The following is a 113415-nucleotide window of genomic DNA, read 5'->3' as shown; positions in this document are numbered from 1 at the left end:
CATCGGTGAAATCCACGGCATAAGACATGTCGTATCCCTCGGTCCGTAGGTTCATTTACATCCCTGAACGCATCCGTTCCGACACTACAACCTCGCTACCTGAGCGGTCGGTAACCATCGATGCCTTTCGGCCGGGACCAAGCAGTCGGATATATTTCATGTGAACATGGAAATATGCGCATCTACGCATGTGATGCCCCAGTGTGTCGGGAGAAGTCGCCAACAGAGCTGGGGGTCAGAAAAAGCAGCCTGGGGGAGAGGGGAGCGCCGCCTGGTTGCGGCTGAATGTCGGTGCGGTCGGCTAACGTCTGGCGCGTGGAGCTGCAGCGAATCCATCATGTCGCGGTGATCGCGTCGGATTACGAGAAGTCGAAGGCGTTCTATACCGAGGTGCTCGGGCTGCGGGTGCTGGCCGAGAACTATCGGGCCGAAAGGCGTTCGTACAAGCTGGATCTCGCGCTTCCGGATGGCGGGCAGCTGGAGTTGTTCTCGTTCCCGGATTCGCCGCCGCGGCCGTCGCGCCCGGAGGCGGCCGGGCTGCGGCATCTGGCCTTCGTGGTGGCGGATGTGGGGGAGGCGCTGGCGGAATTGGCAGCTCAGGGCGTTCGGGTGGAGGAGGTGCGGGTTGACGAGTACACGGGGAAGCGGTTCGGATTCTTCGCCGATCCGGACGATCTGCCGCTCGAGTTGTACGAGGCGTGAGGCCGGCGGGACCGCCGCCGAAGGTCTTGCGATTAGTTAATGGAAATATGCGCATCTATACATGTGCTTGCTTTTGAAGAAGCTCCGTGAAGTCACCTATCGCGAAACGTCTTGTCCCACATCAATCACCCTTTCCGCGCCGAGAAGGAAGGGCCGGTGGATGCCGGGCGGTCGCCCGGTTTCGGGCTCCCATACGATGGGCGACATGACCACAGTGCTCCTGAAGACCTCCGCCGGGGATATCACCCTGGAACTCGACGAGGCCAAGGCGCCGAAGACCGTCGCGAACTTCGTCGACTACGTCAAGGCGGGCCACTACACCGATACCGTGTTCCACCGGGTGATCCGCGGTTTCATGGTGCAGGGCGGCGGTATGACCGCCGATATGAAGCAGAAGCCGGCCCCGAACAAGGTGGAGAACGAGGCGAGCAACGGCCTGCGCAACGACAAGTACACCGTTGCGATGGCTCGCACCAGCGATCCGCATTCGGCCAGCGCGCAGTTCTTCATCAACTCCAGCAATAACGACTTCCTGAACTACCCGGGCCAGGATGGCTTCGGCTACACCGTGTTCGGCAAGGTTGTCGACGGCGTTGCCGTCGTCGACGCGATCGAGGGTGTGCGGACCGGCTCCAAGTCCGGCCACCAGGATGTGCCGGTGGACGCCGTCACCATTCTGTCCGCCGAACTGGTCTGACGCTTCTTCCCAGTAGAACGAGAACGCGCCGGGTTCGATGATTCGAACCCGGCGCGTTGCTGTCTCTGTACAGGCGGCAGCCCGGGGTCAGGCGTCGAGGACGCGGACCGCGCGCTTGACGACGGGCGGCCGCACGGACCACGGGAAGTTGATCCAGCGGTCGGTGTGCTTCCACACGTATTCGCAGTTCACCTCCGAGCGCGGCTTCTCGTAGATGACCGCGCAACGCACCTCTGCGACATGGTCTTTGCAGAAGTCGCGTACCAGCTTGAGCGTCGCGCCGGTATCGGCGACATCGTCGGCGACGAGTACGGTCGCGCCGGTGAGGTCCACGGCATTGGGTACCGGCGGCAGCATGACCGGCAGGTCGAGCCGCTGGTCGACGCCGGTGTAGAACTCGACGTTCATGACGTGCAGGTTCTTCACGTCGAGGGCGTAGCCGAGCGAGCCGGCGACGAAGAGTCCGCCGCGCGCGATGGACAGGATCAGGTCGGGTTCGAAGCCGTCGTCGGCGATCTGCTGTGCCAGCTCCCGGCTGGCGTCGCCGAACAGTTCCCAGTCGAGTTCTTCGCGATCGCTCATTCCGCCTCCATCCGTTTCATACACCTGACCAACGGATCATACGAGCACGTCAGGACTGTGCGGTTGGTATCGGCCGAGGGTGGGCGGAACGTCCGGGAATGCGGGCCGCCGCAGGCTCGGGGAGGGCAGGCCGAGGTGTGGATGCGGGCCCGGCGCACTGCGGAGCAGTCCGGGTTTCCGGGGGCGCGGCCCCCGGAATTCCCTTGTCACCCTTGGTGAGTGATCACGGTTGATGGGTGATGGTGTACCAGAGCAGGGCCATGGTGCCGAGTGCGAAGATCGGTACGAGGACGAACGTCTCCATCCAGTTGCCGGTGCGCTCGATTATGGGGATCCGGGTGCGGATGCGCAGCGGCCACAGCAGCCGGCAGCCGCGATCGGTGAGGCAGTCGCCGACCAGGTGCGCGAAGGAGCCCAGACCGACGGAGAAGGGCAGCCAGAGGGGTTTGTCGCTGATCCAGTGGTCGATGGCGAATGTGCCGCAGGTGGCGAGGATTACGACGGTGACCCAGGCTTTGGCGCCGTCGCCGGTGGGTGCGAGATTGAGTGCCCGGATGGCGAGCGCGAGCAGGAAGAAGACCAGTCCCAGCGTGAAGTAGCGGCCGAGCCAGTGTTCACCGGCCCAGGTGCCGTAGGTGACGGCGGCGACGAAGGCGAAGGAGTGCGTCGCATGCCGGTGTCCGCCGGACACTTTCGAGATCACCTTGCAGGCGGCGTGTGAAACCGGCCCCAGCACATGGGAGATGGTGCCGTTGGGGTGGTCGGCGTCGGGCAGCAGGGCCGCGCCGGCGGTGAGGAAGGTACCCATCACGAGGTCGACGGGCCGGATCTGCCCGGATTCTATTGCGGGATAGGTCAAAACGGTGAGCGGTAATGCTGCGGCGGCTGCTGACCAGGCGAGCGCGCCACTAGTTGCATGTGAATGTCCTAGCACCGATTGAAGGTTAGCGGATGGAACTGGGCTTTCGTTCAGGGTGAGGTGCGCCGAGGTGCGTTGAGGGCCAGTCGATCTCGGATCGGTCGTCGAAAGATACTGCGACTGCGAATAATTCGGCTCCGGAGGCCGGGGGAGCAGGCCCCTGGACCGCGCCGATCAACGGTGAAATAGTCTCGGGTGGATTGCGCTTTCCGCTCAGAGAGGAACGGACATGTCGGTTGCGTCCGCGGTGAAGGATCAGGTCCAGCAGATCGGTGGGGGGTTCATGTTCTCCCGGGAGGCGAAGGAGTTCTCCGCCTCCACCGGTGTGGAGGGATTCATGCCCGGTTATACGCGGGGCCGCGGAGGTGTGCTGGGCGATGTGGACGCCGATGTCGTGACGGCCGCCTTCGGCTTCTTCCGGGCGGAGGCGATTCGGGCGGCGTGGGACTCCACGGCCGCGGTGCCCGCCGCCAAGGGTGCGGCCGGTTATCTGGCCGCCTGCCAGGACTTCGGGCGTCGCAAGCTGGCGGACTTCGCGCAGGCCGAGCGCCTGGCCGAGCTGTTGCAGCCGGTGGTGGATGCCGCTGATCCGGCCGGGGCGCCGCTGTTCGCCGGTTGGCGTGCGCTGCCGCGCGCCGATGACGCACCCGGCCGGGTGCTGCAGCTGATCCATGTGCTGCGTGAGCTGCGTGGCGGTCTGCATCTGATCGGGGTGCGCGCCAGCGGTCTGACGCCGCAGCAGGCGGTGCTCATCGCCGGTTCGCCGCGCACGACCGGTCCGGAGCAGGCGCGGGCCTTCGGCTGGCCGGAACCGTTCGAGGAGATCACCGCGGAGTTGAAGGGCCGTTGGATGCAGGCCGAGACGATCACCGAGGATCTGATCGCACCGTCGTTCGCGGTGCTGGACGCGAGTGCGGCGCAGGAGCTGATCGAACTGCTGACCGCCTGTCAGGCGACGGTGTTCGCCCGGCGCTGAACGGAGTCGACGATGCTGCCTCGAATCACGCGGTTGCGCGCGCTGATCGATCATCCCGCGACGGGTGCCGGGGAACGGGCAGCCGCGCAGCGGATGCTCGATCGGATCCTCGCCAGGTCGGTGCGGGTGCCGGTCGATGACCGCAGCTACGGCGCGCGGTACAACCGTGCCGCCAGGCATGCGGATCTGGCGGAGGTCGCGGATCTGATCCGTGCTGATATCGCTTTCGCGCGAGTCGTTTTCACCTCACCCGGTCAACCGGGTGAGGTGGCGGTGAGTGATCCGATCCGGGATGCTCCCGCCGCGATCGGTTACGCGGTGACCGCGTTGCCAGGGGAGAGCAGCATTGTCATCACTGTCGAGGATGTGCCGCAGGACTGGGGCTGGGACAGCGCGGGATTTGTCAGTCCCGCGCTACAGGGCCTGGCCGAGGAGCTGGCGGACATCATGAACAGCTACAACCACGACGGCCCGGCCATCGGTAAGCGCTTCTTCGGCCGGGTCCGGGTGCGTGACGTCTCGCTGGTCTGGTAGTCCTACGTCCCCAGCAGCCAGCGCCAGCGCGGAATCTCGGCGATGACGGTGGCTGCGGCCAGTACGGAAACCAGGATGGCTGCCCATACGGGCCACACCAGCCAGGCGCCCCACACGGCCGCGGCCACCAGCAGGATCACCAGCGCGATGGTCACCCAGCCGGGTGCGGGCACCATCACCTGTTTCTTGTCCCCGACTGTGCCGAACACCGTCGGGAGTCCGATGAGCACCACAAATACCACCAACGCGAGCACGACGGACGAGCGATCCGCTACCGCCCACGGTGCGGCGATCCAGGCGATGAGCTCGGTGCTGAACCGCAGCACGGACGGAATGCGGCCCTGATCAGTCATATTCGGTGAGGTCATCGCACGCTCGGACATGCGCAACAGCTTGGCACACCGGCCTTGCGCAGGCAGGGCGTGAGACCGGTGTCCCGCGGGTCTGCGGGCACCGGGTTACCTCCCGAACCGATTCAGCGCTGCAGGAATTCGAGGCTCACGCGCTCGAAGGCCTGCTTGGCTTCGATCATCACCCAGTGACCGCATTTGGGGAAGATGTGCAGCTCGCCGTCCGGGATGAGCCGCAGGGGAATCATGGCCATATCGGGCGGGCACTGCCGGTCGTCGCCGCCCCAGGTCAGCAGGGTGGGGCACTGGATCTTGTGCATCATGGACCAGTAGGGCGGGATGGCGGAGTCGGCGAGGAATTGCTGTTGCCGCGCAAAGGATTCCGAGCCGTACATGGCTTTGAGGGTCTGGTGCGAATCGGGCTGACCGGCGACCGCCCAGCGTTCTTCGACGATATCGTCGGTAATGGTCTTGGGGTCGTAGACCATGCAGTTGAGCCAGCGCAGCAACCCTTCCCGGCTGGGGCTGTCGGCGAATTCCTGTAGCAGCCGGGTGCCTTCGCTGGGGTTGGCGCTGAAGATGCTCGCGCCGACGCCGCCGATGGAGATGACCTTCTCGACCCGTTCGGGATGTTTGATGGCGAGGTTGACCGCCACCACGCCGCCCATGGAATTGCCGATCATGGGCGCGGAGTCGATGCCGAGCGCATCCATGAACCGGATGACGGCATCACCGGCGGTGAGCACCGGGTGCCCGCCGCGCTCGACGGGGTCGCTGACGCCGAAGCCGGGGAATTCCAGGACGTAGCAATGGAAGTGTTCGGCGAAGACGGCGAGGTTTCCGCGATAATTGCGCCATCCGGTCACGCCGATGCCGGATCCGTGCAGCAGGAGCAGGGGCGGGCCGTCACCGGCCTCGTGGTAGCGGATCACACCCTGATCGGTGCGGACTTCGCGCTTGGTGCTCTCGTATGTGACATCCACCGGACCCAGAGTAGAACACGTTACAGTTGGCAGGCTCGCCGATAGTGTTGAGCCGGTACGGAATACGAGGTGGACATGCCCGAATCCGACGTCCTGCGGATTGTGCAGCTCAATATCGGCTCCCTGCTGGAACCGCACTGGGAGCGGCGGCGCCAGGAAATCCTCGCCTGGTTCGATCGCCTGGACCCGGATCTGGTCTGCCTGCAGGAGGTCTGGGAGACCGGGCCCGGGACCAATACCGCCGGCTGGCTCGTCGAGCAGGCCCCGGCCGGGCGCTGGCACTGGTGCTTCGGCGGGTACCCGTTTCCCGAGGACGCCTGGGCCGACCGCACCCTGCGCTTCGGCTCGGCCGTTCTCAGCCGCTGGCCCATCGACCGCCACGAGGTGCTGCCGCTGCCGGCCGATCCCGCCCCGCGTGATCCGCATCCCTCCTGGCGCATCCAGGCCGAACTGCTGTACGCCCACACCGCCGGAATCGACGCCTTCAGCACCCATCTGGCCCCGCCACCCGCGCAGGCCTATCAGCGGGTGCAGCAGGTACTGGCAATCGACGACGCCATTCGAGCCCGCCGCGACCCGGACACCCCGCTGCCCGCGATCCTCTGCGGCGACTTCAATGCCAAACCGCCCTCCGACGAAATGCGCTTCCTGAACGCGAACGCCGTCATCGAGGGCCGCAGCACCTCCTACGTCGACGCCTGGTCCACCCTGCGCCCCACCGAACCCGGCAACACCTACGACCCCCTGGCCAACCCGCAGGCCCGCGCCCTGAATGTCCCGCCCCAGCGCATCGACTACGTCTTCGTCGGCGACCCGTTCCTGCGTCCCGGCGGCGCGGGCCGAATCCTGCGCGCGGACTTGGCTTTCCACGAGCCGCTGACCGGCATCCATGCCAGCGACCACTTCGGGCTGGTAGTCGACGTCCACTGGCCCCAGAAACCTTCGGCCGCATAGTGCTCCGCCTGACCTGGTCGTCCGTTTTGTGCCCTGTTGTCGGTTGTGGCACAGTCGATCCGCCGTAGCAGGGCGGTGCAGGGGCGCCGCGGAGGAGGGGACGGGGCGTGCCGCAGGTTTCGGTGACCGGGGAATCCGGTGAGGTGTACGAGGTAACGCTGGAATCGGGTGGGGACGGGCAGGGGAGTAGCCGCCGATGCCGGGACAGGGCGGGGCGGGAGCGGGTTTACAAGCAGTACGGGGCGCCGCTGATCGACCGGAACTTGATCGGAAGTGCTGCTCGGACAGTGCTTTTCGGGCGGGAGATCGTGCTCGCCGCCGAACAGCAGGCCGGATCGGAGGAATGGGCGGCGGCCTCGATCAACTGGCCCATCGATCTGGTACTGCGAGAACAGGCTCTGGCCGGGGTGATCACGCCCGTGCTCCCGGCGGAATTCCTGCGGCCGGACGGGATGCCGCTCACCTTCGACCAGCTGGTGATCGAGAGACCTGCCGCGTATTTCCGGGTGGGCGTGCTGATCCGGATCTGCGACATCTTCGTGGTACTCGACGAACGAGGCCTGGCGCACGGCGGGCTGACCGAACACAATCTGGCGTGGAACCGGTCCCAGCCACATGCGCACCTCATCGACTGTGACGGGCTCCGGCCCGCACAGGGGGACGGTGACCGCCTCGCCCTCGCCGGTCTGATCTATCGGGGACTGTTCCTGTCCCAGGCCGCACCGAAGGTCGCCACCGGGGAACGGCAACTGCCCGGTATCCCGGTCGAGCTGGACCCCGCGCTGCGGTCGCTGTTCGCGCGGGCGTTCGCCGGTTCGCCTGCCCCGCACGGGCGTCCGTCCGCCGGGGAGTGGCTGGCCGGACTGCAGGCGGCCTTCCTGACTCCCGATCGCGCGGCCTACCGCCCCGATGCGCTGGCGCTCATCGACCGTCCCGGGCCGCCTGCCGATGACGAGGCGACCGTCGTGGCGTCGATATCCCTCACGAAGGAAACCGCCGGTAGTCCCGTCCTCGAAACCGTTCCTGCGCGAACACCTCCCGCGCCCCTGCTCGCTACCCCGTTCGCCGCCGGTCGGCCCGCGCACCCGCCAACCTCCGGCACCAAAGTCGCGGGAATCCTCGCCGCGATCGTCGCCTGCCTCGGAGTGATCGCCCTCATCGGTTACGCCGCCCTCAGAACGAACGACCCCAACGACAGCACCGACGCCTTCACCAGCTACTCGAGCTCGTCCAGCAGCTACACCCCGCCGGTGACCACGCCGCCGTTCGACTGGAACACCCTCGACACAGCCGCCGGTGACAAGACGCCGTTCACCACCGATGCGCTACTGCCGCAATCGTTCACCGATGCCAAGCAGGTCAAATACACGCTGCGCGGAGGGGGAGTGCACGACTGCATCACCTCGGGGATGTCCAGGAATGTGAAGTCGATCCTCACCAGCCACCAGTGCACTCAGCTGGTCAGCGGCTCGTACGTGGACACGTCCGACCAGATCCTGGTGTCCATCGACGTGTTCGCCTTCGCCACCGCCGACGAGGCGAGCGGCCTGTACAACGCCATCAAGGATCAGGATCAGGATTGGACGGTCTGGTGCCCGAAAACCGGTGCCGGCGCCTCGGTCTGCGACAACAATGCCGGGTGGGGCACCTATCGCGCCTGGGGTCTGCAGAATCACCGGTACCTGTACGAGTCGACCGCCATGTACATCAACCTCACCCGGGACAAGAGCATCACCGACTGGCTCGATGCTGCCGCCTCGGCGCTGGACAAACAGGCGGGTCCGGCGAACTACTGGAAGAACTGAACCTGACGGTCTGCCAGGATGGGGGAGATGAGCACAGTTCCTCCGGCCTCGCGACCGCGGCTGCCCGATCGCTCCGGGCCGTCGATGACCAAGCAGTATGTGGTGCTCGTGATGGGCACGGCCGCTGCGGGACTGATGGCTTTCTCGGGGACTCGGATTGCCACCGAGCCGATCTGGCTGCTGGGACTGATCCCGCCGTTGCCGCTGGTATTTCTCGGACTGCTCGCGACAACCGCGTGGCTCTCGCATTCGGCGGTGAGTGGGCGGCCGCGTAGCGCGGTGGGGCCGGTCCATTACCTGGCCTGCACAACATTCGTGGCGGGGTTGGTTCTGGTCACCGGTAGCGGGGTGAAATGGGTTGGGGTCGGCCTGCTGTCGGTCACGGCACTCGCGGTGGTGGTGCTGCTGATTCTGGCTGTGGTGCGGCCTCGTCGCCGGGCGGCCGCGGCTGCGGTGCGGACGCGTAGCGTCAAGGTGACCGGAGTTGTCACCGATGACGGGCTGGCCAGGTTCGCGCAGACGCCGTCGCCGAAATTGGCGACGATAACCGTCCGGTTCGTCGATGCCGCGGGAGTGCCGAGATGGGTGACGCCCAAGGCGTTTCAGCTGCGGTCGCGGCCCATCGCGGTCGACGATGAGGTGACGGTGTGGTTCGACCCGGCGGATCCGGGCGATCTGTCGCGCATTGTCGTGGAGAAGGACAATGGCAGTTCGCATGTCATCGGGGGCAGGCGATAATCAGCGTAACTTGACATAATGTAGATTATCGGTACTTTTACGGGGTTGCCTGGAGCTGGGAATGATCTTGTGCGGCATGCGTTTTCGGGCGTTTTCGGGCACTTTCCGGCGGCTGCCTATGTACCAGGCCCCTCGCCTGATGTCGTGCACTGCGCCGGTGTGCTGAGCCGAAATCCGTTGCCGGAACTTATTTTCCGGCCAAATCATGATTAGCCGTAAAATTTCCGACATCAGCCGGAAGGTGCGATCTGGGCACCTTCGGGATCGTTCGACCCCGCTCGGGGCCTCTCGGCTCCTACTCCCCTAGGTCCCGGCACCCCACCTCAATACGTCACTGTGACGTATTGAGGTGGGCAAACTGGTTGCGGCACTTACCGAATGGTGCCCTTGCCCGGGATCAACGGCAGATCCAGAGCGGTCACCCAGCCCGGCGGCAGATCATTGACGGCAGGCACCGCATTGAGCGCCCGCAGTCCCGTGGACAGGCAGCCCGCCACCGCCGGCGTGCGGCCGGAACCATCGGTGAACCGGAACGAAGTCTCCTGGGAAATCGACGGCGAACCGATTATGTCAACCCGATAGACATCGTCACGCGTCCCGGCGGGCCAGTCCGGCGCCGCGTCCAGGCCGATGCGATTGACGTGTTCGAGGGTGATCACCTCGCGGCCCCGGTAGATGCCGTTGATGCTGAAGCGGATGGCGGCGACCGTGCCCGCCTTGATGATTCCCTTGGCCGACTCGCGATCCTCGGGCGTCACCCACTTCTCCCAGGTGGTGGTGATGTCCTCGAGTTCGATCCCGGCGGCCGATGCGATCATCGGCACGGTCGCACCCCACGCCATGATCAGAATGTCGGGATGCTCGAGCATGGCCGTGAACTCCGGCGGATGCCCGATGCCCATCTCGAGCTCGTAATCGCCCTCGTAGTCGGTGTAATCGAGCAACTCCGAGGCGCGCACCGACTGCACCTCACCGCACAGGCCCATGAGGGTCAGCGGGAACAGGTCGTTGGCGAAGCCGGGGTCGATACCGGTGGTGAAGCAGGACGCGCCGCCCTCGGCGCAGGCCGCCGTGATCGGATCACGCCACACATCGGGCAGCTTGTCCATGGCCGGCCACACCCACGGCGTCATGGACGTCGAGCACACGTCGATACCGGCACGCAGGAAGCTGCCGATGACGCGGATGTTCTCATCGGCCAGAGCGGCGGTGGGCCCGTAGTGCACGACGGCGTCCGGGTGCAGCGCGATCAGCTCGTCCACCGAATCGGTGGCCAGCACACCGGTTTTCGCGCCGCCGCACAGGTCACCGGCATCCTTGCCGACCTTGTCCGGATTGCTGACGCCGACGCCGACGAGCTCGAAGTGCGGGTGGGCGAGGATTTCCGTCAGCACCATCGAGCCGACGACGCCGGTCCCCCACAGCACGATTCGCTTCTTCATGGGTTCTCCTGTGCTCATCGGTGGAATTCGCCGCAGTCGACGGTGAGCATCTGGCCGGTGACCGCGCTGGCGAGGTCGCTGGCCAGGAACAGGGTGGCGCGGGCGACCTCCTCGGGCCCGGCGAGGCGTTTGAGGTCGGTGGGTTCGGCTTTCTGCCGGTAGATGTCCTCGTGGGTGACCCCGGCCTGACTGGCGAGCCAGTCGAAGTAGGCCTTGTTGATGTCCTCGTACACGTACGAGGGGGCGACGCTGTTGACGCGGATGCCGCGCGGGCCCAGTTCGGTGGCCAGTGAGGACGCCAGGTGCTGCAGGGTGCCTTTGGAGAGTTTGTAGCCGGAGAATTCGGGCTGCGAACTGTAGGACACGCACGAGTTGAGCATGATGACCGAGCCGCGCGAGCGTTCCAGGGCGTCGGCGAACAGGGCCGAGAGTCGCAGCGGGGCAAAGACATTGGTTTCATTGACGGTGCGCAGCGCGTCCAGGTCGATCTGGGTGATCGGGTTCATGGGCGGGATGGCGAAGGCATTGTTGATCAGGCAGTCGACCTGCCCGAATTCTTCGAGAGTGCGCGCGACGAGGGCCTGGCGCTGGGTTTCGTCGGTGATGTCGGCAGGCACGACCAGGGCGGTGCGGCCCAGGGCGCGGACCTGCTCGGCGACCTTTTCCAGGCGCTTTTCGGTGCGGCTGGCCAGCACCAGGTTCGCGCCCATGCGGGCGGCTTCGATGGTCAACGCGTGGCCCAGGCCGGGGCCGACGCCCGAGACCACGATGACCTTGTCCTGCAGTAGCGGTACCGGCCGATAGGTATCGGCGGGTGCGGCGTGCGGGGCAGCTGACACGACTCCTCCTCGAGTCCACAGCAGTTACACATTGTAACGACTTAGATGTGACAGACTGTAACGACTCTCGACCCGACCGACAAGGACCGATTTCGTGACCGCACGCCACCGGCTGGGCCCGCACCGCGACCCCGCGGTGGACCGCGCCGTGCTCGACGCCGCCCGCGCGCTGCTCGTCGAACAGGGGTATGGCGCAACCTCGATCGATGCGATCGCCGCCCGCGCCGGGGTGAGCCGGCCCTCGATCTACCGGCGCTGGCCCTCCAAGGCCCACCTCATCGCCCAGGCCGTATTCCCGGACGTGGGTTCGGAAAAGGTTGCGCCCGACCTGCTCTCGGAGGTCCGCAAGGTGATTCGCGGGACCATTCAGCTCTTCGGTTCGGCCGAGACGCGCGCGGCCATGCCGGGGCTGATGGCCGAGATGCGCGAGGATCCGAGCCTGTACCGGAAACTGTCAGCCCGGCTCGACACCCCGACCCGCGAAGAGCTGACCGGGTATCTGGGCGAGAACGCCGCGCCGGGCCGGCCGGGGCTGGATCCGAATACCGTGCTGGACACCGTGGCCGGGGCCGCACTGTTCGCCATGTGCATTCGCGATATCGACGATCTCGACGGATTCGCGGCGTCGCTGGAAGATCTGCTGCTCTACGGCATCGTCGGCGCCCGCGACCGCGCCGCACTGCGGCAGTCCGAGGCCCCTTCCTGAATTCGGGGTAGCACTGCGAACCTCGCCGGGGCTTCGACTTGGTTGATGGTCGGCGGTATCGCCTGCAAGCCCTGGCATCGCCGGCGAGTCGGAGGAGTGGTGCACTCCCCCGCTGTTTTTCGCCGCTACACCGTCGTCGATACGTCACAGTGACGTATGCGGCGGTCCTCCGCTATGGGTTGCTTGCCGCGCATTGACGCCAACCCGGCCTCCGGCGCGCCGATGTGCCTAAACGGCTCACACCCGGACCCGGCACGATCTACCGTCTGAGAAGGTGTCGGTGAGTGGATCGAGAACTGTTATGACAAAACCGAATACGTCCCCTGCGGCATTCCAGCAGACCGCCGCGATCGACCCGGAGGCGGTGGCGGTGCGCTCGGTCGGCGGGGAGCAATCGCTGACCTGGCGCGAGTATGCCCGGCAGGTGCGGGCGGTGGCGGGCGGATTGCAGGCGCTGGGGGTCGGGCGCGGGGACACCGTGGCCCTGATGATGGCCAACCGGGTCGAGTTCTATCCGCTGGAGGTGGGCGCGCAGCACAGTGGGGCGACCTCGTTCTCGGTGTACAACACGCTCTCGGCGCAACAGCTGAACTATGTGTTTACCAATGCCGGGAACCGGATCGTGCTGTGCGAGGCGCAGTATGTGGATCGCATTCGCGCCAGCGGGGTGCCCATCGAAACGATCGTGTGCGTGGACCGCGCGGTGCCGGGCACGCTGTCGGTGGCGCAGCTGACCTCGCTGGTGCGCCAGGACTTCGATTTCGAGGCCACCTGGCAGGCGGTGACTCCTGAGGACATTGTCACGCTCTGCTACACCTCCGGGACCACCGGCAATCCGAAGGGTGTGGAGATCAGCCACGCCAACCTGGCCTTCGAATGTCAGGCGTACGCCTCGGTGATGCCGGTCGTGTTCGGGGATCGCATCACCTCGTACCTGCCGACCGCGCATATGGCCGACCGGGTGACCAATCTGTATCTGCACGAGTACTACGGCAGTCAGATCACCACCGTGCCCGATCGCACACAATTGCCCGCCGCGCTCATCGACGCGCGGCCCACCATCTGGGGCGCGGTGCCGCGGGTGTGGGAGAAACTCAAAGCGGCAGTGGAGTTCTCGGTCGCGAACGAGGCCGATGCGCAGCGGCGCGCGGGGTTGGAGTGGGCGCTGGAGGTGGCGGGGCGCAAGGCGGCCGCGCAATTGGCGGGTGCGCCTCTCGATGATGTGCAAGCTGCGGAGTGGGCGCACGCCGATGAGCTGGTGCTGTCCAAGCTGCGCGCCAAACTCGGCCTGGATCAACTCAAATGGGCGCTGTCGGGGGCCGCGCCGATTCCGGCCGAGACGCTCGGATTCTTCTTCGGGCTCGGCATTCCCATCTCCGAGGTGTGGGGCATGTCCGAGCTCACGTGTGTGGCCAGTGTCAGTCCGCCGGGACAGGCGCGGCTGGGCACCGTCGGCAAACTGCTGCCCGGGCTGGAATCGAAGATCGCCGAGGACGGGGAATTCCTGGTGCGCGGACCGCTGGTCATGCGCGAATACCGGCAGGAACCGCAGAAGACCGCCGAGGCGCTCACCGACGGCTGGCTCGCCACCGGTGACATCATCACCGAGGACGCCGACGGGTATCTGCGGGTCATCGACCGCAAGAAGGAGATCATCATCAACTCCGGCGGCAAGAACATGTCCCCGGCCAATATCGAGAACACCATCAAAGCCGCCACCCCGCTGATCGGCGCCCTGGCCACCATCGGGGACCGGCGCTCCTACAACACCGCCCTCATCGTGCTCGACGCCGAATCCGCGGAACCCTATGCGGCGCAACACGGTTTGACCGATGCGTCGGCGGCCGCGCTGGCCGCCGACAAAGGGCTGATCGACGAGATCGCGCGCGGGGTCGCCGCCGGCAACGCGCATCTCTCGCGTGTGGAGCAGATCAAACGGTTCACCATCCTGCCGGCCTTCTGGGAGCCGGGCGGGGACGAAGTGACCTTGACGATGAAGCTGCGGCGCAATCCGATCGCCGAGAAGTACGCCACCGAGATCGAGGCCATGTACGCGCCGGTCCTGACCGACGGCGTGCACGAACCCGCACCGGAGTAGCGGCCCGCGAAAGCGTGTGGGGTGGTGCACACCACCGTAGTAACAGAGCGTCTGCTCTGTTATGTTCGAACCATGCCCAGACCGCGCATGTACGACCCCGACACCGTGCTGGATGCCGCCGAGGCGCTCGCCGCCGGAGCCGGGCCCGCCGCGGTGACCATTCGCGCGGTCGCGGCCGCCACCGGCATCTCCAACGGGGCGATCTACCACACCTTCGCCTCCCGGGCGGAACTGCTGGCCCGCACCTGGATTCGCGCCGCCGAACGATTCCTCGCGCTACAGGCCGATCTGGTGGCGGGGCATACCGGCGAGGATGCGGTGCTCGCGGCGGCCGAAGCGCCCGCCGACTTCGCCCGCCGATTCCCGCTCTCGACCAAGATGTTCTTCACCGTGCGCCGCGAGGACCTGCTCGATGACCAGGACCTGCCCGACCCGGTGCGCGCGGCGCTCGACGCACGCCAGCGGGCGCTGATCGCGCTCATGCAGCAGCTGTCCCGGCAGCTGTGGGGGCGCGGCGACGGCGGGGCCGTCGATGTCCTGACCATCTGCCTGGTCGATCTGCCCACCGCGATCCTCATCGACCGCGATCGCTTCACCTCACCGCTTGCCCGCGAACAATTGCGTGCCGCCGTGCGCGCGGTGCTCGCGGTCGGACCACCACCCCGCACACCACACCCCGCGAAGGACAACCGATGACTCTCACCCACCACGACAAGATCGCCGTCCTCGACCTCGGCGGGGACGAAAACCGTTTCTCCCCAGCCTTTCTCGACGAGGTGAACGCCGCCCTGGACACGGTCGTCGCCGACGGGTCGCATGCACTGCTCACCACCGCGAGCGGCAAGTTCTACTCCAACGGCCTGGATCTGGAATGGCTCAGCGCCAATGGCGACCGCGCGGACTGGTATGTGGGCCAGGTGCAGGCGCTGCTGGCGCGGGTGCTGGCCTTCCCGCTGCCGACCGCCGCCGCCCTGCCCGGGCACGCCTTCGGCGCCGGCGCCATGCTCGCCATCGCCCACGACTTCCGGGTCATGCGCGCCGACCGCGGGTACTTCTGCTTCCCCGAAGCCGATATTCGTATTCCCTTCACCAAGGGCATGGCCGCGCTCATCCAGTCCAAGCTCACCCCCAAGGCGGCGATCGCGTCCATGACCACCGGGCACCGATTCCCGGCGCCCGAGGCCCTGGTGTACGACCTCATCGACGCCGCTGCACCCGAGGCCGAGGTCACCGAGAGCGCGCTGGGGCTGCTGACCCCGCTCGGGGTGAAGGATCCGAGCACGCTCGGCGCTATCAAGCACGTCATGTTCGCCGAGGCCGTCGCGGCACTCACCACGATGTAAACGACTGGGGGCAGCCGCTTTCGCCGACCACGGGCCTCAGTGCGCCGCGGTCGCCTCGACCGACCAGCACGCTGCGGTGAAGCGGACGGTATCGGCGTGCACGAACGGTTCGAAGGCGGCGCGCACGGTCGCTATGACCTCGGTGCGCGTCGCCTCGTCCACGTCGGGCAAGGCCAGGCCGACAACACCGAATTGGCTGAAGTAGCGCACCAGATGCTCTTCGGGCAGAGTGCATTCCACATCGGCGGGGCGAATGGTGATATCGCCCCAGCCGCTCTTGTCGAGAATCGCCCGCACCCGGTGCTCGTCGGCGAAGGCGAACTGGCCGGGCTGATCCGGTTGGCGCGCAGGCAGATTCGGCAGCAGCGGGGCCGCGGCGCGCTCGGCGGTCGTCATGAACGGGTTCTGGTCGATACCGCGCCAGCACAGGAACCGCAGGGCGGCGCTATCGCGGGCGGCGCGGCGCAGGTTCGTGAAGGCGGCCACCGAATCGGGGAAGAACATGACACCGAAGCGGGACATGATCAGATCGAAGCTCGCCGGAGCGAACGCGGCGCTCTGCGCATCATCGATCACGAAACTCACCGGGGCGTCGGTGTCCTGCACGCGGGCGCGGGCGGCGCTGATCATCGCCTCGGAGATATCGACGCCCACCACCGCACCGGCAGGGCCCACCCGGCGGGCCGCGGCCAGGGTCGTGGCGCCCGCACCGCACCCCACATCCAGGATTCGCGCACCCGACCCGGCGGTGATCGAATCCACCAGCAGGGCCTCGAACGGCTGCAGCACCTGATCCATCAGGGCCACCGATTGCGACCAGGCCTGCCCGGAGCGGCCGTTCCACTGGGTGATCTGCTCGGCGGGCTGCGGCTCGGCACTCATCGGAGTCTCCTTTACTTGCTGTCACCGGAGGTGGAAACTTCACCCTGTCAGTTCAAGCCGACTTGAGGTCAAGGGATTGCCGTGGATCTGGACATCGGTGACGTGGTCGCCCGCTCGGGAGTACCCGCCTCGACGCTGCGCTACTACGAGGAGAGGAAACTCATCGCCTCCACCGGCAGACGCGGCCAGCGCCGCCTCTTCGCCCCCGCGGTCCTGGACCAGCTGGCCCTGATCGGCCTGGGACGCGCCGCCGGATTCTCCCTCGACGACATCGCCGGAATGTTCGCCCCGGACGGCCGCCCCGAGATCGACCGCGCCATGCTCACCACCCGGGCCGACGAACTCGACCACACCATCGCCCAACTCAGCGCCATGAGCGAAAGCCTGCGCCACGCCGCCGCCTGCCCCGCGCCCAGTCACATGGAATGTGCCACCTTCCGTGCCATGCTCGCCGGCATCCTCACCGCAGGCCGCCCCGGCCCTCCGAAAAAGGTCCCCTCTCGTCCGAAAAAGGTCCCCTCTCGTCCGAAAAAGGTCCCCTCCCGGCCGCTGTGACTGGCCTTATTCGAGAATCGAATTTCCTGCGGCCGTTGCCTTTTCGGCCAGGGCGAGCAGTTCGCGCAGAACGTTTGCGGACAGGTCGGCCAGTGAGCGCTGTTCGCCCTCGCGGATCCACTGGGTGAAGGCGATCCCGAAGACGGTGGCGCCCGATTCCGCGGCCAGGGTGGCGGGCAGGTCGTCGATGCCGCGGGCGCGCAGGGCGCCGGCGAGGGTTGCGGCCAGGCCGGAGAGTTTGTGTGATTCGCGTTCTCGCAGTGCGGGATTCAGCTCGATCACCGATTGGCGAGTGCGCGAGTGCGGGCGGCGCTCGTCCGGGAAGAAGGAGGCCGCCGATTGCAGGGCGCAGGCGATGATCTCGAGTGCGGAGGCGCCCGGCGGCGCGGTGTCCACGCCGGTGAGGAATGCCTGCACGAAGGCGTCCTGACCGTGGAACAGCACCTCGCGCTTATCGCTGAAGTAGCGGAAGAAGGTGCGCTCGGTGAGGCCGACGGATTGAGCGATCTCGGTGGCGGTGGTCTGCTCGTAGCCGCGGGTGGCGAACAGTTCGAGTGCTGCCTTCTGCAGCCGCTCCGGAGCGCCCGGTTCCCAACGTGCCATGCGCTCGAGTCTAGCGATGACAGTGACTGACATGGAAGCGTAGGCTGATGTCAGCGACTGACATCAGTCGGTGCTACCAGCCGAAGGAAGATCACATCATGCACGTTTTCGTCACGGGAGCCTCCGGATGGATCGGCTCCGCCACGGTCGATGAACTGCTCGCCGGCGGCCACACGGTCACCGGGCTGGCCCGATCCGACGCCTCCGCCGCAGCGCTGCACGCCAAGGGTGTCCAGGTTCGCCGCGGAGACCTGGACGACCTCGGCAGTATTCGCGCCGGAGCGCAAGAGGCCGACGCGGTCATCCATCTCGCGAACAAACACGACTTCTCCCACCCGGCCGTCTCGAACGCGGCCGAACGGGCCGCCGTGCAGACCATCGGCGACACCCTCGCCGATACCGGCCGCCCGTTCCTGCTCGCCTCGGGCGTCGCCGGCCTCACCCAGGGCCGCCCCGGCACCGAGGACGACCCCTCCGCCGCCCACGGCCCGAACTCCCCGCGCGGCGGCAGCGAGAACCTGGCACTGGAATTCGCCGACCGCGGCGTGCACAGCGTCAGCCTGCGCTTCGCACCCACCGTGCACGGCACCGGCGACCACGGATTCATCGCGGTCATCGCCGCGATCGCCCGCGCCAAGGGCGTGTCCGGCTACCCCGGTGACGGCACCCACCGCTGGGCCGCCGTCCACCGCTCCGACGCCGCCCGACTCGTGGCCCTCGGCCTCGAGAAAGCACCCGCAGGCGCCCGCCTGCACGCCGTCGCCGAACAGGGCGTCCCCACCCGCGACATCGCAGAAGCCATCGGCCGGCGCTTCGAGCTGCCCGTCGCCTCGATCGCCGGCGAAGACGTCCTGGACCACTTCGGCTGGATCGGCAATTTCTTCGCCATGGACCTCGCGGCGACCAGCACCCGAACCCGAGAACTACTGGGCTGGACACCCACCGGCCCGACCCTGCTCGAGGACATCGACGCGGGCGCGTACGCAGCACACTGACCGGCGAAAGCGCTTGCACGCCTGCGACCGGCGCACTCGGACTGTCGTCGGTGGGCGGCAGTCATACTCGCTGGTCCGGCACGCCGGCGTGGTCATCGAACGCGCCGAGCCGAACGCGCGCAGCGGGCTCGCGCGCGCGGTATGCGGGCGTGAAGCCGGGGTCTGTGGCTAGCGGGAATGTGCCTGGAGGTGGGGCAGGAGGTGTTCGGCGACGGCTGCGGGCTGTTCGGCGTGCAGGAAATGGCCGCTGCCGGGGAGCTGTGCGGTGGTCGCGCCGGCGGCTTCGGCCAGGACCCGCTGCAGATCCGGTGACATGCAGCCGTCGCGGCCGCCCGACAGTGCCAAGGTCGGGAGGGGGGCGGGGTCGGCCAGGAGCAGGCGGTGGAATTCCCGGGTCGGGGCGCGATGGACCGTGAACAGGGAGCGGTAGTAACGGGTTGCCGCCCAGGCCGTTTCCCGGTGGGTGAAAACCTGTGCGGTGGGGGCGAACTCGGCGTCGGTGAACTCCCAGCCCGGGGACCAGCGCTGCCACAGCCGTCGCACGAATGCCGCACCGTCGCGCGTGAGCAGCCGCGGTGAGGCCGCTGATTGCATGAGCGGGATATAGGAGGACATCACCATCTGGCGTGGCAGATACCGCGCCGCCCCCGGCGCGAACCCGCCGCCGAACGGGGGTATCGCCAGCAGGGTCAGTGAAAGCCATTGCCTCGGATGCTGTTTCGCCAGAATCGTGGCCGCGAACGCACCCCAGTCATGGCCGACCAGATGTGTCGGCGGCCCGCCCAGCGCCCGATGCCAGGCGGCGATGTCCTCGGCCACCGCCATCAGGTCATAGCGCGCCCCCCGCACCGCCGAATCGGGGGTATACCCGCGCAGCCACGGCGTCAGCACCTGAAATCCGGCGCCCACCAGCGCCGGAATCAGCGCGTCCCAACTGTGCGGGGTATCGGGGAACCCGTGCAACAGCAGCACCAGCTGCCCGTCGTCGGCGCCGAAATGCCGGGCCGACAACACCATCCCGTCACGGCGCAGTTCGAGCGCGGACTCACCGGAATCAGCCGATGTCATAGGTACCTCTCTTCGAACTCGGCCGCCCCCGCGCGCAGGAGCGGCCGTCGATCAGTCAAAACCAGCCCGTCAGCGGCCGCGCCAGACCGGGGGGCGTTTTTCGACGAAGGCGCGCATGCCCTCGCCGGCATCCTCCGAGGACAGGGCGGCCGCGGCGACCTGGCCCTGACGGGAGAAGGCTTCGGCGGTGGACCAATCGGGGCACTGGTCGATGATCTGCTTGCCCGCATCGATGCTCAGGGGGGCGTTCACGGCAATGCGTTCGGCCAGTGCCAGAGCGGCGTCGAGGGCCTTGCCCGGGGCGGCGACCTGATTGATCAGGCCCAGGGCGGCGGCGCGGGCGGCGGTGATGGGGTCACCGGTGAGGGTCAACTCCATGGCGATGGCGCGCGGCAGGCGCTGCGACAGGCGCAGGACGCCGCCGCCGACCGCGACCAGGCCGCGTTTGACCTCGGGAATGCCGAATGTCGAATCCTCCGCGGCCACAATGAGATCGGCGGCCAGGGCGAGTTCGCAACCACCCGCCAGCGCCGGGCCCTCGACCGCGGCGATGAGGGGTTTGCGCGGGGGCTGGGAGACGATGCCCAGGATGCCGCGCTTCTCGGTGATCGGCACCTCACCGCGTGCGGCGGCCTTGAGATCCATTCCGGCACTGAAATATCCGCCCGCCCCGGTGAGGATGGCGATGCGGGCGTTCGGGTCCGCCTCGTAGGCGTCGATGGCGCGTTCCAGGCCCAGCGCGGTCGCCAGGTCGATGGCATTGCGGGCGCGGGGCCGATTGATCGTGATGATCATGATGTGGCCGCGGCGCTCGATCAGCACCGGAGCCGGCGGCGGCGCGGGCAACGGCAGGCGCTGCGGACCGCTCACGCTGACCTGATCGCCGGTGACACTCACCGGCAGACCCAGCCAGTCCTCGTCGGAGGTGAGCGCGCTCAAGGTGGCGGATTCGGTGGTGCGCAACAGAATTCGCTCACCGGAGTCGGTGAGCAGGCTCAGGATCGCCGCCTCGGGCAGCCCGTCGCGCCCGTAGGGCAGGGTGTAGGCCTCGACCACAGCGGGGCCGTCGTAGCCGGTGCGTGCCCGCCGGGCCGGGGGATGCTCGATCACCGGAGTCAGATGCCGGTAGGCGCTCTTGGGCGGGGTGGCCGAATAGACGCCCAGGGCGTGCTTGGTCAGATACCAGCCCAGCGAGGTGGCCAGGCCGAATGCCGCCGGATCCTCGCGCAACCGCTGCACCAGGGTCGCGACCGCATGCCCGCCGTAATTGTTGCCCGGCCCGCCGCCGAAGGTCAGCCCGCCGGTCACCGACAGCGGACGCTTGGGATCATCGATGGGCAGACCCAGCTCGCGTGCGGCGATCTGCACCGCCACCGGAAAACACGCGTACAGGTCGACATGGGTGAGATCCTCGGCGCTCAGGCCGCTGTGCTCGAGCACAGCCGCACCCAGCGCCCGCACCGCCGGGGAGGCCGCCAGTTCGGTGCGCTCGGTGACGAACCATTCATCCGCACCCGAGGCGCCCGCATGCAGGAACACCCACTTGTCCTGCGGAATCCCGGCCGCTTCGGCGGCAGCGGCACTGCACATGATGATGCCGCTGGCCATATCGACGGTCAGATTCGCGCATTCGAGTTTCGTATAGGGCGCGGAGATCATGCGATTGGACTCGGACACGGTCGCGATCTCGGCGGCGCCGGCCTCGTGCGGCTGCCACGCATTCGGATTCGCCGCCGCCACCGCCGACAGGCGCGACCACAGCTGCGCGACGGCCTGCGCGTGCTCGGCCGGGGTGCGGCCCAGGCGGTGCCGGTTCGCCGACTCCAGCAGCGCGTACATATTGATGGGGGCCAGCAGGCCCGCTGCGGTCTCGGCGGCATTGTTGGCAGGCTTGTCGATACCGACCGTGCGCGTGGGATGCACCGCCGAATCCTGGACCGGCCACTGCAATTCGATGCCCGCACGCTGCGCCGCGGCCTGCGTCGCACCCGCTTCGGCACCGGTCACCAGCACGATGTCGTAGTCGCCGGCCGCGATCGCGGCCGCCGCCTCGTTGATCACCAGCTGCCCGCCGTCGCCACCGAACGGACTCGACTGCACCGTATCGACCTGTCCCGCACCGACAGCGCCGGCAACCAGTGCGCCCAGATCCCGGTACTGCCAGGACGTCGGAGACACGGTGAACACCGCATCCGCGCGGGCCAGCAGAGCGTTGCCGGCGCCGGTATCGATCGCGGCCTGCCGCAGTGCGCGCACCGCCAGCACCGACGGATCCACATATCCCGCGTCCGGAACCCGGTTCACCACCTGGCCCACACCCACCAGCACCGGTGTGGTCGGCGCGAGCACCACACCGGAAGCCTTGTGCCGCACCGCCTTCCGCGACGGACGCGACGTGGCGGGGGAATCGGCGACATGCGCGGGCAGCGCGGCGAGCGAATCACGCAGCGAATCACCGAGACTGCGCGCCACCGTCGCCCCGAGCGGACCGTCGATCGGCTGCCCGGCCAACCCCGCATCCAGGTACACCATCGCACCGGACCCCCGCGCCGCCACCGTGATCCACAGACCCAGGGTCAACCCCTGCGGCCCGGTACCGCGCAACTGCAACCCGCTCTCGCCGGCCTCGGCGACCGTCCACCGCAGATCAGCGGGAATGCCCATGAATTTCGCGACCTGAGCGAACTGCTGCCCCGCCTCGGCCTGCCCGGGCGCCTCACCCCGCCAGCCGGCATGGAAGGTGATCCACTGCGGAATGTGCTGCAAATCCAGCAGATACGCCAGCGTCGCCGCCGCATCACTGTCCACACCCTGCTGGGCGTGCGCGCTGCGGGTGAACTCACCCAGCCCGGCGGGCGGTACATGCTCCCCGAGATCGACCGGCGCTTCCTCAGCGGCGCGCCCGGTGAACCCGGCGACCAGATCACGCACGATCCGCGGATCCCGGCGCACCGCCCCCAGCAGATCACCGCCCGCACGCAGCTGCTTGCGCACAGCACGGAATTTATCGAACCCGGGTACCGCAGTCACCGTCGAACCTCCTCATTGAGGATGAGAGAACCAAAGCCTCACCGTATCGCCAACACGCCGTCAGCGGGAGAGGGCGCAGACACCTGCCCCGCCCCAGCCCCGCGACCAGCAATTCCCTTGCCTCCCACCGCAGGATCGTCGAACAGCGGTCAGCTCCCGTGCGGGAAGGAGGTCAGCGCTGCGCGGCCCGGCCTGAGCGGTCACAAAACCGCGTGCGGCGGCAAAATTTGCTGCCGTGCGCCGATTCCTGACCGCTCAGGCCGGAGGCGGCGATACGCACGCCGCCGAGCCCCGCTGTCCGGCCCCACCCAGGCATGGACTCTGTCCGGCCCGCAGCACCAGGCTCCGCGCAGGGGCCACCGGTGTACGAGAACTCGAAGGCCCCGCTCTGCCGGAGTCGGTGTCGCGGGGCCTTCGATGAGAGGAGCTGTGTCCGAGTGGATCCCAGGAGATCTCGGCTACACGGTGATGCCCAGCAGGGCGTCGACCGCGTCGCGGATCAGGCCGGGGGCGGCAGTGTCCGGACCGCCGTATTGCAGAGCCTGCTGGGCCCAGCTGTCCACGGCGGCAATCGCTTTGGGGGTGTCGAGGTCGTCGGCCAGGTGCTGGCGCAGGCGGGCGACGGTGTCTTCGGCCGCCGGGCCCGAGGGGAGGGCTGCAGCGGTGCGCCAGCGGTCCAGGCGGGAGAGGGCTTCGGTCAGGACCGCATCGGACCATTCGCGGTCCTGGCGGTAGTGGCCGGAGAACAGGCCCAGCCGGATGGCGGAGGGGTCGGTGCCGGAGCGGCGCAGCGCGGAGACGAAGACCAGGTTGCCGCGGGATTTGGACATTTTCTCGCCGTCGAGGCCGATCAGCCCGGCGTGCACGTAGTGGCGGGCGAAGCGGCGGCCCTTCACCAGGGCTTCGGCGTGGGCGGAGGAGTACTCGTGGTGCGGGTAGATCAGGTCGCTGCCGCCGCCCTGGATATCGAATTCGGTGCCCACGCGGTTGAGCGCGATCGCCGCACACTCGACATGCCAGCCGGGACGGCCCGCGCCGAAGGGCGAGGGCCAGGACGGTTCGCCCGGGCGCTCGGCCCGCCACAGCAGCGCGTCGATGGGATCGCGCTTGCCCGCGCGCTGCGGATCGCCGCCGCGTTCGGCGAACAGGCGGTCCATCGTCGCCCGGTCGTACCCGGACTCGTAACCGAACTGCTCGGTGGCGTCGTGGCGGAAGTAGACATCGGGATACTGCGCATCGTCGACCACATACGCGGCCCCGGACGCCAGGAGTTTGTCGACCAGTTCGACCACCTCCTGCACCGATTCGATCGCGCCGACGTACTGCGCGGGCGGCACCACACGCAGCGCCTGCATATCCTCACGGAACAGGTTGATCTCCCGGGTGCCCAGATCACGCCAGTCGATACCGTCACGGTCGGCGCGCTCGAACAGCGGATCGTCGACATCGGTGACGTTCTGCACGTAGTGCACCTCGTGCCCGGCATCGCGCCACAGGCGGTTGACCAGATCGAAGGTCAGGTAGGTGGCGGCGTGGCCCAGGTGGGTGGCGTCGTAGGGGGTGATGCCGCAGACGTACATGGTGGCGGTCTTACCCGGGGTCACCGGGCGCACCTGCCGGTCGGCGGTGTCGAATAAACGTAACGCGGGTCCGGATCCGGGGACGGTCGGGACTGCGGTATCGGACCAGGACTGCATGAATCGAGGTTAACGGTGTGATCGGCGTCCAAGACGTCCGCCCCCGGTCACCGGTACCTCGCACCACCGCCGGGCGATAGGGCCGACCTGCACCTTAATGCGGCGATAGCGCACGTCAATGGTTGAAATCATGATGCAAGCAACGTTTTCGGATTAAGACGCCGGATTCGACGCAGCCGGATTCGAGACCGCCGGATCAGAACGCGGTCCGTCAGAATGCGGGCCAGGGGATCGGGCGCTGCCCGGTCGGTTGCGGCAGTACCGGATGCTCGAGCAGCCCCTGCCCGCGCGCGGCGAGCGCCTCCACTTCGGCGTCGGTGATCAACTCCGAGAGCCGCCCGCCCAGCTCCCCGGGGATCGCCTTCACCAAAACCGTGATGTCGGTGAGCAATTCGTCGGCAAGGGTCTCCCCCGCCCACCCCCACAGCACCGTGCGCAGCTTCGGCTCGGTATTGAGGCAGATGCCGTGATCGACCCCGTACACGCGCCCGTCGTCCCCGGAGAGCACATGACCGCCCTTGCGGTCGGCATTGTTGATCAGCACATCCAGCACCGCCATGCGCAGCAGTCGCGGATCATCGGCATGCACCAGCGATACCGGATGCCCGGAGGGATCCAGGGCGCGCAGCACCTCCCGGTATCCGCCGGGGATCTCGCCGGCCGCGACCAGATCCACCAGGTCCGGGCCGTCCTCGATGCTGTCGATCCAGCGCTGCACCATGCCCGGCCCGTAGGGCCCGTCCCGCAGCACGGTCTCGGGAATCACGCCCCAGCCCAACGCTTCCGACACCAGATACGAGGCGACCTCACGCTGGGCGAGGGTGCCGTCGGGGAAATCCCACAGCGGCCGTTCCCCGCGCACGGGTTTGTACACCACGCGCACGGCTCCGTCGCCGGAGGCGGCCGGGTCGGTCTCGCACACCAGCGTCACATTGCTGGCGGTGGTGACCTGCCCGATCACCGTCAGATCGGCGGTGCGCAGCGGGTGGTCGGTCAAGATTCAGTCCTCTAGCTCGGTGGTGGCGCCGAAGATATCGCCACGCTTGTACCCGTTGGTGCGCACACACATATGGCCGATGGGCGAGAGCGGTTCCCCGCACAGCGGACACGGCGGACGGCCCGCCTCGATCACCCGCGTGGAACGCAACGCGAATTCGCGCGCCTGGATCGGGGTCAGGAAAACCCGCACCGCGTCGGGGCCCTCCTCGGTGTCATCGAGCACCACCGATTCGTCGACCTCGGTTTCGGTGATGGCCAGCAGCTCCACCACCACCGCGCCCGCATCCGCGTCCCAGCCCAAACCCATGGTGCCGACCCGGAATTCGGATTCGATGGGGGTGACCAGCGGTGCGATATCACTGACAGCGGCCGCTTGCGGCGGCACCGGGGTGCCGAAGCGGCGCGCCACCTCGTCCAGCAGCAGACCCATCCGATCGGCCAGCACCTTCACCTGCTGCTTCTCCAGCAACACGCTCACCACGCGCGGATCCTGCACGGCCTGCAGGTAGAAAGCGCGGTCGCCGGGCTCGCCGACAGTGCCGGCGATGAAACGATCGGGGGTGCGGAAAATATGGATTGCTCGGCCCATGGCACCTCCTGAAAGCTCACTCACCACTAAGACTCGGGGCGCTCCGTAACCCCATTATCGCCACTACCCGTAGTGCCCGTTTCGCCGCCGGGTACCGGTCCGGATCTCGATTCACCACCGGTGTGCGGCGAAATCGCCGCCAGTGTCGACAGATCCGTGCCGGTGTCGTTCAACCGCCACACGTACGGAGCGGTCGGACTGTAGCGGACCACGCTGATCGAGGCCGGCTCGACCACGATCCGCTGGAAACCGTCCAGGTGGATGCCGAACGCATCCGCCAGCAACGACTTGATGACATCTCCGTGGGTGCACGCCACCCACAACACATCAGTACCGTGTTTCTCTGCCAGGAGGCGGTCGTGTTCGCGCACAGCGGACACGGCACGGAACTGCACCTGCGCCAAACCTTCTCCGGAGGGGAACACCGCCGCCGACGCGTGCTGCTGCACGATCTTCCACAGCGGCTCGCTGACCAGCTCGCTCAGCGCCCGTCCGGTCCAGTCGCCGTAATCGACCTCGAGCAGCCGCTCATCGGGTTCTGCTTCGATGCCGAGCTTGTCCGCCAGCGGGGCGACGGTGCGCTGACAGCGCAGCAGCGGCGAGGTCACGATGTGCTCGATCGGCAGGGCCGCGAGCCGCCCCGCGACCGTCTGGGCCTGCTCGCGGCCGCGGTCGGTCAGATCGACGCCCGCGCTGCGGCCGGCCAGGGTGCGGGCAGTGTTCGACGTGGAGACGCCGTGCCGCAACAGGATCACCGTCACCGGGACAGCCTACTTGCTAGGTCGCGGACACGACGCCGGTCATCAGCAGCACCATGACCGTCAACCCCAGCACGATGCGGTAGCCCACGAACCAGTCCAGCGAGTGCTTCGTGACAAAGCGCAACAACCACGCCACCGAGGCATAACCGACCACGAACGAGACGATCGTCGCCACCAGAATCTGGGTGCCCGAGGCGTTGAGGCCCTCACCGGCGGGTTCGAAAGCATCCGGCAGGCTGAACAGGCCAGAGGCCACCACCGCCGGAATCGCCAGCAGGAACGAGAACCGCACGGCCGCGCCGCGAGTCAGGCCCAGGAACAATCCCGCCGAGGACGTGGCGCCCGAACGCGACACGCCCGGGATGAGTGCCAGGCACTGCGCGAAACCCATGATCAGTCCGTCGCGGGTGGTCAGCTCCTCGATCGGGCGGCGCTTGCTGCCGTAGTACTCCGCGACCGCGATCACCAGCGCGAACACGATCAGCATGGTGGAGATCAGCCACAAATTGCGTGCGCCGGTACGGATCTGGTCCTTGAGCAGAAAACCCAGCACGCCGATCGGGACGGTGGCAATGATCACATACCAGCCCACCCGGTAGTCCAGCTCGCGCTGCTCGTCCTCATCGAGGATGAATTCGATCGCACCGTCCTCGGTGTAGACCGGCAGATGGGTGGTCGGCTGCTCGTGCAACGGCAGCTGCGGGGGGTTGTAGGCGGTCAGCCGCCACCACACGGTCGTGCACCACGCCACCAGGATTCGCCAGATGTCCTTGGCGAAATACACCAGCACCGCCGCCTCGGTGCCCAGCTGCGTGACCGCGGTGAACGACGCGCCCGCATCATCGCCGAAGAACACCGCCGACACGATGCGCATGTGCGCCGAGGACGAAATCGGCAGAAACTCCGTCAGGCCCTGCACCAGACCCAGAATCAGGGCCTGCACCCACGTCATCGACTCGCCCACTCACACTCCAGTTCCGAATCGTCGGCTGCCGGTACGCAATTGGCGCACCCGTACGCAAACTCGCCGCGACCCTACAGGCCCGGCCGCGCTCACCGCGATCACCCGACGTGCCGCGCGAGGCATAGCGGGGTTGCGGGGACCTGTGCCCTTAGGCTGACGCGTGTGACGAAAGTGCAAGCGCGGTGATGGAACAGCGGACGGTGGGGCGCAGCGGACTTCGAGTCTCCCGCCTCGGCCTGGCCACCCACACCTGGGGCAGAGAGACCGATACCGACGACGCGGCCGCGCAATTGGTGGCCTTCGCCGAAGCGGGCGGCACTCTCGTGGACACCTCACCCGCCTATTGCGATGGTGCGGCACAACGCATCCTCGGACCGCTGGTGCGCGAGATCGGGCGCGATGATCTGGTGCTGAGTGTGTGCTCGGGACAGCGGCCGGTGCGCTCGGATCCGGCCGCCGGGCCCGCCCCGGTGCGCTGGAGCGTGGATGCCTCCCGGCGCACCATGATGCGCCAGCTCGATCAGACGCTGGCGCTGCTGGGCGCCGATCACCTGGATCTGTGGACCGTCGCGGCGTGGGATCCGCACACCCCGCTCGAAGAGGTCGCGGGCACACTGGAATACGCGGTGCGCACCGGGCGCGTGCGCTACGCCGGAGTGCGCGGTTACGACGGCTGGCAGCTGGCGACCCTCGCCGCGGCCGCGCCATTGACCGCCGCGCAAACCCCCTACTCGCTGCTGGCGCGCGGGGTCGAACACGAATTCGTGCCTGCCGCACAGCATCACGGGCTCGGCATCATCGCCACCGCACCGCTGGCCGGGGGCATCCTCACCGGTAAGTACCGCGACGGGGTGCCCGCCGATTCGCGCGGCGCGGACGAGGCGACCGCCGCGGAAATCAATGCCGGACTCGACGACCGCGCGGTGCGGGTGGTCGATGCGGTGGTGACCGCCGCCGACGGCCTGGGCACCTCACCGCTGGCGGTGGCGCTGGCCTGGATTCGCGATCAACCGGGCGTGGCGAGCATGGTGGTCGGCGCCCGCGATATCGGGCAGCTCACCGGGGTGCTGGCCGCGGAAACCCTGGAGCTGCCCCGGGCCATCACCGCCGCACTCGGCGACGTCAGTGCACGGACCGAATGAGCCCTGGCTAGCCTTACCTGCATGAGGTGTTCCGTGAGTGCCCGATCCGGCGTCGTCCTGCGCACACTGCTGGTGCTGCTCGGGGCGACCGTGCTCATCGGCGCCACCGCGTGCACCAGCAGCAGCGGGTCGACGGCGGCGGGCCAGCGCGGGCCCGCCACCGCGGCAATGCCCGATACCAACCCAGTCCCGATCGGACCCGAGCCCACCCCGGTGCTGCCGGTGACGGTGCACTCCTTCGAGGGCGGTGATGTGACCGTCACCGATGCGAGTCGCATCATCGCCGTCGACCGGTACGGCACCCTCACCCAGACGGTGTACGCGCTCGGGCTGGGGTCGAAACTGGTGGGCCGCTCCACCTCTGCCGCGTTCCCCGCCGTCAAGGATGTGCCGAACGTCGCGGGCGGATCGGGCAGCATGAGTGTGGAAGCGATTGCGGCACAGCGACCTTCGGTATTCCTCACCGACTCCACCAGTGCCACGCCGGTCATGCGTGATCAGCTCAAGGCGCTGGGCATCACGGTCGTCTATTTCGACCCGCAGCGCACCATGGACGCGGTCGTGCCGCAGATCGAAGCGGTCGCGAACGCCCTCGGTGTCCCGGATGCGGGCAAGAAGCTCGGCCAGCGCACCCACGACGAGATCACCGCCGCCATCGCTACGGTGCCGCAGCAGGACCCGAAGCTGCGCATGGCGTTCCTGTACCTGCGCAGCACCGCCATCACCATGATCGCCGGCCCCGGCTCCGGCGCCGATTCCCTGGTCGCCGCGATCGGTGGCACCGACGCCGGCACCGCCTCCGGCGTCAAGGAACCGTTCGTCCCCATCACCAGCGAAGCCCTCATCGCGGCGGCCCCCGACGTCATCCTGGTCATGTCCGACGGCTTGGCCTCCGTCGGCGGCGTCGACGGCCTGGCCAGAATCCCCGGCATCGCCCAAACCCCCGCCGGCCGCAATAAACGCGTCGTCGACATGTCCGACGCCGTCCTGCTCAGCTTCGGCCCCAACACCGGCCGCGTCGTCGCCGCCCTCGCCAAGGCCGTCTACGGCGACAAGACGGCATGACCCACCGCCCCACCCCCGACGCGCAGGATCCGACCGTGCCCCACCTCACCTCCCCCGCACCGGGCGAGCAGTCGAATCCTCCCGGCTTTGACTCCGCGCCGGCCTCGGACGCAGTCGAAGCGACCTCCGCACCCGCGACGTCCGGCAAGCGCGCCGATGACGCCGCATCCCCGTCGCCCGTCACGGCCCCGTCGAACGGCGAGGGCGTCTCGATATCGAATTCCGCTCCTGCGCAATCGGTCTCGACGTCGGTCGCGCCGCGCGCCGGCGGTGCCGATGCACTGCCCGCCGCAGGTAAAGGCAGTGGGAAGCGGTCTCGGACGGTGGTGATCTTTGCCGGGGCGCTGGTGCTGCTGATCGTGCTGGCGTTGATTTCGGCGGCGGTGGGGCAGGTGCCGACGACGCCGTTGGAGGTGGCGGGGAGTTTCTTTCATCGGATCGGGCTCGACTGGGGGCCGATGCCCAAGCATCCGGCGGGGGATGTGACGTTGTGGGAGGTGCGGTTTCCGCGGGTGGTGCTGGCCATGCTGGTGGGGGCAGCCCTCGCGACGGCAGGGGCGCTGCTGCAGGGAGTGTTCGCCAATCCGCTGGCCGAGCCCGGGGTGATCGGGGTGTCGGCGGGGGCGGCGGTGGGTGCGGGGGCGGTGATCGTGGTCGGCGGGGCGTTCGTGGCGTCGTGGTCGGTGGCGGCGGGGGCGTTCGCGGCCGGATTGTTGACGACGCTGCTGGTGTATGTGCTCTCGCGATCCAACGGGCGCACCGAGGTGGTGACGCTGGTGCTGACCGGTGTGGCCATCAATGCCTTTGCGGGCGGGCTGATTTCGTTCCTGCTGTTCAGTGCCTCCCCGGCGGCGCGTGATCAGCTGGTGTTCTGGCAGATGGGCAGCCTCAACGGGGCGACCTGGCAGGCCGTGGGCGTGGTGGCCCCGCTGACCCTGGTGGGTGTGGCGGCGGCGATATTCATGGCGCCGCGGCTGGATCTGCTGGCGCTGGGAGAATCGGCGGCCCGGCACCTGGGTGTGGACGTGGAACGATTGCGGCGCAATGTGATTGTCGTGGTCGCCGTGCTGGCCACCGCGGGCGTGGCCTTCACCGGCATCATCTTGTTCGTCGGATTGATCGTGCCGCATCTGGTGCGCATGCTGGTCGGGCCGGGGCACCGGGTGCTCATCCCGCTCTCGGCGATCCTGGGCGCGGTGACCCTGGTCGCCGCCGATATCGGGGCGCGCTCGCTGGTGCGCAATGCCGATCTGCCCCTGGGCATGCTCACCTCGCTGGTGGGCGGCCCGTTCTTCTTCTGGTTGCTGCGGCGCACCCGCGCCCGTTCGGGAGGCTGGGCGTGAGCACCGTACTGCGAAGTCTCTCCGGCGCTTTCACCCGTCACCACAATCTGCCGGTCACCCCGGAACCGGGCACCGTCACCCTGCGTGCCCGGGGCGTGGCCCTGGAACGCGGTGGCGGCCGCCGTGTGCTGGACGGCGTGGATTTCGAGGTGATCGCCGGGCAGATCGTCGCCCTCGTCGGCCCCAACGGTGCCGGCAAATCCACCCTCCTCGACGCCCTGGCCGGGGAACTGCACCCCACCGAGGGCACCGTCGAACTCGACGGCAAACCCCTCACCGCCTGGGCCCCGGTCGACATGGCCCGCCGCCGCGCCGTCCTGCCCCAGAACCACACCGTCGGCTTCCCCTTCACCGCCCGGGAAGTCGTCGCCATGGGCCGCGCCCCCTGGGCGCGCACCGAACGCCAGGACCTCGACGAACAGCGCATCGCCGCAGCCCTCGCCGCGACCGACGTGGAACACCTTGCGGGACGCACCTTTCCGGCACTGTCGGGTGGTGAACGCGCCCGCGTCGCCCTGGCCCGCGTCCTCGCCCAGGACACCGCGACCCTGCTGCTGGACGAACCCACCGCCGCCCTGGACCTCGGCCACCAGGAACAGGTCCTGCACCTGGCCCGTGCACGCGCCACCGCCGGTGCGGCCGTCGTGGTCGTGCTGCACGACCTCGGCGTCGCCGCCGCCTACGCCGACCGCGTCGCCGTCTTGGAAGCAGGCCGCATCGCCGCCGACGGCCCACCCCGCGAAGTCCTCACCACCGCCTTGCTCACCCGCGTCTACCAGCACCCGGTCGACGTCTTCGACCACCCGGACACAGGTGCGCAACTGGTACTGCCGGTGCGCGGCCGCAACAGCTGACCATCGACATCCGCTCGAGCGGTCAGGCCTCGGTCTGACCCAGCAGCTCGGCCTCGGCGCCAGCGGCGTACACCTGACCCCACAGCAGGCGCAGGCCCGCATTGGCCAGCCACAGCAAGAACAGGACAAGTCCGGCGATCGGGGTCCATGCGAAACCCAGCAGCACCCCCGCCCCACCGAACCACACGATCTCCAGCACCGCCCGCTTCCACCCGCGCACCGGAATCCGGGCATCGTGGGCCGCGCCGAAGATCGCCCACACCGCCACGAACACCGCGATCGCGGCGATGCCCGCCACGATCCGCACCAGGATCGGGGCGTCCAGCCCGAATCCCCACCAGCCCGCCGAGCCGAGCACACACAACTCCAGCACGAACATCAGCAGCAGGTTCGCGCCCTTGAGAACAGTCATCGCCACACCAATTTCAGAACAGCCGGAGTGAGCAGCATGCGGATCACCGTGGCGTCCAACAGGAGTGCCGCGATCATGCCGTAAGCGATGTACTTCATCAGCACCAGATCGGAGAAGCCGAAGGCGCCTGTCACCACGATGAGAATAGCGGCGGCAGAGGTGATTACGCCGCCCGTGTGCGCAATTCCGTACCGGATGGCCTCCTGTGCGGATTTGCCTTCGGCGCGCGCCTCGGCCATCCGCGATTGCAGGAACACCTCGTAATCGGTGGACAGCCCGAACAGCACCGTCACGATCAACACCAGCACCGCGAACATGAGTGGTCCCGGTGTGAAGTCGAACAGCCCCGACCCGTGACCCTCCACGAAGATCCAGGTGAGCACCCCCAGCGTCGCCCCCAGCGACAGCGCGCTCATGACGACCGCCTTCACCGCCAGGATCAAGGACCGGAATGCCGCGTACATCAACGCGATTGCCGCCACCACCAGGATCAGCGCCAGCAGCGGCAGCCCGTGGATGAGCCCGAGAATGCTGTCGCGCTCGAGCGCGGGCACCCCGCCCACCATGACCTGCACCCCCGGCGGTTGCGGTATGGCGCGCAGCGCCGACATCACCGTGTCGGCGTCCTGCTTGTCGACCAGCCCACTGCCGAGCACCGTGATCGCGTCCTTGGTCGGCGCGACCGGATCGAACGGACCCGTCATCAGCGGGCCACTGACCTGATTGGCCTCATAGCGAATATCGCTGAGCTGCTGCGGATTCGCCCCCACCACCACGAGTTTGAGCGGATCGGTGCGGAACTGCGGGAATGTCCGGTCGAAGTCCTGCTGCGCCACCCGCGCCGCATTGTCGGAGGCCAGATACCGTTCGCTGAGCCCGCCGAAGGCGATGTGGCGGAACGGCAGGATCAACGCCAGCAGCACCAGCACCACCGGCACGATCACCCGCCACGGCTTGGCCATGGCGAACACCGCCAGCCGCGAGAAGAATCCGGCATCGATCTGCTCGGCGGTGCGAATGCTCGCCAGCCGATGCCAGCCCCACAGATCGATGCGCCGCCCCACGATGCTCAAGGTCGCCGGCAGCGCCGTCACCGACAGCACCGCCGCCAGCAGCACCGAACTGATACCGCCCAGCGGCACCGAGCGCAGCACCCCGTTCGGGTAGATGAACAGCGCGCCCAGGCTCACCGCGATGATCGCCGAGGAGAACAGCACGGTGCGCCCGGCGGTGGCGACGGTGCGGGCGGTGGCCTCCTCCACGGTGCGCCCGGCGGCCAGTTCCTCCCGGAACCGGGTCACCGCGAACAACCCGTAATCGATGGCCAGCCCCAGACTCACCAGGGTGACCACGGCCGAGGCGAACACATTGACCTGCAGATGATCGGTCAGCATCCGCATGATGCCCTGGGTGCCCAGAATCGTCATCCCGCCGATGAGCACCGGCAGCAGCGCGCCGATCACCCCGCCGAAGACGAAGTACAGCAGGATCGCCACCAGCGGCAGGGCGATGATCTCCGCGCGGTGGATATCGTTCTGCATCCCGGTATTGATGCCCTCCACCACCGGCTGCATGCCCGCCAACTGCACGGTCGTCCCGCCGGGTCCGGAACCTGCTGCGCCGGAACGGAATTCGTTCTTGATGTCCATGTAGTTGTTGACCGTGTCGGTGCCGCCGTCGCCGCGCAGTCCGATACTGGCGAAGGCGTGGGTGCGGGAGGCGTCGGCGAACTGGCCCATGAGCGCGCCGTCCCAGTACGAGTCGATCTTGAGGATCTGCCCGGAGTGGCTGCTGCGCAACCGATTCAGCTCGGCGGTGACCGCGGTGCGCACCGGTTCGTCATCGACGGTGCCGCCGGGCGGTGCGGTGTAGAGCACGATCAGATCGCTGTCGGTATCGCGCCCGAAGGTGGAATCGGCCAGCTTGGAGGCCGCCACCGATTGGCTGCTCTCGTCGAACCAGCCCTCCTGGGTGAGGTGTTTGCCCAGATCGCGCCCGTAGAACCCGGACGCCAGCACCACCAGTCCGAAAAGCCCGAAGATCAGGTACCGATTGCGGTGCACGACACGCCCCCAGCGCAATGACCGCGTGGTGCCCTTGTTCGTGTCGAGCATCAGCCGCAGGCCGCGGTCCGGTAGTCGGCCGAGCGCAGAATGCCGCACAGATCGGTGCGCGAGATCTTCCAGCGCCCGTCCTTGTTCACGAAATGCACCACCGTGGTGCGCACATTGGATCCGGTGCCGTCCTTGTCCAGGCTCAGCGTCGCGGTCAGGGTGCCGTCGTGGTTGTCGAAGACCGGATCCCGGACCCCATACACCGCGCGCGGATTGTCCTGCAGCGCCTTGTACATATCCGGAATGGCGTCCTTGAAGGACTCCCCGTCCTCGATGAGGGCGGTGCGATCGGCATCGGGCAGATTCGGATCCAGCGCCGATTTGATCTGCGCGTCCAGGGCCGCGGCGGTCGGCACGGGCGGGCGAGCCCCGGCCGAGGCCGACGCGGCCACCGAGGAGGAGCTCAGCGCGGCATAGGCCGACGAGCGCGCCGCGGCGACCGAGGCATCGTCATCGGAACCACCGCACGCCGCCGTGGCGGCGCCGAGGGCGAGTATCAGGACTGCTACGGCCGGTCGTCGAAAAGCCATCAACTTCCTCGGTGCTCGAACTGCGGTGATTTGCCCACAGTCTGTCATGCGCTCGGCGCGTTGCTGACTGGCGCGTCACAGGACACGGGTTCATGGGGTCTACGCCACTGGCGGCGTGTCGCGCTCGGGGCGTCGGGTCAGATGCCGTCGATGACCGCACCGAGGCGGGCCAGCAGCGCGCGCACGGTGATCGCTTCGCGCGCCGGGGTGGCCGGTACCGCACTGGCCTGCGGGATGAGATCGCGCACTAGCGCGATGATGCTGCGTTCGTCCTCGAGGTCGATATCGGTGAGCCGTGATTCGGCGATTGCGACCACATCCTCGGCCGCAGGCACGTCCGTCTGCAGGTCAGGGCGGTAGATTTCGACCGTCATGACTCCGCGCACGGTCCGGAAGGCGAAGGGCCGGCCGTCCTCGGTGACTCCGAACCCGTGTGCGTAGTGACCCACGCTCACGTCCTCGACGGTGAAGCCCGGCGCGTGGAAGCCCGAGGTGTGGTCGGTTACCAACTCAACTCCCTGACACAGCCCACAGATGTCCTTCCAGGCTAACCGCTGCCGCCGACAACCCCGCGAAAGCCCATGTCACGTCAAGTGACTCGCGGCCCCGGCAACTGTGCACCGTGCCACGGCGCGCCGGACGCAGGACCCCCGCTCACCGGGCGTGGTCGGGCAACATGGTCAGATTAGGGAGCACGCATGAATTTTCTCGGTCAGGTAAGGAGTTCGCCGAATGCGCCGTCGCGGCTTGATCCGGTCGGTCCTCGCGGGCGCGATCGCGGTGACAGTGCTGGCCGGGTGTTCCTCCAAGGACGGCGACGGCGACAAGCCGACCCGAGACCCGGTCGCCGCGGCCGTGGCGCCCGCGGCCGCCGTTCCGGCCGGTGAGGTGACCCCCAGCGCGGCGATTCGTGATCTGCTGGCCGATCCCGGCACCGGCATTCTCGCCGCCATCACCGATCCGGGCACCGCGATGGTGTTGCTGGACAAGGCCACCGGCGCCACGCGCACGGTGACCCTGCCCGCCGCGGCCGCCTCGCTCTCGCTCGGCAAGCCCGGTGAGTTCCTGATCGCGGTGCCGGGCAAGATCGTTCGCGTCGATGCCGCCTCGGGCGCGCTCACCGAGGTGAAGGTCGACGGTGATGTGCACGCGGCCGCGGTGCGCGCCGGCGGTGACCTGATCGCCGGGCTCGCGAACGGCAAGGTGCTCGTGCTGGCCCCCGATGGCGCTGTGCGAGAGACCATTTCGGGTCTGGTGTCCGCCGATGCCATCGACACCAGCACCGATACCGTGGTGGTGCTCGACCGCCACCAGACCGCCCTGGCCGAGCTGAACCTGGCCGATCACCGCCTCGGGTTGACCCTGCGCGCCGGGGACGGGGCCGCCGAGATGATCGGCGATCACTTCGGCCGCCGCATCGTCACCGACACCGCCGGTGGCCAGCTGCTGGTCTACACGGCCGATCCTTTGGTCCTGCGCCAGGGTTTCCCGGTAGGCTCTTCGCCCTACGCACTCGCCTACGACAAGCGGTCCGAGACCGTGTGGGTGACGCTGACAGGCAGTAACGAAGTCGTCGGCTACGACCTGTCGACGGGTATACCGGTAGAGGTGGGCCGCTATCCCACAGTGCGCCAGCCCAACACGGTGACCATCGACGACCGCACCGGTGACCTGTTCGTGGGATCCGGGACCGGTGACGGTCTGCAACGGATCGGCGCGGACCAGCGGAAGAGAGGGCAGTGATGGCTCGGGCATCACGATCAGCGCGGCAATCGCGACCGATACCGGCAGGCTGGGAGCATTCCAGCGATGACGAGTACGAATACGTGCCGCTACGGCTCCCCCCGGACATGAATCGCGTGACCGCCTCCATGCGCCTGGCCATTCAGGCCGAATTCGGTGGCTGGGAGCTGTCGCGGGTGCGTGCCTACACCGACGGCAGTCGCCGGGTGCTGCTGCGCCGCCGCAAGAGTTCCCTGCTATCCCCGACACCCGAGGCGGTGATGTGACCCGCATGGCCTTCACGAATATCGGCGAACGCCTGTATGCCCTGCTGCTGAAGGTGATGTTCCTGCTCCCGCCGGAACGCATTCATCATCTGGCCTTCGGTGCGATGAAGCTCTCGACCCGGTTCGCGCCGGGCCGCTGGGCGACCTCGAAAATGCTGGTGGCGCAGGATCCGGTGCTGGCCTCGCGGGTGTTCGGGGTGGATTTCCCGAGCCCGCTGGGCCTGGCGGCCGGCTTCGACAAGGACGCCGAGGGCGCCGAGGTGTGGGGTCCGCTCGGTTTCGGCTATGCCGAGATCGGCACGGTCACCGCGCAGGCGCAGCCGGGCAATCCGGCGCCGCGACTGTTCCGGCTGCCGGCCGACCGGGCGCTGATCAATCGCATGGGCTTCAACAATCACGGCGCCGAAGCGGCCGCGCGGTATCTGGCCACGCGCCGCCCCGGCGGTATTCCGATCGGCGCGAATATCGGCAAGACGAAGGTCGTGGAGGCCGCCGATGCCGCCGCCGATTACGCCGTCAGCGCGACACTGCTGGGCCCGCTGGCCGATTTCGTGGTCGTGAACGTCAGCTCCCCGAACACCCCGGGCCTGCGCGATCTGCAAGCGGTCGATTCGCTGCGCCCACTGCTGCAGGCGGTGCTGGACAGTGTGTCGGTGCCGGTGCTGGTGAAGATCGCCCCCGATCTGTCCGACGAGGACATCGACGCGGTGGCCGATCTCGCGGTGGAGCTGGGTCTGGCCGGAATCGTGGCCACCAACACCACGATTCGCCGCGACGGGTTGCGCACGAATGCCGACGAGGTCGCCGCGCTCGGTGCCGGCGGGCTGTCCGGTGCGCCGGTCGCGGACCGTTCGCTCGAGGTATTGCGCCGGCTGTTCGCGCGCGTCGGGGACCGGCTGGTGCTCATCTCGGTCGGCGGTATCGAAACCGCGGACCAGGCCTGGGAGCGCATTCTGGCCGGAGCCTCACTGCTGCAGGGCTATACGGGCTTCATCTACGGCGGACCGTTCTGGGCGCGTCGCATTCATCACGGTCTGGCGATCAAGCTGCGCGCACACGGCTACTCCAGCCTGTCCGAGGCGGTCGGCGCGGGGCACACCGCCCGGGCCTGACCGGATCAGCGCCGGTTTCGGCTCGCGAAGGCAGGTCGGTCGCGGCCCGGCGCGCAGGCTGGTGCGCGGCGGGCACGTGTGCGGTTGATGCGATACCGGGTCGGTCAGGCCCACAGGTGCTGGGAGCGGGCGCCCGTGGTGGCGGGCGCGTAGGTCGCGGTGAACCAGCCGGTGAGCATCGGCTCGGGCAACGGCGGCAGCGGCGGCAGGGCGGCGTCGGCCGGGCAGGGCGGGAGCGTCTCGCGGTGCATGCGCTCGGCCAGGCGCTGCGCCAGCATGACCACCGCGTGCTCGACCAGGATGCCCAGCCGGGCGGCGCGCTCGGCGGCCTCGGAGTGTGCGGCATCGTCGAAGACCACCTCCGGATCGGACAGGATTTCGTCCAATTCCATTCCGGCATGCGCCTGTTCCCGGGTCAGTCGCTGTTCGGGTAGCCAGCTCAGGGACCACACCTCCTCCCCCTGTGCACACCGTGCGAATTCGGGGGTGATGTCACTGGTCATCTCCCGCTGATTGATATCGATTGTCACTGCTGGGTCCTCCCTGGGCGAACTGTATGTGTTCTTCGTCGATTACCGAGCGGTCGGTATTTCACCACCTACCGAACCGCCCGATGTGCCGGGAATTCATTGCTGCATACGGCAACTCCCCACCCGTCCGCGTGTCACTGTGCGGCCTCGCCGGTGAGGTCTGCGCTCATCTGCCCCGCTCCATCATCCGCTGATGCAGCACGGCCATGACATGTTTCACCGAGGTTCCCAATTCCCCGGCCAGCGTCTCCGCCCGCGCGCCCGGCTCCGCCGGACCGCTGCACAGCTCGGCCAGTTCCATTGCATCCCTGGCCTGTCCAAAGGTCAACAACACCTCCGGCCACCAGCTCAACTCCCACGCCGGTTCACCCCGGTCGGCGCGCCGGCGCGCCCATTCGGGGCAGAAGCTGCTGGTGATCGAACGGCTGCTCTCATAAATCACGACGGTCTCCCTGTGGGTGAGGTGTCGTCGCGGGCGCCCGGTGTCCGGGATGCCGGAAGGGGCCGATCGAAATGTGTTGATCGGCTGGAGATGTCGCTACCCACGTGTGGTCTGCGTGGATGGAGCGGGCGACGACGGATGGTCGGTTTTCGCTGCGCCGGGAAATCTCGCCGGTCTAGCCGGCGAATGCGATCTCGGCCTCGGTATCGGATTCGCTCGTCGCTGCGCGCCGCCGCCGGAAATGCCGAACCAGGAAAATCACTCCGAACACCAGGACCTCCGAAACTGTCTGGTGGGGGCGAAACTTCGCCAACTCCAGTATGGCATTTGCCGGACACTTCGCGGCATTTGCCTTTGTCTCAGTGGGATTGACGTTTTACCTGGTCGGTAAACATGTTCGGCGGTATCGTTGGGGCGGCAGCGCACACTCTGCCGCCCGGCGAACGATTCATCGAGAACGCCGCATTGTGTCTCGGAACCTTCCCCCGGCGACCTACCGGCCAGGCCTCGAATCAGTCTGCGGTGCGGGTGCATTCGAGTGGGAGGTGAGGGCGGTATGACGACTCCGAGTCCTCCGCACAGCATCGACGTTCATGCGGTACGCGGGATTCTCGAGCGGCTGCGCAAGCTCTCGGGCCTGCGGGGGGAGCGCAACCTCAGTGTCGATATCGGCCCGCTGCTGAAGCTGGTGATCGTGCGCCGCTATGCGCATCTGGCCGGGACGACGCCCGAGGAAGCCCTCCCCCATGCGATCCGCTACCTCGCCGGAAGACTCGCTGCGACAGATCAACTGATCATCGACGCCGAGCTGTGCCTGGAAATGTTGTCGGCTGTGCTGCCCGCCGCGCTCGCGGACCGGTTGTACGGTCCGAACCTGGGCATGCGCCGGCGCTGTCTGGCGGAGAACTGGCAGGTGCTCTACGAAGCGGTGCGGGCTCCCGCGGAGCGATCGACCCCGACCGCGCGTGCGCTGCGGGCGGGCGCTCCCGAGACGGAGGCGTTCACCGCGCTCAGCACGCTGCTCATCTCCGAATCCGTGGTTCCGGCAGCGGAAGTGCAGGGGGCGCGGGAGCGCTCGACGGTGGTCGTGGTCGGCGACGCGGCCTGGGACCGCATTCACACCGTCGAGACCTTCCCCCGGCCGGGCTCCTCGCTGTTCGGCGATTTCGACGAGCACCCCGGCGGCAAGGGACTCAATCGCGCGGTGGCGCTGGCGCGCCTCGAGCTCGACGCGCGCCTGTTCGCCGCGGTCAGCAATGACGACAACGGGGAGAAGATCCTCACCTATCTGCACAGCGAGCATGTCGACATCAGCCTGATCCCGGTGATCTCCGGATACCGCACTCCGGTGGCGACCGTCATCATGTCGCACGACGGGAGTTACACCTCGATTGCCAACAAACAGGATCGAATCTGGTTCGCCGCCCGCGATATCGACGAACCGATTCGCCAGGCACTGCACGCGGCGGCGGCGGTCCTGCTGACCTTCGAGCAATCGGACGAAGTCATGGCCGAAGTGATCGACGCGGCGTCGCAGCCGCAGTCCCCGCCGTGGCTGCTGGTCAATGCCTCGCCGCCGCGACAGCTCTCCGAGCGGGTGCTGGCAGTGCTGGGCAAGGTCGACTATCTCATCGGCACCGCGGACGAACTGGCCGGTATGCGGCCGGGCGGCACCTGTGCCGACACCACCCGGGAACTGCTCGAGCTGCAGGTCGGCGCCGTCGTGGTGATCGATGGGTCGCAGTGCGCCATTCACTTTCGCGACCGGGAGAGCATCGTCGCGCAGTTTCCGTCCGCCGCACCGGGTTCGGGATCGCTGCCGTCGTCGGTGCGATCCGCGGGGCCGGTCGTTCGAGCGCCGGGAATGTCACCGGCCTTCATCTCCGCCTTGATCTACCGCTTGGTGACGCGGGTGCGTTCGGCCGATGCGGCACAGCGCCGGCACGACGATGAGCGAAATGTGGAGTGGGCCGCGGCCGCGGTCTCTGCGCGAGAGGATATTTCGAGCATTCCGGCCTCCATGCCGAGGATCGACGCCATCGACAAGCTCGCCGACGCCGAGGATTCCGGCGCCGCGACCGTCCGGGACGTAGCCGGGAACCTACACCGCTGACCGGCCGCTAGAAGTTCATCGCCCACGGCGCGCGATCGGTGGGAATCCAGTGCCCGTACATGCGCTTGGCCTCCTGATACTCACGCTCGCGCGCGGTGCGCGGGTGCGTGCGCAACGGCACCACGGTGGCACGGATGCCCACCTTGGCGACCGCGCTGAGCTTGTGCGGATTGTTGGTGAGCAGCTGCACGGCCGTGAGGCCGAGATCCACCAAAGCCTGTGCCGCGTGGTTGTACCGGCGATCGTCGGCGGAGTAACCCAGCGACAGAAAGCTGGCGAAGGTATCCAACCCGGTGCGCTCGCTCTCACCGTAACCACGCGCCTTGGCGAGCAGGCCGTGTCCGCGCCCCTCCTGCTCGAGGTAGACCAGAATGCCCGATCCGTCCGCCTGAATGAGGTCGAGTGAGCGATCGAGCTGCGGTTTGCAGTCGCAATCCTGAAACCCCAGCGATTCGCCGTACAGACACCGGGAGTGGATTCTGACCAGGCAACCGTCGGAGATCGAACCGAAGGCCAGGACATGACCGGAGTCCTGGCCGGCGCGAATATCGGTGACCCGTACCCGCAATTCGCGGCCGTCGCGGGTGCACCAGTGGCTGGCATGGTTGAGATTGGTCCACATGACCTGTCCTGGAACACTTTTCGCTGAGCAACCGGCCGTCACAGAATGGTAGGTCGACCGACTGCGGATATTGCGACATTCGACGCATATGCGCAGGTCGGCGAATTTTCGGCAAATTCGAGTCCCCATTCGACAGGCACAATCGACCGGTCGGCTGTACGGTTCTGCCGTGCCGACCATCCTTGGCAGCTCAGTCGTGTCCGACGTGTCCTCTCCGTCCCGAGCGCCAGTTCAGAATGAGCCAGATCGTCTCGCCGCGCAGACCGAGCACCAACTGACCCGCAGGGGCTCGGAATTGCGCGTGCGCGTAGTGGAATTCGATGACCGCGGTGCGGCCGGGCATGCGCTCCTGTTCGGCGATCCCGAGGTGCACTCCGATCCACTGGTCCGAATCCACTCGCGGTGCCTCTACGGCGATGCGCTGGAGTCCCAGGATTGCGATTGCGGTCCCGAACTGCAGCTGGCAATGAACAGGATTCAGTCCGAGGGTGTCGGCGTACTGATCTATCTCGAGCAGGAGGGTCGTGGCGCGGGACTGATCACGAAGGCGAAGGGACTGCGCATCACCCAGTTGCGACGGGTCGACACGTACGCCAGCTACCGCATGCTCGCGGTCGAGGACGATTCGCGCTGCTATGTGCAGGCCGCTGAATTCCTCGCCGCACTCGGCCCGGGGTCGGTGCGGTTGCTGACCAACAATCCGGGCAAGGCGCAGGCACTGCGCCGATCAGGACTGGCCGTCACTCCGGTTCGGCTGACAACGGTACCGCGCAGTGCGCGCGCGATGGCCTATCTGGAGGCCAAGCGGCGGCTCGGCGGTCATCGGCTGCCCTCGCGGCTGGCGTGGCGAATAGCCATCTGGGGCAGGCGAATCCTGGGGACGGTCGTGGTCGGCGGCGCGCTGGCGGCGCCGTTCTTCGCCGCGCGGGAGGTTGTCGTGGCCAGTCAGAGCGTGGTGCTGATGGCATGGATGCTGACCCATCCCGCGGCTGCGACCGCATGGATTCGCTCCCGAACGGCGATGCGGCGGCTGTCGGGCCCGCGCAGGCGTGCGCGGGCTTCGGCCGCAGCGGAGCAGATGTAGCGCGCGACACAGACGCGACTTTCTGGCTAAGCTGAGTGAGCCGCGCCACAGCAGGGCGTGTGGCCATGTGCGTGGGTCGGTTGGGTGTCTTCTCGGACGTCGAGGTTCTCGCAGGTCGAATGGGTGCATGCGGGTGGCGGGTGAAGCGAGAGGCAATCGGAAAAGGGTTATGACGACAGACATCGGCTATCCGCACAAATCGGGCAAAACGGTCTTCACGATTCCGGCGGCGTTCCAGCAGACGCTGACGCTGCGTCCGGAGCAGGTCGCGATCCGCACCGTCGGCGGCACCCGGGAGATCACCTGGCGCGAATACGGGCAGCACGTGCGCAGCATTGCGGCGGGGCTGGCCGGAATCGGGGTCACACAGGGCGACACCGTGGGCATCATGCTGACCAACCGTCCCGAGTTCAATCTGGTCGACACCGCTGCCCTGCATCTGGGCGCGACCCCGTTCTCGATCTACAACACCTCCTCGGCCGAGCAGATCGCGCATCTGTTCACCAATGCCGAGAACAAGATCGTGATCACCGAACCGGCATTCCTGGACGCCGTGCGCGGTGCGGGTGTGGAACTCGAGCACATCGTGCTGGTCGAGGGCTCGGCCGCGGGCACCCTCACCCTCGCCGAGGTGGAGGCCGCGCCCGCCGCCGATTTCGACTTCGATGCCGCGTGGCAGGCGGTCAAGGCCGACGATGTCGCCACGCTCATCTACACCTCCGGCACCACCGGCCCGTCCAAGGGTGTGGAGCTGACCCATCGCAATGTGGTCGCGCAGATCGTGGGACTGGTCTCGGGCCCGCTGACGGTCGGCCTCGACGACCGTTCGGTGTCGTATCTGCCGGCCGCCCATGTGGCAGACCGCATTTCCGGGCACTGCGCCAATCTGTTCACCGGTGTGCAGATGACCTGCGTGCCGGACCCGCGCGAAATCGCCGCCGCCCTGCCCGATGCCCGCCCCACCGCCTTCTTCGGCGTGCCGCGGGTGTGGCAGAAGATCAAGGCCGGTATCGACGCCAAGCTCGCCACCGAGCCCAGCCCGGTGAAGAAGGCGCTGGCGAACTGGGCCATCGGCGTCGGCATCAGTGCCGCGCGCGCCGACCTGTCCGGCAACGGGCGCGGGCTGCTGCTGGATGTGCAGCACAAGCTCGCCGACGCCCTGGTGCTGTCGAAACTGCGGGAGGCCTTGGGTTTCGGTGAACTGAAGGTCGCGGCCTCGGGTGCGGCGGCCATTCCGCCGGAGACCCTCGAGTACATGCTCGGGCTCGGGTTCGTGGTCACCGAGGTGTGGGGCATGTCGGAGACCTCCGGGGTCGGCACCTACACCCCGATGAACAAGCCCAAGCCCGGCACCGTCGGAATCCCGCTGCAGGGCACCGAGATCCGCCTCGGCGAGGACGGCGAACTGCTGCTGCGCGGCGATATCGTCACCCACGGGTACCGCAAGATGCCGGAGAAGACCAAGGAGGCCATCGACGGCGACGGCTGGCTGCACACCGGTGATGTGGCGACCATCGACGGCGACGGGTACGTCACCATCGTCGATCGCAAGAAGGAACTCATCATCACCGAGGCGGGAAAGAACCTCTCGCCCACCAATATCGAGAACACCGTGACCTCGGCGTCCTCGCTGGTCGGCCAGGTGGTGGCGATCGGTGAGGCCAAGCCGTACATCGCCGCGCTCATCGTGCTCGACCCCGATACCGCCGCGGTGCGCGCCAAGGCGCTGGGCATCCCGGAGGCCGATCTGAAGACGCTCTCGGCCCGCCCGGAGATCATCGCCGAGGTGAAGGCCGCGGTGGCCGCGGCCAATACGAAACTCGCCCGCGTGGAACAGATCAAGCGCTTCATCCTCATCGATCAGGGCTGGGAGCCCGGCGGTGACGAGCTGACCCCGACCCTCAAGCTCAAGCGCAACCCGATCACCAGCAAGTACGCGGCCGAGATCGCCGCGCTCTACACCACCCCCGCCCCGGACAATGTGGTGAACCTGTCCTGATCGGCACTGCCTGATCGGCACCGGATATGACTGTGGCCCTGGACCAATTGTCCAGGGCCACAGTCATATCGAGACGCCCGTCGCCCCGGCATGCTTTCGGCCGGGATCCACGGACGCGAACTCTACTTCTGCTCGTGCGTGCCGATCAGGGTGGCGCGGCCGATGGCATTGAGGAACAGGTTGAAGCCCAGGTAGGCGGGCGAGGCGCTCTCGTCGACCTCGAGTTTGTCCACGCCGACCGCGTGCACGACCACGAAGTAGCGGTGCGGTCCGTGCCCGGCGGGCGGGAAGGCGCCGGTGTACTCGTGCAGGCCCGCGTCATTGCGCAGCACGACCGCGCCCGCGGGCAGGGCGCCGCCCTTGCTGCCCTGGCCGGTCTCGAGGCTGGTGGTGGTGACGGGGATATTGGCCACCACCCAGTGCCAGAAACCCGAGGCGGTCGGGGCGTCCGGGTCGAAGACGGTGACGGTGAAACTCTGTGTCTCCGCGGGGAATCCGGACCAGCTCAGCTGCGGGGAAATATCCTTGCCACCCGCGCCGCCGAGCGCGCTGACCTGATCCAGGTGCAGCGGCTGCCCCTCGGTGATATCGCTCGAGGTCAGGGTGAACTCGGGCAGCTGCGGCAGCGGGGCGTAGGGGTTATAGGAGTAGTCGGGCACGCGATGTCCTCTCGAAAAGGTCGGCTTAGCAGGCCGGCTCAGCAGTTCAGCAGGAAGTGTTCCAGCACGCTCGCCCCGAATTCCAGCGATGCCACCGGAACCCGCTCGTCGACGCCGTGGAACAGGGCGGTGAAGTCCAGCTCCGGGGGCAGCTGCAGCGGTGCGAAACCGAAGCAGCGAATCCCTATCCGCGCGAAGGCTTTCGCGTCGGTGCCGCCGGAAAGCATGTAGGGCACGGTGCGCCCGTCCGGATCGTGCGCGAGGATGGCGGCGTTCATGGCATCGACCAGGTGCCCGTCGAACGTCGTTTCGTACGAGTCGAGTTTGGTGATCCACTCGCGCTCGACATCGGGGCCGATGAGCGCGTCGACCTCCTTCTCGAATTCGGCCTGCCGGCCCGGCACCACGCGGCAGTCGATGACGGCCTCGGCGGTCTGCGGAATCACATTGGCCTTGTATCCGGCCTGCAGCATGGTCGGATTGGCGGTATCGCGCAGGGTGGCGCCGATGATGCGGGAGATGGTGCCCAGCTTCGCCAGCTGCCCTTCGATATCCGGGCTGGCCGGATCGAACTGCAGTCCGGACTCCTCGGTGACGGCGGCCAGGAATTCGGCCACCGAATCGGACACCACGAGCGGGAAGGTGTGCGTGCCCAGGCGCGCCACCGCCTGCGCCAGAATCGTGACGGCATTGTCCTCGTGCAGGAACGAGCCGTGCCCGGCACGCGCCTTGGCGCGCAACCGCATCCAGCCCAGCCCCTTCTCCGCGGTCTCGACCAGGTACAGCCGCCGCTCGGTGCCGTCCGGGCGCGGCACGGTCAGCGAGAACCCGCCGACCTCGCCGACCGCCTCGGTGATGCCGTCGAACAGATCGGGCCGATTGTCCACCAGCCACTGCGAACCCCAGCGGCCGCCGTTCTCCTCATCGGCCAGGAAGGCGAAGACGATATCGCGCGGCGGCACCGTGCCCTCGATCTTGAACTGCCGGGCCACGGCCAGCATCATGCCGACCATATCCTTCATATCGACCGCGCCGCGGCCCCAGACGTAGCCGTCCTGGACGGCGCCGGAGAACGGGTGCACACTCCAGTCGCCGGCCTCGGCGGGCACCACATCCAGATGCCCGTGCATCATCAGCGCGCCACGGCTCGAATCCGCACCCTTCAGGCGCGCGAACACATTGCCGCGCCCGTCCGCGCCGGACTCCACATACTCGGTGGTGTACCCGGCCTGATGCAGTTGATCGGCCACCCATTGCGCGCATTCGCGCTCACCCTTGGTGGTCTCGAGTTCGCCGGTATTGGAGGTATCGAACCGGATCAGCGTGCTGACCAGGTCCACCACCTCGGAGACGGCGCGGGACGTACGAGGTTCGCCAGTTTCGGACACGTCCCTTTCCTACCACCTCGCCGCCGCCCCGCCCCCGGGTGCCGTCGCGCCGCAGTGTCGCCCGCGCAGGTGAGCCCCGCCCACGCGAATTCGAATCATCCTTCGCACAAGGGTTTCCGCCCGGTATCGCCGCACGCTACGGCGCCGCGGGCCGTGGATCGGTTCGACCGCCGATGTGGTGTCGACCGGGCCGGTCGTGTTTCCGCGGGCCGTGTTCGGGGTCAGCGCAGCACGCGCAGGGTCATGGTGAGGGTGGCCAGCAGGGAGTCGAGGCTCTGGTCGGCGATGCGCCGTTCCAGGATCTCCGGTTCGAGGCGGGTGGAGGTGGCCCAGAGTTCGCCGAGGTGGGCCTGCACGTCGACATCGGTGGCGGCCAGCACCCACAGCAGCGGCGCCCACAGGCGGGCGGCCTGGGCGATGGCGGGCAGCATGATCAGGGTCGAGGGGTCCAGCCGGGCCAGGCGGGTGCCGGCGCGGCGGCGTACTTCGGCGGGGGTGCGGGCCAGTGGTTCCAGCACACCGCGCCACAGGGCCAGTTCGCTGCTGCCGTCGACCGCGGCGATCAGGGCTTCGGCGCTCTCGCCGATCACCGGGTTGAAGGCCAGCCGGGTCAGGGCGGACGGGCTGAGCTGACCGGCGAAGCGCAGCAGATCGTCGGTGGCGTCGGCGGCCAGGAAGGTGGTGAGCAGATCGGCGATGGCCGAGGGCGGCGCGACCTCGAACAGGATGTCACCGACCGCCTCGACGACATCGGGCGCGCAGCGGGCGAAGACCGACAGCGCCGCCAGCCGCAGCTCCTTGGATCCGTTGAGCACGGTGCCCAGCAGTTTCGGAACGCGGTGGCCGGGACCTGAGAGCAGTTGCCGCACTATGGCACTGATGCTCTCACCGGAGTAGGCGTATGCGGCCGAGTGGATCAGGCCCTCGTCATCGGGAACGCCCTCCTCGACCGCGAGCACCAATTCGGGTGTGGCATAGGCGAGGAACGGCCCGGCGGTGACGTAGTCGCGCCGGCGCAGCAGTTCGTTCACGATCTCGATGACCGGTGTGGTCGGGGCGTCCCCGGCGAGCTGGCCGACGGTGCGCGGATCCAGATAGGGCGCGCAGTCGGCCGCGTAGGTGATGCTCAACCGCAGCAGCGCGTCCACGGCCTTGCCCGGATGCTGCACGCCGACCGCGCCCGCCGCGCGCCCGGTCATGGTGGGCGGCACCATGCGCTGCACGATGGGGATGGAAATGCTCAGCGGAATGATCGGCACCAGTGTGCTGATGCGTTCGAAAACCGGTGTGTGCTGGTCGAAGAGCGCGCCGGACATGCGCTGCTGCAGTTCGTGCAGCCGGGAGGCACCCAGGCGTTCCAGATGTGCGAGCCGTTCGACCGGGACGTGCAGGGTCCTTGCCAGGAGTACCAGCTGTGCGCGGGTCACCAGATCGGTCATAGGCCCGCCCGGGTCGGCGACGTTCCGCCATAGGCGAATTCGACTGTGGCAGACATGCTTTCCCCGTCCTCGGAGCCCGTGGTCCGGACTCCCCGTATTCGACCGCTCATCATAGGCGGGCAGATGCGGCGAAAAAGGCAAAAGGTGCAGACTCTCAGTAGCTCGTTAGGATGCGGCCATGAGTCATCCCCCGGGTTGGTACCCCGAGAGTCCAGGTTCTGCCGTCCTGCGGTGGTGGGACGGCAGCCAATGGACGAATCACACCCAGCCGCAGCAGCATCCGGCGAAGCCGCAGCAACCGCAGGTTCCCCAGCAGCCGCAAGGGCAGCAGCAGTACGGCCAGCAACAGCAGGGCCAACCGCAGTACGGTCAGCAACCGCAGGGTCAGCAGCAGCAGTATCCGCAGCGCAGCGATGCGCACCCGTGGGAGCTGGAAGTCGGCGCGGCGAACAATCCCGCCGATATCCAGCGCCAGGTGCAGCAGCAGGCCGGGGTGAACGCCGCGCAGGCGGGCGGCGGCACCGTGTTCACCGAGCCGATTCTGGTGGTGAACCAGAAGGTCAAGCTCATCGAAATGGCCAATGAGTACAGCGTTTTCGACCAGAACGGCCGCCAGATCGGCGCGGTGGTGGAGGTCGGGCAGAGCGCGCTCAAGAAGGCCGTGCGCTTCATGTCCAGCTACGACCAGTTCATGACGCACAAACTGGAGATCCGTGACGGCCACGGCCAGACCCTGTTGCGTGTCACCCGCCCGGCCAAGATTCTCAAATCGCGCTTCCTGATCGAGCACGGCAACGGCGCCCCCATCGGTGAGATCATCCAGGAGAACATGCTCGGCAAGATCAATTTCTCCTTTGTGGTGAATGGTCAGCAAATCGGCGGCATTCGCGCCGAGAACTGGCGCGCCTGGAATTTCGCCATCCACGACCACACCGGCCAAGAGGTCGCCCGCATCACCAAAACCTGGGAGGGCCTGCTCAAGAACATGTTCACCACCGCCGACAACTACGTCGTGCAAATCCACCACCAACTCCCCCAGCCCCTGCTGTCGATGGTCGTCGCCTCCGGCCTGGCCATCGACACCGCCCTGAAACAGGATTCCCGCGGCTGGAACTGACACCCCGTCCGGGCGCGGCCGGCACCGGAAACCGAGCCGGCGGCGCGGGCGTCGTACACCTGCGCGGTAGGCGTGCAAGGTTGGCGCGGCGGGGCGCAAGCGGCGTGCAAGGCAGCGCAAGTGGCAGGTAATCGCTGCTCGGCACAGTGGTTCTCATGAACGAGACACATGATGTGGTGGTAGTGGGAGCCGGACCGGTCGGGCTGATGCTGGCGTGCGAATTGCGGTTGGCCGGGGTGGATGTGCTCGTGGTGGAACGGCTGTCCGAACCCGATCAGACCGTCAAGGCGGGCGCCATCAATGTGCCCACCGCGCAGGCGCTCGCCCGCCGCGGATTGCTGCCCGATCTGCAGGCACAGCAGCAGGCCACAATGGCGCAGTTCGCGGCATTCCGCCGCGACGCGGGGCTGGCGGCTCCGGCGGCCGGAAACCAGCGTGCGGCCGGGCATTTCGCCGGGCTCATGCTCGATACCAGCATTATCGACTTCGAGGATCCGGTCTTCGCCGACCTCGGTCCGGCCGCCGAGAACTGGTTCATCTCCCAGCAGGGCATCGAGGCCATCCTCGCGCGCCGCGCTGCGGAGCTGGGTGTGCAGGTGCGGCGCGGGGTGGAGGTGACGGGTTTCGCCGATGACGGCATCGGCGTCACCGTCGACTGCGGCGCCCGGATCGTGCGCGCCGGCTGGCTCGTCGGCTGCGACGGCGGGCGCAGCACGGTCCGCAAACTCGCCGGATTCGACTTCCCCGGCCTCGATCCGGAGATCACCGGACGCCAGGCGATCGTGGAGATGACCGGCGCCGAGCAGGTGCAGCCCGGCTGGCACACCACCCCCACCGGCATCTACGTCTACGGCCCGATGCCCGGCCGCTTCCTGACCGTCGAACTCGACGGCCCGCCCGCCGACCGCGTCACCCCGGTGACGGCCGAAGAACTCGAAGGCAGTTTCCGGCGCGTCACCGGCGTGGATGTCCGTATTACCAAGGTGCGCTCGGCAACTCGCTTCACCGACAACACCCGCCAGGTCCCGAACTACCGTAAAGGCCGCGTCCTGCTGGCAGGCGATGCCGCCCACGTGCACTCCCCCTTCGGCGGCCAGGGCCTGAACCTGGGCGTCGGCGACGCGGTCAACCTCGGCTGGAAACTGGCGGGCGTCGTGCGCGGCTGGGCCGACACCGGCCTGCTCGACACCTACACCACCGAGCGCCATCCCATCGGCGCCTGGGTCTTGGACTGGACCCGTGCACAGATCGCCCTCATGCGCACCGACCCGCGCAGCCGCGCCCTGCGCGCCGTCACCGCCGAACTCCTGACCACCCCCGATGCCGCCACCACGATCTTCAAGAAGATCTCCGGCATCCTGCACCGCTACGACCTCGGCGACTCCCACCCCCTCACCGGCGCGGCCACCCCCGATATCGAACTCACCGACGGCACCCGCCTGAGCGAGCACTTCGCCACCGGCACCGGCATCCTCCTGGACCTGACCGACTCCGCCGAACTCCGCGAGATCGCCGCCCGCTGGCCCGACCGCCTCACCGTCGTCACCGCCAAACCAGCTCAACCCCGCGAACTCTCGGCCCTGCTCCTCCGCCCCGACGCCATAGTCGCCTGGGCCACCGACACCGCCACCCTCGACGGCCTCCCCCAAGCCCTCACCCGCTGGTTCGGCACCCCACTGCCCGCCGCCAACTGAAGCCCCGGCCTGAGCGGTCAAAAACCACCCTCACAGCGCGAATATGTCATCCTGCGCCGATCTTCGAGCGCTGAGCCCAGCCACCACGCGCCGCCACCCACCAACCCCCAGCACGTGACTCCAGAACGCCGAGAGGGCTCTGATGGAGGCGACACGCCGCCGAACCCCACCGTCAGAGCCCTCTCGGTGAAGTCGTCGCCGGCCCGCACTCAGGTGTGGACTCGGGGTGCGTTGATGCGGGTGATGCGGCGGGTGCCCCAGGCGCCGAGTGGGGTGAGGGCGGTGTTGAGGGCGGCGCCCTCTTCGGTGAGGGAGTACTCCACGCGGGGTGGGATTTCGGGGTGCAGTTCGCGGTGGACGATGCCGTCTTCGGCCAGTTCGCGCAGTTGCTGGTTGAGCATTTTCTCGGAGACTCCGGGGAGGGAGCGGTGCAGTTCGCCGAAGCGGCGGGTGCCGTGTTCGTGCAGTTCCCAGAGGATGAGGGATTTCCATTTGCCGCCGACCACGTCCATGGCGGCGTCGATGCCGCAGAAGTATGGCCCGTATCTCTTTGCGCCCATTGCCCGTCCTCGCTAGCTGGAGACACACCTTTCGGTCAGTGTCGGAGAAAATAGTGCGTACTTGTTGCCCAACGCCACGGCGGGCAGCCTCGATTCCAGCGCGCCGATGTGGGCAGCGCCGAATCGAAGGAGTCTCCGTTATGACGAACGTTCACGACACTCCCGTCACTGTGCTCGGGCTCGGGGCGATGGGCCGGGCGCTGGCCGCCGCGTTCGTGCGGGCGGGTGTGCCGACCACGGTATGGAATCGCAGCGCGGGCAAGGACCGAGAGCTGGTGGCAGCCGGTGCAATCCGGGCCGAATCGGTGGCCGCGGCGGCCGGTGGCAAAGGGCTGCTCCTCACCGTGCTGCTCGATCACGCGTCGGTGCACGACACCCTGGATCCGGTCGCCGCCGATCTTGCGGGCCGCGACTGGATCAACCTGACCAGCACCAGCCCCGAGCAATCCCGGGAGCTGGCGGGTTGGGCCACCGCGCACGGCATCGAATTCCTGGACGGCGGCATCATGGCCGTACCGCCCATGATCGGCAATCCCGGCTCGTCGATCCTCTACAGCGGCTCCCCCGAGGTCTTGCATGCACACCGTGCCACGCTCGAACTGCTCGGCGCCGCAGACTATGTCGGCCCGGATCCCGGTCTGGCCGCGCTCTGGGATTTCGCACTGCTGGCGAACATGTACCAGATGTTCGGCGGCTTCTTCCACGGCGCGGCCATGGCCGGTTCCGCCGGAATCACCGCGACCCGATTCGCCGAGCGCGCGGTCCCCTGGCTGACCGCGATGGTGCACGGCCTGCCGGGATACGCCCGCGCGATCGACTCCGGCGACTATGTCACCGAGGTGCAGGATCTGGCGTTCCAGAAGTCGGGCCTGGATGCCATCGTGCGCGCCACGCAGGATGCGGGCATCGACCCGGTCCTGCTCGATCCACTTGCCGCACTAGTGAATCGCCAGGTCAGCGCGGGCCACGGTGCGGCCGCGTTCGCGCGCACGGTCGAGGAATTGCGCTGAGTACCAGCATGTCCCGCGTGCTCGCTCGGGAGTGTTGCGGCGTTGCCCTCAGTGCGTGATCTGCAAGGTCGCCATCAACGCCGAAAGTTGTTCGCCCAGGCCCAGATCCGCAATGCGCTGCAACATCTGCTGTCGCTCCGCATCGGGCAGCCCCGACCACGCTTCCCCGATCCGCGACTGTGCGTCGGGCTCGGCGACCGCCAGCACGCGCAGCAGCGGTGGCCACAGGTGCGCGGCGGTCAGCACGCCGGGCACCTGCGCCAGCACCCCGCTGTCGAACCGCGACACCTTCCCGCCGAGGCGGCGCGCGATCACCGGATCGACGCGTTCGGCCAATTCCAGCAGCCCCCGCCACACCACCGGCTCGGTATTGCCGTCGATCACGGCCGCCACGGCATCGATCGTCTCCGGTTCACCGATCACGGGATTGGCGGCGAGCAGATCCAGCGCGGCCGGGCTGAACTCGCCGATGAACCGCAGCGTCTCCGGCATCGCACCGGCGGTGACGAAGGCACGCACCAGCGCGCCGATCTCCTGGGCGGACCCGGTATCGAACAGGATGTCGCCGATACCCGCGATCACATCGCGTTCGCAGCGCGAGAACACCGACAGCGCGGCGAGTTGCAGTTCGGTGGAACCGTTGATCATGGTCTGCACCAGCCGTGGAATCCGCTGTCCGAGCCCGTCGAGCAGCAGCCGCACCACCATGCTGATGCTTTCGCTGGAGTAGGCATACGCCGCCGAGCGGATCAATCCCTCATCGTCGTCGGTGCCCTGCTCCACCGCCCGGATCAATTCCGGTGTGGCATAGGCGAGGAACGGCCCGGCGGTCACATAGTCCTTGCGCCGCAGCATTTCGTTCACGATCGCGACTACCGGTCCCGGCGGCGCCACCTCCGCGAGCTGCCCCACGGTGTGCGGATCCAGGTACGGCGCACCGTCGGCAGCGTACGAGGGTTTGAGCATGCCGACCGCCTCGGCGGCCTTGCGCGGATGATCGACACCGATCGCGCCGGCGGCGCGCCCCGCGATCATCGGCGGAACGATGCGCTGCACCAGCGGCAGCGAAATGCTCAGCGGAATGACCGGCACCAGCATGCTCAGTCGCGAGAATGTCGCATTGTGCTGAGCGAAGATCACTTTCGCCATGCGCTCCTGCAGTTCGTGCAGGTGCTGCGCACCCAGCTTCTCGAGATGCTCGAGCCGCTCCACGGGCACATGCAGCGTCCGCGACAGCAGCGTGAGCTGCGCCCGGGTGACCAGATCGCTCATCCGAGCTTGTTCCCGAACATGATCTTCTTGGCCGCGGTGCTCAGGGGCCACGGCAGCGCGCTGACGGTCTTGTCGACGGCCTCGACCATATCGGAGGTCTCGGTGCGCTGCGCTTGCCGGAAAACCTGCAGCAGATCGGCGGTTTCGGCTTCCGAGAGCAGATCGAGCGCAGCCAGTGGCCCACCCAGTTCCCGCTCGAGTTCGGCTCTGGCTTCCATGATGCGTCCCCTGTTCCCCGAATGACCCGGATCACTCCGGTTTTCGTGTACCAAGGTGTACCAAGATCGCCTGCACCGCGCCAGTCCGGATTGTGCTGTTGTTCACCGCAGCTCGGCCCCGATTGCCTCGGTCGCCCGCAGTGCCATGGCCATGGTGGTGACCTGCGGGTTGACCCCGAGCGAGGTCGGTACCACCGAACCGTCCGGGATAGAGAGCCCGGTGGCGCCGAACACGCGATGCTCGAAATCGACGACGGCGGTGCGCGCGTCCCGGCCCATGCGCGCGGTCCTCAGCGGATGCGGACCCCTCATGTGGGATACGCCGGTGTCAGGCCGGACGGACGGCCGCGCCGACCACCTTGTGTCGCGCTGTCGCATTGCGCTGGGGGTCCGGCCGGGCGAACGGTCGGTGGCGCCGGGCTTTCGGGTTGCGGCTTCTTCCGCTGGAGTTCATACGGCGTTGGTGCGTCAGGTCCCGCAGGTAACCCGGTGCCCTGCACGATCAGCGAGTGCGCATCGTGCAGCTTGCGAACTTCTACGGTCCGCGCTCCGGGGGGCTGCGCACCGCACTGCATCACCTCGGCGCGGGATACGTCGCCGCCGGACACGAGGTGGTGCTGATCGTCCCCGGTCCGCGCCGGGGCGAGGAGTTGCTGCCCTCGGGGGTACTGCGAATCACCGTGCCCGCGCCCGCGATTCCGTGGACCGGCGGCTATCGCGCGGCCCATCCCCGGCGGGTGGCCGATGTGCTGGCCGGACTGCGCCCCGATGTGCTGGAGGTGTCGGATCGATTGACACTGCGCGGTTTCGGCAACTGGGCGCGCCGCCGCGATGTGGCGGGGGTGATGATCTCCCACGAACGCCTCGATCGCCTCCTGGGCCAGGTGCTGCCGGGCCCGGCAGCCCGCCGGGCCGCCGACGCCGCCAATCGCCGCACCGCCCAGAACTACGACATCGTCGTCTGCACAACGGAATTCGCCCGTGCGGAGTTTCAGCGCATCGACGTCCCGAATGTGGAGCTGGTACCGCTCGGCGTCGACCTGGACATGTTCACCCCCGACCGCCACGACCACCGCCTGCGCACCGACCTCGGTGCGGACGATCACGCCCTGCTGGTGCACTGCGGCCGCCTCTCGGTGGAGAAGCGCGTCGACCGCAGCATCGAAGCCCTCGGCCGACTGCGCCGCGAGGGCGTGAACGCCCGCCTCGTCGTGGCCGGTGAAGGCCCGCGCCGCGAAGCCCTCGAGCGCCGCGCCCGCACCATTCCGCCGCTGCACGACGGCCTTCCCGCCGTACATTTCACCGGATTCATCACCGACAGAACCGAATTGGCCACCCTGCTGGCCACCGCCGACGTCTCCCTGGCCCCCGGCCCCCACGAAACCTTCGGCCTCGCCGCCCTGGAAGCACTCGCCGCGGGCACTCCCGTCGTCGCCAGCCGCTCCTCGGCCCTCGCCGATATCGTGACCGCCGACTGCGGCGCCGTAGCCGCCGATCACCCGAACGCCTTCGCCCGCGCGGTCACCGACGTCCTGTCCCGCCCCCTGCTGCAACGCCGCCAGGCCGCCCGCACCCGAGCCGAGCAATTCACCTGGCCCGCAGCGGTTTCCGGCATGCTCGACCTACTCGGCTCCGCCTGATCCACTCCTCGCCACGCCGGGCATCGACGGCGGGGAGATCGTGCCGTGCATTGCCGGACCCGGCTCCGTCCGGATGGGCCCCGTGCTCACCGAGACGGCCGCGGGCCCCGTGCTCACCGAGGCCGCCGCAGGGCCGTCTGATTCCTGGAGCAGGCCTCGCGCGCAGGGCGGGATCAATCGCGGGCCGGGTCGGGGGTCCAGGGGATGTAGTCGCGGTCCTCGGCCTGGGCGCTGGTGCGCGCGGAATTGAGTTGGTAGGGCGTGATTCCGCCGGGCTGCCAGGGGCCCACCGAGCCGGAACTCAGGGCCGCGGCGGACTTGGGCACCAGGCCGATTTCCTTGCGTATCAAGGTGATCGGGCGATCGGCGAGAGTGAACCAGTCCAGGTCGAGGAAATCGTGGCTGCCGGTGGTGAGGGCGCCGCGGCGCAGGGCGTCACCGAGACGCCCCGCCATGCCGGTGGCCTGCAGATGGCCCGCGTCCGCTTCGAAAAGCCCTGCGCCGGAACGCAGATACCCGGTCTCGAACAGGGAGATGACCATGGCGAGCAGGCTGAAGGCGCGCGGATCGTCATTGGCGCGCGCCATGAAGGCGAACACCTCGATCTCGTTCTCCAGGGTGGTGCCGTATCCGGCGAGCACATGCACCCAGTCGTGCTGGGCCAGCAGCGGCGGCGCGGACCCGGGCAGGCCCGGGGTGACGAAGCCGCGATCGCGGTAGAAGTCGGCCACCCCGCGCCCGAGGGTGCCCATGGGCAGCTCACGCAGCTGCGCCCAGCGCCCGGCCAGTGCCGGATCGTCGACGACGGCGCTCCAGGAGCTGTCCAGCTCGCTGGTGTGCAGGGCGTGCAAGCGCGTGGTGTCGATCGCGCCCAGATAGCCGTTGCGGGAGAAATCCACCGCCGCAAGATCTTCCGCCCCCTCAGCGTATTTGCGCGCGACGGAGATCATATCGTCGTCCACGCCCAGCGCATCCGCGAACTGCTGCAGCTTGTCCGCGACACTGGCCGGCAGCGGCCGCACCACCAGCGCCGCCAGCAGCATGGTCTGAATGACCCGCTCCCGGAAGATCCGGTTGCGCCGGGTCAGCCCGGCCGCGTACTCCTGCGGGGTGATGGGCTCGAGCTCCGCCAACTCCACCGCATGCCCGGTCAGCGACAGGAACAGCGCTGGAATGAGCAACTGCTGCAGCGGCGTGAGTCCCTGCTCACCCTGCGCGGCGGTCGCCACACCGCGGGCCACCAGCCGCACCTCCGTCGCATCGGGCGGAGTCAGAAGCACTTCACTCATCGGTTGAACCCTCCTGGCGTACTGCGAGCGCATCCACGCCATTGTGACCATGAATCATCCGCTGCGCGTATCCGGTTCACTCTCGGCGTATGCCCGCGCCGGCATCTACAGCTGACCTACAGGTTGGCTGGGTACCGTCCGGTGCATGGGCACGAGCACGTCGCAGCGAATCCTCGTCACGGCATTCTGCGGTGCGCTCGCGCTGGCGGCGGCCGGTTGCCGGCCCGCCTCCGCGCGGGCCTCGGGCGATGACACCATGACGCTGCAATCGGGTGGTACGTCGCGGCACTACCTGATCCACCGCCCCGCCGAGTCCCCGGCCGGAGCGCTGCCGGTGGTGCTGATCTTCCACGGTGGCGGTGGAACCCCCGAATCCATGGTGACCTCAACACATTTCGACACTCTCGCCGATGCCCAGGGCTTCCTCGCGGTCTATCCAGCCGGAACCGGCAAGTCCTGGAACGACGGCCGCGGCGGCGACACCAGGGCGGGAGCGGCGGGCGTCGATGACGTCGGATTCGTCTCGGCCCTGATCGACCACCTCGTCGCGGACGACGGCGTCGACCCCGGCCGGGTCTATGCCACCGGAATCTCCAATGGCGCCATGTTCATCGAGGATCTGGGCTGTCGCCTCTCCGGCAAGCTGGCCGCCATCGCCCCGGTGGCGGGCCCGCTCCCGGCCGCCGACGAAAACGACTGCACCCCAGCCCATCCCCTTGCGGTCCTGGAGATGCACGGCACCGCCGACCCCATCGTCCCCTACGGCGGCGGCCCGGTTCGCGTCACCTCGGGCAACCATGGCGGCCGGGGCAGCAGTCCGGTGCTCTCGGTTGCCGACACCCAGAATTTCTGGCGTACCCGTGATGCCTGTGATCCGGTAGCGACGACGGCCCTCCCGCAGCAGTCCGCTGACGGGACTTCGGTCAGTGTCGAAACATCCACGTGCGCTTCGGGAAGCGCGGTCGAGCTGTACTCGGTCACCGGCGGCGGCCACACCTGGCCGGGTGGTCCGCAGTACCTTCCGAAAGCCGTCGTCGGCCCGGTCAGCCATCAGTTCGACGCCACTCAGGTGATCTGGCAATTCCTTTCGGCCTTCCGCCGATAGCGGACTCGCGGGCGCCGGCAGCCGGCGATCAGGCCGATTCGGTCTGCGGCGAGCCGATGGCCGGTGCCGCGCCGAGTACGGCATCGAGCAGTCCGGGGAATCGCTGCTGCAGTTCTTCCGTGCGCAGCTCGACCAATTTGGTCCGCCCCTCCCGCCGCTCCCGGGTGATACCGGATTCGCGCAGCACCCGCCAGTGATGGGTGGCGGTGGGTTTGGTGACCGACAGCGGCAGGCTCCCGCAGGTGCGCGCCTGCTCGGACGCGGCGAGTTCGCGCACGATCAGCATCCGCACCGGGTTGCCCAGCGCGGCCAGGACATCTTCGACCGCGAGTCGATCCAGGTCGGGGTGATAAACGGTCACTATTCGATTGTATGAGTTCTTTCTAACATTGCAACAGTTAGAAGATCTTCGTACGGTCGAACCGTCAGCGAAACTACCGAACGGAAGCACTCATGGATTTGGAACTGCAGGGCACCACCGCCGTCGTGACCGGCGCGAGCCGCGGCATCGGCCTGGCGATCGTGGAAGAGCTCGTCGCCCAGGGCGTCCGCGTGGCCGCGGGCGCGCGCACCGCGACCGATGAGCTGAAGCGCACCGGCGCGGAGGTGATCACCGCCGATCTCACCACCCCGGACGGCCCGGCCGAGTTCATCGCGCAGGCCACCGCCGCCCTGGGCGGGATCGACCTGCTGGTCAACAACCTCGGTGGCGGCGGCGACCACGACCTGCCGGCGACCTTCCTGGAATCCACCGATCAGCAGTGGGCCGAGATGTTCGAACTCAACTTCTTCAGCATGGTCCGCACCTCGCGCGCGGCCTTGCCGGCGCTCCTCGCACGCGGCGGCGGGATAGTCAATTTCTCCTCGATCACCGCCCGCATTCCGCATACCTCCCCGCTCACCTACGCCGCCGCCAAGGGTGCGGTGAGCACCTTCAGCAAAGGTCTCGCCGAGGAGTTCGGCCCGCGCGGCGTCCGGGTCAACACCATTTCCCCCGGCCCGGTGCTCACCGAGCAGTGGACCGGTCCCGGCGGCACCGGCGCCAAATTCGCGGCCGCCCGCGGCGTCACCCAGGCGCAGCTGCTGCGCGATATCCCTCGCGAGATGGGCGTCACCACAGGCGAATTCGCGCAGCCCCGGCACATCGCCGCCCTGGTCACCTATCTCGCCTCACCGCTCGCGGCGGCCATTCACGGCGCGGACTACGTCATCGACGGCGGCGCGATCAAGACCGTGTGATCGAGTAGCGGCGCGCCGGGCCGCGCGAATCCGGGCTGCCGCGTGTTTGTTTCGGTCCCGGCACACAACTGGCAGCACTCCGCGAGCGTGCCTAGAATTTATGGTTCGGCCCTCCGGCGTCCCGGCCCGAAGGGGGTTACCCCATGAATCCCGTTCCGTCCCATCCCGCACTCACCGCGGCGCAAGCCCGTCTCGCCGCCCTGGACCAGCAATTCCAGCCCGTCGCCATGATCGAGCACGATGAAGGCGCCGCCGCGGTGTTGCTGGAGAGCCGCGACTTCCGCGTGATCGTCATCGTCGCGAACCAGGACGGCGAGTGGGTCGCGCCCTCGTTCGTCGCCGGCACCCCCCGGCCGACATCCCGGGCGCGCCCGGCCCGAACGGCCGAACATCGGCCGCTGCTGCGGATGAGTCGCTCGCGCGTCCCACACGCCGGCGCGGAGGGAAATTGGTCCGCGGTCCTGGGCACCGCAGCGGCCGATGCGACGACTCTGACCGTCATTTCGACCATCGACAGTTACACCGCGCCGATCGCACCGAACGGTTTGGCGTTCGCACTGGTGCGCACCCCGACCGGTGAACATCCACTGATCCACGTCCACACCGCCGACGGTCGCATCCTGCCTGTCCGCTCCTGAATCCGGTGGCACTACGGTGATCACGATGACCACCGATGCCGCCGCATGCGTCCGTTCCGGTGTGCTGGTGGTGATTCGCGGCAATTCCGGCTCGGGCAAATCCACCACCGCCGGCATTGTGCAGCACCGCATGGCGCGCAGCAGCTGTGTGGTGGTGCCGCAGGATGTGGTGCGCCGCCAGATGACCTGGGAGCCCGAGGCGGAAGGGCGTCTCAATGTCGAATTGATCGAGCACATCGCACTGTTCGCCCTGACGCGCGGCCTGGTGGTGATCGTCGAGGGGATCCTCGACACGAATCGCTACGGAGCGATGCTCGAGCGCTTGGCCGCCGCCGCGGCGCACAGTCTGCTGTACGCCTTCGACCTCACCCTGGAGGAAACGCTCCTCCGCCATGCCGGCCGCCCACTGGCCGCGGAGGTGCCGCCCAGCATGCTGGCGCAGTGGTATCACGGCTGGCAGCCCCTGGGATTCGCCGCCGAGATCCGAATCGATTCCGGCTGGCCGCTCGAGGCGATCGCCGACCGCATCCACGGCGATATCCTCGCCGCGCTCGCGCCGCCGCGTGATCCGTTGTCGCCGTGAGGTTCTGTTAGGAAACCGTCAACGGCGCCCTGCTGAGTTGCGGCCGCCGAGAGCGTGCGTGTTAACTCCGATCGCACGGCGTCCCGCACCGGGTTCGCGCAGTGCCACGGCATACGAGGAGTGAAGGAGGTGGGTCACCTGTCAGACGGTAGCGATATACGCCGTTGCACGAATCATTCATCAGGCGACCACTCCGGCCGGTACTCCGCGCGCTGCCGCGCGCGCTAGCTCGCCGCCCGGAGTCGGGCGCCCGAGCTCTGGGAGTACTGCGTCATGAGGACGTTGCGTTCGTACCCGTCCCGTGGCGCGCCGGCCCGCCCGCGGTCGCGGCCGGCCGATATCGCGGTATTCGCCGGTGCGGCGGTGCTGATCTGGCTGATCGTGCGGGTATCGGCGGGCATGAATGTGCCGTTCGACGAGAATGCCGGTACCGCAACAGTTTCCACCGATGCCGCGGAACTGCCGTACTACGCGGGCCGATCGCTGCTGCGCATGTTCGCCGCACTGGGCCTGTCGATCGTGTTCACCTTCGCCTTCGCCACGGCCGCCGCCCGCCTGCGCCGTGCCCGGGTGGTGCTGCTGCCGCTCCTGGACATCCTGCAGTCGGTCCCGATCCTGGGCTTCCTGTCGGTGACGGTGACCGCGTTCATCGCGCTGTTCCCCGGCTCGTCGCTCGGACTGGAGTGCGCGTCCATCTTCGCGATCTTCACCTCGCAGGCGTGGAATATGACCTTCGCCTTCTACCACAGCCTCATCTCGCAGCCGCGTGAGCTCGACGAGGCCGCGCGGAACCTGAGATTGTCCCGCTGGCAACGGTTCTGGCGGGTGGATGTACCCGGCGGCATGGTGCCGCTGGTGTGGAACGCCATGATGAGTTTCGGCGGCGGCTGGTTCTTCCTGGTCGCCTCCGAGGCGATCAGCGTCGGCAACCACACCTACACGCTGCCCGGTATCGGCTCCTATGTCGCGACCGCCACCGACCACGGCGACACCGGCAAGGTACTGATCGCGATCGGTGTGATGATCGCGATGGTCATCGGCGTCAACGTGCTGTTCTGGCGGCCGTTGACGGCGTGGGCCGAGCGCTTCCGCTACGAGGAGTCCGAGGCCGCCGAAGCCCCGCGCAGCCTGACCCTGGATCTGTTGCGCCGCTCCGAGATTCCGCAATTGCTGGGCCGCATCCTCGGCCCGCTGGTGACTCCGATCGACCGGGCCATGCGCGTATTCGGCCTTGCTGAGCATCCGCTGCACGTCCCCGCCGGTCGCCGCCGCGCCGGTGACATCGTCGCCGGGGTCGCGATACTGGGCGTCATCGGCTGGGGCTGCTACCGGATCATCACCTATATCCACGCCACAGTCGGCTTCGGCGAAGTGGCGCACGCCTTCTGGCTCGGCGCGGTCACCCTGCTGCGAGTGATCGTGCTGGTGATCGCCGCAACTCTGATCTGGGTGCCGATCGGCGTCTGGATCGGGTTGAACCCCAGGGTGTCCCGGTTCGCGCAGCCGATCGTGCAGGTCCTGGCCAGCTTCCCGGCCAACTTCCTGTTCCCGCTGGTGACCGCGGTGCTGGTGGCCACCGGCGCGAGCCTGAACTGGGCGGGCGCGCTGCTGATGGCGCTCGGCGCGCAGTGGTACATCCTGTTCAATGTCATTGCCGGGGCGAGCACGGTGCCCAATGATCTGCGCGAGGCGGCCGCCACGCTGCGACTGCCGCGAATCCTGTGGTGGCGCAAGCTGATCCTGCCCGCCGTCTTCCCCAGCTATGTGACCGGCGCGATCACCGCGGCCGGCGGGGCCTGGAACGCCTCCATCGTCGCGGAAGTTGTTGCCTACCATGGCACCACGCTCACCGCGGTGGGTCTGGGCGCGTACATCAAGGACGCCACCGCCACGGGCGACTGGCCGCGCATTCTGGTCGGCGTCGTGGTGATGAGCGTCTACGTCGTCGGCATCAACCGATTGTTCTGGCGGCGGCTCTACGCGCTGGCCGAACGTCGTTACTCGTTGTGAGAGGAGAGATTTCATGACCACCACCGCCACAGGCGAGGTACTGCTCGAGGTCGACGGCGTGGGGAAATCCTTCCACGGCGCGGCCGGTGACACCCTGCGGGTACTCGACGATATCCACCTCACCCTGCACGCCGGTGAAATCGTGGCGCTGCTGGGCCGCTCCGGATCGGGCAAGTCGACACTGCTGCGCACCATCGCGGGGCTCATCGCCCCCAGCAGCGGGTCGGTCCGCTATCGCGGCCGGGAACTCGACGGCGCCAATCCCGGTGCGGCCCTGGTCTTCCAGTCCTTCGCGCTGATGCCGTGGCTGACCGTGCAGGCGAATGTGGAACTCGGGCTGGCCGCCCGCGGCATCAACAAGGCCGAACGAGCCCGCAGCGCCCTGTCGGCGATCGACATGATCGGACTCGGCGGCTTCGAAAGCGCCTATCCCAAGGAGCTTTCCGGCGGTATGCGCCAGCGCGTGGGATTCGCGCGCGCCCTGGTGCTGGAACCGGATCTGCTGCTGCTGGACGAACCGTTCTCCGCCCTGGACGTGCTGACCGCCGAGAATCTGCGCACCGAACTGGTGAACCTCTGGAGCACCGCCGGCTTCCCCACCAAATGCGCCTGCCTCGTCACCCACAATATCGAGGAGGCCGTCCTGCTGGCCGACCGCGTCCTGGTGCTCGGCTCCGACCCCGGCCGGGTGATCGCCGAGCTCCACATCCCGCAAACCCGTCCGCGCGAGCGCCGCACCCCCGGGTTCGAGGCCCTGGTCGATGAGATCCACGGCCTGCTCACCGGCCGCGAACCGACCGGTCCTGACCGGCCGTACGGCGCGGTGGGTGCGGTGAGGGCATACTGAAAGCAGTCGGCCGGGATAGCTTCCGGCGAATCGCGGTGCATACATCCCCATAGCTACGACACCTCTAGCGGCGGCCGGCCTTCGATTCTCGTGAGGAGAAGTCGTGAAAGCCGTCATCGGGGTGGTTGTGGTCCTCGTGATCGTGCTGCTCATCGTGGTAGCAATGTCGATCCGGGTGATCTTCCAGTATCAGCGGGGTGTGCACTTCCGGCTCGGGAAGGTGATCGGCGTCCGGGAACCCGGACTGAATCTGATCATTCCGATCCTGGACCGGCTGATGAAGGTGTCGATGCGCATCGTCACCATGCCGATCCAATCGCAGGGCATCATCACCCGCGACAATGTCAGCGTCGATATCTCCGCGGTCGCCTACTTCCGGGTGGTGGACGCGGAGAAATCCGTCGTCGCGATCGAGAATGTGTACTCGGCCATCGATCAGATCGCGCAGACCACCCTGCGCAAGGTGGTCGGCAAACACAGCCTCGACCAGGCGCTCTCCGATACCGACAGCATCAATGCCGATATCCGGCAGATCCTCGACATCACCACATTGGACTGGGGTGTGGAGGTCACGCTGGTCGAGCTCAAGGACATCCAGCTGCCCGACAGCATGAAGCGCGCCATGGCCAAGCAGGCCGAGGCCGAGCGTGAGAAGAGAGCCAAAATCATTGCGGCCGAGGGTGAATCGCTCGCAGCGGCGGCACTCGGTGACGCCTCCGACATCATGATGGCGCACCCCCTCGCCCTGCAACTGCGCAATCTGCAGACGCTGATCGAAATCGGCGTCGACAAGAACACCACGGTGGTGTTCCCGGCGCAGCTGATGAGCACGATGAACGATATCGGCGCCTTCTTCGCCCGGGAAACCACCGCCGCGGTCACCCCGATCGTGTCCGGATCGCCGCCGGTGACAGTACCTCCCGTGCCGGTGCACAACGGAGCGGGAGACACCACGGCCTAGCCTGTCGCCACCCGGCCGCCGCCGATCATGAGGCGGCCGGGCTGCGGGAGTGGCAGACTCGTGCGCCATGGCCCCGCGGCGCGACCCGAGTCCGCCCGCCCGCCGGGCGAAGTGGCTCACACCCAATGTCCGAGTGCTGTCCGGTGTGAGTTTGCTGCAGGACACCGCCAGCGAACTGCTGTACCCGATCCTGCCGATCTTCCTCACCGTCACCCTCGGCGCACCGGTGGCGGTGGTCGGCGTGGTGGAGGGTGTGGCCGAAGGCATTGCCGCCCTGACCAAGATCATCGCCGGGCGGCTCGGTGACCGGTATGCCAAGCGCCCGTTGATCGCCGCGGGCTACGGCCTTGCGGCGGTGGGAAAGGTGCTGGTCGCCGTCGCGAGCAGTTGGCCGCTGGTGCTGGCGGGCCGCGGGGTGGACCGGATCGGCAAGGGCATTCGCGGTGCGCCGCGCGATGCACTGCTGATGGTGGACGCCGACCCCGCCTACCGGGGCCGGATCTTCGGATTCCACCGCGCGTCCGATACGGCGGGCGCGGTCCTGGGTCCCGCGATCGGCCTCGGACTCTACGAGGCGTTCGACCATGCCATCCGCCCACTGCTGCTGATCGCCGTTGTCCCGGCGGTGCTGTCGGTGGCACTGGTGGCCGCGGTGCGCGAAAACCGCACGGCGGCACAGGGTTCACCGCCACCGGTCGCCGGATCGGCGGCGCGGGAGGCCTTGCCGGCGCGGCTGCGCCTACTCATCGGCGTGCTCACGGCGTTCTCACTGGTCAACTTCGCGGATGCGCTATTGCTGCTGCGCGCATACGAACTCGGCTTGTCGACCGCGGGGGTGATCTGCGCGTACATCTGCTACAACATCGCGTACGCCGGGCTCGCCTATCCGGCCGGCGCACTGTCGGATCGCATTCCGCGCCACCTGGTGTTCGCGCTCGGGCTGGTCTGCTTCGCCGCCGGATACCTCGGTCTCGGCCTCATCGATTCACCCGCATGGGTGTTTCTGGTGCTGCCGATCTACGGTGGATTCGCCGCCGCCACCGATGGAGTCGGCAAGGCCTGGGTATCCGATCTCGCCCCGCCCGGCCGGCACAGTGGCGCGCAGGGGTTGTATCAGGGACTCACCGGCGGTGCGGTTCTCATTGCCGGGATCTGGGCCGGGCTGGCGTGGCAGGGCAACGGGCAATTCCCGCTCCTGATTTCCGGTGTGATCGGACTGGCGCTCGCCGCGGCGCTGGCGATCGGTGGTCGTCGCCTGGCGGCACCGGTCGATCCAGCCACGGCGGTCGTGCCCTGAATTGTCCGGGCCAAGCCGGGTAGTGTCCGCGCGGTTGCCCGGGGCGTTCCGCGCGTCGGTCACGGACTGGGTTGCGGCAGCTCGCAGCTGGTGACCTTGGGGTTGAGACCGGTGTAGTTCAGCGGCCCGGCGAGCACGGTCAGCGCGATGGTTCCGAAGTCGGCGCAGTTATTGCTCACGTGCGTGAAGTAGTCACGCTGCCCGGCCGCCACCGCCCCGATGATGAGCCACGCGCACACCAGCAATGAACTGAGCCGCATGTCGAATCTCCCTGTGCTCGGCCGATTTCTCTCACGAGCATGCCAGAACCGGCGGGGGTGGGTTCACCACCGCCGGTCGGATGCGGATCTCCGGCCGGTCGGCGCACCGCCGCGCTGGCCGATCCTCAGTACGCCAGTGTGGGAAACCGGTGTGCGGCTTCGAGTTCGTACGCGGTCTCGATCAGGGTGCGCTCATCGCCGTAGGCCGCCGAGAGCTGCACGCCGATCGGCACCCCCTCGGCCGCCATGCCCATGGGCAGCGAGATCGCCGGGGTACCCGCCACATTGTTGATCGGCGTGAAGCCGACATAGCCCGTCAGCCGATGTAGTAGCTCATCGAATTCGATTGTCGGGCTGAGGTATCCGAGCTTCGGGGTGATATGGGTGAGCACCGGCGCGAGGATCAGCTCGTGCTTGGCGAACATCCCGGCCACCGTGTCCGCGGTCTTGCGCAGCCGCCACAGCGCACCCGGTGTGTGGTGCAGCGTCGCCCGGTGATGAGCCCGCAGCCCGCGCGTGAGGCCGTCGAGCCTGCTCGAATCGAAGGAGCGATCGAAGGTGAGTTTGCCGGTGCTGGCGGCCAAATCGGCCAGCAGCGACCAGAGTTGGACAAAATCGTGCGCCCACTGCGCGGTGATCGGCAGCGCGATCGGCTCGACCCGATGCCCGGCCTGCTCCAGCAGTGTCGCGGTGTGCAGCACGGCCGCGCGGGTCTGCTCGTCGATACCCTCGCCGAGGGTGGTATCCAGTACCAGGCCGATGCGCAGTCGCCTGCGGGCCGGACCGAGCACCGTGCCGATCGGCGGCAGCGCCGGATTGCGGTGGTAGTCCTCGATGGCCGCGAGATAGGCGGCGGTATCGCGCACCGTGCGGGTCAGCACACCCTCGGAGACGATATTGATCGGCATGGTGCGCGCCATCTCGCCATCGATATGCCGGCCCCGGCTCGGCTTGAGCCCGACCAATCCGGCACAGGCGGCCGGAATCCGAATGGACCCGCCGCCGTCATTGGCGTGCGCGATGGGCACCACACCCGCCGCCACCAGCGCGGCCGACCCGCCGGAGGACGCGCCGACCGAATACTCGGTGTCCCAAGGATTGTGGACCGGCTCCTCGGTCATGAACTCCGTCGAGGGACTGAACCCGAACTCGGGCAACCGGGACTTACCGAGCACCGTCATCCCGGTACTGAGCAGCTGCCGGGTGAACGCGCCGTCCTTGCGCGCGGGCCGCGCGCGGAACGCCTCACTGCCGTGATTGGTCGGCAGGCCGCGCACATCGGTGTTGTCCTTCACGAAGGTCGGCACACCGAACAGCGCGGCCGCCCTGTCCTCGCCGTACCGCGGATCCTCGTAGCTCGCACAGGCCACCGCATGCAGCGCCGGATCGACCTGCTGCGCCCGGGCTACCGCGGCCACGGCCAATTCCGCGGCCGTGGTCGCGCCGGTGCGGATCGCCTCGGCCAGTGCGACCGCATCGTGACGGCCGAGCGCATCATCACCGAAGCTGTCCAGACGATTGTCCATCAGCCGAGCATAGGTTCCGCACCGCATACAGACCTTGCCGTTCGAGCCAATCGAGCCCGTATTCGGCCACCTCGCGCCATACCTCGTCGACGATGAGCGAATGACCGCGCCAGTCGGTCATGCCGCGGTCCCGGTCCCCGACCGCGAATCCGGTGGTGCCGTAATGGACTTCGGCCACAATCCCGGCGACCTCGTGACCGGGATGGACCGGCTGCGCCCCGGAACTATGCGTTCGCGCCGAGTACGGTGGCCGCGATGCCGGTGATCACCGGGACGGCGTCGAACAGGTCGCCTTCCGGTCCGGCCATGGTGTCGAATGTCTCGAAGCTGGTGAGGGCCAGCAGGATTCGCACCCGCTGATCGGTGCTCTCCCCCGGCGGGTTCCCATCGGCGAAGGGGGCTGACAATACCGCCAGGCCTTCGCGGCGGCGCTCGTCGCGGGCGCTGATGACCGCGTGCACTTCGGCGTCGAGCGCGGCCAGCGCGCGCAGTCGCCGCATGGCGGGGCGGTCGGCCTGCCAGAAGCGCGCGAAGCAGGCAATGAATTCGGCCAGCGCCGCGAGTGGTTCGGGGTTGGTGAATGCCTTGACCAATTCGGACAGGCCGCCGACCACGCCGAGATCATCGCACACCGCTTCCAGCAGACCGGTTTTCGACTTGAACTGGTAGTAGACGGTGGCACGGGCCACGTCCGCGCGCTTGGCCACCGCATCCAGGGTGAATCCGCTGTAACTATCGCCCTCACCCAGCAGGGTCCGGGCGGCATCGAGGACCTGCCGGCGACTCTGCTCGATCTGCGCGGTGCGCTTCCCCAGGTTGTACTGGCGTGGGCTCATGGCCTTGACAGTACCTGGCGAACCTGATTCATTCATACATACAGTCTAACTAAATTAAACAGGACAGGCAGATGGCCATGAACAACCACCGACCGGCCACGACAATCGATTTCTTCGGGATGTATCTCGCCCACGACGCCTGCATGCGCGACCTGATACGCCTCACGGCCGCGGTCGCCGAGGGCCGGCTCACCGAGCCGTCCGTGCGGATCGGATGGGAGACCTTCCTCCGTCAGCTCGATCGCCATCACAGCACCGAGGACGCCGCACTGTGGCCGCTGGTGCGTTCCGCCGTCACCGATCCGGCGGATCTGGCGATTCTCGACGACATGGAGGCCGAACACGAGGGCATCGGGAAACTGCTGGCCGCGGTGCAATCCGGAATCGCCACCGAAAGCGGCGACCGGGGGTTGCGCTCCGATGTGGACGCACTGGCCGCGGCGCTCGATACGCACTTCACCCACGAGGAACAGCTCGCGCTGCCGCTCATCGACCGCACCGTCGGCGGGCCCGGATGGGCGGCCTTCGGCGCGGAGATGCGCAAGCGCAACGGACTTCGCGCCGTGACCGAGTACCTGCCGTGGGCACTGGACGACGCGCCCGCCGAGGCCCAGGCCAAGATGCTCGGTTTCCTGCCCTCCCCGATTCGCGCCCTGTACCGCTATGTCCTGAAACCGCGCTACGCGCGCCCGCGCCGCGGCTGGCTGTAACCGGATGCTGGTGGGAGACAAAGCAGATGACACAGGCTCCGCCGGTTTCGACCGAGTTCGATCCGGCCCTGCGCAAGCTCGTGATCGTGGTGGTCCTCGGCGCGATCATGACGATCCTGGACACCACGATCACGAGCGTGGCCGTGAATACCCTCGGCGCGCAGTTCGATACGTCGCTCACGGCGATCCAGTGGGTGCTGACCGGATACACCCTGGCGCTGTCGGCCAGTATCCCGCTGTCGGGATGGGCGATCGTGCGCTTCGGCCCGAAGACGATGTGGATCGCCTCGCTGCTGGTGTTCATCACCGGATCGGTGCTGTGCGGAATGGCCTGGAGCATCGCCGCACTCATCATGTTCCGGCTGCTACAGGGCTTCGGCGCCGGCATGGTCATGCCGATCGGGCAGACCATGCTGGCCCGCGCCGCCGGACCCGCCCGGATGGGACGCGTGATGAGCGCGGTCGCGGTGCCCGCGATGCTCGCACCGATGCTCGGCCCGACGGTCGGTGGTCTGATCCTCGGGCACCTGTCGTGGCGGTGGATGTTCTTCATCAACATTCCGCTGTGCGCGATCGCGGTCATCGCCGCGATCGCGCTGCTGCCGGCCGATCCGGTCCGCGATCGCCATGCCGAGCTCGACCTCCTCGGATTGGCGCTGCTGTCACCAGGTTTGGGCGCGCTGGTGTACGGCGCCGCACAGGCGGGCAGCGGGCGGAGCCCGGCCGATATCCGCGTCATCGCCGGCGTGCTGACCGGAATCGTGCTGCTCGGCTGCTACGTCCTGCACGCACGGCGCAAAGGTGATGCGGCGCTGGTGGACATCCGATTGCTGCGGGATCGGAACTTCGCCGCGGTCAACGTCATGATGTTCGTCTACATCGGCACCCTGTCCGGTCTGACGGCATTGCTGCCGTTGAATTTTCAGACCGTCGATGGCGACAGCCCGCTGCGCTCCGGAGCGATGGTCGCGCCCCTGGGGCTGGGCGCGATCGTGACCACGTTGATCACCGGCAAGCTCAGCGACAAACACTCCCCGCGACTATTGATCCTCACCGGACTGCCGGTGGTCCTGCTCGGAATCTTCGGCCTGACCCGAATCGGGCCGGGTACCAGCGCCTTTCTGGTCCTGGCACTACTGTTCGTGATCGGCCTCGGACACGGCATGATCATGCCCGCGGCCATGGGCGTCAGCTACAAAACTCTGCGGCACTCCGAGATCCCCTCGGCGACAACCGCTACCAATGTCGGCATTCGCGCGGGAAGTTCGTTCGGCGTTGCCGCGCTGCTGGTGCTGATTCAACGCAATATCGCGCATCGGACCCCCGAGGCCGACACGTTCACCCACGCGTTCAGCCAAACCTATTGGTGGGCATTGGCGATCGGTGCCGTCGCGATCCTGCCGGCGCTGATGCTGCCGCGGCAGCGCCGACCGGCCATGGCCGATGCACCGCGACGTTAGGCGTTCGCGGACACAAAAAAGCTCCGGATATTCGGTGAAGAATATCCGGAGCTTGCTTTGTGTCGAGAGGGGGACTTGAACCCCCACGTCCCTAAGGACACTAGCACCTCAAGCTAGCGCGTCTGCCATTCCGCCACCCCGACCGGGTTGCTCAGCAAGGTTATCGGATCAGCCCGCGTGGACCAAATCGTCCCGGTTGATTCGCATTCTCGCTGGTAGTCGTGGTGGAGCGGTTGCCGCCGGGTCAAAGTTCGACCCGGTCGGCGACCCTCCGAGATCAGGCTGTCAACGCCTCCAGCAGCGCAGCGCGCTGGCGAGAGCCCAGTCCGCCGATACGGCGGTCGGCGGGGATTTCCGCCTCATCCATCAATTTGGCGGCCTTGACGGGGCCGATGCCCGGAAGCGCCTTGATCACGGCCGCAACCTTCGTCTTCTTGACCAGGTCCTCGTTGTCTGCGCGCTTGAGCACCTCCGCCAGACTGACCGATCCCTGCTTGACCTGCGCGATCAACTCCGAGCGGGCCTTACGAACCGCGGCGGCTTTGGCCAGCGCCTCGGAGCGTTGTTCGGGGGTCATTGTGGGCAGAGCCATATGTCCTTACCTTTCACTCGTTCGCTGGTACGTCGGCGTCGAGTAAACATGACACCGGCCCCGCAACCGGTACGACACACCGCGTGTTTCGGCTCAACACGTCGAGCGACCTGCTGAAAGCGCTTCGCGCCACAGGTCATGCGACCAGAAGTTTGCTCGTATGGACACCTGGCAAATACCGGGCGCACGGGCCCGGAGGGGTACTACCGTGGGCCGCGACATCAAGGGAGCACCGGTGGAAGGCGGGGCGAATGACCGGGTTGTATCAGGACGCCGAGCGGGCGACGGACGAACCGCCACTCGCGGACAGATACGCCGGCGGCGAGCCGCTGACCTGGCACGGGGCGAAGGTTTACCCGGTGCTCTCGGAGGTGCTGGGCGACGTACCCACCACCGTCACGCTCACTTTGCGCTCGGCGCAACCGCGGCACGGTGTGCACGGACTCGGCATCGGACTGGCCGTGGAGGGCGGGCACGTACAGCTCGACGGCCGTCAACTGGGCGGGGTCGACGTCTGGAGTGATGCCATGGCCGAGGGCATCGACCTGCGGGTCTGCCCGACGGGCGCGGGCGCGGCCCTCTCGCTCACGCCGGTGTGGGTGGATGCGAACGAGGCGATCGTGTCCTGGTCCGGCAACTACGGCATGCTCATCACCCGCGAACGCTCCTGCCTGGTCCTGCACTGCAGCACCGGCGTCGGCCCGCCCGACTTCACCGAACTGGTCGTCGAATTCGCCACCTGCCCCACCCCGCCCGATCCGATTCCGCCTGCTGAAGCCGGTCGCTACGGCGGTGCGCTCTACGACCTGGGTGTTGCCATGCACGGTCGCGGGGATGAGCTGCAGGCCTGCCAATTGTGGCGGCAGGCAGCCGATTCCGGGCATGCCGGAGCGGCTTACGACCTGGCCGTGGTGCTGCTGCGGTACGCGCAGCTGGACGAGGCCGAGCACTGGTGGCGCATGGCCGCCGACCACGGTGACGTGCGCGCCATGGCCGGGGTCGCGGAGGTGCTCGAAAGACGCGGCAAAACCACCGAAGCCCGGATCTGGCGTGCGGCGATGTCCGCCGAATCAGGCCACTGACCCTGGGAGATGCCGAAACCCGGCAGCCGCTGCCAACCGGCACGCACTGCGGCCGCAGCGGATTCGCCACGGCCGCAACGGCTCTCAGCCGCGGACGGCCGACCCCTCCCGATACAGCCGCAGGTACTGACCGGTCAGCGAATCCGGATGCCGCAGCAGCTGCGCCGGCGTCCCGGTGAACACGATCTCGCCGCCGTTCTTACCGCCGTCCGGCCCGAGGTCGATCACCCAGTCGGCATGCGCGACCACATCCAGATTGTGCTCGATCACCACAACGGTATTACCGCGCTCCACCAGCCCGTCCATGAGCCGCAGCAGCGTATCCACATCGGACATGTGCAGCCCGGTGGTGGGTTCGTCGAGCACGTACACGGTGCCGCTGTGCTGCAATTGGGTGGCGAGTTTGATGCGCTGGCGCTCACCGCCGGACAGTGTGCTCATCGCCTGCCCCAGGCTCAGATAATTGAGCCCGACCTCATTCATGGTGCGCAACTTGGCATTCAGTGCTTTTTCGGTGAAGAACTCCACCGCATCCTCGGCCGAGAGCTCCAGCACATCGGCAATCGACTTGCCGCGCAGCGTGAGTGCCAGCACCTGCTCGGAAAACCGCCGCCCGTCACAGGATTCGCAGTGCGTGGTCACCGGATCCATATAGGCGACCTCGGTGATGATCACGCCGCGGCCCTCGCACTCGCGGCACGCACCGTCGGAATTGAAGCTGAACAGGCCCGCGGGCTCCCCCGTCGCCTTGGCGAACAGCTTGCGAATGGGATCCATCAGCCCCAGATAGGTGGCGGGTGTCGAGCGTGAGGAAGCGCCGATGGCCGATTGATCGACGAACACCGAATCCGGGTACCGTGCCATAAACTCGTCGCGAATGAGGCTGCTCTTGCCCGATCCGGCGACACCGGTGATAGCAGTGAGAATGCCGGTCGGAATCCCGACGGAGACATTCTTCAGGTTGTGTGCGCTCGCCCCGTCGATCCGCAGTTCGCCGGTGGCCGCCCGGAACGACTCCTTCACCGCGAACGTCCGCCGCAATCCCTGTCCGGTCAGGGTGTCGGCGGCCCGCAGTTCGGCGAAGCTGCCGGTGAACATGATCTCGCCGCCGTGTGTGCCCGCCCGCGGCCCGACATCGACGATATGGTCGGCGATCTGGATGACGTCGGGATCGTGCTCGACCACCAGCACGGTATTGCCCTTGTCGCGCAACGCCTCCAGCATGTGATTGAGCCGCCCGACATCGCGCGGATGCAGTCCGACGCTGGGTTCGTCGAAGATATAGGTCATTCCGACCAGCGTGCTGCCGAGATGTTTGATCATCTTCAAACGCTGGCCCTCACCGCCGGACAGCGTCGAGGTCGCCCGGTCCAGGCTCAGATATCCGAGCCCGATATCGGCGACCCGGCTCAGTGCGACGCGAGTCGCCTCGGCCAGCCCCTGCGCCGCGGGATCGGTCACCTGGTCCAGCACCTCGATCAGATCGGTGATCTGCAGTGCCGTCCACTCGGCGATAGTGTGCCCATTGATCTTGGTGGCCAAGGCCTTCTCATTGAGCCGCGCACCGTGGCAGGCCGGGCATACCCCTTCGTGCAGGAACTTCTGAATCTGTTCGCGCGTCTTCTCCGACAGCCCCGAGGTGTCGCGCTTGACCCGCGACCGGGTGAATTTGTCGGCCAGGCCCTCGTAGTTGGCCTTCCAAGTCCCCTTGTTGAAAGCCAGCTCCACTTTGCCGCCGCTGCCGTGCAGCAGATCGTGCCATTCCGCCTCGCTGAAGTCGGCGAGCTTCTTGTCCAGGTCGAAGCGCCCGGAGTTGCCGTACAACTGCCAATCTCCGCTGCCGACACCGTATCCCGGGAGCAGGATCGCGCCTTCGTTGAGCGATTTGCTCCGGTCCACGAGTTTGTCGGGGTCGGCCGTGATCGTCATGCCGAGGCCGTCGCATTCGGTGCACATGCCCTGCGGGGTATTGAAGGAGTAGTCGTAGACCAGTCCCGTCGAGGGTGATCCGAAGCGCGCGAACAGTGCGCGGATGAGCGCGTAGATATCGGTCATGGTCCCGACCGTCGAGCGCGGCCCGCCCCCGACCGCCTTCTGATCGATGATCACCGGTGCGGTCAGATTCTCGATGGCCTCGGCGTGCGGGCGCTCGTACCGGGGCAGGAAGTTGAGGATGAACGCCGGAAAAGTGGCATACAGCTGCCGCTGCGATTCGATGGCGATGGTGTCGAACACGATGGAGGACTTACCGGATCCGGACACCCCGGTGAATACGGTGATCTTGTTCTTGGGGATCTCCAGGGAGACATTGCGGAGATTGTGCTCGCGGGCGCCGAGGACCCGAATCGTTTCGGCGGAAGCAGCAGACATGCCTCAACCTTGCCATCACATACCCCCGAAACGTGCGGGCATTTGTGACGCAAATCACACCAGATCCGGGTGATCTCAGGGTCGAGCCAGGATTGCCGATCGATGGCGCCGCTCTACAGTGACGCTCATGAAGACCATGCGATGGACCGCCGGCGTGGCCGCCGCTGCGTTCGCCGTCACGCTGATGAGCGGCTGCAGCGAGATCAAGACAGCCGTCAATCAGGGCGGAGACACCAAGTGCACCGATTACCTCAAACAGGATGCGAACACCCAGCGCATCACCATCACCAAGTTCATCAAGCAGCAGACGGGCAATGACAACGAGCCCTCCGGCACCAATGTCGACCTGAGCATGGCTTCGGTCCAAGCCCTGTGCCAGGTGCAGTCCAACGCTGACACCCCGATCAAGAACGCTGACATCGCCGGCATCTTCATCAAGAAGTAATTCCGCCCGAAACCGGCCTGTACCAGCCGATTTCCGGTTTCGGCGAGCCCTCGGCTAATCTTGTCGAGGTTCACCGGTCGGGGTGGCGGAATGGCAGACGCGCTAGCTTGAGGTGCTAGTGTCCTTAGGGACGTGGGGGTTCAAGTCCCCCTCTCGACACAAGCAGTAAGCCTACGGGCGGTTTCGGATCAGTTTCAGCCGAAACCGCCCGTTTCTGTTGCCGTAGGCCAGTTCTGATCTCAGGTGCCGGATCGAACGTCGGGGCCAGGTACCGCAGCGACGGTACCGGCCTCGACATCGTTTTCGCGCCTACACGGGGAGCTGCTGCTCGAGGACGATGGGCCGGGGAAGGAATCCGGAGGCGGAGAATCGGTCCAGGTAGCGGTGGATCACTGTGCGGTCGATGGCTGGGCAGTGGATGCCGTTGTGGCGCAAGGCCTCTTGTGCGTGGATGTCGGAATAGCGGGTCTGCCCTGCGAGTCCGGCGAAGGTGGGGGCAAGAAGGGCAGCGCGGGTGAGTGAGTCGTCGCCGGTGGCGATATCCGCGGCAGACCGTTGTTCGAGTGTGCTGTGCACGATGTCGAACGGGGTGGTCGTGATCGGGAGGCCGTACTCGCGCACGCAATCGAGGACGTCCCGGACCTCGAGGGGCGTCTGGTTGACCAGATGGAACACGACTTCTCGGCGCGGTTGTGCGGCGATGGCGACTATCGCGGGTGCGACGTAGTCCACTGGGACGAGTGCGACCGTGGCATCGCCGACATCCGGCGCCATGGCAAGAATCGCCGCAGCGCGGATCATGTTCCAGAACGCGTCGTCGGGATTGTTGACGGCGGTGCGCGTGTGCCCGCAGATCGTGCCGGGCCGGTGGATCGTAATCGGGACGCCGCGTTCGCCGGCTTGCCGGACCAGTTCCTCGCCAACCCATTTCGAGGTCAGATAGCCATTGTCCTGGAGTTGATCCGCAGGCAATCGGTCGTTCTCGGTGACGAGGCCGGGGAGATGATCCGCCGGTATCGCCGCGCCGAGCGTGGAGATGAAGTGCACGCTCTTGACCCGATGGGTGGTCGCCAGTCGCAGTATCGAGCGTGTGCCTTCGACATTGGGGGCGCGCAGGCGTGCGTAGGGGTCGAGATGATTGACGCGGGCGCCGTTGTGATAGATCGCGTCCACGTGTTCGGCGAGCTGGTCGAACTGTGCTGCGGAAAGGCCCAGTTGCGGGGCGGACAGGTCCGCGGCCAGTGCGGAAACCCGGCCGGAGACTTGGCCGGTGGGCAGCCCGAACTGCTCCAGTGATTCGGTGATTCGCTGGAGTGCGGCCTGGTCGTCGCGGGCGCGCACCAGGCACCACACTCGTGCGCCGGTGCTGGTGAGTAATTCGTGGAGCAGGTGTGCGCCCAGAAACCCGGTGGCGCCGGTGAGCAGCACCACGGTATCGGGCCCGGCTCGGCGGGCCGCGCATCCGGCCGCGGTGATCGCAGGTTCGAGGATGGCGTCGGCGGCGGGCGCGCCGGGGGCGTGTGGGTTACGCACACCGTTCAGATAGGCCGCGACCCCGGTGACCGTGGGCGCGTTGAGGATTGCCGACATCGGTACGTCGCGCCCGAGTTGTTCGGAGAGTCTCTGATGCAGCAGGAATATCAGTAGCGACGATCCACCGAGGTCGAAGAAGTCATCCGCCATACCGACGTCCGGCACGTCGAGCACCTGCGAGAACGCCTGGGCGATGGCCGCCTCCAGCGTGGTGCGCGGTGCCACGGCGCTGTCGCCGGTGAACCGCGGTGCGGGGAGGGCGGCACGATCGAGTTTGCCACTGGTATTGAGCGGCAGCGCGGACAGGACCAGCACTGCCGAGGGGACCATATATCCGGGTAGCCGAGTGGATACATTGCGGCGCAAGTCTTTCGAGTCGACCCTGGTTCCGGGTCGGGGTACGACGTAGCCGATGAGGCGGGCGTCGGCGTCGGACCTGTGCACCGTGACAGCCGCTTGAGCGACGTCGGCGTCTTCGAGCAGCGCGGCTTCGATCTCACCGAGCTCGATGCGCTGTCCGCGAATCTTGACCTGAAAATCGGTGCGCCCCAGATACTCGAGCATATCGTCGGTTCGCCGCCGGGCCAGATCACCACTGCGGTACATCCGTGTGCCCGGCGGGCCGAACGGGTCGGCGACAAATCTGCTCGCGGTGAGCCCGGGCGCACGGTGATAGCCCCTGGCGAGCTGCACGCCGGTGAGCATCAGCTCGCCCGGCACAGCGGGCAGCGCGGTGTGCAGCCGGGAATCCAGTACCCGGCATCGGGAATTCCAGACCGGAACACCGATCGCAACGGTCGGTGCGCACAGGTCGTTGTCGTCCACCCGATGTTCGGTGATGCTCACCGCGGCTTCCGTGGGCCCGTAGAGGTTGTGCAACTCCCCAGGGCAGAGCTGGGCGAACGCCCGTGCGGTGTCCGGCGCCAGCGCCTCCCCGATGACGAATACCGCGCGCAGCGAACGCAATTGGTGGGATCGAGCCGATCGCGCGAGGAGGGCGAGCATGGTGGGAACGAAGTCGGTCAGGGTGACCTGGTGGGCGGCGATGAGATTGCTGATCGCGTGTGGGTCTCGGTGTTCTTCGGGTCCGGCCAGGACCAGCCGTGCGCCCGCCGACAGCGGAAGAAAATATCCCCAGAGCGAGACGTCGAAGGTGGCTGCGGTTTTGTGCAGGTAGACATCGTGTGGTTCGACTCGGTAGCGGGTGCGCATCCAGGTCAGCTGGTTGACGATGGCGTCATGGGTGACCACAACACCTTTGGGACGGCCGGTCGAGCCGGACGTGTAGATCACGTAGGCGGGGTTGTCACCGCGCAGTGGGGCGAGACGCTCACGGTCGGATATCGGTCCCGCGGCGAACGCGGTCAGGTCCAGGTCGTCGACGGCATGCGGGACCCCGAGACCGAATCGGTCCGCGGTTGTCGTCAGAATGCATTGCGGCGCAGCGGAGTCCAGAATGTAGGTGTTGCGCTCGTCGGGGTGGTCGGGATCGATCGGCACCCAGGCCGCACCGGCCTCGGCGACCGCGTACAGCGCCACGACCTGATCGATCGAACGGCGCATGGCCACCGCCACAATCGATTCCGGCCCGATCCCCCGGCCGATGAGCCAGCGTGCCAGGCGGGTGACCCGATCGCGGAGGCGGCCGTAGCTGATCGACTCCGGGCCGCTGACCACGGCGATCGTGTCCGGGCGATCGGCGGCTTGCCGCGCCAGGGCCGCGGTCAGTATTTCGGGCGGGAGCCGATGATCGAGGTAGGTGGGATCACCGCGGTCCTCGGCATCGGTGAGCGCCAGATCGCCGACCGGTGTCCACGCGTCCTGCAGGATCGAGCGCAGCAACCGAAGGTAGGCGTCCAGAAACCGCCTGACCGTCTCTCGATCGAACAGATCCGTGCTGTAACCGAATCGGATCCCGATCGGCCCGAGGGATCCGTCGGGTTCGCGAGAGTCGATGACGCCGATGTGCAGATCGGTCTTCACCGTCTCTGCCTCGACGTCGAACAGCGACAGTCCCGTGTCTGGGATGTCCAGTTGGGCGCGGGTGAAGTTCTGAAATGCGAATCCGACCTGGTAGAGCGGGTGCCGACCCGGTGATCGCCGCGGATCGACCGCATCCACGACATGTTCGAAGGGCACCTCGGAGTGAGCGAAATTGGCCAGGTCGCGGTCTCTGGTCCGCGCCAGCAGCGCGGAGAAGGTTTCGGTGAGGTCCACGCGAGTTCGCGACACAGTGGTGTTGACGAACATTCCGACCACACCGACGAGCGCCGGTTCGGCGCGGATCGTCATCGGGACGCCGATCGCGATGTCGGTCGTGGCCGACAGTCGAGCGAAAAGGACCGCCAGCGCGGTGCGCATCACCATGAACAGACTCGCGTTCCGGCTGCGGGCGAAGCCCAGTAGCTCGGTGTGTTCGGCGGCGGGCACCAGGGCATCGAGTGTCGCACCGCGCAGTGAGGCGACCGCGGGCCGGGGTCGATCGGCGGGCAGATCGAGCTGCTCGGGCAGGCCGTCGAGTTCTCGACTCCAGTACCGGAGTTGTTGTGACAAGAGGGAATCGGTGTCCTCGCGGGAGCCGAGGAGTTGTTGTTGCCACAGAGCGTAGTCGGCATATTGGACGGTCACCGGTTGCCAGTGCGGTGCACTGCCCGCGTGCCGGGCGGCATAGGCCTGGGCCATATCGGCGGCCAGTGGAGCGAGGGAGGAGCCGTCCGCGCAGATATGGTGCACCGCGCACACGAGGATGTGCTCATCGGGCGTACGCAGCAGCCGAATCCGCAGCGGCACTTCGGCGGTGACGTCGAAACCTTGGCGCAGGATGCGATGCACAAGTGCGGACGCCTCCTCGGTGCCGACATCGAGGAGGGCGAACCGATCGGCGACGGCGCCCGGGTCCAGGATCACCTGATGGGGGCCGGCACCGTCGGCGGGATACCGCGTGCGTAGCGCCTCGTGGCGGGTTACCACGTCGATGAGCGCGGCCTGCAGCGCGGCGCTGTCGATACCGTTCAGCCGGAGGGCGAATCCGATATTGTCGACCGCCGAGCCGGTGTCGAACTGGTTGCGCAACCAGAAACGTAGTTGGTTCGGCGACAAAGGAATTCGATCCGGTCGCACGCCTGCCACCAGCGGCGCTCGGGCCGCGTCGAAGTGCTGGGATCGGATGGCCTTGGTCAATGTGGCGATGGTGGGATGGTCGAAGAGCAACTGGGTGGGGATCTGCGTCTTCCAGATCTGGCTCAATCGAGCCGCGACCTGGGTCGCCAGCAGTGAGTTGCCGCCGGCGGCGAAGAAATCGGTATCGCTGCTCAGGTTCTCGTGTCCGAGCACCTGCGCGAAGACGTCGGTGACCGCTTGTTCTCCGACACTGGAGGGAAGGCCGGATGCGGTGGGTTGTGCCACCGGGAGGGCACGAAGTGCCGCGCGATCGATCTTTCCGGTGGGCGTGAGCGGGAATTGTTCCAGCACGGTCACCGAATTCGGCAGCATATAGGCCGGTAATCGAGTGGCGAGCGCGGCGAGGATATCCGTGGATCGGATGGGCAGGTCCGCGTGTCCGCGTACGAAGGACACGAGTTCGGTAGCGCCGGCGGCGGTGGTGCGATCGACGGTCGCCGCGTCCACGACGGCGGACAGATCGGTGAGAACGGCGTCGATTTCGCCGAGTTCGATGCGCCGGCCGCGGACCTTGACTTGATCATCGATCCGGCCGATGTATAGCAGTTCGCCGTAATTGTTGCGGCGCACCAAATCTCCGGTGCGGTACATGCGGTCGCCCGCCGCGCCAACCGGGTCCGGTACGAATCGCGCTGCGGTCGCTTCCGGGTGACCGGTGTATCCGCGCGCGAGACCGCGGCCGGCCACATACAACTCGCCGATCGCGCCGACGGGGGTCGCTCGCAATCGGGAATCCAGAATGCGATGGTCCACACCCTCGACGGGAGCGCCGAGGGTGACGGTGTCCGCAGCGCGCAGCGGGCCGCTCAGGGTGGTGGCGATGGTGGTCTCGGTGGGGCCGTACGCATTGTGGAACCGGCGCCCCGGCGTGGCCCACTGCCGAAGCAGCGACGGCGGGCACGGCTCCCCGCCGACGACGACGGTGCCGAGATCGTCGAGTCCGGTTGGCTGGATGGTCGCCAGGACCGAGGGCGTGAGGAAGGCGTGGGTGATCCGGTGCCGGTGCAGAAAGGCGGCGAGGTCTGCGCCACCGAGAATCGTGGGCGGGGCGATCACCATGGCAGCTGTCGATCCGACCGCAAGCAGCAACTCGAGAACCGAGGCATCGAAGCTGGGTGAGGCGAAGTGCAGAACGCGTGCGGTGGAGGTGATGTCGAGCGTGGTTTGCAGTTGAGCGCACAACCCCGGCAGGCCGGTATGGGTGACGCCGACGCCTTTGGGTCGCCCGGTCGAGCCGGAGGTGTAGGTGAGGTAGGCGATATTCGAGGTACGCAAGCGTGCACGTCGATCGAGGTAGGAGATCGCGCTGACAGATTCCTGGGCGAGGTCCTCCCGCAGGTGCGGGTCGTCGGTTGCCAGCCAATGGACCCCGTCGGGGAGATTGGGTAAGGAGCGCCGATCGGTGATTCCGTAGGTGCACGCACTGTCCGTGAGTTGGTACTCGATGCGTGCGCGTGGATAGGACGGGTCGATCGGCACGAATGCGGCGCCGGTTTTGGCGATCGCCCAGATCGCTGCGATCGAGTCGACCGATCGGGCCAGGACGACGGCCACGCGATCTTCGGGTCCGACGCCCAGCGTGCACAACCGGTGTGCCCACTGGTTGGTGAACGCGTCGAGCGCGCGGTAGGTCAGCTCGACCTCGTCGGTGCGCACGGCGATCGCGTCAGGATCGCGTTCGACCGCGGCAGCCAGCTGAGACACCAGACTCCGATTGCCTATCGCGCCGCGATCCCTGCGGGCTGAGTGGGCCTTGGGTACACGGGTGCCATCATGCATTTATCGTCCTGCCGAGGGATGAGCGGAAATTATTGCTGATGCTACGACCGATACCGGTGTCCGCTCTTGCCATGCGGGAGAAGTGCTGCGGCGTTTGCCCAGTCGTCGCTCAGGGGCAAGCTGTCGAGGCAGGAATTCCTGCCTCGACAGCTTGCCTTTTCCACCGAGTCGGTCAGTCCAGTTGCAGCTCGGGCGAATACATATCCAGCCAGGTGTGCAGGTCGATCGCCCGGTCGAGTCCGACGCGGGTGTGGCTCTCCAGTTTGGCCGGATCCTGGATTACCGCTCGCTCCAGCCACGCCCGATCGACCAGATCGAACAGGGCCGAATCACGCTCGGTGAGCAGTTCTTTCGCCAGCTGTTGCAGATTGGCCGCGTAGCCGGGGTCCTGAGTCGAGGGGTAGGGGCTCTTCACGCGCTGTGCCACCGAGTGGGGCAGCACATGTTTCGTCGCATGCCGCAGCAGACTCTTCTCGCGCCCGTCGAAGGTCTTCATCGACCACGGTGTGTTGTAAACGTATTCGACGAGCCGGTGATCGCAGAACGGCACCCGCACCTCCAGGCCGACGGCCATGGACGCGCGGTCCTTGCGATCGAGCAGCGCGCGCACGAACCGGGTCAGATGTAGATGACAGACGGTGCGCATGCGATGCTCGATCTCGGATTCGCCGTCCAGATGCTCGACCTCGGCGACGGCGGTCAGATACTGATCACCGATATAGGTCTCGATATCGAGCCGGTCGCGCAGTTGCGGATTGAGCACCTGCAAGCTGGATTCACCGGCGAGCGGGTTGCTGAACGCCATCCACGGGAAGGTATCGGCCTTGACGGCCACCTCGTCGTGGAACCACCGGTAGCCGCCGAAGACCTCATCGGCGGACTCACCCGACAGCGCCACGGTCGACTGCGCGCGAATCGCCTTGAACAGCAAATACAGTGACGTATCCATATCGCCGAGACCGGCGGGAATATCGCGGGCGGCGATGACGGCCCGCCGCACCGATAGATCCGACAACTGCGCCGGATTCAGCACCACATCCTCGTGCGCGGACCGCACCAGCGCCGCCACCTCCCGCACGAACGGTGAATCGGGGGTATCGCGCATCTCGTCGGGGACGAAGTTCTCCTCCTGGTCGGCATAGTCCACCGAGAACGTGCGCAACTGCTCGCCCTGCTGCGCGAGCCTGGCGGCCGCCAGCCCGGTGATGGCGCTGGAATCGAGTCCGCCGGAGAGCAGTACGCACCGGGGCACATCCGCGATGAGCTGCCGGTCGACGATATCGGTGAGCAGCTCGCGCACCTTCGCTACGGTGTCGTCGCGACTGTCGGTGTGCTCGACCGCATTCAGGCGCCAGTAGGTGCGCGGGTGAATGCCGTTGCGGTCCACCGTGATCAGCGTTCCGGGCAGTACCTCGCGCATGTCCTTCCACAGCGACCAGCCCGGCGCCTTGGTGAGCGTGAACAGCTCCCGCAGACCGTCCAGATCAACCGCCCTGCGCGCCAGCGGATTTGCCAGAATGGCCTTCGGTTCCGATCCGAACAGCACACCGTCGCGAGTCGGGTAGTAGTAGAACGGTTTGATGCCCATCCGGTCGCGCACCATGACCAGTGTTTCGGTGCGCTGATCCCAGATGGCGAACGCGTACATGCCATTGAGGTGGTCGACAACGCTTGTGCCCCATTGCAAATAGCCGCGCAGCACCACCTCGGTATCACTGTCGGTGTCGAAGGTGTGGCCCAGCCCGGTGAGTTCGGTACGCAACTCCCGGAAGTTGTAGGTCTCCCCCGAGTACACCAGCCCCACCTCACCCGCGGGCGTGCGCACACCCATGGGCTGGGCCCCGCCGGGCAGATCGATGATCGCGAGCCGTCGATGCCCGAGTGCGCCGTGGGTGTGCACGAAGGTGCCGCGGCCGTCCGGACCTCGGCAGGCCATGGTTTCCGTCATTGCTTCGAGGATCTGCTGTTCCTGGGTGAGATCGGAATCGAATGCCACCCAGCCGGTAATACCGCACATTCCACAGCCTCCTAGATAGTTAGCTTATGCAATTACTAGTAACTCCGTTGTAACACAACGGGACTCGCACGCGCCAGGGTTCGGGCGACGAGCGCAGGGCTGCTACCGAGTAGCTCGTGGCACGTCACACCGGGCCGCGGCCTAGCCTGGCGGCATGACGGACAACCTGCTCGGCGACTTCCTGCGTGCGCGGCGGGCAAGTGTGCACCCCGACGAGATCGGGCTGGTCTCCTACGGCCGGCGCCGGGTCGCCGGGCTGCGCCGCGAGGAGGTCGCCGAGTCGGCCGGGATGAATGCCGACTACTACACGCGTCTCGAACAAGGGCGCGAGCGCCATCCCTCCGCACAGATGCTCGATGCGCTGAGCCGGGCGCTGCTGCTGAATGTGGCGCTGCGCGAACACCTCTACCGGCTCGCGGGCGTCGCCATGCCGGGGCAGCCGGTCGAGGAGGTCGGTCCGGTGCTGCGGCAAATTCTGGAAAGTTATCCGGCCGCACCGGCTTTCGTCCTGAATCCGGCCATGGACATCCTCGCCACCAATGCGATGGCCGACGCATTCTTCTCGGTGTATCCGCGCATCGACAATCTGGCGCGCATGACCTTCCTCGAGCCGGTCAGCCCGCAGTTCTGTGTCGACTGGACCTGGACCTGCCAGGCGATCGTGGCGGCGTTCCGGCAAGTCGGGGCCATGTATCCGGACGATCTGCGACTACAGCTGGTGATCGACGAATTGAATTCTGCCAGTGCCGAATTCGCCGAGCTCTGGCATTCGTACACGCTGTGCGCCGCGACGACCGATCCCCGGGAATTCCACCACCCCGAGGTGGGCCTGCTTCGACTGACCTACCAGTCCTTCGATGTGCGCGGGGCCGCCGGCCAGCGCCTGATGTTGTATCAGCCCGAGCCCGGCCCCACCGTCGACGCACTGGCCCGGCTCGACCCGCGCACCGCGCGCTGCGCCGACTGATTCGACGGTGAACCGTGCCTGGGTGCCGCGCACCCAGGCATAGAATCCGCGACTGTACCTACCATGCATGGACCCGCTGCGAGCGTCCTCGCGGCAACCACTCGAACCGCAGGAGAGCTCGTGCCGGATACGCGGCCGAACCACCCCCATGTCCGCAACCGCTTCCGGTATCGCGGGGTCGCTTCGTCCTGTGCCGCGTTCGTGGCTCTGACGGCCGCCGGTGTCGCCGCACCCGCCGCCGCGCACGCCGAATCCCCGGCCTGCTCCCCCGCCACCGCGACCACCGTCACCGGGCCGGACATCCCGTTCGTCGACTGGGCCGAGAACCTCGGCTACGACGCACAGGGCAACCTCTGGGTATCGCGGCTCTATCGAAACGTGGTGCAGCGCTACGACTCGGCGGGCAAGGTCACCGCGACCGTCTCGGTGACTTCGCCGGGTGCGATCCGCCTCGGTCCCGATCACCTGATGTATGTCGTATACGGCGACACCACACTGAACATGCTGCCCGGCACCCACAACAGCGGCGTGGTGCGATTCGACCCCACCGCCGCCGCGCCCGTACCCGAGGTCTTCGTCAACGGACTCGGCATGGCGAACGGCGCCGCATTCGACGCCGCGGGCAATCTCTACATCGCCGACACCACCTCCGGCGTCGTCCGCGTCCGCACCGACGGCACCATCGACGCCGATTGGACCGCACAGGCGAAGACGTTCGGCGTCAACGGCGTCACCGTCGACGGCGATGCGGTCTACACCACCGTCTACCTGAGCCCGCAGGGACGCATCCTGCGCATCCCGATCGATGCGCCCTCCGCGCAGAGCACCGCCGCAGACCTGGCCCTGGCCGACGACCTCACCACCGGCCCCGGCGGATTCCTCTACGTCGCCACCACCTCGGGCACCCTGGTCCGCGTCGACCCCGGCACCCACACCGCCTGCACCGTGCTGACCGACAGCCCGATGGCTGCGGCGGTACCGGTCCCGGGCACCGATGACCTGATGGTCGCCACCGGACGCGGCGACGTGCTCCGCGTCCACCTCGGCTGAGGCGAGTTAGCGGGGTCTGTTCGAACGGCAGCCCGAAAATATCGTGCAGCTTCCGCCAGCGAACCGATCATGCGATAGGCCACCGATTTCAGGCGCGGGCGCTGCCCCTCGAACTCGGCTGCCGGCAGGTCGAGACGCGTCACGCTCACACTCTCTGTCGACGGGTGACTCATAGTGGTGACGAATCGCAGGCGCGAAAGGTGACACGCCAGGCCCATGCGCTGCACGCGGCCGCCGCCTGGCGGGTACGGAGCTGTGTCACTACGGTGGGGCGGGGTTATAGGTAGCACTCTGCAGTGGGGATAGGTATGGCGTTGTCGACGATCGAGCAGGTGACAGCCGTGAATCGCGGTGTGCCGCAACGGCGCACGATTCCATCGGCGGTGGTCTGGGTGGTGGCGCTGCTGGGCGCCGTGGCGGGTGGTTACTACCTGCACCAGGTACTGGCCGCACCGCGGACCATGATGCACCTGGTCGATCTCGGCACCTATCAGATCGCCGCGCAGCGCGTGACAGACGGCGTTTCGGTCTATGACACCCCGCTGCGCGGACACACCCGCGGTGTCTGGGAGTTTGTCTACTCACCGTTCGGCGCACTGCTGTTCGTACCGCTGGTGGCGTTGCGCGGTGCCTGGTTCACCTGGATCGGCGCGCTCGGCAATTTCGTCATGCTGACCGGGTCGATGTGGGCGGCGCTGTCGGTCCTGGGCTATCGGCGGGATCGGCGGCTGGTGGTGCTGGGCCTGTCGATCGCCGGCCTGCTCATGCTGTGCGAGCCGATTCGGGAGACCATGGCCTTCGGGCAGGTCAATATTCTGCTGCTGCTGCTCGTGCTGGCGGATATGGCGCTGCCAGATTCCTCGCGCTGGAAGGGTGTGCTGACCGGCATTGCCGCCGGAATCAAGCTGACCCCGGTGTTCTTCGTGCTGTATTTCCTGGTGACGCGCCGATACCGGGCCGCCGCCACCGCGGTCGGTTCGCTCGTTGCCACCATGATGGTGGGTCTGGCTGTGCTGCCCAAGGATTCGGTGACGTTCTGGGGCGGCGCCTTCGACGATCCGGCGCGAGTGGGTGTTCCGACGAACCCGCAGAACGAGTCGCTGCGCGGCATGATCGCCCGTTCCCTGGGCGCCCACGAGCTCCAATTGCTGTGGCTCGCAGGCGCTCTCGCCATCACCGTGGTGTGCCTGCTGCTGGCGCGGCGGCTGTCGGCGACCGGGCGCGAACTGCCCGCGATCGTGCTGTGCGGACTGACCACCACCGTGGTCTCGCCCTACAGCTGGATTCACCACTGGGTGTGGATCGCACCGCTGCTGGTCTACCTGGGTGATCTCGCCCTGCGCCGCCGCGGAATCGTGGCGCCGCTGGGGCTGGTGGCGGTCTTCCTGGTCACCTCCGGTGGCGCGTTCGACCTGGTCGGCATCCACTTCGGCAGTGTTTTCGACTTCCCGAACCGCAGCCCGTTCGCCTTCTTCGACCACAATGCCTACATCTGGCTGACACTCGCGCTGTTCGCGGGGACGGCCCTGTGGTTGCGGCGGTCCGAGGCGTCGAATCGTCGTGACTCGGCGCTCGAACCTGCTCTGGTCAGTTCTCGAAACTGATCGAAATGCGCTGTGGCTCAGCCGAGCCGGATGTCGTTCGAGAATGATTCGGCCGCATCCAGCGCGGCGAGGGCAGCGTCGTCCAGCGGGATCGTTCCGGCGGCGACATTGGCCTCGAGATGGCCGATATCGGCGGTACCGGGAATCAGCAGCACATTCGGCGCGTGATGCAGTAGCCACGCCAGGCCGACCTGCGCGGGTGTGCGGTCCAGCGCCTGCGCGGCGGTGATGACGGCCGGGGCATCGGTCACCTTCGGCAGACCCGGAAAAGCGCTGCCCAGTGGGAAATACGGCATCCAGGCGATGCCTTCGGCGGCGCACAGCTGCAGCATGTCCTCATCGCCGCGCATCACCAGGCTGTAGGCGTTCTGCACGCACACGATCCCCGCCGGAAGGGCTCGGCGCAGTCCGTCGAGCGTCACGCTGCTCAGGCCGATCCCGCCGATCTTGCCCTCCTCGCGCAGCGTGATCAGCGCCGCGAGCTGGTCGTCCAGGTCCACCACCTGGTCACCCTCGGCCCGCAGGCCGGGCCCGGCGTCCAGGCGGCGCAGGTTGACCACCGGAATCTGTTCCAGGCCGAGCGATGCCAGATTGTCCTCGACGCTGGCCCGCAGCTGGTCGGGCTGCTGGGCCGGGCGCAGCCGAATACGACCGCCGGGATTGGGGTCGGCGCCCACCTTGCTCACGACGACAACACCGTCGTCAGCGCTGAATGCGTCGCGAATGAGCCCGTTGACGAACCCGAAACCGTAGAACTCGGCGGTGTCGACATGGTCGATGCCGAGTTCCACCGCACGCCGCAGCAGTGCGATCGCGGCGTCGCGGTCATCGTGCAGGCGCTCCAATTGCATTGCGCCGTAACCGATGCGGGACACCGTATGCCGCCCGAGGGTCCCGTTGCCACCGGCGCGCGGAACACCGGCGGCGGTGAGCTGGGCGGACGATGTGTTGTTCACGCTCATGGCTGTTCTTTCCGTATGAGACGATGAGATAAGCGGAGGAGCCTCCGTTACTTTGAGCGTACCACTGAACCGGAGGGGCCTCCGATTTGAAGCCGAGCAACACCATACCCAGCGCCGAGGATCCCGCCGCGACGCCCAGAACCACCCGCACCCCGCGCACCGACTCCGTGCGCAACCGCGACAAACTCCTCGCCGTCGCCCGGACCGCCTTCGCCGCGGCCGCCGGTCCCGTCTCACTCGAGGGCGTCGCCCGCGAAGCCGGTGTCGGCATCGGCACCCTCTACCGGCATTTCCCGACCCGCGAAGACCTGGTCGAGGCTGTCTACGCCACCCAACTCGACGAGGTCACCGACAGCGCCGCCGCCCTCCTCCGCGAACTCCCCCCGGACGCCGCCCTCCGAGCCTGGATGGGCAACTACGCCACCTTCTTCACCACCAAGCGCGGCAGGATCGACACCCTCCGAGCAGGCTGGGCCACCGGCCGCATCACCACTCCGAACACCCGCGAACGCATTACCGCCGCCATCGCCACCCTCCTGGCCGCCGGCGCCGAAACCGATTCCCTCCGAAGCGATATCAACCCCGACGATCTCACCCTCATGCTCCTGGGAATCTGCACCGCCGCCGGCGATGCCCCCGACCAGGTAGACCGCCTCCTGGACCTGGTCATGGACGCCCTGCGCACCGCCGACTAGCCCGCCCGCCTCGATCAGGTCGAAGTTCGTTCGACAGCCGCAGTGAGTATCGTTCTGGCAGCACGAGATTGACGGCTCAGGTGCCGACCGATTCGGCCGGTATCACAGGGAGCGCAGGGTGGCGCCAACCTGCCCGCATCGCTTCGGCTCTGGAGTGGTTCGGGCCCAAGCCTGTTGTGCCATAGCGGTACTCGACTATCGGTGAGGATCTTCACCGGAGTGCTGGTGGCGCAGGGCGTACCGCACCGCGTCGGCGCGCGAGTGCAGATCGGCCTTGGCGTAGAGGTTGTTGATGTGGGTTTTCACCGTGGCTTCGCTGATCACCAGTTTCGCGGCGATCTCGGGGTTGCGCAGGCCTTCGCCGATCAGGGTGAGGATTTCGCGTTCTCGTGCGGTCATTTCGACGCTGTCGTCTGCGCGCGGTGCGGGGCGGGAGGCCAGCGCCAGGAGGCGGCGCTGCACTTCGGGTGCGAGGACGGTGTGGCCCTGGGCGGCGGAGCGGACGGCCTGCAGGATCATGAGCCGGTCGGCCTCCTTGGTGAGGTAGCCGCTGGCGCCGGCCTGCAGTGCGGCGAGGATGGATTCGTCGTCGTCGAAGGTGGTCAGCACCAGGATGGTGGTGCCCGGTTCGGTGCGGTGGATCTGCGCGGTGGCTTCCACTCCACCCATGACCGGCATATTGAGATCCATCAGCAGGACGTCCGGGTGGAACTGGGCGGCGGCGGCCACGGCCTCGGCGCCATTGGTCGCGGTGGCCACGACGTTCACATCGTCCGCGAGATCGAGCATGACCGCGAGCGCCTCACGGACGGTTGCCTGATCGTCGACGACGATGAGGGAGATCGCACTGTCCGCTGTCATTGGGGCAACTCTAATTCCACGGTCCAGCCACCCTCGGGAGACGGCCCGGCCCGCAGTGTTCCGCCCAGCAGTGCCGCGCGTTCGCGCATGCCGATGAGCCCGACCCCGGTGCCGCCGGCGAGGTCGCCATGTGGCCCGTCCCCCGGCGCGTTGTGCACGGTCAGCATGATGCGGTCACCGAGGAACGCGAGCCGCATGGTTCGCTCGGCGCCCGGCGCGTGTTTGGCGGCATTGGTGAGCGACTCCTGTGCCGCGCGGATCACGGTGTGCGTCGCCTCCGGGCCGACCGCAGTGATCTCGCCGGTGATCGAGACCTCGACAGCGTTCTGCTCGGCGAGCCGGGCGAGGGCGTCGGGCAGCGGCAGAGTGTCCTCGCGCAATGCCTGGACCGCACGCCGGGTTTCGCCGATGCTGTCCACCGCGAGCGCACGGGCCTTGCGCACGGCCGCGAAGGACTCCTCGTCCCGCCCGCTCTCGTGGAGCGCGTCGGCCAGATCCAATTGCAGTGCGATCCCGGACAGCGAGTGGCCCAGGACGTCGTGCACCTCCCGGGCGATGCGGCCCCGCTCGAGCAGCGCCGCCTCGCGCGCCTCGGAATCGGTTGCGCGCCTGGCCTCTTCGGCCGCCCGGCGCGCGCTGTACAGGGCTTCCCGCCGATCCCTGTTCGCGATGCCCACGTACACCGGCAGGCATACGGTCAGCGGAACCCACCACGGCCACTGCGACGAGGCCGGCGCCAGCCACTCGACAACCTGTGTCGCGCCGACGGCGATGAGCGCGCCCGTGACGGCGATACCGACGGCGGCCTTGCGGGAGGCCAGTTTCGCGCCCGTCGCGGAGGCGGCGATATACGGGAACAGCGCCCCGGTCGTCGTCGAGTGCAGCAATGGCAGCAGCAGCGCCGCGAGCAGCATGTAGACGCTCATCATGGCGAACAGCCCGCGCCGACTCGGATGCCGGAACGGGTACTGCGAACCGATCGCGGCTGCGGCGACGAGGGCGAACAGCGGGAGCGTCACCGCCGGATACACGAGATGCGTATAGGGCAGCTGCACGATGGTGCCGACGACCGTGGCGAATACCAGGATCGGCTGGACCAGCTCGTCCCGAATGCGTTCGGGCCAAGCCTCCTGCGTCTGCCGGGTCGGGGTCACGGCAGAACCCTACGGTCCCGCGGCGCCGATGTCGTACGGCGATCGCCGTATTCGGGGGTGGAGATCGGGCTCCACCCCCGCCGGGTGGAGATATTTCTCCACCCGAATCTACGGCGATCGGCCCAAGACTCCCGCCGCCCGGGAAATTAGCGTTGGCATCGAAAGAAAACGGGAAATGTCCTCGACCGTAACGGAATTCGCTTCTCATTCCGGCTTCGCACCGAGCTGCTTCCCACCGCTACCCGATTGGGAGTTCTCATGTCCTCGACCCCATCCGTTCCGGCCGCCGCCACCGAAACGCGCTCCAGCACACAGCGACTCAATCCGGCAGCCCGTGCGATGGTTTCCACGATGTTCTACGACATCGGCCTTTCGGTGATCGCCTACTTCATCGCCGAACTCCTCGGGGCGAGTACTTACATCGCGCTGCTCACCGGCACCGTCGTGGCGGGTCTGCGGATGCTCTGGGTAGCACTGCGCCAGCGAACCCTCGACCCCTTCGCTCTGTTTCTGCTCGTACTGTTCGGTGCGGGTCTCGTACTGAGCTTCACCACCGGTGACCCCCGCTTCATCCTCGCCAAGGATTCCTCCGGATCCCTGACCGCGGGTGTGGTCCTGGTCGGCAGCTGCCTCATCGATCGCCCGCTCGCCTATTACGCCGCACAGCGTTTCGCCCGAGCGGGCGGTGCCGCAATGCAGGAAGAATTCCGCGCCACCGGGAACACCACCGCCATGCGTGCGCGCTGGTTCCGTGTCTCGCTGGTGTGGGGCATCGCCCTGCTGATCGACGCCTCGCTGCGGATCGCTGCCATCTATGTGCTGCCGATCACCATGGCGGCCAACGTTTCCCAGATCCTCATGGTCACGGTCTTCGGCCTGCTGATCGCCTGGACCCTGCGCTCGACCCGAAAGGCGCAGCCAGCGGCCCGGACCGTGACCGCATAGCGATGAGTGTGAGATCCCCGCGAATTAACGCGGGGTTAGCTCACATTTCTATTGCTGAATGGTTGCAGACGGGTATAGCGTCAAGGTCCGTTGGTCGTGCTGGCAATTCAACATGACACGGGTCGCGGGTCGGGGATCCCGTAGGCGAAGGAACTGCCATGAACCAATATCCGCCAGCGGTATCTCGGACGGCACTACCGCCCGTACCCCTCGGCCGAAGTAATTCCGAGCTCGTCAAGGTGCTCATCGTGGAAAACGATCCCGCGGTGGCCGAAATGGCGGCCATCGTCCTGGCCAAGGCGGGATACGCCGCCATGCCGGCCGCGACCGGTGGACAGGCGCTGATCACCACCGATACCTGGCATCCGGATCTGGTTCTGGTCGACCTCGCCCTTCCCGATCTGCGAGGCTCGGAGATCTGCCTGCAGTTGCGCCGGCACACGGTGGTGCCGATTGTTGTCCTCGCCGACGAAAACGATCCGGATTTCATCGAACTGGTGATGGCGGCCGGCGCCACCGACTATCTGCTGAAGCCATTCCGTACAGGTGAGTTGCTCACTCGAATTCACACACGCCTCACCGGCCTCTGAAGTAATTCATTCCGCGATCAGGCCACGGCGGTTGCGGAGGGCGTGATCGGCGGCGGTGAAGAGGCGGTCGATGACAATGCCGATGGTGACGATCACGATCATGGTCGCGAGCATTTCCACAGAATCGTTCGCCTGTCTGGCGTATTCGAGCCGCACCCCGAGCGAGGTGTGATGGCCGATGATGACCAGCAGTTCGCCCGCCATCAGACTGCGCCACGCGAACGCCCAGCCCTGCTTCAGTCCGGTGACGAACGCCGGTAGTGCGGCGGGAAGCATTAGGTGCCAATACCATTCGATGCCGCGCAGCCCGAGCGCCCGCCCGGCGCGCAGGAGCGCGGGCGGTGTGTGATCGATGCCGGTGAGCAATCCGTTCGCGATGGACGGTGCAGCGCCGAGCACGATGACGAACAGAATGGCGCTCTCGCTGAGCTGGAACAGCAGGATGGCCAGTGGGAACCATGCGATCGACGGCATGGTCTGCAGACCGGTGATGAGTGAGCCGACCGCGAGCCGCAGCGAACGTGGGCGGGTCGCGATCGCCCCGAGCACCGTGCCGACGCCGACCGCGACCGCGAACCCGATCAGGGCGCGGCGCATGGTGAGTCCGAGCCCGGCCCAGAATCCCGGTTCGGCCAGGTCGTGCCACAGCCGGGGCAGGACTTCACCGGGCCCGGGCAGCACCCAGGCCGGTTTCCATCCGCTGAGCACCACCAGCTCCCAGACTCCGATCGCCAGCGCGACCGCGGCGAGCACCGGCCAGATCGACGACCAGAGTCGGCGCGCGAGACCGGCCCGCACCACCGCTGTTGTCTCCAGCGCGTCCAATGCCCGTAATTGCCGGTCAGTCTCCATGGCGTCCCACTTCTTCGCGCAGCCGATCGGTGATCTCGGCGGCCGGCACGGCCACCTCCGGTGAGTCGATGCGGCGCGGCCGGTCCAGCGCCACGTCGTACTCCTCGATGACCCGGCCCGGGCGACTCGACAGCAGAATGACCCGGTCCCCCAGCCGCACCGCCTCGCGGACGTTGTGGGTGACGAACAGAACGCTCAAAGCTCTTTCGCGCCAGATTCTTTCGAGTTCGTCGTGCATCAGGTCGCGGGTCATGGCGTCGAGTGCCGCGAAGGGCTCGTCCATGAGCAGTACATCGGAATCCTGCGCCAGCGTCCGCGCGATGGCGGCGCGCTGGCGCATGCCACCGGACAGCTGATGCGGTCGCCGGTCGCCGAATCCGTCGAGCCGGACCATGGTGAGCAGTTCGGCGATCCGGCGCGGCCGATCGGCGCGCGGCACCCCCGCCGCGCGCAGGGCCAGGCGAATATTCCCCGCGACGGTCAGCCAGGGAAACAGCGCCGGATCCTGAAACACCAGGCCGACTTTCGCCGCACCGGACGGTGACCGGGTCTCGACAGTTCCTCCGGTCGGATCGTCGAGTCCGGCGGCAATCGACAGCAGGGTGCTCTTACCGCACCCGGAAGCGCCGATCAGGCAGACGAATTCCCCGGGCGCCACCGACAGTGACACGCGGTCGAGGGCGAGCACCGGCGCACGCCCCTGGTCGTACACCTTCGATACGCCGCGCAGGCGCAGAGCCGCGCCGGACTCACGCTGCGCGAGCCCGGAGGCGGCGTGCTGGGTGGCACCCATGGTGATGTCGCTTTCCGTTCAGGACGTGAAAAACAATGGGCTGGTCCAGACTTCGTGGCCGTCGGCCTGCCGGGCATGTAGATACAGCGCGCTGTCGCCGCCGCTGAGGCGCACCGGAAGCTCGCCGGTCAGCGTCGAGGGCAGCGCACCGCCGGAGATCCGTTCGACGGTGACGTGCAGTCCGGCGCCGCCCATTTCGTGGCGTACCGGGCCATCTTTGAGGTCGGCCGCCGACACCTCGAACCGCTCGGTGCGCGCCTCTTCGGCGATGGTGGCTTGGAGGTGGATCCGGACATCCTCGATCTGGTCCAGCCGCAGGACCACGCCGGTGTCATTGCCGAATGTCGCACTGGCCCAGTCGATTCGCCCGTGCTCCAGGGTGACCGATTGCTCCTGATGCATGGTCGCCCAGGGATCGGCCGCGAGAATTTCGGCTCCGTCCACGGTGATCCGTCCTGTCCAGGAGGCCCACCGGTAGCGGTCGCGATGGCGCGCTCCACCCCAGCGAATCCGGACCAGGTCAGGCGAAAACCCTTGCTCCGCATGCAGATTGCGGTGCAGCAGCGGACCCTCGGTATCGAAGACGGTCACCTGCTCCCAGGCTGTCTCGCCGTACAGCGCGTAGGAGAGGCTGAATTCCTCAGTCCCCCAGGCACGTTCGTCACCCATCCACTGGTCACCGGCCCGCAGTAGCGCGACGGCCCGCGCACCGGTGGTCGCCCAGGTCCGGCGTGCCCGCAAGGCCGTGCCCACGGCGGGGCGCGTCAGGTCGGGCGCCAGCACACCGGTCAGCCCGCCGCGGCCGCCGAAGATATTCGCGCCCGGCGCGCCGCTGCCGGGACGCCCCCGATGCTCATCGCTGTTGGCGCTCACCCCGACTCGCAATCCGCGACTCATCGCCTCCCGCAGGAACCAGGAGCCCGTACCCCACGCCGAGTGCACCTCGATGAGTCGTTCCAGCTCCGGATGATGCCAGTCGAGAATGGCGCGCCGCCCGCCGAGATGCGGCATGAGCAGATAGTCGTCCGGATCGGCGGCGTAGGCGTCGTACAGCTCGGTGATCGGCCAGTGCTCGGGTGTGGGCGCGCGGCTGGTCATGGAGTCGTGCCATTCCAGCGACCGGGCCAGCTGGGTGTCCGCACCGAGGTAGATGACATTGTGGTCGCCGCCCACCGCGGAATTGCCGCACCATTCGACGCCCGGCAGGCAGACGAAGCGCCCGTCCTCGGAGACCTCGCGGCACAGGGCCACCACGTCCTTCCAGGCCTGCTCGGTGATCTGGAAGTCGTTCGCGGTGTACCCGAGGACATCGAGCCCGCCGACCCAGCGGCCGTAGGCGAAGTTGTACGCACTGTCCTGGGTACCGACGGTGTCGTCGGAGTGCACGTGCAGGTCGGCGAAATAGGCGCGCTCCCCCGGCAATTCCGCCACCACGTCCACGGTGCGGATCTCGGTGAGCTGCCGGCCGTCCGGCAGCGCGGCCGCGACGCGGATGTCATAGGTCCCGACGGGCTGCTCGGGCAGCTCGAGCGTCGCCGCGGCCCAGCCCTGCGCCGGGAGAGCGACCTCGGAATGCCATTCTGCCGCAGCAACTTCCAGTCGGGCCGGAGTGTCGCAGGCGACATTGCCCCAGGCATCTTCCAGATGTGCCCGCAGCGGTGCGCTCGCACCGGCGCGGACCAGGCGCGGCCCGGCGACGACGAGCCGTTCGGCCGCGGCCGCGACAATGCCGATGCCGACGTCACCGACATGCCCCATTCGCGACGTCCCGAGAATGTCGGCGTACATGCGGAATGTGAAGGCCTCTTCGACGAAGGTCTGCACCCTGGTGCCCGGCCCGCCGGCGCGCCGATCGCCGAGCCGGAGGACGATCTCGTCGCCGGGCCGCACGAAGCCGTCTTCGAGGTGGATGAGCAGCGCCTTCTGGAAGGGCCGCTCGCCACCCTTCACGTCGTATCTGGTGCGCAATCGCCGTACCGTGGCCAGACTGCCGGCACTTGCTCCGCCGAGGGCGCTGCGATGCGCCAATTCCGCTGTGGCATAGTCGCGCCCGGCCGGATCGGTGGTCTGCAGATCCCAGTCCGAGTAGTACTTGAAGCAGAGTTTGAGCCAGCCGCTGTCGGCGATGCCGGAGCTGCCGACCGTGTAGCGCAGTACGAGTTCACTGAGCCCGCCTGCGGTGAGTGTTGTTGTCTCGGTGGTCAGTTCGCCGAGGAACGGCAGGGCCCGCACTTCCTCGGTAATGCCGCGGCTGACGACCGCGTCGGTGCAGTCGTGATAGCGGGCGCCGGTCTGGGTGCGCGGGTTGATCATTCGGTCACCGCCGACTGGCCCCCGGCCTGCAGTGCTTCGTTCAACGGGCCCAGATCGGCGAGCCCGGTGAGGTCTCCGGCCGGCAGCACCCCGACACTGGCACCGCGTTTGCCGTATTCCCCGATGGTGCCCAGCAGCGGATCGACGGTGAAGGTCAGGTCCGACCAGGCGGTCGCCAGATCGGCGTCGCCGAGCCCGCTGCCGTTGATGGCCGCGATCGCGGTGTTGGCACGGTGCTGCGCCCCCGCCGGATCGGCATTGACCTGACCGGTCTCCTGGACCAGGCCGCGCAGCAGGGCAACGACCACATCCCGGTGATCCTTCAGAAATGCCGCGGTGACAAGCAGATTCGTGGTGTTGAACTTCCCGTCGGGCCACAGGGAGCGCTCATTGACCAGCACATGCGCACCCTTGCTGACCAGCAGCGTCGCATAGGGCTGCGGTACCCACGCGCCGTCGATCGCGCCGCTGGCATAGGAGGCGGCGGTCTGCGCATTGTCCTGCGGCGTGATGTGCACATCGCCGTCCCCGGAGGTCCCGGCGCGCAGTCCGTGCTGTTGCAGCCAGTACCGCAGCGCCACATCCTGGGCCCCGCCCAGCGCCGGGTCCGCAATGGTGCGACCGCGCAGGTCTTCCACGGAATTGATGCCCGGCCGGACCACGAACACCGCACCACCGGAGGTCGCGCCCGAGATGATCCGGACATTGCCCTTGGTCTTGTCGAACGCGTTGATCGCGGGCGTCGCACCGACGAATACCGCATCCAGCGCACCGGACATGATCGCGGTGATGGCGGGCGGCCCGGAGGTGAACCGCGCGGTCTCCAGACTTGTCGTCGACCCCAGCGTGCGCTGGAACGTCCCGTCCTCGACGCCCAGGATCGCCGTCGTATGGGTCAGGTTCGGGAAGTACCCCAGTCGCAGGGTCACGTGCCCCGGGTCCTGCGAACTTCCGGAGCAACCGGTCAGTGCGGCCGCGGCGATTACCGCGAGCGCTGCGAAACGGAGTGTGGGGCGCGACATCTGAGCACTTCTTTCCCTGGGTATCACCGAGATCCCAGACTCGCAGGCCGAGATTAATGCGTCAAAGACATGAAAGTGCTAGGAGTTATCACTGTGATTGACTAATCGCATGGAGTTACGACAATTGCGCTACTTCCGGGCCATTGCGCGAACCGGGAGTTTCAGCGTGGCCGCGGCGGGTGAGTTCGTGGTGCAGTCGGCCCTGAGCCAGCAGATCCGCAAACTCGAGGACGAACTCGGCGTCAAACTGTTCGAGCGCACCACCCGCTCGGTGCGGCTGACCCGGGAGGGCACGCAGCTGCTGCCGCTGGCCGAGCGGGTCCTGGGTGATGTCGACCTGCTCGGGGCCGAGGCCGACGCGCTCCGGGGCGTCCTGCGCGGCAATGTGGCGGTCGGCATGATGGAATGCCCGCCGCTGACCCTGGACATGGCAATGCTGTTGCGCGACTTCCACACTCGGCATCCCGGCGTCGAAGTGGCCCTGCGCAGCGGCGGCAGCGACCGCATGGTCGAGGAGGTCCGCTCGGCCGAACTCGATATGGCGATTCTCGGACTGCCCCCGAAACCCTTGCCCGCCAAGCTCCGTGCCCGGCCACTTCTGGTCGAAGATCTGGTGGGCCTGGTCCACGAAGGCCACGAACTCTCCGGCCGAGTCTCGGTGGCCGACCTCACCGGCGAACGATTCATCGACTTCCCACCCGGCTACGGACTGCGCGAACAGGTCGACCACTGCTTCGCCAGCACCGGCGTCACCCGCCGCGTGGTCTTCGAAGTCGTGCGCGTGGAGGAGATGATCAAATTCGCAGCCCTCGGCCTCGGCATCGCGGTCCTCCCCCGATCGATCGCCCGCGCCGCCACCCGCCGCGGCGCCAAACCCCGCGTCCTGGAGATCACCGACGCCGACCTGCACCGCACCGTAGCCCTGGTCTACCGCCAGGACGGCCCCCAATCCCCCGCCGCCCGAGCATTTTTCGACCTCGCCGCCGGCCTGCTCCCAGCACCCGCCGCCGCCGAAATCAACAGCTGAACTCGAATTGCGTTTCGGAGCAGCGGAATAGGCGGCCGGTGCGCCGGACCGCTACGGCTGCTCGTCGTTCTCAGCCGCCCACAGCTCGTGTTCGTGCGTGGCCCAGGACTCGGACACTTTCCCGGTGAGCATGCCGCGCATGGCTTCTCGATCGCGCAGTGCGTACATGAGGTGGCCCACCACCAGGATTCCGAAGGCCAGTGCGAACCAGTCGTGCATCAGGGTCGCGCCGGTGCGCCAGGCCAGCCGGGTCCAGTCCGGGAAGTACATGACGATGCCGGTGCCGAGCAGGACGAAAATCGAGCCGGCGCTCAGTGCCGCGTTGAGTTTCTGTCCCGCATTGAATTTCCCGACTTCTTCACCCGTCAGGCGGCGGCGTTTGGAGCGGAACCACAACCAGTCGGCCTTGGTGAAACGATTGAGGCGGGACAGGTCCGCGCGATAGGCCCGTGATACCAGACCCAGCAGGATCGGTACCGGAAGCGCGAATCCGCAATAGACGTGGATGATTTCGACGGTGTGCCGGTTGCCGACCATGACCGCGAGCGAACCGTTGTAGAGGATCGCGGCGGTGAGAATGCAGATGATGACGAGCACTCCGGTCGCCCAGTGCACCCAGCGTTCGGCACGGCCGAACCGGTGCAGGTCGCGCTCGGCCGCGTCAGGTGGTCGGGTCATCATTACGTCCGTTCGACTGCCCGACCCAGCCGTCGATCGAGTAACCCCGGTGCTCCCAGTAGCCCGGAACCACCTCACTGGTCAGCTCGATCCCGGAAAGCCATTTGCAGCTCTTGTAGCCGTACATCGGCGCGACGTACAGGCGAACCGGTCCGCCGTGATTATGGGTGACCGGCCCGTCGATCATCTCCAGTGCGACAAGAACATCGGCGCGCCGCGCCTGCGCGAGGGTGAGGCTCTCGGAGTAGGTCCCGTCGAAGGAGGTGAACCGCACCGCCGTCGCCGCGCTGTTCACCCCGGCGTCGTCGAGCAGATCGGAGAGCCGGACGCCGCTCCAGTGCACCTCGGGCACGCGCCACCCGGTCACGCACTGGAAATCGCGGACCAGCTTGGTCTGTGGCATGGCCTGGAGATCGGCGAGGGTGTGGGTGCGCTTGTTGTCGACCAGGCCGGTGATATCGAGCCGGTAATTGCTCGCATCGCGCTTGGGAGCGCCGCTGGTGACCGAGTAGAAGCGAAAGGTATTGCCCACCGGCAGCAGTCCGACCAGACCGGTCGGATCACGGATGCCGATCGGCCCGAGCACCGCCTCCAGACCCTTCTGGAGCTGGGCGCCGCCGAGCACACCCGCCGCACCCGCCGCGAGCAGCCCGAGCACCACGCGACGCCCGACCGGCGCGCCCGGGCGATCTTGCGCGGAAGGCTTTTCTGCTGGCACACCTCCACTATCCACCGATAGTCACCGCGCCCGCGCATCCGGTGGCGGTTAGTGTGGAATCAGAATTCGCCGCCCCTCGCGGTGCAACCGAAAGGCAGCTCATGCGCAGCCCCATTCTCGTAGCGCTCGGCGTCATCATCGGATTGGCCGGCTTGCTCTGGTCGTTGCAGGGCTTCGGCGTCGTCTCGGGCAGCCCGATGAGCAATACCGTCACCTGGTCCATCATCGGCCCGGTCGTCTTCATCGCCGGGATCCTCCTCGCGGTGCGTGGTTATCGCCGCTAGTCGAACAGCACTTGCTACGACAACAGACAGCAGAGCAGGGTGCCCACACCGCGGGCACCCTGCTCTGCCGAACCTACGTCAGTTGCCTTGTGCGGCAGCCGAAACCGGCTGCCACTTGCGCCACAGCGCCAGCCGCGACTCGTAATCGGCGGTGGCGATGGCCAGCGGGACCTCGCCGAGGAAGATGCGCAGCGGCGGCTCGTCCGCATCGACCACGGCCAGAATCGCGGCGCCGGTGGCGGTCGGATCACCGCTGGGCATGCCGGAACGCTGCGAGGCCCGGGCCGCGCGGGCCGCATCGTAGGCCGGATTCGGGGTGGCGTGCTTGGACGACGGACCGGACCAGTCGGTGCCGAAACCGCCGGGTTCGATGAGCGTCACATGAATGCCGAACGGCGCGACTTCCTGTGCGAGGGACTGCGAGAATCCTTCGAGCGCCCACTTCGACGCGTGGTACGCGCCGAGGTTCTGGAAGGCGGAGATGCCGCCGATGCTGGAGACCTGCAGGATGTGCCCGCTGCCCTGCGCCCGCAGGATCGGCACGGCCGCCTGCGTGACCCAGAGCGCGCCGAAGACATTGGTTTCGAACTGCGCCCGCAGTTCGTCCTCGGAGAGTTCCTCGATCATGCCGAACTGTCCGTATCCGGCATTGTTGACAACCACGTCGAGGCGCCCGAACCGCTCGGCCGCCTGCTGCACCGCGGCGAAGTCGCCGTCGCGGTCGGTGACATCCAGCCGAATCGGCAGGAAGGTATCGGGATATTTGCCGACGATATCGTCGAGCGTGCTCAGATCGCGCGCGGTGCCCGCGACGCTGTCGCCTCGCTCCAATGCCGCGAGTGCCCACTCGCGGCCGAATCCTCGTGAGACTCCGGTGATGAACCAAACTTTGCTCATGCGACCACGGTAGTGACCTGGAGTGCACTCCAAGCAAGTGAATCGATGTCATCGTCGGAACTGCTGCCGCCCACGACGTTCTCCAGCAGGCCCGCCACAATGCCGAGGATGAGCATGAGGATCAGCAGCACCTGACCGCCCTGTGAGAGCAGCAGCGGCCGCGTCGGCGACTGCGGCACCGGCTCGATCCACGGCGCATCGGGCATGGCGACCGGCAGCGGCCGCTGATCGCCGAAGATGCCCTTCAGGTACGCGGGCGTCAGCAGATAGGTGTAGGCCTGCGTCCGAATCTGGGTGCGCAGCACCGCCGCGGTGGCCTCGAACACCGAGCGCGGCATGCGGCCGGTGATGAGCACGATCAGCCACAGCACGATCGCGATGATCGCCCAGCCGGTCATGAGCCAGCTGGCGAACACCAGAATCGGGAAGGCCAGCACCAGCCGGAACAGCACCGCCACCCGATTCAGCGGTGTCGGCGCCGGGAACAGCACGCGCACCGGATAGTCCGGCGGGTTCCAGGCGAACGGCGGGTAGGCGTCGACCAGCAGCATCGAATACGCCGATACCCGTGTGGTGTAGGCGAAATAGCCACGCAGATAGTCACCGCACCAGTCCGGCAGGCGCCCGGTCACCAGTGCGGCGAACCAGCCGCACACCACCACGAAGAATGCGGCGATGCTGAGGAACCACAGCACGATCGCCTGCGGAATCACCAGCAGCGCGCGCAGCAGTACGGTCCAGCGGCGATGCTGTTCGGGCGGAAAGATATCCAGTTCGACCAGGGTCTCGCCAGGGGCAGGCCAGGTTTCGCCGGGCCAGGTCTCGCTCATGGTCATTACGCTCGCTTTCACGGTCGAGCAGCGGTCAGGTGAGCGAAATGTAACTCGGAGTGTGCTGATCGACCGGTAACCGCGCCGCCATGGCCGAGCCTGCGGTGCCGTGGATTCGGCTCAGGTGGGTGGCCGCCAGCTCTGATCGCCGACGGCGCGCAGTCGCGGCGTGCGGCTCTGCCGGGCGTACTGGCCCGGTGTCTGACCTTTCCAGGCGCGAAAGGCCGAGCCGAATGCGGACACGCTCGCATAGCCGAGCCGGCACGCCACACTCTCGACAGTCAGTCCGGCAGTGAGCAATTCCTCGGCGAGCAGGCCGACGGTCTCGCCGCTCAACTCCCGGAATGTCGTCCCGTCGTCGGCCAGGCGCCGCCGCAGGGTGCGCACGCTGAGGCCCAGATCGGCTGCGATATCGGACTGATCGGCCATCCCCTGCCGATGAATGAGCAGTTCCCGGACCTGCCCGCTGATTCCGCCACGCTGCTGCCGCTGCTGCACGATCTGCGCGCACTGCTCCTCGAAGATCTTCATACTGGCCGGATTCGCCTGCGGCAGTTTCAGTTCCAGTGACGACGCCTGCAGCGTCAATACAAGCTTCGGCGCGCCGAAGGTCATATCGGAGACGCCGAGCATGGCGAACACCGTCTCGTACATGGGATGTCGCTCGAGCGGGACCTCCAGCCGGACGGCGGGCAGCCGCATCGGCAGCAGATCCTGCTGGACCGTGCCGATCGCCACCAGATCACGCTCCAGTGCGAACCGCCTGATACCGGGCGGCACCATACTGTCGTCCCGGAGGATCGCCACGTCGGCGCCGCGTTTGTCCAGGCGGTGCAGGGCGGCGGTGAAGGACAGGTCGACGTAGCGCAGCCCGATCTCCAAGGCGTGGCGCAGATTCGGACTAGTACTGATCGCAAAGCCCCAGATGCCGAGACTTGTTGGATGGCACTGCATTCCGGCCAGCAGCCCGAGCCCCGGCTCGTCATCGGTCCCGGCGAGGATATTGGCCATCAACTCGAACTCCTGCTCGAGCTCGATCTCCGCCGCAGGTTCGGTCAGATCGCTCTCCTTGATGCCGGTGTGCACCAGCATGGAGTCCATCGACAACCCTCGGCCGGCCCCGAACTCGACCAGCAGAGCCGCGTTATTGATGGAGCGCAACCGCCCAAGCTCGCCCGACATCCCGTCATCTTCGCAAACATGCGGCACACATTTCCGCAAAATCCCCAGGTAGTTACAACGCTGACGCGACAGCGACTCCGTGTGGTTCGCAGGGCCCGATCCGCCGCGGGCGCGGGAACAGGCCGGATCGGGTGGGCGGTGCCGACTCTGGTTGGATGGGACCAGTGACAAGTGTCCCCTTCAAATTGGTCGGCCCCTACCGCTTCGAGCAGGTCATGCCGGCGTGGGCGCCGCACTTCCCGCAGTTCGACACTGTGGTGGGCTACTCGGACCTCGGTCACGCCTTTCTGATGAGCACGCGCACCGGTGAGTACGCGGTGCTCGACCCGTACAGTCCCGGCACCAAGGGTTACGGCGCCTTCTCGGACGTGACCGCATTCATCGACCGCGTGCTGTTCGATCCGGACTTTCTCACCTATGTATTGCAGCCACAGCATGTTTCGGCAATTCGCCGGCGGCTTGGCCCGCTCGCGGAGGACGAGGTCTACATCGCCACCCCGTATCCGTTCCTCGGCGGTTCCGAGGATCCGGATTCCTATGACAGGGGCGGCGTGTGGGTGTTTTTCGATCTCGTGGCGCAGGCGCACGGGTTCGAGAGCGACTGAACGGCGCCGAGCCGAACTCTGGGTCTTTCGATCGCGCTGCGTATAACTGGTGATAACGCGCGCGGTCCGCGCAATCGTTGGGCATGACATCCACCGAGGTGAAATCCACCACCGACTCCGACCTGGATGCAATCTTCCGGCCGATCTTCGACCGTATTGCCGCAGGCGCAGTCGAACGCGAAATCGATCGCAGGCTATCCTTCGAGGAGGTGGGGTGGCTACGTGAGGCGCGGTTCGGCGCGCTGCGGGTGCCGGTGGAATTCGGCGGCTACGGCGTCACCGTGCGGCAATTGTTCCGGCTGCTGACCGAACTCGCCGCCGCGGAATCGAATCTGCCGCAGGCGCTCCGGGTACATTTCTCGTTCGTCGAGGATCAATTGCTCGCCGAACCCGGTCCGGAGCGGGAACGGTGGCTGCGCGCGGTGGTCGCGGGCACGCTGGTCGGCAATGCCATCACCGAACCCGGTGTGGGCGCGGTCGACCGGTATCAGACTCGCCTGACCGCCTCGGGCGAGGATTTCCTGCTCAATGGAACGAAGTACTACAGCACCGGTTCGCTGTACGCCGATCACATCCTGGTGGCCGCGGATCAGGACGGTGCGCGGGTGGGTGTACTCGTCGAGGCGACGGCCGAAGGTGTACGCCAGCAAGATGATTGGGACGGCTTCGGGCAGCGTCTGACGGCGAGTGGCACCACCGAATTCACCGATGTGGCCGTGCGCCGCGATCAGGTGCTCGGGCCCGGCTACGGTGCGCCCGGTCCCACGTATGCGACCTCCTACCTGCAGTTGGTGCAGCTCGCGGTGCTTGCCGGAATCGCGCAGCGGGCGGAATCGGATGCCCGGGAATGGGTGGCGGCGCGGACTCGCGGCTACACCCATTCGGCCGCCGATCTGCCCCGGCAGGATCCGCTGGTGCAGCAGGTGATCGGCCGCCTGTCGGGTGCGGCCTTCGCGGCACGGGCCAGTGTGCTCGCGGTCGCCGACGTCCTGGATGAGGTGCTGGACGACGGCGCACGTGACGAAAAGGCCGTGGTGGCAGCGGAACTCGCCGCCGCGCAGGCGCAGCTGGCGGTGATCGATCTGGTACTGCCCGCGACCACGCTGCTGTTCGAGGTCGGTGGCGCCTCGATCGTGTCCGAGGAGCTGCGCCTGGATCGGCACTGGCGCAATGCCCGCACCATCTCGGTGCACAATCCCGCGATCCAGAAGGCCCGGGCGATCGGCGACCACCTGCTCAACGACGCGCCCCTGCCGTTCGCCTGGAGTGCGGGCGAACGCCGGCCGGCGAACGGAGACGCGCAGTGACGCGCCGGATTCGGTTCAACGCCTTCGATATGAACTGTGTCGCACACCAGTCGCCGGGACTGTGGCGGCATCCGGCGGACCAGTCGCATCGGTACAAGGAGCTGAGCTACTGGACCGAACTGGCAAAGCTGTTGGAGCAGGGGCGTTTCGACGGCATCTTCATCGCCGACGTGCTCGGCACCTACGACGTGTACGGCGGTGACGATATCGCGGCACTGCGGCAGGGCGCGCAGATCCCGGTGGCCGATCCGCTGCTGCTGGTCTCCGCCATGGCGGCCGTCACCGAACATCTCGGCTTCGGCATCACCACCGGCACCGGTTTCGAACATCCCTATCCGTTCGCCCGGCGCCTCTCCACGCTCGACCATCTCACCGGCGGCCGCATCGGCTGGAATGTGGTGACCGGCTATCTGCCCTCGGCCGCAAGGAATTTCGGCGCGGACGATCAGCTGGACCACGATGACCGCTACAACCAGGCCGATGAATACCTCGAGGTGCTCTACAAGCTGTGGGAGGGTTCGTGGGAGGACGACGCGGTGGTTCGCGATGTCGAGCGCGGCATCTACGTGGATCCGGCGAAGGTGCACCACATCGGTCATCGGGGGGCGCACTACACGGTGCCCGGCATCCATCTCTCCGAGCCGTCGCCGCAGCGCACTCCGACGATCTACCAGGCTGGTGCGTCGCCGCGTGGTGTGCGCTTCGCCGCCGAGAACGCGGAGGCGATCTTCATCGCCGGGCCTTCGAAAAGGATTCTGGCGCAGACGGTTTCCCGTATTCGTGATGCCCTGGAAGCGGCTGGTCGGGACCGGCACTCGGCCCGGATCTACGCGCTCGCGACCATTATCACCGATGCCACCGACGAGGCGGCCGCGCGTAAGCACGAGGAATACCTGTCCTACGCCAGCATCGAGGGCGGCCTGGTGTTCATGTCGGGCTGGATGGGTATCGACCTGTCCGCCTACGACCTGGACGATCCGATCGGCCAGGTGCAGAGCAATGCCATTCAGTCCGCCGTCGCCGCATTCCAGGAGTTCGACGACGACGGCCGCGAGTGGACGGTCCGCGATATCGGCCGCTGGGCGGGCATCGGCGGCATGGGCCCGGTCTTCATGGGTTCGGGCAGCACCGTCGCGGACACGCTGCAGGACTGGGCCGAGGAAACCGACCTCGACGGCTTCAACCTGGCCTACGCCATCACCCCGGGAAGCTTCGAAGACATTGTGCACCATGTTGTTCCGGAGTTGACCGCCCGTGGCGCGTACGCCACAGACTACGTTCCCGGCACGCTGCGGAACAAACTGCTCGACCGGGGCGATCGCCTGCCCCGGGAACATCGCGGCGCCCGCTATCGCCCGGGTGGCTCCGCTTCGACCGCACTGCCCGACGCCGTATCCCGGCCCGGGTCGTCGATCACCCTCTGACCGCAGGATTGGAAAGGACCGAAGAAGATGACCTCTCAGAACTCCGCCGGCCGCTCCACCCGTACGGCCGCGATCATCGGCGCCGGGCAAACCGGCGTCACCGCGGCGCTCGGCCTGCTCGATGCCGGATTCGCCGTGACGCTCTACAGCGATCGGGAGCAGCGGGCACTGCGCGATGATGTGCCCGCCACCGGGACGGCGCTCGAATTCGGTGAGACGCAGCAGGCGGAGGCCGCGCTCGGACTGGATTCCTATACCGCTCGCGCGCCCCGGCATACCGGGCTCAGCGTGCGTATCGCGGGGCCCGAGCGGGAAGAGCTGATCGCATTCGACGGGCATTTCGATGGTTATGTCGGGGTCGCGGTCGATACCCGCCTGAAGGCCGATGAACGGCTGACCCAATTCCTGGAGCGGGGTGGGCGATTCGTCGTGGAGCAGGTCTCCCCCGCTGCTCTCGACGGGATTGCGGCGGCCAATGATTTGACGCTGGTCGCGACCGGCCGCGGTGGGCTGTCGGATCTCTTCCCCGTCGATGCGGCGCGTTCCGTGTACGACGCACCGCAGCGGTCTCTGCTCACCGTCACTGTGACCGGGATCGGTCACGACGACAGCGTGTTTGCGCATCGCAGCCGGGCGGGCGGCGGGCACAGCGGGTTCTCCATCTTCGCCGATCAGGGCGAGGGCTGGTGGGGTCCGTATCTGCACAAGGACGCGGGGCCGAGCTGGGCCTTCCTCGGTTGGGCGCGGCCGGGCAGTGAGTGGGAAAGTCGTTTCGCCGCTGCGGATTCGGCCGAGTCCGCACACCGCATCGTGCAGGACCTGTACCGCGATTTCATCGATTGGGATCTGCCCGAGGTGCTCGCCACCCAGGTGATCGCCGAGGACCCGCACTCCTGGCTCAAGGGTGCGGTGCGGCCGGTGGTCCGGGCCGGTGTGGGACATACCGCCGATGGGCACGTGGTCGGCTCGCTCGGTGACACCTCGGCCGCCTACGACCCGATCGCGGGTCAGGGCGCGCAGAGTGGATTGATCCAGGCGCAGCGGCTGGTCGCTGCGGCCGCCGTGCACGACGGGCCGTTCGACGCAGCCTGGCTCGGTGGGCAGTACGCGGCCTTCCTGGCTGCTCGCGGTGATGCGGCGAACAAGGTCACGCGGCTGTTCCTCGGCGATCCGGAATTCGCCGATATCGGCAACCAGCTCTTCGCCGCGGCGGCCGTCGACTCCCGGGTCGCGTCCGCGCTTGTCGGCCTGCTGCACCGTCCGCAGCCGCTGCTGGGCATCGATTCACTCGATGGGGCAAACGAATTCATCACCAGCGTCAGTGGTGAGGACGCGGCGGCACTGCTGACCCGCTTCGCCCCGGCCGGGCGCTTCGACCGCTCCGCCTTCTCCAGCACTCTCGCCAGCGCCTGATCCGCCCACACCTTTTGGAGCCGCCATGACCACCGAGCAGATCGCCGACCAGATCCAATTCGCCTACTGGGTACCCAATGTCAGCGGAGGGCTGGTCACCAGCGATATCGAGCAGCGCACCAGCTGGGATTTCGAATACAACAAGAAGCTGGCGCAGACGGCGGAGCGCAACGGCTTCGACTACGCGCTGTCACAGGTGCGGTACACCGCCTCGTACGGCGCCGAGTTCCAGCACGAGTCGACGGCATTCAGCCTGGCCCTGCTCGGTGCGACCGAACGGCTGAAGGTGATCGCGGCGATCCATCCGGGCCTCTGGCATCCGGGTGTGCTCGCCAAATTCGGTGCGACAGCGGACATTCTGTCGAACGGGCGCTTTGCCATCAATGTGGTATCCGGTTGGTTCTCCGGGGAATTCAAGGCACTGGGTGAGCCGTGGCTCGAGCACGACGAGCGCTACCGGCGCAGCGCCGAATTCCTCGAGGTGATTCGCAAGCTCTGGACCGAGGACGATGTCGACTACGGCGGCGACTTCTACCGCATCCGTGACTTCACGCTGAAGCCCAAGCCGCTGAACACCCCCGAACGGCCGAATCCTGAACTGTTCCAAGGCGGTAACTCGACGGCGGCACGGCGCAATGGCGGCAAGTACGCCGATTGGTACTTCTCCAACGGCAAGGATTTCGACGGCGTCACCGAACAGCTCGACGATCTGCGCACTGTCGCCCGTGAGAACAAGCGGGAGGTGAAGTTCGGGCTCAATGGGTTCATCATCGCCCGCGACACCGAGAAGGAAGCGCGCGATACGCTGCGCGAAATCATCGAGAAGGCGAACAAGCCCGCGGTGGAAGGCTTCCGGGACGCGGTGCAGCAGGCCGGCGCGTCGACCCGGGATCAGAAGGGTATGTGGGCGGACTCGACCTTCGAGGATCTCGTGCAGTACAACGACGGATTCCGCACCCAGCTCATCGGCACGCCCGAGCAGGTCGCCGAACGCATTGTCGCCTACCGCGAGCTCGGCGTGGATCTGATCCTGGGCGGCTTCCTGCACTTCCAGGAGGAGATCGAATACTTCGGCGCGAAGGTGCTGCCCCTGGTCCGGGAACTGGAGGCCGCCCGCACACCCGCCGCGGCAGTCCGATGACCGCCGTCGCGGCCGACCGGATCGATTCGGTCGGCCAGGCGTATTCGATTGCGGCGCAACTGGCCACCGAGTTCGGGGCAGGGGCGGCTCTGCGAGATCGGGACCGGCTGCTGCCCTACGAGGAGCTGGATCGACTCTCGGCGAGCGGCCTGCTGGCCATCACCGTGCCGGCGGCCTTCGGCGGCGCGGAGGTGCCGCCGAGCGCGGTGGCCGAGGTGGTGCGCCTGCTCGCGACCGCCGACCCGAATATCGCGCAGATCCCGCACAGCCACTTCGTGTATCTGAATCTCTTGCGGCTGGCGGGTTCTCCGGATCAGCAGGCCCGCTATTTCGGTCAGGTGCTGGACGGTGGGCGGATCGCGAACGCGCAATCGGAGCGGGGCGGTGCGACGGTGGCGGAGATCGCGACCACGCTGCGGCCGGTCGGCGGGCAATTCCGCATCGATGGCGCCAAATTCTACTGCACGGGTTCGCTTTTCGCAGATCTGCTGGCCGTGTTGACACGGCTGGATGATCCCGAAGGGATCAGCGGGCTGCCCGCCGGCGAGTACATCGCGTACTTGCCGGTGAGTACGCCCGGTGTGCGAATCGTCGATGACTGGAACGGTCTCGGGCAGCGGACCACGGGCAGCGGGACTGTCGCGTTCGACAATGTCATCGTCGGCGCCGATCAATTGATCGAGCGCTCGGCGGCGGTGCGCGCACCCACCGGGTACGGGGCCTACGCGCAGCTACTGCACGCGGCCATCGATGCCGGTATCGCACGCGGAGCACTCACGGCGGCAACCGAATTCGTGCGGACATCGAGCCGCGCATGGTTCGAGTCCGGTGTCGCCCGCGCTATCGACGATCCGCTGCTGATCCAGCGGTTCGGCGAACTCGCTGTCACAGTGACGGCTGCCGAGGCGACACTGACCGCGGCGGGACTCGCCGTCGATGCCGCCGTGGCAGTTGCACCGGACGGTACACCGAATCGCGATGCCGCCCTGGCGGCCCACGCCTCCCTGACCGTCGCATCAGCGAAAATCCTCGCCGATCGTGCGGCCAACGAGGTCTCCGCCACGCTCTTCGAAGTAGGTGGAACCCGCAGCGCCGCCGCAGATCTCAACCTCCACCACTTCTGGCGCAATGCCCGCACCCATACCCTCCACGACCCCATCCGCTGGAAGTACCAGCACATCGGCAGATCGCTACTACACGACGCCGCGCCACCATTGCATGGCGTGATCTGACGAAAGCTCTTCGGCTTCATCCTGATGGCAATCGGATTCGCCGTCTGACCGATCCACGGATCTCAGCGTGTTCACAGCGGACTACCGGCAAACTTCGTTTGTCGATCGTCCGTCAGACTCCACGCCGAGAGAGGGAACGCACGCATGCCATCCGCGCCCGTGAATGCCGGATACAAACTCCCCCAGGTCACGGCAATATTCTGGGTGCTGAAGATTGCCGCCACGACGCTCGGAGAGACCGGCGGTGATTTGCTCGCACAAACGCTTCACCTCGGGTACGCGGCCGCGTCGGTGCTGTTCCTGGCCATATTCGTGGTCAGTCTGGGCGTCCAGCTACGGTCCCGGTACTTCCGGCCCGCCGTGTACTGGACCGTCATCGCGGCCACCAGCACCGCGGGCACCACCGTGTCCGACCTGATCAACCGCGGTCCGGGCGACGGTACGGACACCGCGGGCGGCCTCGGCTACGGCGCAGGGGCAGCACTATTGATCAGCGGTCTCGCGGTGGTCTTTCTCGTCTGGCGCGGCAGCGGCCAGACCTTCGACGTCAGCGACATCACGAATCTCCGTGGGGAGACGCTGTATTGGGCCGCGATCCTGCTGTCCAACACCCTGGGTACCTCGCTGGGCGACTACCTGTCCGACAGCTCCGGGCTGGGCTACTGGGGTAGTGCGGCGCTGATCGCGGTCGTCATGGCAGTCATCCTCGCGGCCCACTACTTCACGAATATGTCCGGCGTTCTGCTGTTCTGGATGGCCTTCATCCTCACCCGCCCGCTCGGTGCGACCGTCGGCGACCTGTTCTCCAAATCGCATGACAAAGGCGGTCTGGGTTTCGGCACCTACGGCACCACCGCCGTGCTCCTGACCGTGCTCGTCGGCGGAATTGCGTACAGCTACAACACAACCCGTATCAAGACTGTGGAACAGGAATCCGAAACGGTCCCCGACAAGGTCTGATTTCGACAGGCGGCGACCGGCCCGTTCGGGAAACCTGCTGGCGCCGTGTCATTACTGTCGCAATGATGGCGGGGGTGACTTCGTATTCCTTGTCCGAGCCGCCGCTGTTCACCCGGCTTCGTGATGCCTCCAGCGTGCTGATCGCCGGGCGGGTGGCGGATTCGACGTGTACGGGGAAATCCCGCTCGCCGTGGCACTGGAGGGTCTCGGCAAGAAGGTGCATCTCGCAAACCTGTCGTTCAGCGACCTGCGCCGAACCCCGCTCGAAGACTGGCTGTCGCCCGGGGTCGCCGCCGTCAATCCGGAGACCGCCGGCAACGACGACTACTTCCCCGAACGCAGCCTGGCACGCTGGCTGGACGGCACCGGCCGCGAGGCGATCGTCTACGCATTCGCCAAATCCGGTGTCCAGCCGCTACGTTCGGCGTATTCCGCCCTGGTAGAGCACCTCGATGTAGACGCTCTCGTATTGGTGGATGGTGGCACCGACATCCTGCTGCGCGGCGACGAGTCCGGCCTGGGCACCCCGCAGGAGGACATGACCAGCCTCGCCGCCGTCGCCGGACTGCACGGCCTGAACCGCCTGGTGGTATCGGTCGGATTCGGTATCGACGCCTACCACGGCGTCTGCCACGCCCACGTCCTCGAAAACCTCGCCGCACTTCAACGCGAGAACGCCTTCCTCGGCGCACTTTCCATCCCCCCGGCTGGCCCCGAAGCCGCAGCCTACACAGCCGCCGTCACCCACGCCCTGACCGAAACCCCCTTACGCCCAACCATTGTCCACTCCCAAATCGCCGACGCCCTACGCGGCGAATTCGGCAACATCCACGCCACCACCCGCACCACCGGCACAAAACTATTCGTAAACCCTTTCATGGCAATGTATCTAACCGTCGACCTCCCCGCCCTGGCCCGCACAATCGAATACCTCCCCCTCCTCGACCCAACCGAGCACCCCTACCAGGTAGCCCAACTAATCGAGGCCCACCTGACATCACGCCCCAATCCCCGCCCCGCCACCCTCATCCCCCACTGACAAGAGCTTAAAAGACAAAGACGCCTGGACAAGAAGGGCAAGACATAAGAACACAAGGCGAAAGATAAAACCCGAATATTCTGAATAGCCTTATATCACAACGTAATTCGCCTTCCCGGGTCTGTTTTCGCGGAGTAGAATAAAGGCATGGAATCAGGGGGAGAATCCGCAATCGCGACCAGTGCGCAAGCACTGGCCGCTGCGGTTGATTCCCTCACCACTCTGCCGTTGATTCCGGTGTCGGACACCGACATTGTGGCGTTGATGCAGCAGATCGAAACCAGCACCCGCCGGTTGGCGTCGGTGCAACGGGATCTGATCGTGCAAGCCTGCGCGCGTTCTTTGCCCGCTCTCAACGGTTCCGGTAGCCCGGCCCTGTATCTGCAATCGGTGCTGCACATTTCGCACGGGGACGCGATCAACCGGTGGCGCACCGCCGAAGACCTCGCGGTGTGGCATCGGGTCGGTGACGAGCCCGACCCGGCCCCTGTCCTGCCGAACGCCGCCCAGGCTTTGGACGAGGGTGCGATTTCCCTCGATCATGTGCGGGTGATCCGGCAGGTGATGAACCGGTTGCCGGGCAAGGTCGCTCCCGAAGCCCGCGCCTACGCCGAGAAGCAGCTCGCCCTCCAGACTCGTGCCCTGGACCCGACGCACCTGCCGAGGATCGGGGAGATGATCCTGGGCTACCTGGACCCGGACGGCAAGCTGACCGAGGACGCCGATCGGCAGAACCAGCGCAGCGCGGTTCTGAGCCCGCAACGCTACGACCTCATGTCCACCCTCACCGTCGAGCTCACCCCCGACGCCCGCTCGGCATTCGACGCTGTCATGGCCAAGCTCGCGCGTCCGGGTATGTGCAACCCTGCGGACAAGGAAAGCCCGTGGGCTGAGGATGAGGACAACCCGGTGCCGCGGGAGGTGCTGGAAGC

At 67.2% G+C, this 113415-nt stretch carries 107 protein-coding genes, 2 tRNA genes and 1 pseudogene (1 of these 110 only partly in view); 57 read left to right on the top strand and 53 right to left on the bottom strand.

Annotation, left to right across the window (positions count from 1 at the left end):
• Positions 1–28, bottom strand: partial view of a phage tail protein gene (locus ABZX86_RS08725; RefSeq protein ID WP_355122575.1) — the 5' end (the start) only. The gene continues 434 nt to the left of window position 1, outside the view; 28 of the gene's 462 nt are visible here — the first part of the coding sequence; its start codon is at positions 26–28; the stop codon falls past the left edge of the window.
• A gap of 287 nt (positions 29–315) precedes the next feature.
• Here ABZX86_RS08725 and ABZX86_RS08720 point away from each other — a divergent pair, with 287 nt between their 5' ends.
• Both ABZX86_RS08720 and ABZX86_RS08715 read left to right on the top strand, forming a co-directional pair.
• Positions 316–702 carry a VOC family protein gene (locus ABZX86_RS08720; protein WP_355121516.1) on the top strand — a complete coding sequence of 129 codons (387 nt, stop codon included), beginning with the start codon at positions 316–318 and terminating at the stop codon, positions 700–702.
• A 205-nt stretch (positions 703–907) separates the two neighbouring features.
• On the top strand, positions 908–1399 hold the full coding sequence (locus ABZX86_RS08715; protein ID WP_327139642.1) for a peptidylprolyl isomerase: 492 nt from the start codon (positions 908–910) through the stop codon (positions 1397–1399).
• 87 nt (positions 1400–1486) lie between these two features.
• Here ABZX86_RS08715 and ABZX86_RS08710 read toward each other — a convergent pair whose 3' ends face one another.
• Complete coding sequence (locus ABZX86_RS08710) at positions 1487–1981, bottom strand: phosphoribosyltransferase (protein WP_355121514.1); 495 nt, start codon at positions 1979–1981, stop codon at positions 1487–1489.
• A 223-nt stretch (positions 1982–2204) separates the two neighbouring features.
• Positions 2205–2915, bottom strand: a complete 711-nt coding sequence (locus ABZX86_RS08705) for a metal-dependent hydrolase (RefSeq protein ID WP_355121512.1) — start codon at positions 2913–2915, stop codon at positions 2205–2207.
• A gap of 214 nt (positions 2916–3129) precedes the next feature.
• On the opposite strand from ABZX86_RS08705, the gene ABZX86_RS08700 reads away from it, so the two are divergent.
• Positions 3130–3876, top strand: a complete 747-nt coding sequence (locus tag ABZX86_RS08700) for a hypothetical protein (protein ID WP_355121510.1) — start codon at positions 3130–3132, stop codon at positions 3874–3876.
• Positions 3877–3888: 12 nt separating this feature from the next.
• Positions 3889–4410, top strand: a complete 522-nt coding sequence (locus ABZX86_RS08695; RefSeq protein ID WP_355121508.1) for a hypothetical protein — start codon at positions 3889–3891, stop codon at positions 4408–4410.
• Positions 4411–4412: 2 nt separating this feature from the next.
• Here the strand turns inward: ABZX86_RS08695 and ABZX86_RS08690 are convergent, their stop codons facing one another.
• Both ABZX86_RS08690 and ABZX86_RS08685 read right to left on the bottom strand, forming a co-directional pair.
• Entirely contained in the window at positions 4413–4793 is a 381-nt protein-coding gene (locus ABZX86_RS08690; protein ID WP_355121506.1) for a hypothetical protein, read from the bottom strand.
• A 92-nt stretch (positions 4794–4885) separates the two neighbouring features.
• Positions 4886–5743, bottom strand: coding sequence for an alpha/beta hydrolase (locus tag ABZX86_RS08685; protein ID WP_355121504.1), 858 nt, complete (start codon positions 5741–5743; stop codon positions 4886–4888).
• A gap of 75 nt (positions 5744–5818) precedes the next feature.
• Between ABZX86_RS08685 and ABZX86_RS08680 the strand changes: the two genes are divergently transcribed.
• From ABZX86_RS08680 to ABZX86_RS08670, 3 genes are all read left to right on the top strand, one after another.
• Complete coding sequence (locus ABZX86_RS08680) at positions 5819–6697, top strand: endonuclease/exonuclease/phosphatase family protein (protein WP_355121502.1); 879 nt, start codon at positions 5819–5821, stop codon at positions 6695–6697.
• Positions 6698–6804: 107 nt separating this feature from the next.
• Entirely contained in the window at positions 6805–8502 is a 1698-nt protein-coding gene (locus tag ABZX86_RS08675) for a hypothetical protein (RefSeq protein ID WP_355121500.1), read from the top strand.
• A gap of 27 nt (positions 8503–8529) precedes the next feature.
• The gene (locus ABZX86_RS08670; RefSeq protein WP_355121498.1) at positions 8530–9240 is read left to right on the top strand and encodes a hypothetical protein; all 711 of its coding nucleotides are present in this window, start codon (positions 8530–8532) and stop codon (positions 9238–9240) included.
• A 371-nt stretch (positions 9241–9611) separates the two neighbouring features.
• Here ABZX86_RS08670 and ABZX86_RS08665 read toward each other — a convergent pair whose 3' ends face one another.
• Together ABZX86_RS08665 and ABZX86_RS08660 are read right to left on the bottom strand one after the other, a co-directional pair.
• Positions 9612–10682 carry a dihydrodipicolinate reductase gene (locus tag ABZX86_RS08665; protein WP_355121496.1) on the bottom strand — a complete coding sequence of 357 codons (1071 nt, stop codon included), beginning with the start codon at positions 10680–10682 and terminating at the stop codon, positions 9612–9614.
• 14 nt (positions 10683–10696) lie between these two features.
• Positions 10697–11521 (bottom strand): SDR family oxidoreductase, encoded by an 825-nt coding sequence (locus ABZX86_RS08660; RefSeq protein ID WP_355121494.1) that lies wholly within the window; start codon positions 11519–11521, stop codon positions 10697–10699.
• 94 nt (positions 11522–11615) lie between these two features.
• Between ABZX86_RS08660 and ABZX86_RS08655 the strand changes: the two genes are divergently transcribed.
• The 4 genes from ABZX86_RS08655 (at position 11616) to ABZX86_RS08640 (ending at position 15668) form a co-directional block, all read left to right on the top strand.
• The gene (locus tag ABZX86_RS08655; protein WP_355121492.1) at positions 11616–12227 is read left to right on the top strand and encodes a TetR/AcrR family transcriptional regulator; all 612 of its coding nucleotides are present in this window, start codon (positions 11616–11618) and stop codon (positions 12225–12227) included.
• A 301-nt stretch (positions 12228–12528) separates the two neighbouring features.
• Positions 12529–14325 (top strand): fatty acid--CoA ligase FadD11, encoded by a 1797-nt coding sequence (gene fadD11, locus ABZX86_RS08650; protein ID WP_355121490.1) that lies wholly within the window; start codon positions 12529–12531, stop codon positions 14323–14325.
• Between the two features lie 72 nt (positions 14326–14397).
• Entirely contained in the window at positions 14398–15021 is a 624-nt protein-coding gene (locus ABZX86_RS08645; RefSeq protein ID WP_355121488.1) for a TetR family transcriptional regulator, read from the top strand.
• Entirely contained in the window at positions 15018–15668 is a 651-nt protein-coding gene (locus tag ABZX86_RS08640) for an enoyl-CoA hydratase-related protein (protein WP_355121486.1), read from the top strand. The genes ABZX86_RS08645 and ABZX86_RS08640 overlap by 4 nt, the downstream gene beginning before the upstream one ends.
• A 36-nt stretch (positions 15669–15704) precedes the next feature.
• Here ABZX86_RS08640 and ABZX86_RS08635 read toward each other — a convergent pair whose 3' ends face one another.
• Positions 15705–16550: a class I SAM-dependent methyltransferase gene (locus ABZX86_RS08635; RefSeq protein WP_355121484.1), complete on the bottom strand. Its 846-nt coding sequence runs from the start codon at positions 16548–16550 to the stop codon at positions 15705–15707.
• An 81-nt stretch (positions 16551–16631) separates the two neighbouring features.
• On the opposite strand from ABZX86_RS08635, the gene ABZX86_RS08630 reads away from it, so the two are divergent.
• Entirely contained in the window at positions 16632–17105 is a 474-nt protein-coding gene (locus ABZX86_RS08630) for a helix-turn-helix domain-containing protein (RefSeq protein WP_355121482.1), read from the top strand.
• Between the two features lie 6 nt (positions 17106–17111).
• Here the strand turns inward: ABZX86_RS08630 and ABZX86_RS08625 are convergent, their stop codons facing one another.
• A complete protein-coding gene (locus ABZX86_RS08625) occupies positions 17112–17708 on the bottom strand; it encodes a TetR family transcriptional regulator (RefSeq protein WP_355121480.1) in 597 nt (198 codons plus the stop codon).
• A 98-nt stretch (positions 17709–17806) separates the two neighbouring features.
• Here ABZX86_RS08625 and ABZX86_RS08620 point away from each other — a divergent pair, with 98 nt between their 5' ends.
• Entirely contained in the window at positions 17807–18703 is an 897-nt protein-coding gene (locus tag ABZX86_RS08620; protein WP_355121478.1) for an SDR family oxidoreductase, read from the top strand.
• Positions 18704–18871: 168 nt separating this feature from the next.
• Here the strand turns inward: ABZX86_RS08620 and ABZX86_RS08615 are convergent, their stop codons facing one another.
• The 7 genes from ABZX86_RS08615 to ABZX86_RS08585 all read right to left on the bottom strand — a co-directional run bounded on the left by ABZX86_RS08615 (position 18872) and on the right by ABZX86_RS08585 (position 27799).
• Positions 18872–19771: an alpha/beta hydrolase gene (locus ABZX86_RS08615; protein ID WP_355121476.1), complete on the bottom strand. Its 900-nt coding sequence runs from the start codon at positions 19769–19771 to the stop codon at positions 18872–18874.
• Positions 19772–19840: 69 nt separating this feature from the next.
• A complete protein-coding gene (locus tag ABZX86_RS08610) occupies positions 19841–22801 on the bottom strand; it encodes a crotonase/enoyl-CoA hydratase family protein (RefSeq protein WP_355121474.1) in 2961 nt (986 codons plus the stop codon).
• A 458-nt stretch (positions 22802–23259) separates the two neighbouring features.
• Complete coding sequence (gene mshC / locus ABZX86_RS08605; protein ID WP_355121472.1) at positions 23260–24498, bottom strand: cysteine--1-D-myo-inosityl 2-amino-2-deoxy-alpha-D-glucopyranoside ligase; 1239 nt, start codon at positions 24496–24498, stop codon at positions 23260–23262.
• Positions 24499–24709: 211 nt separating this feature from the next.
• The gene (locus ABZX86_RS08600) at positions 24710–25495 is read right to left on the bottom strand and encodes an SCO1664 family protein (RefSeq protein ID WP_355121470.1); all 786 of its coding nucleotides are present in this window, start codon (positions 25493–25495) and stop codon (positions 24710–24712) included.
• A 3-nt stretch (positions 25496–25498) separates the two neighbouring features.
• A complete protein-coding gene (locus ABZX86_RS08595; protein ID WP_355121468.1) occupies positions 25499–26086 on the bottom strand; it encodes a DUF3090 domain-containing protein in 588 nt (195 codons plus the stop codon).
• Between the two features lie 26 nt (positions 26087–26112).
• On the bottom strand, positions 26113–26847 hold the full coding sequence (locus ABZX86_RS08590; RefSeq protein ID WP_327139618.1) for a histidine phosphatase family protein: 735 nt from the start codon (positions 26845–26847) through the stop codon (positions 26113–26115).
• Between the two features lie 16 nt (positions 26848–26863).
• Positions 26864–27799 (bottom strand): undecaprenyl-diphosphate phosphatase, encoded by a 936-nt coding sequence (locus ABZX86_RS08585; RefSeq protein WP_355121466.1) that lies wholly within the window; start codon positions 27797–27799, stop codon positions 26864–26866.
• Positions 27800–27996: 197 nt separating this feature from the next.
• Here ABZX86_RS08585 and ABZX86_RS08580 point away from each other — a divergent pair, with 197 nt between their 5' ends.
• The 4 genes from ABZX86_RS08580 (at position 27997) to ABZX86_RS08565 (ending at position 32215) form a co-directional block, all read left to right on the top strand.
• Positions 27997–28953: an aldo/keto reductase gene (locus ABZX86_RS08580; RefSeq protein WP_327139616.1), complete on the top strand. Its 957-nt coding sequence runs from the start codon at positions 27997–27999 to the stop codon at positions 28951–28953.
• A 21-nt stretch (positions 28954–28974) separates the two neighbouring features.
• Positions 28975–30018: an ABC transporter substrate-binding protein gene (locus ABZX86_RS08575; RefSeq protein ID WP_355121464.1), complete on the top strand. Its 1044-nt coding sequence runs from the start codon at positions 28975–28977 to the stop codon at positions 30016–30018.
• A 323-nt stretch (positions 30019–30341) separates the two neighbouring features.
• Complete coding sequence (locus ABZX86_RS08570) at positions 30342–31361, top strand: iron ABC transporter permease (RefSeq protein WP_355122573.1); 1020 nt, start codon at positions 30342–30344, stop codon at positions 31359–31361.
• Complete coding sequence (locus tag ABZX86_RS08565; RefSeq protein WP_355121462.1) at positions 31358–32215, top strand: heme ABC transporter ATP-binding protein; 858 nt, start codon at positions 31358–31360, stop codon at positions 32213–32215. The genes ABZX86_RS08570 and ABZX86_RS08565 overlap by 4 nt, the downstream gene beginning before the upstream one ends.
• A 22-nt stretch (positions 32216–32237) precedes the next feature.
• Here ABZX86_RS08565 and ABZX86_RS08560 read toward each other — a convergent pair whose 3' ends face one another.
• The 4 genes from ABZX86_RS08560 to ABZX86_RS08545 form a co-directional block, all read right to left on the bottom strand.
• A complete protein-coding gene (locus ABZX86_RS08560; protein WP_355121460.1) occupies positions 32238–32627 on the bottom strand; it encodes a YrdB family protein in 390 nt (129 codons plus the stop codon).
• The gene (locus ABZX86_RS08555) at positions 32624–34741 is read right to left on the bottom strand and encodes an MMPL family transporter (protein WP_355121458.1); all 2118 of its coding nucleotides are present in this window, start codon (positions 34739–34741) and stop codon (positions 32624–32626) included. Before ABZX86_RS08555 ends, ABZX86_RS08560 begins: the two co-directional genes overlap by 4 nt.
• Positions 34741–35271 (bottom strand): hypothetical protein, encoded by a 531-nt coding sequence (locus ABZX86_RS08550; RefSeq protein ID WP_355121456.1) that lies wholly within the window; start codon positions 35269–35271, stop codon positions 34741–34743. The genes ABZX86_RS08555 and ABZX86_RS08550 overlap by 1 nt, the downstream gene beginning before the upstream one ends.
• Before the next feature lie 137 nt (positions 35272–35408).
• Positions 35409–35780: a hypothetical protein gene (locus ABZX86_RS08545; protein WP_355121455.1), complete on the bottom strand. Its 372-nt coding sequence runs from the start codon at positions 35778–35780 to the stop codon at positions 35409–35411.
• 223 nt (positions 35781–36003) lie between these two features.
• Between ABZX86_RS08545 and ABZX86_RS08540 the strand changes: the two genes are divergently transcribed.
• From ABZX86_RS08540 to ABZX86_RS08530, 3 genes are read left to right on the top strand one after another with little or no spacing between them, the layout of a single operon-like run.
• Positions 36004–37014, top strand: a complete 1011-nt coding sequence (locus tag ABZX86_RS08540; protein ID WP_355121453.1) for a hypothetical protein — start codon at positions 36004–36006, stop codon at positions 37012–37014.
• Positions 37014–37280, top strand: a complete 267-nt coding sequence (locus ABZX86_RS08535) for a DUF5703 family protein (protein WP_355121451.1) — start codon at positions 37014–37016, stop codon at positions 37278–37280. The genes ABZX86_RS08540 and ABZX86_RS08535 overlap by 1 nt, the downstream gene beginning before the upstream one ends.
• 32 nt (positions 37281–37312) lie before the next feature.
• On the top strand, positions 37313–38392 hold the full coding sequence (locus ABZX86_RS08530) for a quinone-dependent dihydroorotate dehydrogenase (protein WP_355122571.1): 1080 nt from the start codon (positions 37313–37315) through the stop codon (positions 38390–38392).
• A gap of 104 nt (positions 38393–38496) precedes the next feature.
• Here ABZX86_RS08530 and ABZX86_RS08525 read toward each other — a convergent pair whose 3' ends face one another.
• A complete protein-coding gene (locus tag ABZX86_RS08525; RefSeq protein WP_355121449.1) occupies positions 38497–38922 on the bottom strand; it encodes a hypothetical protein in 426 nt (141 codons plus the stop codon).
• A 166-nt stretch (positions 38923–39088) separates the two neighbouring features.
• Positions 39089–39364 carry a hypothetical protein gene (locus tag ABZX86_RS08520; RefSeq protein WP_355121447.1) on the bottom strand — a complete coding sequence of 92 codons (276 nt, stop codon included), beginning with the start codon at positions 39362–39364 and terminating at the stop codon, positions 39089–39091.
• Positions 39365–39920: 556 nt separating this feature from the next.
• Between ABZX86_RS08520 and ABZX86_RS08515 the strand changes: the two genes are divergently transcribed.
• Positions 39921–41477, top strand: a complete 1557-nt coding sequence (locus ABZX86_RS08515) for a carbohydrate kinase family protein (protein WP_355121445.1) — start codon at positions 39921–39923, stop codon at positions 41475–41477.
• Between the two features lie 7 nt (positions 41478–41484).
• Here the strand turns inward: ABZX86_RS08515 and ABZX86_RS08510 are convergent, their stop codons facing one another.
• Complete coding sequence (locus ABZX86_RS08510; RefSeq protein ID WP_355121444.1) at positions 41485–42099, bottom strand: GTP cyclohydrolase; 615 nt, start codon at positions 42097–42099, stop codon at positions 41485–41487.
• A gap of 88 nt (positions 42100–42187) precedes the next feature.
• Here ABZX86_RS08510 and ribA point away from each other — a divergent pair, with 88 nt between their 5' ends.
• Both ribA and ABZX86_RS08500 read left to right on the top strand, forming a co-directional pair.
• On the top strand, positions 42188–43183 hold the full coding sequence (gene ribA, locus ABZX86_RS08505; RefSeq protein WP_355121442.1) for a GTP cyclohydrolase II RibA: 996 nt from the start codon (positions 42188–42190) through the stop codon (positions 43181–43183).
• A gap of 169 nt (positions 43184–43352) precedes the next feature.
• Positions 43353–45182, top strand: coding sequence for a long-chain fatty acid--CoA ligase (locus ABZX86_RS08500; RefSeq protein ID WP_355121440.1), 1830 nt, complete (start codon positions 43353–43355; stop codon positions 45180–45182).
• Positions 45183–45304: 122 nt separating this feature from the next.
• On the opposite strand, the gene ABZX86_RS08495 is transcribed toward ABZX86_RS08500, so the two are convergent.
• The 3 genes from ABZX86_RS08495 to ABZX86_RS08485 form a co-directional block, all read right to left on the bottom strand.
• Positions 45305–45841 carry a YbhB/YbcL family Raf kinase inhibitor-like protein gene (locus ABZX86_RS08495; protein ID WP_355121438.1) on the bottom strand — a complete coding sequence of 179 codons (537 nt, stop codon included), beginning with the start codon at positions 45839–45841 and terminating at the stop codon, positions 45305–45307.
• 38 nt (positions 45842–45879) lie between these two features.
• A complete protein-coding gene (locus ABZX86_RS08490; protein WP_355121436.1) occupies positions 45880–47229 on the bottom strand; it encodes a M20/M25/M40 family metallo-hydrolase in 1350 nt (449 codons plus the stop codon).
• A gap of 221 nt (positions 47230–47450) precedes the next feature.
• Complete coding sequence (locus ABZX86_RS08485) at positions 47451–48668, bottom strand: hypothetical protein (RefSeq protein ID WP_355121434.1); 1218 nt, start codon at positions 48666–48668, stop codon at positions 47451–47453.
• 178 nt (positions 48669–48846) lie between these two features.
• Here ABZX86_RS08485 and ABZX86_RS08480 point away from each other — a divergent pair, with 178 nt between their 5' ends.
• Positions 48847–49785 (top strand): phospholipid scramblase-related protein, encoded by a 939-nt coding sequence (locus ABZX86_RS08480; RefSeq protein ID WP_355121432.1) that lies wholly within the window; start codon positions 48847–48849, stop codon positions 49783–49785.
• 155 nt (positions 49786–49940) lie between these two features.
• Positions 49941–51479 carry an FAD-dependent oxidoreductase gene (locus tag ABZX86_RS08475; protein ID WP_355121430.1) on the top strand — a complete coding sequence of 513 codons (1539 nt, stop codon included), beginning with the start codon at positions 49941–49943 and terminating at the stop codon, positions 51477–51479.
• Between the two features lie 209 nt (positions 51480–51688).
• On the opposite strand, the gene ABZX86_RS08470 is transcribed toward ABZX86_RS08475, so the two are convergent.
• Positions 51689–52039 carry a helix-turn-helix domain-containing protein gene (locus tag ABZX86_RS08470; RefSeq protein ID WP_355121428.1) on the bottom strand — a complete coding sequence of 117 codons (351 nt, stop codon included), beginning with the start codon at positions 52037–52039 and terminating at the stop codon, positions 51689–51691.
• Between the two features lie 140 nt (positions 52040–52179).
• Between ABZX86_RS08470 and ABZX86_RS08465 the strand changes: the two genes are divergently transcribed.
• Positions 52180–53049: an NAD(P)-binding domain-containing protein gene (locus tag ABZX86_RS08465; protein ID WP_355121426.1), complete on the top strand. Its 870-nt coding sequence runs from the start codon at positions 52180–52182 to the stop codon at positions 53047–53049.
• Between the two features lie 48 nt (positions 53050–53097).
• Here the strand turns inward: ABZX86_RS08465 and ABZX86_RS08460 are convergent, their stop codons facing one another.
• The 3 genes from ABZX86_RS08460 to ABZX86_RS08450 all read right to left on the bottom strand — a co-directional run bounded on the left by ABZX86_RS08460 (position 53098) and on the right by ABZX86_RS08450 (position 54851).
• Entirely contained in the window at positions 53098–54321 is a 1224-nt protein-coding gene (locus tag ABZX86_RS08460) for a hypothetical protein (RefSeq protein WP_355121424.1), read from the bottom strand.
• The gene (locus ABZX86_RS08455; RefSeq protein WP_327139593.1) at positions 54318–54539 is read right to left on the bottom strand and encodes a hypothetical protein; all 222 of its coding nucleotides are present in this window, start codon (positions 54537–54539) and stop codon (positions 54318–54320) included. Before ABZX86_RS08455 ends, ABZX86_RS08460 begins: the two co-directional genes overlap by 4 nt.
• 102 nt (positions 54540–54641) lie before the next feature.
• Positions 54642–54851: a GMC oxidoreductase gene (locus tag ABZX86_RS08450; protein ID WP_355121422.1), complete on the bottom strand. Its 210-nt coding sequence runs from the start codon at positions 54849–54851 to the stop codon at positions 54642–54644.
• 197 nt (positions 54852–55048) lie between these two features.
• Between ABZX86_RS08450 and ABZX86_RS08445 the strand changes: the two genes are divergently transcribed.
• Complete coding sequence (locus ABZX86_RS08445; RefSeq protein ID WP_355121420.1) at positions 55049–56179, top strand: glycosyltransferase; 1131 nt, start codon at positions 55049–55051, stop codon at positions 56177–56179.
• 173 nt (positions 56180–56352) lie between these two features.
• On the opposite strand, the gene ABZX86_RS08440 is transcribed toward ABZX86_RS08445, so the two are convergent.
• A complete protein-coding gene (locus ABZX86_RS08440; protein WP_355121418.1) occupies positions 56353–57468 on the bottom strand; it encodes a hypothetical protein in 1116 nt (371 codons plus the stop codon).
• A gap of 145 nt (positions 57469–57613) precedes the next feature.
• On the opposite strand from ABZX86_RS08440, the gene ABZX86_RS08435 reads away from it, so the two are divergent.
• Positions 57614–58573 (top strand): PHB depolymerase family esterase, encoded by a 960-nt coding sequence (locus ABZX86_RS08435; protein ID WP_355121416.1) that lies wholly within the window; start codon positions 57614–57616, stop codon positions 58571–58573.
• Between the two features lie 28 nt (positions 58574–58601).
• Here ABZX86_RS08435 and ABZX86_RS08430 read toward each other — a convergent pair whose 3' ends face one another.
• Positions 58602–58934: a helix-turn-helix domain-containing protein gene (locus tag ABZX86_RS08430; RefSeq protein WP_355121414.1), complete on the bottom strand. Its 333-nt coding sequence runs from the start codon at positions 58932–58934 to the stop codon at positions 58602–58604.
• 92 nt (positions 58935–59026) lie between these two features.
• Here ABZX86_RS08430 and ABZX86_RS08425 point away from each other — a divergent pair, with 92 nt between their 5' ends.
• From ABZX86_RS08425 to ABZX86_RS08395, 7 genes are all read left to right on the top strand, one after another.
• Positions 59027–59812 carry an SDR family oxidoreductase gene (locus ABZX86_RS08425; RefSeq protein ID WP_355121412.1) on the top strand — a complete coding sequence of 262 codons (786 nt, stop codon included), beginning with the start codon at positions 59027–59029 and terminating at the stop codon, positions 59810–59812.
• 143 nt (positions 59813–59955) lie between these two features.
• Positions 59956–60450 (top strand): hypothetical protein, encoded by a 495-nt coding sequence (locus tag ABZX86_RS08420; protein ID WP_355121410.1) that lies wholly within the window; start codon positions 59956–59958, stop codon positions 60448–60450.
• Positions 60451–60475: 25 nt separating this feature from the next.
• Entirely contained in the window at positions 60476–61033 is a 558-nt protein-coding gene (locus tag ABZX86_RS08415) for an AAA family ATPase (RefSeq protein ID WP_355121408.1), read from the top strand.
• Between the two features lie 273 nt (positions 61034–61306).
• Entirely contained in the window at positions 61307–63043 is a 1737-nt protein-coding gene (locus ABZX86_RS08410) for an ABC transporter permease subunit (RefSeq protein ID WP_355121406.1), read from the top strand.
• A 13-nt stretch (positions 63044–63056) separates the two neighbouring features.
• Positions 63057–63890, top strand: coding sequence for an ABC transporter ATP-binding protein (locus tag ABZX86_RS08405; protein WP_355121404.1), 834 nt, complete (start codon positions 63057–63059; stop codon positions 63888–63890).
• Between the two features lie 103 nt (positions 63891–63993).
• Entirely contained in the window at positions 63994–64851 is an 858-nt protein-coding gene (locus ABZX86_RS08400) for an SPFH domain-containing protein (protein ID WP_355121402.1), read from the top strand.
• A 67-nt stretch (positions 64852–64918) separates the two neighbouring features.
• Positions 64919–66148, top strand: a complete 1230-nt coding sequence (locus ABZX86_RS08395; RefSeq protein WP_355121400.1) for an MFS transporter — start codon at positions 64919–64921, stop codon at positions 66146–66148.
• A gap of 59 nt (positions 66149–66207) precedes the next feature.
• On the opposite strand, the gene ABZX86_RS08390 is transcribed toward ABZX86_RS08395, so the two are convergent.
• The 4 genes and pseudogenes from ABZX86_RS08390 to ABZX86_RS08375 all read right to left on the bottom strand — a co-directional run bounded on the left by ABZX86_RS08390 (position 66208) and on the right by ABZX86_RS08375 (position 68770).
• Positions 66208–66408 carry a hypothetical protein gene (locus ABZX86_RS08390; RefSeq protein ID WP_355121398.1) on the bottom strand — a complete coding sequence of 67 codons (201 nt, stop codon included), beginning with the start codon at positions 66406–66408 and terminating at the stop codon, positions 66208–66210.
• A 125-nt stretch (positions 66409–66533) separates the two neighbouring features.
• Positions 66534–67934, bottom strand: coding sequence for an amidase (locus tag ABZX86_RS08385; protein WP_355121396.1), 1401 nt, complete (start codon positions 67932–67934; stop codon positions 66534–66536).
• 109 nt (positions 67935–68043) lie between these two features.
• Positions 68044–68136 (bottom strand): annotated as a pseudogene (locus ABZX86_RS08380) (NADP-dependent oxidoreductase); the annotation flags it as partial.
• Positions 68137–68158: 22 nt separating this feature from the next.
• Positions 68159–68770, bottom strand: coding sequence for a TetR/AcrR family transcriptional regulator (locus ABZX86_RS08375; protein WP_355121394.1), 612 nt, complete (start codon positions 68768–68770; stop codon positions 68159–68161).
• A 71-nt stretch (positions 68771–68841) separates the two neighbouring features.
• Here ABZX86_RS08375 and ABZX86_RS08370 point away from each other — a divergent pair, with 71 nt between their 5' ends.
• Together ABZX86_RS08370 and ABZX86_RS08365 are read left to right on the top strand one after the other, a co-directional pair.
• A complete protein-coding gene (locus ABZX86_RS08370; protein ID WP_355121393.1) occupies positions 68842–69480 on the top strand; it encodes a hemerythrin domain-containing protein in 639 nt (212 codons plus the stop codon).
• Between the two features lie 26 nt (positions 69481–69506).
• Positions 69507–70940, top strand: coding sequence for an MDR family MFS transporter (locus tag ABZX86_RS08365; RefSeq protein ID WP_355121391.1), 1434 nt, complete (start codon positions 69507–69509; stop codon positions 70938–70940).
• A gap of 60 nt (positions 70941–71000) precedes the next feature.
• Here the strand turns inward: ABZX86_RS08365 and ABZX86_RS08360 are convergent.
• Together ABZX86_RS08360 and mihF are read right to left on the bottom strand one after the other, a co-directional pair.
• Positions 71001–71083: transfer RNA gene (locus ABZX86_RS08360), tRNA-Leu, on the bottom strand.
• Between the two features lie 134 nt (positions 71084–71217).
• Positions 71218–71532 carry an integration host factor, actinobacterial type gene (gene mihF, locus ABZX86_RS08355; RefSeq protein ID WP_297624306.1) on the bottom strand — a complete coding sequence of 105 codons (315 nt, stop codon included), beginning with the start codon at positions 71530–71532 and terminating at the stop codon, positions 71218–71220.
• Between the two features lie 251 nt (positions 71533–71783).
• Between mihF and ABZX86_RS08350 the strand changes: the two genes are divergently transcribed.
• On the top strand, positions 71784–72614 hold the full coding sequence (locus ABZX86_RS08350; protein ID WP_355121389.1) for a hypothetical protein: 831 nt from the start codon (positions 71784–71786) through the stop codon (positions 72612–72614).
• Positions 72615–72698: 84 nt separating this feature from the next.
• Here ABZX86_RS08350 and ABZX86_RS08345 read toward each other — a convergent pair whose 3' ends face one another.
• On the bottom strand, positions 72699–74984 hold the full coding sequence (locus tag ABZX86_RS08345; RefSeq protein ID WP_355121388.1) for an excinuclease ABC subunit UvrA: 2286 nt from the start codon (positions 74982–74984) through the stop codon (positions 72699–72701).
• 127 nt (positions 74985–75111) lie between these two features.
• Here ABZX86_RS08345 and ABZX86_RS08340 point away from each other — a divergent pair, with 127 nt between their 5' ends.
• Together ABZX86_RS08340 and ABZX86_RS08335 are read left to right on the top strand one after the other, a co-directional pair.
• Positions 75112–75429, top strand: coding sequence for a hypothetical protein (locus ABZX86_RS08340; RefSeq protein ID WP_355121386.1), 318 nt, complete (start codon positions 75112–75114; stop codon positions 75427–75429).
• Between the two features lie 76 nt (positions 75430–75505).
• Positions 75506–75588, top strand: a tRNA-Leu gene (locus ABZX86_RS08335).
• 150 nt (positions 75589–75738) lie between these two features.
• Here the strand turns inward: ABZX86_RS08335 and ABZX86_RS08330 are convergent.
• Entirely contained in the window at positions 75739–81846 is a 6108-nt protein-coding gene (locus ABZX86_RS08330; protein WP_355121384.1) for an amino acid adenylation domain-containing protein, read from the bottom strand.
• A 247-nt stretch (positions 81847–82093) separates the two neighbouring features.
• Positions 82094–83938 (bottom strand): asparagine synthase (glutamine-hydrolyzing), encoded by a 1845-nt coding sequence (gene asnB, locus ABZX86_RS08325; protein ID WP_355121382.1) that lies wholly within the window; start codon positions 83936–83938, stop codon positions 82094–82096.
• A gap of 154 nt (positions 83939–84092) precedes the next feature.
• On the opposite strand from asnB, the gene ABZX86_RS08320 reads away from it, so the two are divergent.
• From ABZX86_RS08320 to ABZX86_RS08310, 3 genes are all read left to right on the top strand, one after another.
• A complete protein-coding gene (locus tag ABZX86_RS08320; RefSeq protein WP_355121381.1) occupies positions 84093–84905 on the top strand; it encodes a helix-turn-helix transcriptional regulator in 813 nt (270 codons plus the stop codon).
• Between the two features lie 120 nt (positions 84906–85025).
• A complete protein-coding gene (locus ABZX86_RS08315; RefSeq protein ID WP_355121379.1) occupies positions 85026–85955 on the top strand; it encodes a hypothetical protein in 930 nt (309 codons plus the stop codon).
• Positions 85956–86263: 308 nt separating this feature from the next.
• A complete protein-coding gene (locus ABZX86_RS08310; RefSeq protein ID WP_355121377.1) occupies positions 86264–87559 on the top strand; it encodes a glycosyltransferase 87 family protein in 1296 nt (431 codons plus the stop codon).
• A 17-nt stretch (positions 87560–87576) separates the two neighbouring features.
• On the opposite strand, the gene ABZX86_RS08305 is transcribed toward ABZX86_RS08310, so the two are convergent.
• Complete coding sequence (locus ABZX86_RS08305; RefSeq protein WP_355121375.1) at positions 87577–88521, bottom strand: aldo/keto reductase; 945 nt, start codon at positions 88519–88521, stop codon at positions 87577–87579.
• A gap of 104 nt (positions 88522–88625) precedes the next feature.
• On the opposite strand from ABZX86_RS08305, the gene ABZX86_RS08300 reads away from it, so the two are divergent.
• The gene (locus tag ABZX86_RS08300; protein WP_355122569.1) at positions 88626–89216 is read left to right on the top strand and encodes a TetR/AcrR family transcriptional regulator; all 591 of its coding nucleotides are present in this window, start codon (positions 88626–88628) and stop codon (positions 89214–89216) included.
• 195 nt (positions 89217–89411) lie between these two features.
• On the opposite strand, the gene ABZX86_RS08295 is transcribed toward ABZX86_RS08300, so the two are convergent.
• Positions 89412–90077: a response regulator transcription factor gene (locus ABZX86_RS08295; protein WP_355121373.1), complete on the bottom strand. Its 666-nt coding sequence runs from the start codon at positions 90075–90077 to the stop codon at positions 89412–89414.
• Entirely contained in the window at positions 90074–91231 is a 1158-nt protein-coding gene (locus tag ABZX86_RS08290; protein WP_355121371.1) for a histidine kinase, read from the bottom strand. Before ABZX86_RS08290 ends, ABZX86_RS08295 begins: the two co-directional genes overlap by 4 nt.
• Before the next feature lie 258 nt (positions 91232–91489).
• Between ABZX86_RS08290 and ABZX86_RS08285 the strand changes: the two genes are divergently transcribed.
• Positions 91490–92176, top strand: a complete 687-nt coding sequence (locus ABZX86_RS08285; protein ID WP_355121369.1) for a VC0807 family protein — start codon at positions 91490–91492, stop codon at positions 92174–92176.
• 248 nt (positions 92177–92424) lie between these two features.
• The gene (locus ABZX86_RS08280; RefSeq protein WP_355121367.1) at positions 92425–92766 is read left to right on the top strand and encodes a response regulator; all 342 of its coding nucleotides are present in this window, start codon (positions 92425–92427) and stop codon (positions 92764–92766) included.
• A gap of 6 nt (positions 92767–92772) precedes the next feature.
• Here the strand turns inward: ABZX86_RS08280 and ABZX86_RS08275 are convergent, their stop codons facing one another.
• Genes ABZX86_RS08275 through ABZX86_RS08260 form a run of 4 tightly spaced genes read right to left on the bottom strand, consistent with a single transcriptional unit; the run spans position 92773 to position 97746 of the window.
• Positions 92773–93618 carry an ABC transporter permease gene (locus ABZX86_RS08275; protein WP_355121365.1) on the bottom strand — a complete coding sequence of 282 codons (846 nt, stop codon included), beginning with the start codon at positions 93616–93618 and terminating at the stop codon, positions 92773–92775.
• Positions 93608–94411: an ABC transporter ATP-binding protein gene (locus ABZX86_RS08270; RefSeq protein WP_355121363.1), complete on the bottom strand. Its 804-nt coding sequence runs from the start codon at positions 94409–94411 to the stop codon at positions 93608–93610. The genes ABZX86_RS08275 and ABZX86_RS08270 overlap by 11 nt, the downstream gene beginning before the upstream one ends.
• Positions 94412–94429: 18 nt before the next feature.
• Complete coding sequence (locus ABZX86_RS08265) at positions 94430–96724, bottom strand: hypothetical protein (RefSeq protein WP_355121361.1); 2295 nt, start codon at positions 96722–96724, stop codon at positions 94430–94432.
• Positions 96721–97746, bottom strand: a complete 1026-nt coding sequence (locus ABZX86_RS08260; protein WP_355121360.1) for an ABC transporter substrate-binding protein — start codon at positions 97744–97746, stop codon at positions 96721–96723. The genes ABZX86_RS08265 and ABZX86_RS08260 overlap by 4 nt, the downstream gene beginning before the upstream one ends.
• A gap of 109 nt (positions 97747–97855) precedes the next feature.
• On the opposite strand from ABZX86_RS08260, the gene ABZX86_RS08255 reads away from it, so the two are divergent.
• Positions 97856–98773, top strand: a complete 918-nt coding sequence (locus ABZX86_RS08255; protein ID WP_355121358.1) for a LysR family transcriptional regulator — start codon at positions 97856–97858, stop codon at positions 98771–98773.
• A 51-nt stretch (positions 98774–98824) separates the two neighbouring features.
• Here the strand turns inward: ABZX86_RS08255 and ABZX86_RS08250 are convergent, their stop codons facing one another.
• Both ABZX86_RS08250 and ABZX86_RS08245 read right to left on the bottom strand, forming a co-directional pair.
• Positions 98825–99451 (bottom strand): cytochrome b/b6 domain-containing protein, encoded by a 627-nt coding sequence (locus tag ABZX86_RS08250; protein WP_355121356.1) that lies wholly within the window; start codon positions 99449–99451, stop codon positions 98825–98827.
• Positions 99435–100169, bottom strand: coding sequence for a molybdopterin-dependent oxidoreductase (locus ABZX86_RS08245; RefSeq protein WP_355121355.1), 735 nt, complete (start codon positions 100167–100169; stop codon positions 99435–99437). The genes ABZX86_RS08250 and ABZX86_RS08245 overlap by 17 nt, the downstream gene beginning before the upstream one ends.
• Positions 100170–100270: 101 nt before the next feature.
• Here ABZX86_RS08245 and ABZX86_RS08240 point away from each other — a divergent pair, with 101 nt between their 5' ends.
• Positions 100271–100453 (top strand): hypothetical protein, encoded by a 183-nt coding sequence (locus tag ABZX86_RS08240; protein WP_327139547.1) that lies wholly within the window; start codon positions 100271–100273, stop codon positions 100451–100453.
• 78 nt (positions 100454–100531) lie between these two features.
• Here the strand turns inward: ABZX86_RS08240 and ABZX86_RS08235 are convergent, their stop codons facing one another.
• The 3 genes from ABZX86_RS08235 to ABZX86_RS08225 form a co-directional block, all read right to left on the bottom strand.
• Complete coding sequence (locus ABZX86_RS08235; RefSeq protein ID WP_355121353.1) at positions 100532–101350, bottom strand: SDR family oxidoreductase; 819 nt, start codon at positions 101348–101350, stop codon at positions 100532–100534.
• Entirely contained in the window at positions 101347–102180 is an 834-nt protein-coding gene (locus ABZX86_RS08230) for a DUF4389 domain-containing protein (RefSeq protein WP_355121351.1), read from the bottom strand. The genes ABZX86_RS08235 and ABZX86_RS08230 overlap by 4 nt, the downstream gene beginning before the upstream one ends.
• 120 nt (positions 102181–102300) lie before the next feature.
• A complete protein-coding gene (locus tag ABZX86_RS08225; RefSeq protein WP_355121350.1) occupies positions 102301–103362 on the bottom strand; it encodes an AraC family transcriptional regulator in 1062 nt (353 codons plus the stop codon).
• Between the two features lie 155 nt (positions 103363–103517).
• Here ABZX86_RS08225 and ABZX86_RS08220 point away from each other — a divergent pair, with 155 nt between their 5' ends.
• The 9 genes from ABZX86_RS08220 to ABZX86_RS08180 form a co-directional block, all read left to right on the top strand.
• A complete protein-coding gene (locus ABZX86_RS08220; RefSeq protein WP_327139543.1) occupies positions 103518–103967 on the top strand; it encodes a T6SS immunity protein Tdi1 domain-containing protein in 450 nt (149 codons plus the stop codon).
• 83 nt (positions 103968–104050) lie between these two features.
• Positions 104051–105274: an acyl-CoA dehydrogenase family protein gene (locus ABZX86_RS08215; protein WP_355121348.1), complete on the top strand. Its 1224-nt coding sequence runs from the start codon at positions 104051–104053 to the stop codon at positions 105272–105274.
• Positions 105271–106698 carry an LLM class flavin-dependent oxidoreductase gene (locus tag ABZX86_RS08210; protein WP_355121347.1) on the top strand — a complete coding sequence of 476 codons (1428 nt, stop codon included), beginning with the start codon at positions 105271–105273 and terminating at the stop codon, positions 106696–106698. Before ABZX86_RS08215 ends, ABZX86_RS08210 begins: the two co-directional genes overlap by 4 nt.
• Before the next feature lie 27 nt (positions 106699–106725).
• The gene (locus tag ABZX86_RS08205) at positions 106726–108111 is read left to right on the top strand and encodes a styrene monooxygenase/indole monooxygenase family protein (RefSeq protein WP_355121345.1); all 1386 of its coding nucleotides are present in this window, start codon (positions 106726–106728) and stop codon (positions 108109–108111) included.
• Positions 108112–108136: 25 nt separating this feature from the next.
• Positions 108137–109252 carry a dimethylsulfone monooxygenase SfnG gene (gene sfnG / locus ABZX86_RS08200; RefSeq protein WP_355121344.1) on the top strand — a complete coding sequence of 372 codons (1116 nt, stop codon included), beginning with the start codon at positions 108137–108139 and terminating at the stop codon, positions 109250–109252.
• A complete protein-coding gene (locus ABZX86_RS08195; RefSeq protein WP_355121342.1) occupies positions 109249–110484 on the top strand; it encodes an SfnB family sulfur acquisition oxidoreductase in 1236 nt (411 codons plus the stop codon). Before sfnG ends, ABZX86_RS08195 begins: the two co-directional genes overlap by 4 nt.
• 144 nt (positions 110485–110628) lie before the next feature.
• Positions 110629–111444 carry a hypothetical protein gene (locus tag ABZX86_RS08190; RefSeq protein WP_355121340.1) on the top strand — a complete coding sequence of 272 codons (816 nt, stop codon included), beginning with the start codon at positions 110629–110631 and terminating at the stop codon, positions 111442–111444.
• Positions 111445–111610: 166 nt separating this feature from the next.
• Positions 111611–112483, top strand: coding sequence for a DUF1152 domain-containing protein (locus ABZX86_RS08185; protein WP_355121338.1), 873 nt, complete (start codon positions 111611–111613; stop codon positions 112481–112483).
• A gap of 147 nt (positions 112484–112630) precedes the next feature.
• Positions 112631–113415: DUF222 domain-containing protein (locus tag ABZX86_RS08180; protein WP_355121336.1), on the top strand; the 785-nt coding region annotated here is incomplete at its 3' end.

It is taken from the genome of Nocardia sp. NPDC006630, from assembly GCF_040611495.1.
Classification (GTDB): domain Bacteria; phylum Actinomycetota; class Actinomycetes; order Mycobacteriales; family Mycobacteriaceae; genus Nocardia.
The sequence above is the reverse complement of the archived record's forward strand: the minus strand, read 5'-3'. Positions and strand labels throughout refer to the sequence as shown.

Excerpts from the sequence above, each read along its gene's own strand:
- ABZX86_RS08700 (WP_355121510.1), top strand. The coding sequence starts at position 3,130 with ATGTCGGTTGCGTCCGCGGTGAAGGATCAGGTCCAGCAGATCGGTGGG.
- ABZX86_RS08585 (WP_355121466.1), bottom strand. The coding sequence starts at position 27,799 with ATGACGTGGGTGCAGGCCCTGATTCTGGGTCTGGTGCAGGGCCTGACG.
- ABZX86_RS08285 (WP_355121369.1), top strand. The coding sequence starts at position 91,490 with ATGTCCTCGACCCCATCCGTTCCGGCCGCCGCCACCGAAACGCGCTCC.
- asnB (WP_355121382.1), bottom strand. The coding sequence starts at position 83,938 with ATGTGCGGTATTACCGGCTGGGTGGCATTCGATTCCGATCTCACCCAG.
- ABZX86_RS08225 (WP_355121350.1), bottom strand. The coding sequence starts at position 103,362 with ATGTCGGGCGAGCTTGGGCGGTTGCGCTCCATCAATAACGCGGCTCTG.
- ribA (WP_355121442.1), top strand. The coding sequence starts at position 42,188 with ATGCGCAGGTCGGCGAATTTTCGGCAAATTCGAGTCCCCATTCGACAG.
- ABZX86_RS08375 (WP_355121394.1), bottom strand. The coding sequence starts at position 68,770 with ATGAGCCCACGCCAGTACAACCTGGGGAAGCGCACCGCGCAGATCGAG.
- ABZX86_RS08665 (WP_355121496.1), bottom strand. The coding sequence starts at position 10,682 with ATGAAGAAGCGAATCGTGCTGTGGGGGACCGGCGTCGTCGGCTCGATG.
- ABZX86_RS08365 (WP_355121391.1), top strand. The coding sequence starts at position 69,507 with ATGACACAGGCTCCGCCGGTTTCGACCGAGTTCGATCCGGCCCTGCGC.
- ABZX86_RS08580 (WP_327139616.1), top strand. The coding sequence starts at position 27,997 with ATGGAACAGCGGACGGTGGGGCGCAGCGGACTTCGAGTCTCCCGCCTC.
- ABZX86_RS08215 (WP_355121348.1), top strand. The coding sequence starts at position 104,051 with ATGACATCCACCGAGGTGAAATCCACCACCGACTCCGACCTGGATGCA.
- ABZX86_RS08320 (WP_355121381.1), top strand. The coding sequence starts at position 84,093 with ATGACGGACAACCTGCTCGGCGACTTCCTGCGTGCGCGGCGGGCAAGT.
- ABZX86_RS08460 (WP_355121424.1), bottom strand. The coding sequence starts at position 54,321 with ATGAGCGATCTGGTCACCCGGGCGCAGCTCACGCTGCTGTCGCGGACG.
- ABZX86_RS08680 (WP_355121502.1), top strand. The coding sequence starts at position 5,819 with ATGCCCGAATCCGACGTCCTGCGGATTGTGCAGCTCAATATCGGCTCC.
- ABZX86_RS08305 (WP_355121375.1), bottom strand. The coding sequence starts at position 88,521 with ATGAGCGTGAACAACACATCGTCCGCCCAGCTCACCGCCGCCGGTGTT.
- ABZX86_RS08250 (WP_355121356.1), bottom strand. The coding sequence starts at position 99,451 with ATGACCCGACCACCTGACGCGGCCGAGCGCGACCTGCACCGGTTCGGC.
- ABZX86_RS08270 (WP_355121363.1), bottom strand. The coding sequence starts at position 94,411 with ATGGGTGCCACCCAGCACGCCGCCTCCGGGCTCGCGCAGCGTGAGTCC.
- ABZX86_RS08435 (WP_355121416.1), top strand. The coding sequence starts at position 57,614 with ATGGGCACGAGCACGTCGCAGCGAATCCTCGTCACGGCATTCTGCGGT.
- ABZX86_RS08220 (WP_327139543.1), top strand. The coding sequence starts at position 103,518 with ATGGGACCAGTGACAAGTGTCCCCTTCAAATTGGTCGGCCCCTACCGC.
- ABZX86_RS08515 (WP_355121445.1), top strand. The coding sequence starts at position 39,921 with ATGACGACTCCGAGTCCTCCGCACAGCATCGACGTTCATGCGGTACGC.
- ABZX86_RS08465 (WP_355121426.1), top strand. The coding sequence starts at position 52,180 with ATGACGAACGTTCACGACACTCCCGTCACTGTGCTCGGGCTCGGGGCG.
- ABZX86_RS08555 (WP_355121458.1), bottom strand. The coding sequence starts at position 34,741 with ATGCTCGACACGAACAAGGGCACCACGCGGTCATTGCGCTGGGGGCGT.
- ABZX86_RS08230 (WP_355121351.1), bottom strand. The coding sequence starts at position 102,180 with ATGAGCGAGACCTGGCCCGGCGAAACCTGGCCTGCCCCTGGCGAGACC.
- fadD11 (WP_355121490.1), top strand. The coding sequence starts at position 12,529 with ATGACAAAACCGAATACGTCCCCTGCGGCATTCCAGCAGACCGCCGCG.
- ABZX86_RS08670 (WP_355121498.1), top strand. The coding sequence starts at position 8,530 with ATGAGCACAGTTCCTCCGGCCTCGCGACCGCGGCTGCCCGATCGCTCC.
- ABZX86_RS08205 (WP_355121345.1), top strand. The coding sequence starts at position 106,726 with ATGACCTCTCAGAACTCCGCCGGCCGCTCCACCCGTACGGCCGCGATC.
- ABZX86_RS08535 (WP_355121451.1), top strand. The coding sequence starts at position 37,014 with ATGGCTCGGGCATCACGATCAGCGCGGCAATCGCGACCGATACCGGCA.
- ABZX86_RS08620 (WP_355121478.1), top strand. The coding sequence starts at position 17,807 with ATGCACGTTTTCGTCACGGGAGCCTCCGGATGGATCGGCTCCGCCACG.
- ABZX86_RS08235 (WP_355121353.1), bottom strand. The coding sequence starts at position 101,350 with ATGAGCAAAGTTTGGTTCATCACCGGAGTCTCACGAGGATTCGGCCGC.
- ABZX86_RS08640 (WP_355121486.1), top strand. The coding sequence starts at position 15,018 with ATGACTCTCACCCACCACGACAAGATCGCCGTCCTCGACCTCGGCGGG.
- ABZX86_RS08540 (WP_355121453.1), top strand. The coding sequence starts at position 36,004 with ATGCGCCGTCGCGGCTTGATCCGGTCGGTCCTCGCGGGCGCGATCGCG.
- ABZX86_RS08340 (WP_355121386.1), top strand. The coding sequence starts at position 75,112 with ATGAAGACCATGCGATGGACCGCCGGCGTGGCCGCCGCTGCGTTCGCC.
- ABZX86_RS08390 (WP_355121398.1), bottom strand. The coding sequence starts at position 66,408 with ATGCGGCTCAGTTCATTGCTGGTGTGCGCGTGGCTCATCATCGGGGCG.
- ABZX86_RS08345 (WP_355121388.1), bottom strand. The coding sequence starts at position 74,984 with ATGTCTGCTGCTTCCGCCGAAACGATTCGGGTCCTCGGCGCCCGCGAG.
- ABZX86_RS08550 (WP_355121456.1), bottom strand. The coding sequence starts at position 35,271 with ATGGCTTTTCGACGACCGGCCGTAGCAGTCCTGATACTCGCCCTCGGC.
- ABZX86_RS08480 (WP_355121432.1), top strand. The coding sequence starts at position 48,847 with ATGAGTCATCCCCCGGGTTGGTACCCCGAGAGTCCAGGTTCTGCCGTC.
- ABZX86_RS08470 (WP_355121428.1), bottom strand. The coding sequence starts at position 52,039 with ATGGGCGCAAAGAGATACGGGCCATACTTCTGCGGCATCGACGCCGCC.
- ABZX86_RS08265 (WP_355121361.1), bottom strand. The coding sequence starts at position 96,724 with ATGATCAACCCGCGCACCCAGACCGGCGCCCGCTATCACGACTGCACC.
- ABZX86_RS08405 (WP_355121404.1), top strand. The coding sequence starts at position 63,057 with ATGACCACCACCGCCACAGGCGAGGTACTGCTCGAGGTCGACGGCGTG.
- ABZX86_RS08240 (WP_327139547.1), top strand. The coding sequence starts at position 100,271 with ATGCGCAGCCCCATTCTCGTAGCGCTCGGCGTCATCATCGGATTGGCC.
- ABZX86_RS08295 (WP_355121373.1), bottom strand. The coding sequence starts at position 90,077 with ATGACAGCGGACAGTGCGATCTCCCTCATCGTCGTCGACGATCAGGCA.
- ABZX86_RS08510 (WP_355121444.1), bottom strand. The coding sequence starts at position 42,099 with ATGTGGACCAATCTCAACCATGCCAGCCACTGGTGCACCCGCGACGGC.
- ABZX86_RS08615 (WP_355121476.1), bottom strand. The coding sequence starts at position 19,771 with ATGACATCGGCTGATTCCGGTGAGTCCGCGCTCGAACTGCGCCGTGAC.
- ABZX86_RS08350 (WP_355121389.1), top strand. The coding sequence starts at position 71,784 with ATGACCGGGTTGTATCAGGACGCCGAGCGGGCGACGGACGAACCGCCA.
- ABZX86_RS08440 (WP_355121418.1), bottom strand. The coding sequence starts at position 57,468 with ATGAGTGAAGTGCTTCTGACTCCGCCCGATGCGACGGAGGTGCGGCTG.
- ABZX86_RS08425 (WP_355121412.1), top strand. The coding sequence starts at position 59,027 with ATGGATTTGGAACTGCAGGGCACCACCGCCGTCGTGACCGGCGCGAGC.
- ABZX86_RS08420 (WP_355121410.1), top strand. The coding sequence starts at position 59,956 with ATGAATCCCGTTCCGTCCCATCCCGCACTCACCGCGGCGCAAGCCCGT.
- ABZX86_RS08595 (WP_355121468.1), bottom strand. The coding sequence starts at position 26,086 with ATGGGCCGAGCAATCCATATTTTCCGCACCCCCGATCGTTTCATCGCC.
- mshC (WP_355121472.1), bottom strand. The coding sequence starts at position 24,498 with ATGCAGTCCTGGTCCGATACCGCAGTCCCGACCGTCCCCGGATCCGGA.
- ABZX86_RS08635 (WP_355121484.1), bottom strand. The coding sequence starts at position 16,550 with ATGAGTGCCGAGCCGCAGCCCGCCGAGCAGATCACCCAGTGGAACGGC.
- ABZX86_RS08415 (WP_355121408.1), top strand. The coding sequence starts at position 60,476 with ATGACCACCGATGCCGCCGCATGCGTCCGTTCCGGTGTGCTGGTGGTG.
- ABZX86_RS08410 (WP_355121406.1), top strand. The coding sequence starts at position 61,307 with ATGAGGACGTTGCGTTCGTACCCGTCCCGTGGCGCGCCGGCCCGCCCG.
- ABZX86_RS08395 (WP_355121400.1), top strand. The coding sequence starts at position 64,919 with ATGGCCCCGCGGCGCGACCCGAGTCCGCCCGCCCGCCGGGCGAAGTGG.
- ABZX86_RS08255 (WP_355121358.1), top strand. The coding sequence starts at position 97,856 with ATGGAGTTACGACAATTGCGCTACTTCCGGGCCATTGCGCGAACCGGG.
- ABZX86_RS08475 (WP_355121430.1), top strand. The coding sequence starts at position 49,941 with ATGAACGAGACACATGATGTGGTGGTAGTGGGAGCCGGACCGGTCGGG.
- ABZX86_RS08190 (WP_355121340.1), top strand. The coding sequence starts at position 110,629 with ATGCCATCCGCGCCCGTGAATGCCGGATACAAACTCCCCCAGGTCACG.
- ABZX86_RS08560 (WP_355121460.1), bottom strand. The coding sequence starts at position 32,627 with ATGACTGTTCTCAAGGGCGCGAACCTGCTGCTGATGTTCGTGCTGGAG.
- ABZX86_RS08310 (WP_355121377.1), top strand. The coding sequence starts at position 86,264 with ATGGCGTTGTCGACGATCGAGCAGGTGACAGCCGTGAATCGCGGTGTG.
- ABZX86_RS08260 (WP_355121360.1), bottom strand. The coding sequence starts at position 97,746 with ATGTCGCGCCCCACACTCCGTTTCGCAGCGCTCGCGGTAATCGCCGCG.
- ABZX86_RS08575 (WP_355121464.1), top strand. The coding sequence starts at position 28,975 with ATGAGGTGTTCCGTGAGTGCCCGATCCGGCGTCGTCCTGCGCACACTG.
- ABZX86_RS08695 (WP_355121508.1), top strand. The coding sequence starts at position 3,889 with ATGCTGCCTCGAATCACGCGGTTGCGCGCGCTGATCGATCATCCCGCG.
- ABZX86_RS08195 (WP_355121342.1), top strand. The coding sequence starts at position 109,249 with ATGACCGCCGTCGCGGCCGACCGGATCGATTCGGTCGGCCAGGCGTAT.
- ABZX86_RS08485 (WP_355121434.1), bottom strand. The coding sequence starts at position 48,668 with ATGACCGATCTGGTGACCCGCGCACAGCTGGTACTCCTGGCAAGGACC.
- ABZX86_RS08275 (WP_355121365.1), bottom strand. The coding sequence starts at position 93,618 with ATGGAGACTGACCGGCAATTACGGGCATTGGACGCGCTGGAGACAACA.
- ABZX86_RS08385 (WP_355121396.1), bottom strand. The coding sequence starts at position 67,934 with ATGGACAATCGTCTGGACAGCTTCGGTGATGATGCGCTCGGCCGTCAC.
- mihF (WP_297624306.1), bottom strand. The coding sequence starts at position 71,532 with ATGGCTCTGCCCACAATGACCCCCGAACAACGCTCCGAGGCGCTGGCC.
- sfnG (WP_355121344.1), top strand. The coding sequence starts at position 108,137 with ATGACCACCGAGCAGATCGCCGACCAGATCCAATTCGCCTACTGGGTA.
- ABZX86_RS08645 (WP_355121488.1), top strand. The coding sequence starts at position 14,398 with ATGCCCAGACCGCGCATGTACGACCCCGACACCGTGCTGGATGCCGCC.
- ABZX86_RS08500 (WP_355121440.1), top strand. The coding sequence starts at position 43,353 with ATGACGACAGACATCGGCTATCCGCACAAATCGGGCAAAACGGTCTTC.
- ABZX86_RS08625 (WP_355121480.1), bottom strand. The coding sequence starts at position 17,708 with ATGGCACGTTGGGAACCGGGCGCTCCGGAGCGGCTGCAGAAGGCAGCA.
- ABZX86_RS08710 (WP_355121514.1), bottom strand. The coding sequence starts at position 1,981 with ATGAGCGATCGCGAAGAACTCGACTGGGAACTGTTCGGCGACGCCAGC.
- ABZX86_RS08455 (WP_327139593.1), bottom strand. The coding sequence starts at position 54,539 with ATGGAAGCCAGAGCCGAACTCGAGCGGGAACTGGGTGGGCCACTGGCT.
- ABZX86_RS08450 (WP_355121422.1), bottom strand. The coding sequence starts at position 54,851 with ATGAGGGGTCCGCATCCGCTGAGGACCGCGCGCATGGGCCGGGACGCG.
- ABZX86_RS08690 (WP_355121506.1), bottom strand. The coding sequence starts at position 4,793 with ATGTCCGAGCGTGCGATGACCTCACCGAATATGACTGATCAGGGCCGC.
- ABZX86_RS08370 (WP_355121393.1), top strand. The coding sequence starts at position 68,842 with ATGGCCATGAACAACCACCGACCGGCCACGACAATCGATTTCTTCGGG.
- ABZX86_RS08715 (WP_327139642.1), top strand. The coding sequence starts at position 908 with ATGACCACAGTGCTCCTGAAGACCTCCGCCGGGGATATCACCCTGGAA.